Origin of the sequence: Streptomyces sp. NPDC021225 (genome assembly GCF_044332865.1) — a bacterium.
Taxonomy (GTDB): Bacteria; Actinomycetota; Actinomycetes; order Streptomycetales; family Streptomycetaceae; genus Streptomyces.
Window position 1 is genome coordinate 114687 of record NZ_JBIRPV010000016.1, and the last position, 100550, is coordinate 215236.

The window sequence follows — 100550 nt, forward strand, 5'->3', positions numbered from 1 at the left end:
CTTGATGCCCGCCTGGCTGTAGTTCCAGGTGGAGCTGGCGCTCGGCACCACGACGTAGGGCAGCTTGTCGGCGATGAGCGGCTTGCCGTCCGACTGGTGGAAGGCGGTGTCGTCCTGGAACCACGGGTCGGTGTCCCCGTTGCACCGAGAGGTGACCTGGCCGTCGCAGTCGATGTCCATGTCGGCCTTCCAGAAGACCGCTCCGTTGGCGCCGCAGACCGGGATGGTGGCCGAGGTCTCGTCGTCGGTGCGGTACTTGCCGTTGGATATCTGCGAACAGCTCTGCACCTTGGCGAGTAACTGGGCCGCCGTGACCGTGCCTTCGTTGGCCGACTTGGGGGCCGGTGCCGGGCCCCGGGTGGCGGCACCGGCGCCCGTGGTGACGGAGACGGCCAGCAGACCGGCGCCGGCGAGCGCGAACGCGAGTCGCTTACGCATGACACACCCCTTTGTTAGGAACCTTTCCTAACCTCCCCTGCACTGTGGCGACTTGATAAGATCATGTCAACTGTCGGGCGCGGATAGCCCTCCGCGCACGACCCGTTTATCCCAACTCGCCCGCGATCTCCGGGACGCGGCCGCGCACCCCGATCTGCCCGCCACCGCGCTGCTCGTCCTCGGCTTCGTGGCCCTGCTCTACGGCGTCATCGAAGGACCCGAGCGGGGCTGGACCTCGGCCGCCGTCCTGAGCGCACTCGGGGTGGCCGCCAGGGCACCGTGTTCCGATGAGCCCGCTGACGGCACGCCACCGAGGTGCCGGAAGGGGCTGGGTCAGAGCGCGACTGCGCGCAGCAGCGGGAGGAGACGGGCCACCTCGCGCGCCACCGCGTCGCGGGCCTTCGCGACATAGCGGCGCGGGTCGACGGCCTCGGGGTGCGCCGCGAGATGGTCGCGGATCGCCCGTGTGTAGGCGACGTTGAGGTGGGTGGCGATGTTCACCTTCGTCAGGCCCGCCTCGACCGCCCGGGTCAGATCCGCCTCGGGCACCCCGGAGGAGCCGTGCAGCACCAGCGGCACGGGCACGGCGGCGCGCAGGGCCGCCACCAGCCCGAGGTCCACCACCGCCGCCTTGACGACCATCGCGTGCGAGGTGCCGACCGCGACCGCGAGCGCGTCCACGCCGGTCGCCGCGACATAGGCGGCGGCCTCGGCCGGGTCCGTACGGGCCCCCGGCGCATGGACCCCGTCCTTCCCGCCCACCTCTCCCAGCTCCGCCTCCACCCACACCCCCTGGGCGTGGCAGTCGGCCGTGACCTCGGCGGTGGCCGCCACATTGGCCTCGTAGTCCAGCGCGGAGGCGTCGAACATCACCGACCCGAACCCGAGCCCCACGGCCTCCCGCACCAGGGCCGGCTCGGTGGCGTGGTCCAGGTGCACGGCGACCGGCACCCGGGCCGCGGCCGCGACCTCCACGGCCGCGCGCCCGATGGCGGCCAGCGCCCCGTGGTACCGCACGGCGTTCTCGCTGATCTGAAGGATGACCGGCGCCCCGGCCGCCTCCGCCCCGGCGACGATCGCCTGGGCGTGCTCGATCTGGATGACGTTGAACGCCCCCGCGCCGAGCCCGGCCCGTACGGCCGGCCCGACGATCTCGCCGGTCGCCACCAGCGGCATGGTCCGGCTCCTTCCGCTGCTCGTCGATCTGTTGGTTCGGTGTTCAGGTGTTCCGGTGTCGCGACCAGCCGAGGATCACCGAGCGGGTCAGATGCCGGGGGTGGTCCGGATCGAGGCCGCGCGCCTGGGCGATCGCGACGGCGAGCCGCTGCACCGCCACCAGTTCGGCCACCGGATCCCGGCCGTCACCCACCAGCCGGCCGCCGGTGGCCGCGATCTCCTCCTCCAGGCCGGAAGGGCCCTCGCCGAGCCACCACACCACGCTCTTCGGACCCGTGACGCTGATCGGACCGTGCCGGAACTCCATCACCGGATAGGCCTCGGTCCACGCCCCCGCCGCCTCGCGCATCTTGAGCGCGGCCTCCTGCGCCAGCCCGTACGTCCAACCCCGCCCGAGGAAGGTGAACTGCTCGGCCTCGAGCAGGTCGTCGGCCACCGGAGCGGCGAGCGCCGCGCGCCCGTCGGCCTCGAGACCGTCCAGCGGCGCCCCCAGATGGGCCCGCAGCAGAACGAGTTCGGTGGTCGCGAAGCGGGTCTGTACGACGGACTCCTCGTCGGCAAAGTCGAGCAGCACCACCGAGTCCGCCACCTCGGTGACCGGGGAGCCGGGCACGGCGGTGACCACCGTGGTCGGCGCGGTGCCGCGCAGCCGGCCGAGGAGTTCGAGCACCTCCGTCGTGGTGCCGGACCGGCACAGCGCGAGCACCCGGTCGTAGCGGCGGCCCGCCGGCATCTCCGAGGCGGCGAACGCGTCCGTCTCGCCCTGGCCTGCCGACTCGCGCAGCGCCGCGTACGACTGGGCGATGAACCACGACGTGCCGCACCCGACCACGGCGACCCGCTCGCCCGCCTGCGGCAGCGCCTCCCGCACCGCTCCGCCCGGTTCCCCGACCAGATGCGCGGCGCGGCGCCAGCAGTCCGGCTGGCTGGCGATCTCGGCCTCGGTGTAGCTCATACGGCTCCCCTTGTTATGCGTGAATGAGCAGGCAGCGTGATGTGAGTTGCATCGTACGGGCCGATAATGCGCATGATTTTGCAGAGAAGTCCAGCGTTCCTGTCAGGTCGCGATAGGGTGAGCCGCGCTGGTCGAGAGCGGGACGAGGGGCGAGGGAGGCGCGGAGTGAAACGGCCCGAACGCTGGAACGCCCTCCTGGAGCTGCTGGCCCGGGACGGCAGGGTGGACCTCGAACAGGCGGCGGCCGAGCTGGCGGTCTCCACCGCCACGATCCGCCGCGACCTCGACGAACTCGCCCGACAGCAGATGCTCACCCGCACCCGCGGCGGCGCGGTGGCGCACAACGTGTCCTACGACCTGCCGCTGCGCTACAAGACCGCCCGGCGCGCCTCCGAGAAGCAGCGGATCGGCGCCGCCGTCGCCCGTATGGTCGACCCCGGCGCGATCGTCGGCCTCAACGGCGGGACCACGACGACCGAGGCGGCCCGCGCCATCGGCACACGCGCGGACCTGGCCGCCGCCGGGGGCGCCCCCGCCGTCACCATCGTGACGAACGCGCTGAACATCGCGAGCGAGCTGGCGGTGCGCCCACAGATCAAGATCGTGCTCACCGGCGGCGTCGCCCGCCCCCAGTCCTTCGAGCTGATGGGCCCGCTGGCCACCGGGGTGCTCGACGCGGTCTCCCTCGATGTGGCCGTCATCGGTGTGGACGCGCTGGACCTCACCCAGGGCGCCACCGCCCACCACGAGGGCGAGGCGAGCATCAACCACCTGATGGCCCGCCGTGCGGAGCGGGTGATCGTCGTGGCCGACAGCACCAAGCTGGGCCACCGGGCGTTCGCCCGCATCTGTGCGATCGACGAGATCGATGTGCTGGTCACCGACACCGGTGCCCCCGACGAACTCGTCGCCCCGTTCACCGAGGCCGGCATCCGGGTCGTCCGGGCCTGACGGCGCCGGGGCCCGCCAATGGGCCCCGGCGGCGTGATCAGGGACCCAGCAGGGTCCGCAGAGGGCGCTCCGGGTCCTTCGCGACCTCTCCCAGGAGCCGGGTGAAGCCCGAACCCCACTCCTCGACGGTGGCCCGCGTGAACAGATCCGTGGAGTACTCGAACACCACGGTGATGGCGTCGTCCTGCGGCTGAAGGACGACGTACAGCTCGTTCCGGGCCACACCCGACATGGGCAGCGCGCGCACCGAGGCCGACACCGACCGCAGGTCAAGAGCGGGCGGTGGCGTGGTGACGACGGTGAACAGCACGGTGGGGAACGGCATGTCCCCGGTCTGCGGGGAGACCAGCTCGACCACATCCGTCAGCGGCAGTTCCTGGTGGTCGAGCGCCGTGAACAGCGTTCCGCCGAGTTGAGTCACGAGGGCGGCGAAGGTCTCGGCCTCGCCGATCCGGGCGCGCAGCAGGACGGCGTCGCCCAACAGCCCGACCACTTCGGATCGCTCGGACCGCAGGCGGTTCGCGCTGGACGCGGCCAGCACCACGTCGGCGGACCCGCCGCACACCCCGGCCAGCCAGGTGGCGAACGCCGCCGCCAGCACGGCGTAAGGGGTGGTGCCCAGGTGTGTCGCGGTGTCCCCGATCCGACGGGGTGTCCCGCCGTCGACGACCACGGTGTGCAGGGCGCCCCGGCCGGACAACATCTCGGGCCGCGGCCGGTCGCAGGGCAGGGCCGCGCGCAGTGGAGCGCCGTCGAGTTCGGTACGCCAGAACCGTTCGAGCTCCGCTCTGCGCTCGTCACCCAGCTCGTGCTCCGCTCGGGCGATATCCGCGAACTGTGTGGTGAGGGCGGGAAGCCGGGCGTCGAGGCCGGCCCGCCGCGCGTTGTACAGCTCTTGCAGGTCGCGCCAGATGAGCCCCAGGGACCAGCCGTCGCAGATGGCGTGGTGGAACACGGTCACCAGCACCCAGCGGTCCGCCCCGAGACGCGCCAGACGGAAACGGAACAGCGGTGCCCGATCCATCGCGAACGCGGGGGATGCCTGCTCCCGGCACCATCGTTCGACGGAGGCGGTGTCCTCGGCGGGTGCGGAGAGGTCGGTGACCGGCAGATCCACGGGCACCTCGGCCAGTATCTCGACGACGTACGCTCCGCCGTCGTGCCGCGCCGCCCGGCCGCGCAGCGCCTGGTGGCGCCGCACCAGATCCTGCAGGGCCCGGGCGAGGGTCCCGGGATCCAGATCGCCGCGCAGGTCGACGCGGTGGGCGACGTTGTAGACGCTCGGGTCGGCGCGTTCATGGTGGCGATGCCACAGGCGGCGCATGGTGGACGGCATCGGCGCGGTGTCCACCACCTCGTGCGCGGGGGCCGGCTCGTGGCGGGCCACCACGCCCCGGATGGTCGGGTCGAGGAAGAAGTCGGCCATGGCGAGGTCGATGTCCAGGCGGTCCCGCATCCGGTTCAGCAGTCTGATCGCGCCCAGGGAGTGGCCGCCGAGCCGGAAGAAGGAAGCGGCCAACGGGATCCGCCGCGCGTCGAGTTCCTCGCACCACAGGTCGTGCAGCGCCTTCTCCAGGGGGGTGACGGGCCCGTCGTCGGCCTCCCGGAACCCGTCGTCGGCGTCGGGCTCGGGCAGGGCGGCACGGTTGAGCTTGCCGGAGGCGTTCACGGGGAGCCGCTCCAGGGACACCCAGTGGCGCGGCACCAGATGGTCGGGGAGCGCGGCGCGCAGCCGCCCGACATCGGCCGCCAAGGACGCCGAGTCCGTGGGCACCACATAGGCGACCAGCTCCGTGTCTCCGTGCCGGTCGCGACGGGGTACGACGGCGGCGTCCCGGATGCCGGGGAGCGCGGTCAACGCCGCCAGGACCTCGCCGGGTTCGACCCGGTGTCCACGGATCTTGACCTGGTCGTCGGCCCGGCCGCAGTAGTGCAGGGCGCCGTCGGCACGCCAGCGCCCGAGATCTCCCGTCCGGTACAGCACCCCGCCCGCGCCGTCGTCGAGGAAAGCGGTGGCGGTCTCCTCGCGTCGGCCGTGGTAGCCGAGCGCGACCGGGGCGCCGCCCACGCAGATCTCGCCGACCGCGCCCACGGGCACCTCCCGCCCGGCACCGTCCAGGAGCGAGATCCGCGCTCCGGGCACCGGGGTGCCGATCGGTGGCCACTCCTCGCCGCCCGGGTCGACCAGGTGCGAGGTGACGATGACCGAGGCCTCCGTGGGCCCGTACTGGTTGTACAGCGCACACCGCGGGTGCGCGGCGAGGAAGCGGCGGAAGGCACCGGTGAGCTGGAGTGCCTCACCGGCCGACACCAGCTCGCGCAGGGACGGCAGCCGGGGCCCGGTCCCGATCAGATACTTCAGCGGGGTGCAGGGCATGAACATCCGCTGCACCTCGTGGCGCCGCACCACCTGCGCCAGGGCCGCGGGATCGTGCCGCACCTCGTCGCCGATCAGCACGAGCGCGGCCCCGGAGGCCAGCGTGGTGAAGATCTCCTGCACGCTGACGTCGAACGCGGCCGAGGTCCACTGAAGGGTACGCAGCGCCGGATGGTCCCGAAGGTGTCCGCGCACCAGGTTGGCCGGGCCTCGGTGAGGGACGACCACGCCCTTGGGGCGGCCGGTCGAGCCCGAGGTGTAGATGCAGTAGGCGGGATCCTCGGGACGGGCCCCGCCCTGAAGGGGATCGGCCGGGAGGGTGTCGTCGATATCCCCGGCCAGTTGTACGGGCAGCCGTGCCGCGAGGTCCGGGTGGAGCGCCAGGGCGGCGTCGGAGGTCAGCAGCAGGACGGGCGCGCAGTCGTCGAGGAGCCCGGCGAGCCGCGGGGTGGGTACGGAGGGGTCGAGGGGCACATACGCGGCGCCGCTCTTGAGCACGCCCAGCAGGGCGGTGATCAGCTGCGGGCCGCGCGGTAGAAGCACCGCCACCCGCTCCCCGCGCACCGCGCCCCGGGCGCGCAGCCGCCGGGCGAGCCGGTCCGCCCCCGCATCCAACTCCCGGTAGCCGACGTGCCGTTCGCCGCTGATCAGCGCGACGGAATCCGGGGTGCGCCGCGCCTGCCGCTCGAACAGGGCGTGCAGGGTGTCCTCGGTGTCGGGAGGCGGCTCGTCCGGGTGTCCCAGGCGGGCCAGGGTGTCCCGGTCGGGGTTGGTGACGGCGGTCAGTTCGCCGAGCGGCGCACCGGGGGCGTCGAGGGCGCGGCGCAGCGTCTGCTCCACGTAGTCCACCAACCGGCGCACGGTGGTCTCGTCGAACAGAGCCGTGTCGTACTCGACCATGAACCGCACGCCGTCACGGTGATGTGTCAGATAGACGCTGAGGTCGAACGGGGCGCGGCCACTCGGCATGTCCAGGAGCGTGGACGTCAGCCGGGGCGGATCGAAGTCCACCTCGCCCTCGTTCTCGTACTCCACCATCACCTGGAAGAGCGGATTGCGGCCGGGGTCGCGGTGCGGGTTCAACGCACCGACCAGCTCGTCGAAGGGCACGCCGCGGTGTTCGTACGCCGCGGTGCTCCGCTGCCGCACCCGGCGCAGCAGGGTCGGGAAGTCCGGGTCGCCGGTGAGGTCCAGCCGCAGGGCGACGGTGTCGAGGAAGAGACCGACCTGATGCTCGACGCCGGCCGGGCGGGCGGCCACCGCCGTGCCGAGGACCACGTCCCGCTGCCCGCCGAACCGGCCGAGCACCGCGCCGATGGCGCTGATGAGCGTCATGAAGAGGGTGGCGCGGTGTGCGGCGGCGAACGTCCGTAACCCGCCCACGAGCTCGGCGTCCAGCTCATGGGTGAGGCTCGCTCCCGCTCCCGACCGCACCGGCGGGCGGGGCCGGTCGGTGGGCAGGGAGAGCTGTGGGACGCCGCTCAGCTCCCGCCGCCAGAACTCCAGGGACTCGCCGACCTCGGCGGGGTTCGGCTCGCCGGGCGGGGGCGCCTCGGCGAGGTGCGGCAGCGCGGGCTCGCCGTTCGGCCAGGAGCGGTAGTAGGCGGCCAGGTCATGGACCAGGACCACCGTGGAGGAGGAGTCGAAGACGATGTGATGCACCAGCAGGAAGAGCACATGCCGCTCCTCCGACAGGCGCAGCAGCCGGGCCCTGACCAGCGGGCCGGTGTCCAGGGCGAGGAGTCGGCCCCCTTCGGTCTCCAGCGCGGCGCGCAGCGCCTCTTCCTCCGTCGCCCCGCCCAGGTCCTCGACCGGACACTCGAGCCGTGTCCGGCCGAGTGTCTCCCGGTACGGCACTCCGTCGGCGACCCCGAACACCGTGCGCAGCGCGGGATGCCGCTCCGCGACCCGCCGCAACGCCCACCGCAGGGCCGGGATGTTCAGGGGGCCGTCCAGACGGATCGCCTTCGGCTCGTGATACATGCTGGTGCCGGGGTGCAGCTGCTCCAGGAACCAGATGCGGCGCTGCGCCGGCGACAGCGGCATCCGCTCCGGCACGAGGGCGGCCTGCTCCCGCTCCCGGGGCTGGTTCCGGCGGCGCATCCGGTCGAGGGCGGGCAGCGCCGCCAGCACCCGCTCGGCCGGGATACCGAAATCGACGAAGCAGGAGATCTCGTCCACTCCGGCGGCCACCAGCCGGCGCACCGTCCCGGTGACACTGTGCTCATCGCCGATCAGGGCGCGGGAGTCGCAGTAGCGCTCGTAGGCGCGCCCGAGCAGGAACTCCACGTCCTCCTCGGGGGCGCTGTCCAGGTCGACGTCGAAGCCCAGGCTGTTGGTGACCTGGTCGAAGAGGGACAGCGAGGAGCGCAGATAGGAGACGAAGGGGCGGTACGCCTCGGCCCGTGCCCGTTCCGCGTCGTCGCCGAGGTAGGTGTGCACGAGCACCACGACCCGGCCCGCCGCCGGGTCGAGGCTGTGTTCGGCACGCGTGCGCCGGTACAGGGCGATGTTCTCGGCCAGTTGCTCGACGGTCTGCGTCATCAGGTTGGTGACCACGCCCAGGTCCTCGGCGGCCGCCCGGCGGTAGCTGTCCGGGTTGCCCACCACCGCCACATACAGGGGAAGCCGCTCCTGTAGCGGACGCGGGTGCAGCCGAATCTCGACCGGCTCGCCGTCTCCCGCGGTCATGGCGAGTGGCCGTCCCGACCACAGCTGCCGCAGGGTCGCCAGCTGCTCGTACATCACTTCGCGGTGCCGGCCGAAGTGCTGCGGGGCGAGCGCGAAGTCGGTGGCGTGCCAGCCGCTCGCCAGGCACAGGCCTGCCCTGCCACCGGAAATGTTGTCCACGACCGACCACTCCTCGGCGACCCGGACCGGGTGGTGGAGCGGCAGCACGACCGAACCGGCGTGCAGCCGGATGCGGCTGGTCCTGCCCGCGAGCGCGGCGGCGAGTACCGAGGGATTGGGGAAGAGCGCGCCGAAGGAGTTGAAGTGGCGCTCCGGGAACCACAGGGCGTGGAAGCCGTGCCGGTCGGCGAACTCCGCCGCCGCCATGATCAGCGCGTATTTGTCACGCTCGGCGTCCTCCGGGTAGTCGCCGAAGAAGTACAGGCTGAAGTCGCATCCCGGGTGCGGCGCGGTGGTGGGTGCCGCCGGTGCGGGTGGCGTCGGGACCGAGGCCGTCCGAACCGTGCGGGACACAGGCGTCGGGGCGGCGTCGGGCGGCTCCGCCGCGGACGCGTCCCGAGGGGTCTTCCCGGCCGGATCGCCGCCCAGGCGCGCCAGGTGCTCGGCCAGCCTGCGCGGTGTGTCGGCCGAGTCGAACAACTCGCGCACCGGAACGCGTACGCCGTACCGCTGTTCCAGCTCCGCCGTCATGCCCATCAGGGAGAGCGAGTCCGCGCCGAACTCGAAGAAGGAGCTGTCGGGCGTGACGTCCGAGACGTCCATACCGAGCTTGGCCGCGGTCAGCTCACGAACCGCCTCCAGAAGTTCACCCGGCAGGACAGACACCTTCGTGGGGGAGGGCGATGGGAGTGTCCGGGGGACCGGAGCCGCCACCGGGCGTCTTCGCAGCGGGTGCCCCGGCAGCGACACCCGGCCCCCGCCACCGGTGAGCACGCGCCAGTCCAGCTCGGCTCCCCTGCGGTAGAGCGAGCCGAGCGAGGTGAGCAGCCCGTGTGTCTGCGCCGCCGCCCCGTCACCGACACCCTGCCCGGCCGTCCACCGGCTCTCCGGTACGCAGTGCCGGCCGAGGGCGGCGAGGGTGTTCCCGGCCCCGATCTCCACGAAGTCCTCGCACCCTTCCCCGACGGCCCGGGCCACGGCCAGGTCGAAGCGGACCGGCTGCCGGGCTTGACGGCAGAGGTAGTCCGCGTCCACGGTCCAGCCCGTGCGGCGCACCTCCCCGTCGGCGGCGGTCACCAGCGGGGTGTGCAGCGGGCGGTACGCCACTTTCTCGGCGTGGGCCCGGAACCCCCGCAGGGCCGGTTCGATCGCGGCCGAGTGGTAGGCCCGGTCGACGGGCAGCGCCCGCCGGCGCAGTCCTTCCTGGTCGAGCAGTTTCGCCACCTCGTCCAGGGCCTGGCGCGAACCCGAGATGACGTGAGCGCGCGGCCCGTTGACCGCGGCCACTTCGGCACCGGCGACATCGGCGATGCGCCGCGCGGTGTGCGCGTCGGCGCGGACCGCGAGCATGCCACCGGCCGGGCAGTCCCTGTGCATCAGGCGTCCGCGCCACGCGGTGAGCCGCAGCCCCGCCTCCAGCGTCAGCGCGCCGGCCGCGTACAGCGCCGCGTACTCGCCGACGCTGTGGCCCAGCAGCAGCGTGGGGCGGACACCCGCCGCGCGCCACACCTCGGCGAGCGCCGACTGGTGGGCGAACAGGGCGGCCTGGGCCGTCTCGGAGGGCCAGACCTCGCTCTCGGCGGACGGCTCCGCCAGGAGAAGCGGCAACAGGGTTCCGCCGAACTCGCCCGCGTAGATCTCCTCGCACCGGTCCAGTACGCGCCGGGCGGCGGGATGCGCGGCGTAGAGTCCGCTCGCCATCCCGTGGCGCGCGCTGCCCTGTCCCGGGAAGGCGAAGGCAAGCGGCCCAAGAGGGCCGCCCCGCGGCGCCCGCCGCTCCGCCAGAGCGCGGGCGACGTCTTCGGCGGTCCGGCCGACGGCCGCGGCCCGCACCCCGCGGTGCGGCCTGCCGAGCGCCATGGTGGCCGCCACGTCCGCGGCCGCGAGTTCGGGCCGCTGCCGTAAGCGGTCGCGGAGCCGGCCGGTGAGTTCGTCCAGGGCCTGCGCGTCGCGGGCCGACACCGGCACGAGCACGGGCAGCTCGGGCGCGGCCGTCGACGCCTCGGACCGTGCGGGAGACTCCTCCAGCACGACATGCGCGTTGGTGCCGCCGACACCGAGAGCGCTGACTCCGGCCCGGCGCGGCACACCGCCCGGTGGCGACCACGGCCTCACCTCGGTGGCCAGCGTCAACGGGCCGTCGTCCAGGCGGAGTTCGGGGTTGGGCCGGGTCAGTCGCGGCGTGGGGACCAGCGTGCGGTGGCGCAGCATCAGGACCGTCTTGATCAGCCCCGCCATACCGGCGCAGCTGTCGAGGTGGCCGATGTTCGGCTTCACCGAGCCGACCGCGCAGAATCCTCTGCGCTCGGTGCCCTCGCCAAGGGCACGGGCGAGGGCCGCCACTTCCACCGGATCGCCGAGCCGCGTGCCCGTCCCGTGTGCCTCCACGTACGAGATCGTGTCCGCCGGGACGGCCGCCCTGCGCAACGCCTGGCGTACCACCTCGACCTGTCCCGCGACGCCGGGTGCGCCGAAGCCCACTTTGTCCGCGCCGTCGTTGTTGACCGCGGATCCCAGGATCACCGCGTGCACGGTGTCCCCGTCGGCCAGCGCACGGTCGAGCCGCTTGAGCAGGACGGCCGCCACACCGTTGCCGCCGACCGTGCCGTCGGCCTCCGCGTCGAAGGCACGGCAGCGCCCGGTGGGCGACAGGATCGACCCGGGGTGGCTGCGGTAGCCGGTCTCCTGAGGGAAGTGCACGGCCGCGGCGCCCGCCAGCGCCAGGTCCGCGTCCCCGCTCAGCACCGCCTGAGCCGCGAGGTGTACGGCGACCAGCGAGGTGGAACACGCCGTCTGCACACCGATGGCGGGGCCGGTGAGCCCGAGCCGGTAGGCGACACGAGAGGCGAGGAAGTCCGGCTGGCGACCGATGGCCGTTTGCAGGCCGGTGGCGGGGTCCGCCATGGCGTCGGGCGATCCGAACGCCGATGGCAGCTGGTGGTCGTACAGGTTCATACCCGACCCCGCGAACACGCCGATCCGGGTGCCCGGTTCGGCCGCCGCGTAGCCGCCGTCCTCCAGCGCCTGGTGGCAGCACTCCAGGAACAGCCGGTGCGCGGGGTGCGTGAGCTCGGCCTCCTTGGGGGGCATTCCGAAGAAGTCCGCGTCGAACTCCTCGACCCCGTCGAGGACTCCGCCGACGGGCACGAGGTCGGGGGCGCTCACGGACTCGGGCGGCAGACCCGCCGCGACAAGATCTTCCTCGTCGAAGGCCCGGACGCTGACCACGCCGTCGCGGAGGTTGGCCCAGAACTGCTCCGGCGTCTCCGCGCCCGGGAAACGAAGGGACAGTCCGACGACCGCGATACGCCGATCGGTGGTGTCCTCGGGGACGAGGCCGGCGTGCGTGGGTTCGGCCCGTGTGCCGGCGGCGCCGGACAGATGCGCGGCGAGCGCGGCGGCGGTGGGGTGTTCGAAGAGGGCGGTCTGGGCGATCCGCGTCCCGAGCCGCTCCTCCAGCCGGGCCCGCAGGCGCACCAGAAGCACGGAGGTCAGACCGAGCTCGTAAAACGGCAGGTCCGTGTCCACCGGCCGCCCCAGCACCGCGCCGATCTCCTCCCGCACCGCCCGCGTGACCGCGTCAGGATCCATCTCGGTGCGCGGGTCCGTGGCCGTGACCGCGGTGAATTCGCCTCCCGTCAGCCGGTCCCGGAGCTCGGCGCGGCGCACCTTTCCGGCGGGCGTCCTGGGAAACTCGTCTCGCGGGACCGGCAGGACATGCGTCACGGCGAGCCGGAGCCTGGAGAACAGCGCCGCCTTCACCTCGGCCGCGATCCGTACGTCATCGGTGGCGCCACGGCTCACGAAGAACACGGCCGCCTCCTCCGTGCCCCGCTCCGGGTGGGGGATGCCACAGGCGGCCACGTCCCCCTGCCGGACGCCGGCGACCGCGGTGGCGGCTTCCTCGACCTCGTGGCAGTAGACGTTGTGCCCGTTGAGGATGATCAGGTCCTTGCGCCGGCCGGTGATGACGACCTGGCCCGCGTCGAGGAAGGCGAGATCCCCGCTGTCCAGCCAGTCCCGCCCGGCGGGATAGGCCGCGGCGTCCGCGTCCGGGTTCCTCACATAGCCGGGGGTGAGACGGGCGGGGGAGTGCACCTGGAGGCGGCCGATTCTGCCCTCGGGAGCGAGTTCGCCGTGATCGTCGACGATGCGCAGGGCGACGCCGGGCGCCGGTGCCCCGGCCGCGACGAACGTGACGCAGTCGTCCTCGGCTGTTTCCTCACCGGCTCGTGTCAGGTGGCCGCTCAGGCTGCTCTTGAGCAGGCGGTGCACGGTACCGGGCCGGTCGAGCCGGCCGTAGGTCACGGCCGTGACCGTCTCGGCCATCCCCCACGCCGGGACGATGTGCCCCTGCCGGATGCCGTACGCGGCCGTGGCGTCGAGGAACCGGGTCAGGACCGGCAGCGCGATCCGCTCGCCCCCGCAGAGCAGGGACTTGACGCGGCTGAGGTCCCAGCTCCCCTCCGGCCGCTCCGCGAGCGCGTCCGCGACGAGTTGGTAGGCGAAGGTCGGAGCCCAGCTGTGCTGCGCCCGGTGTTCATCGAGAAGGTCGAGCCAGCGCCGGGGATCGGCGAGGACCAGCTCGGTCGGCGCGTGGACATTGGTGCAACCGGTGAAGACGGCGAGCATGTGGTACAGCAGGAACGCGCCGCTGTGGTCGACCGGCAGCCAGTTCACCATGGTGTCGTCGGGACCGACGTCCAGGATTCGCCGGGCGCCGGCCGCGAACTCCGCCAGGCCGGCGTGCGTCAGCCGCGCCGCCTTGGGCACGCCGGTGCTGCCGGAGGACAGCATCAGCAGGGCGGTGTCGGACGCGCTCGGCTCGATGTGGCCGGCCGCGGGCGTCGCGTGCAGGCAGTCCTGCGCGGCCACGACCCGGAGCTGCGGCGCGGACCGCGCGAGCCCCGCCGCGACGACCGGGTCGCTCAGCACCAGCGGCCGGTCCAGCAACTCGCACGCATGCAGGAGCCGTTCGAGGGTCGGCGAGCCCGGGGCAGGGTGCTCCGCGATGACGACGGGGCGGGCAGCGCCGAGCACACAGGCCCAGAAGGCGGGGAAGAACTCGGCCAGAGGCAGGCCGCACAGCACCACCGCGCCGCCGGGGCCGAGACCGCGCTCACGGAGCCCGGTGAGCAGCCGCCGGGCCCGCAGCAGAAGTTCGGGGTACGGCAGCGCGGTCGTCGAACCGTCCGCGGCCACGGTGACGACGGCCCCGCCGGGGGCGGAGTCCGCGGCCGTCAGCAGCGCCTGCACGGCGTCGCGCGGATCGTCCTCGGTGCGGTCCGGCTCGGGCCCCTGACAGAAGGATTGCCCCCGTACGCGTTGCATGCGTTTCCTCTCCCTCTTCTGGCCGTGGGTGTCGGGAGTACGTGCGGGTCGCGGTGTCGAGGCGGGCGGGTTCAGGCGGTGGCCGGCTCACTCCAACGAGGGCCCCACGCCGTGGTCAGCCTGCCACTGAACAAGGCCGGGGCGAACATCCCCACCATGTGCCACTGGATGACCATCGCGCCCTGGGACAAGGAGTGCCCGGCGTGCTTGCTTCCGATCGGGCCGACGGCCATCAGCATGGTCATCACGCCCGTGGACACCGCCAGCAAGCAGAAGGCCCGGCGGAAGTCGCTGGTGTGCACGACATCGCGTACGCGCGTGGCCCGGGCCGTCTCCTCCTCCACGTCGGGATCCGCCTCCGTCGTATGAGGCGAGGCGGGCCGCACGGCGAGGATCACAGGCACCACGGCGAACGCCAGGCACGACACCAGCAGGTAGGAGCCGGCGAACTGGGCGCCCATGATGCCGCTGCTCTCGGTCGCGGCCAGCGGACCGACGATCGCCGCTGCCACGCCACCACACAGAACCGTGCTCAGCGCCCTGGCCCGGGATGCCTCGGGCACCAGGTCTGCCGCGAGGAACCGGAAGTAGCCGCCCGTCGACCGGTACACGCCGACCATGCCGGTTCCGACACACAAGGTGAAGAATGAATCCGCCTGGACGGCGAGCATGGACACCAGACCACCGGCCACCGCGATACAGGCGCCCACCGCCAGGACCGCTCGATGGCCGTATCGCGCGGAAAGCATTCCGGTCGCGTACGAAGCGATGGTTCCGGTCACCGTCATCAGGGTGAGTGGCAGCGTCGCCAGGGCGGCCGCCGGCGCCATCTCGAGGCCGACGACGGCCGTCAGTGTCAAGTCGACGCTGACGCCCGCGTAGTAGAGGAATTGACAGATGGTGAGAGGGTAGACCGGTCTGCCCAGCCGGCGCGTCTCCTTGGCGGCCGGTCGGGGTACTTCTGCCACGGTCTTTTCTGCACTCGTCTCGCTGTCCACTGATTCAGTTCTCTCTGTCACGCGGCAGTATGCGGATACCGCCGCCGTCGCGGGCACTTCCAAAAAGAGAAAGGGTCACGCTCTGTCCGGCGAGAGAACCACGATGGCCATTTGATGCCCTGTCAGGCCTAAGTTCTTGGCGAGGGAATTCAGCACGTCCGCATAGATTCCGCCATTGAGTGCATCAGGTGCCCCGGCGCCCCGCTCGGGCAGGTATGCAAATACCACATCCGGTACTTCCTCGAGAGAGCCACCCCCCGAGGAGTTTCTCTGCCGGGGGTTGGCGGTGGCCGATCCAAATCGATTGCCGCGGGCCGAAACCAGCAGTGACTCAAACCTTTCACGGTCGTCGGCGGGCAGATCCAGGGCATTCACCAGAAGGCGCAGAGTTTCCTTCCGTGGCCTGGCCACTTTCCCGCGTTCGAGGTCCCGGATGGCGCGCACGCTGAGCGTCGAGAAGTCCGCCAGTTCCTGCTGTGTCATTCCGCATGATATTCGATACTCCCGAAGAACGTCCCCGAATTGAGGAGACTTCTTGGATATGCTCACGACATCCCTTTCCATGGGCATTGCCTCACATCGGGAGGCTGGTGCGTTGGATGGACGGGCAAATCGGCATACGGAAGAAGGCTTCAGCGTTGCGGTGCATGAGGGGCGCGCGAAACATTGCGCGCCCGATTAATCCCACGATGGGCTGTGGTTTCGTGTCCACCCGTCCCAATGTGCTGTCCCCCGTCCAGATTTGAAATGGTCACACTCTGGTCATGGTTCAGTATTATTGAACATCGTCCCGAAAGCTAAAGTGCGGCCCGCGGGGGTGTCAAGGGCTTTGGCAGTTTGTTGTCCACTGCCCTTCCGGAACGCGTCGCCCTGGTCGTGGTTGACGTCGATAGGTCCCGCAATGCGGGTGCTTTCATCTGTTGTGACCTCAACGCCCGGCGCATCAACGCGAACTCGACGACTTGCTCGGCCACCAGTTCAAGGCGTTCGGCCACCCGTGGATCGTTCACCCGGCCATCGGCGTCGAACGACGTGGTCTCCGTATTGATCGTGACCCCGAGCGGAGTGGGCCACCCGCGCAGTGCGTGAACGGTCGTCCGTAGCGCGGCGACCGCCGAAGCCGCCGCCTGCCATCCGCCGGCGACCGATATGCAGCCCACGGCTCGCCCCGAGAAGTACGGCCGCCGGTCCGTGCGCAGTTCCTCCATGTAGTCGAGCGCGTTCTTCACCATTCCCGAGAGCGAGCCGTGGTAGGCGGGTGTGGCGATCATCAGCCCATCTGCCGACGAGACGGCGTCGACGAGGGCTTTCGCCCGTTCGGACCGTTCAGCCGCCGCGTACTCGTACAGCGGCAGCACCAGGTCGGGCCCACTGATCAGCCTGACTCGCGCGCCTCGGCGGACAGCCTCGGCGAGGGCGATGCGCAAGGCCTTCTCCGCGGTCGAGTCCGCCCTGGTGGACCCGCCGATTCCGATGATCTGGACCGCTTCCGGCATGATGCCCTCACTCTCTTCCTGCATCACAAGTCCCCTGACTTCCGCCGTCGTGCGGCCGTCCTGTTCAGGCCGACACCGCTGTTCGAAGCCGCGCCGCCAGGACCGGGCCGATGACCGCGAGCGCTTCGGGCCGGGTCATGGCACCGTGTGCGACGGGTACGTCAGTTACGTCGATGGTCCCGGCCACATACGGGCGCCACCCATCCGGAGTCGGCCCTCCGTCCTCCCTGTCCACCGTGGCGGAGAAGCCTCCGTGTCCGGGAAACAACACGGTCGCGGATGCTCCAGTGATTCCTGCGAATGTAAGTACGCTGCAACCAGCGATCGCGGCCGTCGTATCGCGGCTCGAACTCGGAACGGGCGTGCAGGCCCTTCCGGTTATTGATGAGCAGCGCCTGGCCGGGGCGCAGGAAGACTTCGTGTGCGACTTCCCGGCAGGCGGACTGAAGCCGCCGCAGCGCTGCTTCGGCCTCAGGGGAAAGGGCATGAACTCCATTGGCGGAGGAGGCGATTTCAGGGCACCATTCGGGCCCGCTGATGATGGGCACGGGGGCGGAGAGCGTTTCGCTCTTGCCGACCAGCCGCGCATAACCCCCGGGAGCGTTGAGCCTGAAGAGAGGCTCCGTGAGCAGCTTGAGCGAGGAGGCGTCCAGGGCCTGGCAGACATCCCGGGCGTCCGCGTAGTAGGTTCCGGCAACACCCTCGTGGTCTGCGCGAAGGCAGTTGAGGACAAGGAAGTCCGGATTGCTCGCATTGTATGATCCGGCCTCGTCGTACACGATGTCGTTGTGGAAGTTGAGAAAAACGGTCGAACTGCGATTCGTCTGTGTCGTAGCTCCGTCCGCGACCGGAATGACATCGTGAATCAGTTGGCCATTTTTCTCGGTGGTGAACTCGACGGGCTCTCCCAGCATCCCACTGAGCCCGAGGAGAACTCCTTCCGAAAGGTATGTGCTCTTCGTTCGGCACGGCCCACCGTCGTCGGGGGTATCGGGAAGTCCGTGTTCGACGGGGAGGTTGCCCACTCGCGCGACGCCGGGGGTGTCCGCATGCCTGCCGAAATCCAGGATGCTCTGTAGGAGATCAATCGGTAAGGTCGCGAATATCTGATGGCAGAGAGCCATCGCCCGATCCATGTCCTGTGCCGGGTCGCCCAGGCCTGCGAGTTGCTCCCCGAGAGATTCCTTCACCCTCTCCGGAATGACGAGGTCTATGAATGTGGGCGCCGACCGGAGGTCCGCGCCAGTGTTCTCGGCTGCATTCATGATCTTCCTTCGTCCCCTTGAGCTCGGACAGGTTCGAGGAGATATACCCATGCCGATACCATCCACACGGTCAGCACTGTGAGTTGCCGGTCTCTTTCGGCACATGTGACAAGGAGAGAGGGAAAGCCATGCGCGTCGCACTGCACTCGGTCCTCAAGGAGGGCCAGGAAGCCGGATACGAAGAGGTGCACGCCACGGTTCCGGCGGATCTGCTGGAGGCGCTGGGCCGGGCGGGCATCACCAACTGGAGGATCTGGCGCAGCGGACGCCATCTGTTCCACCTCGTGGACTGCGAGGACTTCGCCGCCGCGATGGCCGCGCTCGACCAGGATCCGGTCAACCACCGGTGGCAGCCGCCGGATCGGGAACTGGCGCCAGAGGGGGAACTAACCAACCGACTGCTGGCAGGCCTTCATCGGCGACTACGTCGACCACTTCGAGACCACGGGCGGCACCCCGGCCGGGCCCTCGGTCGACATGGCGCTCGGGCAGGTGTGGGAGCTGAGCGAGCAGGCGGCGGCCACGGCGAAGGAGTGAGGGAGGGGCCGAACCGGCGGAGCATACTCATCCCGGGCGCCTCGCGCCCGGTTTTCATCACACCTTGAGTGGCCTTGAAAACACTGAACCACTACCTCCGTATGACCGGGTGACCACCGCGCAGGGACGCAGAGGAAACCACGAACACTCCTCGAGCACCCCCCGGCGCACCCCTACTGGAGGTCAGTGAGTTGAGCCACCGACGTGTGAACAAGCGGACCGTCGTCATAGCCGGCGCCGCCGCGGCCGCCCTCGCGGGAGCGGTCATTCTGCTTCCGAACGCCAACGCGAGCCCGGACAAGTCGGCCGAGTCCAAGACGTTTTCGCCGCAGGCTGCCGTGAAGCTCGCGACGGGCCTCGCTTCTGACCTGGGCACCAACGCGGCGGGGTGGTACTACCAGGGCGACTCCAAGCAGCTGGTGATGAACGTCCTGAACGAGGACGCGGCGAACGACGTCCGGGCCAAGGGCGCTGTGGCCAAGATCGTCGAGAACAGCATGGCGGAGCTCAAGGCCACCACCAAGACGCTGAGCGACAACGCCTCGATCCCCGGCACGGCCTGGTCGATCGACCCGAAGACCAACAAGGTCCGGGTCACCGCCGACAGAACTGTCACGGGTACGAAGTGGGCCACGCTGACCAAGGCCGTGGACGGCCTGGCGGGCACGGCCACCGTTCAGCGAACCAATGGCGAGTTCAAGAAGTTCGACGGGACCGACGAGAAGCAACCCGGCGCCGACGGAGGCGCGGGCCAGGGCCAGGGCCAGGGCGCGGGCGAAGGCCAGGGTCAAGGCGCAGACGACGGTGCCGGTCAGGGCGCCGGACAAGGCGGCGTGGACGACGGCGCGGGCCAGGGAGGCGCGGACGACGGCGCCGGCCAGGGAGCCGGCCAGGGTGGTGCCGACGACGGCGCCGGCCAGGGCGCGGGCGATGGCCAGGGTGCCGGTGACGGCCAGGGTGGCGGCGACGGCGCGGGCGGCGCCGGTGAGCAGGCCGGTGCCCTGGACGGCGGCGACGCCATCTTCGGCGGCGGCGCCCGCTGCTCGCTGGGCTTCAATGTCACGGTCGACGGCGCGCCCGCCTTCCTCACCGCGGGCCACTGCGGCAACATCGCGGAGACCTGGGCCACCGACCAGGCGGGCGCCCAGCAGGTGGGCACCACCGCCGAGTCCCAGTTCCCGGTGAGCGACTTCGCCCTGGTGACGTACGACGACCCGAACACCCAGGCGCCCAGCACGGTGGACCTCCAGGACGGCACCACCCAGGAGATCACCCGGGTCGCCGAGGCGAGCGTCGGGCTGCCGGTGCAGCGCTCCGGCAGCACCACGGGCCTCAGCGACGGCACCGTCACCGGCCTGAACGCCACCGTGAACTACGGCAACGGCGACATCGTCAACGGCCTGATCCAGACCGATGTGTGCGCCGAGCCCGGTGACAGCGGTGGCGCCATGTTCGCCGAGGACGCGGCCGTGGGGCTGACCTCCGGCGGCAGCGGCGACTGCACGCAGGGCGGCGAGACGTTCTTCCAGCCGGTGAGCACCGCGCTCCAGGCCACGGGCGCCGTCATCGGCGGCGACAACGGTGGCGGCGGCGCGGGCCAGGGCGACGGTGCCGGTGACGGCGCGGGCCAGGGTGACGGCGCGGGCCAGGGCGATGGTGCGGGCCAGGGCGATGCGGGCCAGGGCGCCGGAGATGGCGCCGGCCAGGGTGACGGCGCGGGCGCCGGCGACGGCGTCGGCCAGGGAGCCGAGGGCGGCGCGGACGAAGGTGGCGCGGCGGGCAACGGCGACAACGGCGCCGCCGGTAATGGCGACAACGGCGCGGCCGGAGACGGCAACGCCGCGAACCACACGTAACGGCTGATCCGGGCAGGACACCTCCTGCCACCCCTGACCGAGGTCCCGGGCGCCCACCTGCCCCAGTGCCTGGGACCTCGTACCACCCCCCACCGGGCCGCCGGCGCTTCACCGCGCCGGCGGCCCGTCTTCGTCGGCGCGGGTCACAGCCCGGCCGCCTCCGCCGCCGAGCGGAGCACCTCCCGCAGCATCGCCGGGGTCAGCCGCCCGGTGAAGGTGTTCTGCTGACTGACGTGGTAGCAGCCGAACACCCGCAGCGGCGCCCCCGCCTCCACATCCCGCAGTGTGACGCGCGCGCCGTGTGCGAACGCCGGGCGCGGGCGGGGCACCTCCCAGCCGGCCACGGCGAACGCGGGCAGCGCCGCCTGCCAGCCGAACGCCCCCAGCACCACCACCGAGCGCAATGTCGGTCGCAGCAGCCCCAGTTCGCGCACCAGCCAAGGGCGGCAGGTGTCGCGCTCCGAGGCTGTGGGCCGGTTGGCCGGCGGTGCGCAGTGCACGGGCGCGGTGACCCGGACGCCGCGCAGTTCCAGGCCGTCGCCCCGATGGGTCGCCGTCGGCTGATTGGCCAGGCCGACGGCGTACAGCGCCGCGTACAGGAAGTCCCCGGAGCGGTCGCCGGTGAACATCCGGCCGGTGCGGTTGCCGCCGTGCGCGGCGGGGGCCAGACCGACGATGGCCAGCGCGGCGTCGTCCGGTCCGAACCCCGGCACCGGGCGGGCCCAGTAGTCCCACTCGCGGTAGGCCGGGCGCTTGATACGGGCGGCCTCCTCGCGCCACCCCACCAGGCGCGGGCAGGCGCGGCAGCCGCTGACCCGCTGGTCCAGCTCGCGCAGCGTGCCGGCCCCGGGCGCCTGATGAGCGGGGTGTTCGGGGTGCTCGGGTTGTGCGCGGTGTTCAGAGCGTTCAGGGCGTTCAGGGCGTTCGGAGGTGCTCAGCTGTGTCCCTCCTTGCGCAGAAAACGCCGCAGCCGGGCCAGCGGCCATGTGTTGATCACATCGTCGGCGGTCAGCCAGCCGCGCTGCGCCGTCCCCACCCCATAGCGCAGGGCGGCGATGTCGAGGGTGGAGTGCGCGTCGCTGTCGACCGCGAACTTCGCGCCGTGTTCCTTGGCCCGCAGGATGTTCTCGTCCGACAGGTCCAGCCGGTCGGGGTGCGCGTTGATCTCCAGCGCGGTGCCGGTGCGGGCACACGCGGCGAACACCGCGTCCAGATCGGCGTCGATGCCCGGCCGCTTCCCGATCAGCCGGGTGGTCGGATGGCCGATGATGCTGACGTTCGGGTTCTCGCATGCCCGCAGGAGCCGCCGGGTCATCTCGTCCCGCCCCAGGCCGAACTGCGTGTGCACCGACGCCACGCACAGGTCGAAACCCTCGAGGAACTCGTCGGGCCAGTCCACGTCTCCCTGGACGTCGATGTTGAGCTCCACGCCGTGCAGCAGCCGCATCCCGCGCCGCCCCCGGTCCAGGTCCCGGATCTGCTCGCGCTGGTCCAGGATCTTCTCGTCGGTCATCTGCTGCATGTACAGCTTCGGGGCGTGGTCGGTGACGGCGTAGTACGCGTATCCGCGCCGCCGCGCCGCCGCGATCATCTCCTCCAGCGATTCGAGGCCGTCGGTGAGGTTGGTGTGGGTGTGCAGATCGCCGCGCAGATCGGACTCCGTCACCAGCTCGGGGAGGTGCCCGTTCAAGGCCGCCTCGACCTCGCCGCGGTCCTCGCGCAGCGTCGGCGGGATCCAGTCCATGCCGAGCCTGGCGTACACGTCCTCCTCACTGCGGGAGGCGACTCTCTCCCCGCTCCTGGAGTCGAACAGGCCGTACTCGGAGAGCTTGAGGCCGTGGCGCATCGCGATCGCGCGGATCCGGATGTTGTGCGCCTTGGATCCGGTGAAGTACACGAGCCCCGCACCCCAGGAGTCGAGGGGCAGCACCCGCAGATCGACCTGGAGCCCCTTGGTGGTGCGGATCGAGGTCTTCTTCTCCCCGCGCGCGATGACCTCGGCGGTGTACGGCAGGTGGGCGAACGCCTCCATGAACGGGACCGATTCGTCGGCCGCGACCAGGATGTCGATGTCGCCGACGGTCTCCTTCATCCGCCGCAGCGACCCCGCGTACTCGCAGCCCTCACAGCCGGTCACCCGCGACAGCTCGGCCACGATCTCATCGGCCACGCCCATGGCCACGTTCAGCGGCACCCGATCGCCGGCTGCCTGCATGAGGGCGATGCCGTGGCGGATGTTCTCCTCCGTCTTCGGGCCGAAGCCCTTCAGATCGCGCAGCTTGTGTCCGTGGATCGCGTCGGAGAGCTCGTCGATCGACGCGATGTGCAACTCCTCGTACAGCACCATGGCCTTCTTCGGCCCGAGCGCCGGGATGGCGGTCAGCTGCCGCACCCCCGCCGGGATCGCGGCGCGCGCCTCGTCGACGGCCGGCACGCTGCCGGTGCGCAGATACTCCACGACCTTGTCGGCGATCGACTTGCCCACCCCGGGGATCTCGCGCAGGCCCTTCGCGTCGAGCTCGGAGACATCGCGGGGGAAGCCGCCGATCGCGCGGGCGGCCTTCTCGTAGGCGCGCGCCTTGAACGCGTCCCCGCCGGTGATCAGAAGGAGGTCCGCGTACTCGCGGAGCAGCGCCTCGACCTCCTCGTTGGAGCGAGTCACACCGTCAAGTCTAGGCGGGACACGCCGTCGATGGCGCGGCCGGGCGTGCCTGGCGCTCGTGGACCGGTGGAGGGATCCTGGGGTCAGGAACGGGGCGGCGCCCCGGATTCCCCCGGGTGCGCCCCGGCTCTCGCGCGTTTCCCCGGGATGGGGGAGATCATGGATGTTGGATTCCTGAAGCCGCTGTTCGAGCGCCCGGGTCCCTGGGCCTGTGTCTATCTGGACACCTCGCGCGCGACCGAGGACGCGCCCAGGCGGCGCAGGCTGCGGGAGCGGTTCGTCTGCGACCAGCTCGCCCGGCAGGGCGCCGACGCCCCCACCCGCGAGGCGCTGGTCGAGCGGCTGGCGGGCGAGCGGATGGCCAGGCCGTCGGCCGGGCGGGCGCTGTTCGCGGAGGGCGGGGAGGTGGTCCTCGACCTTCCGCTGGCCGCATCGCCGCCCGATGTGGCCACCTCCTGGTCGACGCTTCCCCGGGTCGCGCCGCTGGCGTCCCTGCGCGGCGAGTGTCCCCCGTGTCTGGTGGCCCGTGTCGACCGCTCCGGAGCCGACCTCGAACTGCTCGACGACGCCGGGCCCCGCCCCGTCGGCCGGGCGAGCGGCAGCCCGCCGCCGACCCGCGGACACCGCTCCGTACCCGCCGACCGCTACGAGTGGCACTACCGCAACCGGGTCGAGAACACCTGGGACCAGACCGCCGATCTGGTCGCCGACGAGCTCGCGCGGCGGTGGCCGGACAGCGATGCGCGGCTGCTGGTCCTGGCCGGCGATCCGCGCGAGCGCAGGGCCGTGCACGACCGGCTGCCCGAGCCGCTGCGCGCCCGCACGGTGGAGGCGCAGCACGGCAGCAGGGCCGCGGGCAGCTCCCGGGAGCAGCTCGAAGCGGAGATCGACCGGGTCCGCGAGGAGTACGTCCGCTCCCACCTGGAGGATGTCCTCGACCTGTTCCGCGCCGCGCGGGGCCGCCCGGGCGAGCCGGGTGCGGGTGGCGCCCACGACGGTTCGGCGCCCGGTGGGGCCGCGGAAGGGATGCCTGCGGTGGTGGAGGCGGTACGCAGCCATCAGGCGGCGACCCTGTTGCTGGGGCAGACGGGGGCGGACGCCCGCCGCGAGGTGTGGGTCGGCCCCGGCGTCGACCAGGTGGCGGTGCAGCGCGCCCAGGCCCGCGCGCTGGGTGTCGCGGCGCCCGAGCCGGCGCGCGCGGACGACGCGCTGGTGCGCGCGGCCGCGGCGGCGGACACCGAGGTGCTGCTGGTGCCCGAGGGCATGGCCGGCCCGGCGGGGGGCCTCGGCGCGGTCCTGCGCTGGCACGCCTGAGCGCGCTCCCCGGCCACAGGCCCTGTCTCATCGGCGCGGTTCCGCCGTACGGGGGCACTGCTCCCGCCACGCGGCGGAGCCGGGTGTTGACATGTCGCATTCACGTCTCTAGCGTCCAAAGACTGTTAGGAAAGTTGCCTAACCAACGCCCGGCCTCTCAGGGAGACCTCCGTGTTCCTCCGCCCGGCACCACCCCGGCGGCGGGCGACAGCCCGCGTGCGCTCCGTCCTGACCACCGCGTTCGCCGTCGGCGGTCTGCTCCTGGCGCTCTCCCTCCCGGCCGGGGCCGCCCCGCCGCCCCGTACGCCGACGGCCGTCGGCCAGGCCCCGCCGCCGGTCACCCGGGTGGGGGACGCCGCGGGCACGGCCGCCGCCCTGGCCGGGTTCGCCGTGCAGTCCTCGGCGAAGGTCACCGACACCCCCGCCGCCGTCTCCTCGCCCGGCTACCCCGCCACCGGCTGGTACGCCATGGCGCCCCGGTCGACGGTGCTCGCGGGCCTGCTGGCCAAGGGCGCGTACCCGGATCCGTTCTACTCGACCAACCTCAAGAAAATCCCGGCCGCCGACTTCGCCGTCCCCTGGTGGTACCGCTCCGACTTCACCGTCACCGACCCCGGCTCCCGCACCTACCTGGACTTCAGCGGGGTCGTCTCCGCCGCCGACGTGTACGTCAACGGCGAGCGGATCGCCACCAAGGACCAGGTCGCCGGCGCGTACACCCGCCATGAACTGGACATCACCGACCTGGTCACGGCCGGCACCAACACGGTGGCCTTCAAGGTGGAGCCCAACGACCCGCGCAAGAACCTCACCATGGGCTGGATCGACTGGTTGCAGCCCCCGCCCGACGAGAACATGGGGCTGGTCCGCGATGTCCTGGTGCGCCGCGGCGGCCCGGTGGCCCTGCGCGGGGCGCATGTGACCACCGCGCTGGCCGTCCCCTCGCTGTCCTCCGCCGAACTGACCGTCAAGGCCGAGGCCCGCAACGACTCCGGCGCGCCCGTCACCGCCACCGTCTCCGGGACCGTCGGCCCGGTGTCCTTCAGCCAGACCGTGGCGCTGGCCGCACACGAGAAGAAGACCGTCACCTTCACGCCCTCCGCCTATCCGCAACTGCGCCTGGACCGGCCCCGGGTGTGGTGGCCGGCCGGGATGGGCGGCCAGCCGCTGTACGACCTCGACCTGACCGCCACCGTCTCGGGCACTGCCTCCGATACCGCTCACCAGACCTTCGGCATCCGGGACGTCAAGGCCCCGCTGAACGCGGACGGCGCCCGCCGGTACTCCGTCAACGGCCGCCCGCTGCTGATCAAGGCGGGCGGCTGGTCCCCGGACGTGTTCCTGCGCTGGGACGCCCGCTATGTCGAGGACCGGCTGAAGTACGCCCTCGACCTCGGCCTGAACACCATCCGTCTCGAAGGCCACATCGAACCGGACGAGTTCTTCGACCTCACCGACCGCTACGGCATCCTCACCCTCCCCGGGTGGGAGTGCTGCGACAAGTGGGAGGGCCAGGTCAACGGGGATGAGACGGGCGACAAGTGGACCGCGGCCGACTATGTGGTGGCCAAGGACTCCATGGCCGCCGAGGCCGCGCGGCTGCGCGACCACCCCAGCGTCATCTCCTTCCTCATCGGCAGCGACTTCGCCCCCGACGCGACCATCGAGAAGAACTACCTCGATGCCCTGAAGGCCGCGGACTGGCCCAACCCGGTGATCCCCGCCGCCTCCGCGAAGTCCTCCCCGGTCCTCGGCAAGTCCGGGATGAAGATGACCGGCCCCTACGACTGGGTGCCCCCGAACTACTGGTACGCCAAGCGCGAGGGCGGCGCGACCGGTTTCAACTCCGAGACCAGCGCCGGGCCCGACATCCCGACCCTCGACACGCTCCGGCGGATGATGTCCCCGAGCGAGCTGGAAACGCTGTGGAAGGACCCGAAGGCCAAGCAGTACCACCGCTCGCCGTCGAACACCTTCGGCGACCTGAAGCTCTTCGGCAACGCACTCAACGGCCGCTACGGCCCGCCGACCGGCCTCGAGGACTATGTGCGCAAGGCGCAGCTCGCGCAGTACGAGGCGGTGCGCGCCCAGTACGAGGCGTACGGCCGGAACTTCTCCGACACCTCCAAGCCGGCCACCGGCGTCGTCTACTGGATGCTGAACAGCGGCTGGACCTCCCTGCACTGGCAGCTCTTCGACCGCTACCTCGACCAGGGCGGGGCCTACTTCGGAGCCAAGAAGGCGAACGAACCGCTGCACATCCAGTACTCGTACGACTCGCGGGAGGTGGTCGTGGTCAACAACCGGCACGAGGCGGCCACCGGACTCACCGCGCGGGTGAGCCTCTACGACACCAAGGGCGCGCCCAAGTACGACAAGACCGCCACCGGTGTCACCGCCCCGGCCGACGGGGGCAAGACCACCGCGCTGACCGTGCCCGCCGACGTCAGTGGAGTGTCGGGCACCTACCTGGCCAAGCTCGTCCTCACCGACGGCGCGGGCAACGAGGTCAGCCGCAACGTCTACTGGCTGTCCACCGAGCCGGACGTGCTCGACTGGGACAACACCGACTGGTACTACACCCCGACCACCTCCTACGCCGACCTCACCGGGCTCAGTCGGATGGACCAGGCCCCGGTGTCCGCCACCGCGGCCACCACCACCGGGCCCGACGGGACCGCCACCACGACCGTGACCCTGCGCAACACCTCCAGCGGCCGGACCCCGGCCCTGATGGTGGACGCCCACCTGGTGACCGGCGCGGGCGCGCCCGTCCTGCCCGTGCGCTGGTCGGACAATCAGGTCAGCCTGTGGCCGGGGGAGTCCACGACGCTCACCGCCACCTACCGCGCGGCCGACCTGGGCGGCTCCTCGCCGTCCGTCCGGGTCTCGGGCTGGAACACCGCGACCCGGACGGTGGCGGCGAAGCGTGTGAGCTAGAGCGAATTCCCGGCGGGTCCTGCGGGTTTCACAAGATCACAATCTTGTATGCTATGGGCAGCGCAAAGGAGCCCGCAGCCAGCGGCCCGGTGACGCCCGGCGCCGACGGGCTCCCAGCGTGGACCCGCTGGTGTCCGTACGCTCACGAAAGGGGCTCCACATGCTGTCTACGCAGGATCGTCCCCCGGCGCCCAGTCGCTCCACCGGACGGTGGCGCCGCTATGGCCGGCTCGCGGTGGCGAATTTCGTGCGCGGTGCCTCGTATGCGTGCGGTACGGCGGTCATCGGCCTGATGACCTGGTGGGTGCAGTCCCACTAGCCGTACGCCGAGGGGATCCTGACGCCCGGTCGGGGCCGGGCGCCGGGATCCCCGGTCTCAGCGCGGGCCCGCCATCGGGCCCGTTTCGGCCATGGCCTGCTCGCACAGGCGGGAGCAGGTGCGGCTGAGCAGCCGGGAGACATGCATCTGGGAGATGCCCAACTGCTCTGCGATATGTCTTTGCGTCATGTCGCAGAAGAAGCGCATGTAGAGGATCCGCCGCTCCCGCTCGGGGAGCCGGACCAGCCCCGGCCGCACGGCCTCCCGGTCCACCACCCGGTCATAGGCGGGCTCCCGCTCGCCGAGGGTGTCCAGCAGGGCGTAGCCGTCGTCGGCACCGGTCAGCGGCGCGTCCAGCGAGAGCGGGGTGAAGCTGTCCAGGGCCTCCACTCCGATGCGTACGTCCTGTTCGCAGAGGCCGGTGCGCTCGGCGATCTCCCGGACGTCGGGCGCGTGGTCGTCCAGCGAGTGGCACAGCTCGCGATGGGCGGCCCGCACCTGGTTGCGCAACTCCTGGACCCGGCGCGGGACGTGCAGCCCCCACAGGTGGTCGCGGAAGTGGCGCTTGATCTCGCCGACGACGGTCGGCACCGCGAAGCTCTCGAAGGCCGAACCGCGCCCCGGGTCGAAGCGGTTGACGGCCTTCACCAGGCCCAGGGCGGCCACCTGGCGCAGGTCCTCCAGCGCCTCGCCGCGGTTGCGGTACTGGCCGGCCAGCCGCTCGGCCATCGGCATCCAGGCTTCCACCACCCGCTGACGCAGGGCCTCCCGCTCCGGTCCGTCCGGGAGTTCGGCGATTCTCGTGAATTCGGCAGAGGTGTCGGGGGCGTCGTCGTGGGGGTGGGCCGACGGGCGGGCCTTGTGCTGCACAGCGGTCGTCATGGGACACACCTCCTGCGGTTCGGCTGACGGTTCCAGGGGCGGAGGACGCCGTGTCGCGGGAGGAGGCCCGGGACCGGGCCGTACCCTGAGCGGACACACTGCTCCCGCGGGGCGTGCCTCCGGTCCGAAGCACGGGTTTCGCCTTCCCGGGCCGTCGGGCGGTAAACCGCCTCCGCCCCGGCTCTCCTACGGCCGGGCGCCCGGAGACGACTGCCGAGTTCATGAGACTGCTCGCGCCTTGCGGCGGTAACCGCTGAGCGGCGCTCCCTGATCCTTCTCGGTGGCAACGGCGGAGGCGGAGACGAGCGTCGCCGCGGCCAGACCGCCCCAGAGGGCAGCCGGGCCCCGGGCCGCGAGAGTGGTGATGACCGCTGGGGAGACGGCGAGGCCGAACCCCGTGGAGAGCTGGAAGCGGGCGAGGGCCCGTCCCAGGACATGCGCCGGGGCGAGATGGGTCACGAGTGCCGTGGCGCTGCCCGCGTAGACGATCTCGCCGAGGGTGCAGACCACGGACACCGCGGCGACGGCCGGGGCGCCCCAGCCGTGCCCCAGCGAGGTGGCCGCGAGGAAGCCGAGGTAGGACGCGCTGAGCACCACGCCGGCCAGGGCGAGCGCGGTCCGCTGGGAGAACCGGGCCATCATGACGGTGACCGGAACCTGGAGGATGACCACCAGCACCGTGTTGGCCACGAAGATGACGGCCGACCACACCGGGGACGCGTGCAACTGTGTCACCAGGACCAGCGGAAGCGCGATTTCGGGGACGTTGAGGCAGAAGACGTAGACCACGTTGGCGATCAGCAGTGTGCGGGTCCGGGGCGCGGGCTCGTCGCCCCTGCCCCTGTCCTCGGTGGAGTCGGCGGCCGTATGCGCGTGCACATGGACCGACCACACCAGGGCCGCCGCGACCAGGTAGGTGAGTCCGGTGACGGCTGCCAGCGCCCGAAAAGCGGTCGTGCCGCCCGCCAGGCAGGCGGTGGCGACGAGTGCGCCGACGCCCATGCCGGCGTTGCGCAGGGCACGGCCGGCCGCGAGGGCCGCGTCGCGTTCCCGGCCGTGGGCGACCGTGGCCACGAGAGCGGCGTGGGCGGCCGGCCATGCCTGGTTGCCGATGCCGAGGAAGAGCGCCGCCGCCACGAACAGCGAGACATGCCCCGCCGGGGCTGCCAGCAACAGGGCCACGCCCACCACCCGCACCAGCATCGACGCCGCCACGGCCGCGCTCCGCGCGCCCCGGTCCAGCCATCGGCCCAGCGCGGGCACGCACATCAGACCCGCGACGATGCCCACCGTCATGGCAACGCCGGTGACGGTCGCGGACAGACTCAGCACCGTCACTCCGTAGAGCAGCAGAAAGGGCCGCAGCAGACCGGTGCCGAGCGCGTCCACGGCCAGGGCGACGGCATAGCGGGGGCCTCCCGAGGCCCGGACGAGGGCACGGGGCTTGATCTTGGTGGTGGTTGCCATGGCGCCCAAGCTGCGTCCGGCCACCGCGCGGGGCACGCCGATTGACGGATACTGCCAACCGACGCCGTCGTCGACCATCTGGCCAGGGATGATGAGTGGATGACGCTTCGCATCGACATCAGCGGTCCGCCGTCCGAGCGGCTGCGGTTCGCCGCCTCGCCACTGGCCGAGCTGACCGCGATGCTGCATGTGCTGGCCGAACCCGGGCATCATCCGCAGCTCGCCGGCTGGGCCGGGGACGTCTGGGCCGGGCTGCGGCCGGAGTTGGCCGAGCGGTTGCGGGAAGCGGAGTTCCTCTGGCGTTCCTCACAAGCCGACTTTCTGATCCCCGGCCGACCTCGGTTGACCCTCGCCGAGGAGTTGGACGACGTGGACCGGATCGACGACGAGACGTATGTGACCGCCGCGCTCGTCACCACGTGCGGCAGCAACCGGGTCCACTTCGCCACGCGGTCGCCGCTCGCGGACGTGACGGCGCGCGAGCGGGCGCTGGACCTGGCCCAGGCCCGCGGCGCGCGGCAAGAGGCCTTCGCGGAACGGCTGCTCGCGGACCCGGCCGTGGTGCGGGCGCGATTGCGCCACACCCTCGAACAGTGCGCCGAGGCCTTCTTCGATGCCGCCTGGACGGGCGCCGCCGTGCGGCTCGCCACCGACCTGCGGCTGAAGAACGACCTGCTCAAGCGTCAGGGCATCGGGGCGGCGCTCGCATCGGTCTCGGGCGCGGTCACCCTGGCGCCGGACGGCGACTGCATCATCGTGGACAAGCTCCAGGACAAGGCGACCGCCGCCCATGGCACCGGGGTCACCTTCATCCCCAGTGTCTTCGGCAGCCCGCACCTGGTGGCCGTCCACACGTCCGGGTGGCAGCCGGTGGTGCAGTACCCCGTGGCCGAGCCGAGTCCATCAGAGCCGGTATCGCTGGAAACGGTCACTCTACGGCTGGAGGCACTCGCACATCCGGTACGGCTGCGGCTGCTGCGCACCCTGGCCCGCGGCCCGCACACCACCCGCGAGCTGGCCCATGCCTGGGAGCTCTCACCCCCGGAGGTGTCCCGCCACCTCGCTGCCCTGCGCCGCGCGGGTCTGCTCACGGCCCGGCGGCAGGGTCGCTACGTCCGCTACTCCCTCAATCTGCCCGATCTGACGGCGCTGGGCGCCGACCTGCTGGCGGCCGTACTGCGCTGAGCGGCTGTCCCAGGGTGGCGGCGGCTACCGTGTACCTGTGACGAGGAGGCCGACGAGCGCATGATGGGCATCGAACGCGGCGGGTACCCGCGATGAGCCAACCGGTGTTCCTCGGTGTCGACATCGGCACCGGATCCTCCAAAGGCGTGGCCGTGTGCGCCGACGGCCGGGTGCTCGCCCGCGCCACGCGCCCGCACCGCACCGCGACCCCCCGCCCCGGCTGGTTCGAACATGACGCCGAGAGCGTGTGGTGGGCCGACTTCACCTCCCTCGTCCGGGAGCTCCTCGGCGCCGACGGCGTGGCCGCGCGGGCGGTGGCCGCGGTCGGGGTCTCCGGCATCGGCCCGTGTCTGCTGCCCGCCGACGCGGCCGGCCGACCGCTGCGCCCCGCGATCCTGTACGGGGTCGACACCCGCGCCACCGCCGAGATCGCCGAACTGACCGCCGAACTCGGCGCGGAGGAGATCCTGGCGCGCGGCGGCTCCCCGCTCACCAGCCAGGCGGTCGGCCCGAAGCTGCGCTGGCTCGCCCGCCACGAGCCGGACGTGTGGCGGGCGACCCGCCGGTTCTTCATGGCCTCCAGCCTGCTGGTGCACCGGCTGACGGGGGAGTATGTGCTGGATCACCACTCGGCCAGCCAGTGCGATCCGCTGTACGACCTCGACGCCCGGCGCTGGAACGACAGCTGGGCCCAGCGGGTCGCCCCCGGCCTCGAACTCCCCGCGCTGGCCTGGCCCGGCGAGGTGGTGGGTGCCGTGCACGCGGCCGCCGCCGCGGAGACCGGGCTGCCCGAGGGGGTGCCGGTGACCGCGGGCACCATCGACGCCTGGGCGGAGGCCGCGAGCGTCGACGCGCTGGCCCCCGGCGACACCATGGTGATGTACGGCTCGACCATGTTCCTCACCGTCATGGGCGAGCGGCCGATGCGCCACCCCGCGCTGTGGGGCACCACCGGAGTGCGCCCGGCCGGCTACTGCCTCGCGGCGGGCATGGCGACCTCCGGCAGCCTTACCGACTGGCTGCGGGAGCTCACCGGCTCGGACTTCGCCACGCTGCTGGCCGAGGCCGAGCGGGTGCCGCCCGGCTCACGGGGGCTGCTGATGCTGCCGTACTTCGCCGGGGAGCGCACCCCGCTGTTCGACCCGCGGGCGCGCGGCACCGTCATCGGGCTGACGCTGGGCCACGGGCGCGCGGAGCTGTACCGGGCGGCGCTCGAGGCCACCGCGTTCGGAGTGCGCCACAACCTCGAGGCGTTCGCCGACGCCGGGGCCCGTATCGACCGCCTGGTCGCGGTGGGCGGCGGCGCCAGGAGCCTGTGGACGGCCATCGTCTCCGCCGCGATCGGCCTGCCGCAGCAGATCCCGGCCGAGACGATCGGCGCCTGCCTGGGCGACGCGGCTCTCGCGGCCCGGGCCCTCGGCGCCGACACCGGCGGCTGGAACCCGATCATCGCGACCGTCGAACCGGACGAGGCCTGGCGCGCGGTCTACGACGGCCGGTACCCCCTGTACCGGGAGCTCTACGACGCGACGCGACGCATCAGCCACGCCCTGGCCGCCTCGACGCCGTAGCGCCCGGGCGGCCGTGGGGCCGAGCGGCCGCGGTTCAGCTCTGCCGCTCGTCCATGCCGGCCATCAGCGCCTGGTGGCTCAGCCGTACGTGCTCGCGCATCACGCGCTCCGCGCCGTCGCCGTCCTTGGCCAGGATCAGGCTGAGCACACGGTGGTGCTCGCTGTCCGACTCGGTGAGCCGCCCCGGCCGCGACAGCGAGGTGCGCACCAGGCGGGCGTAGGCCAGCTGGTTCATCAGGGTGCGGTAGTGCGCCTCCAGCTTGCTGTTGTCGGCGCCCTTGACGATCAGGTCGTGGAACTCGTGGACCAGCGCCGCGTACCCCTCGGCGTCGCCGTCCCGGACCGCCGTGTCGGCCGCCCGCATATTGGCCTCCAGCAGCTCCACCTCCGGCACGTTCCCCCGGAAGGCCAGCAGCCGGGCGGCGGCGCCCTCCAGCAGTTCCTTCATCTGGAACAGCTCGGTCAGCTCGCGCCGGGAGGGCACGGCCACAAAGGTCCCGACCCGCGGCCGGACCTCCACCAACCCCTCGATCTGAAGCTGCTTGAGCGCCTCGCGGATCGGCGTGCGGCTGACCCCGAAGGTCTCGGACAGCGCCATCTCGGACAGGCTGGAGCGGGGCGGCAGCTCTCCGCTGATGATCATCTGCCGCAGCTCCTCGGCGACCCTCGCCTGCATGCTGGTCTGCTGAAGCCGCTTGCCTGTGGGTTGTTGCATGGTACGTGACACTAGATGTGGGCAGCGCCCGCCGTCAACCGGCGCGGGCCCTGGTGTGAGCCCGCGCCGGTCGCTGCCATGCAAGACAAGCGCATCTGCTCATGACCTCAGGATGAAGGGATCCCCCGCGGGCTCCTCGCTCGTATTGATCCACACGCTCTTCAGCCGGGTGTACTCCCGGATGACCTCCGTGCCGTGCTCGGTCCCCACGCCGCTGCTCTTGAAGCCCGCCCGGGGCGACATCGGCGACATCGAGCGATAGGTGTTGGCCCACACCGTGCCCGCCTCCAGCCGGGCGGCCATCCGGTGGACACGGTTGACGTCCCGGGTCCACACGCCCGCCGCGAGGCCGTACGAGGAGTCGTTGGCGATCGCCAGCGCCTCCTCCTCGGAGCCGAACGGCATCACCGTGGCGACCGGCCCGAAGATCTCCTCCTGGCAGATGCGCATGGAGTTGTCGGTGCCGGTGAAGACGGTGGGGGAGTAGAAGTACCCGTCGAGGTCCACCTGGGGACGCCGCCCGCCGCACACCACCTTGCCGCCCTCGGCCTGCCCCAGCTCGACATACGACTCGACCTTCGCCAGCTGGTCGGCGATGGCCAGCGGGCCCAGTTCGGTGGTCTCCTCCAGCGGGTCCCCGATCCGGATCGTGGCCGCCCTCGCCGTCACCCGCTCCAGGACCTCGTCGTACACCTCCCGGTGCACCAGCACCCGGCTGCCCGCCACACAGGTCTGGCCGGCGGCCGCGAAGATCCCGGCGATCACACCCATGGCCGCCGAGCCGAGGTCTGCGTCCGGGAAGATGATGTTGGGCGACTTCCCGCCGAGCTCCAGGGTGCAGCGGATGAGCCGGTCCGCGCAGGTGCGGGCGATACGGCGGCCGGTCTCGGTGGAACCGGTGAACGTCACCTTCGCCACGCCCGGGTGCTCGGTCAGCGGCGCGCCCGCGCCCGCGCCGAGGCCGGTGACCACATTGACCACCCCGGGCGGGAAGCCTGCCCGCTCGAAGAGCGGCGCGAGCGCCAGCAGCGAGGCCGAGGTGTGCTCGGAGGGCTTGACGACCACCGTGTTCCCGGCAGCGAGGGCCGGGGCGAGCTTGGTGGCGGTGAGCAGCAGCGGGGAGTTCCACGGAGTGATGGCGCCGACCACGCCGACCGGTTCGCGCAGCGTGTAGTTGAGCAGGGTGCGGGTCGCACCGGGGATCACCTCGCCGTGGATCTTGTCGGCCAGCCCGGCGTAGTAGTGGAAGTACTCCGGCAGCCCGGCCATCTGGGCCCGCATCTCACGCAGCAGCTTGCCGTTGTCGAGGGTCTCGGTACGGGCCAGCTCCTCGGCGTGTTCGCCGATCAGCTCGGCCAGGGCGCGCAGCAGCCGCCCGCGCCCGGTCTGGCTCAGATCGCGCCAGCGCGGGTCCTCGAAGGCGGTGCGGGCCGCGGCGACCGCGCGGTCCACATCGGCGGCGGTGCCGCTCGCCGCCTCGTACCAGGGCTCGGCGGTGGCCGGGTTGAGGCTCGGGAAGTAGCCGCCGTCGGCGGGGGCGGTCCACTCGCCCGCGATGTAGTGGTCGTGGCGCGGCAGGCGGTTCATGGGCGGTGACACTCCTGTCCGGTGTGGCTGAGGATCACGTCGGTGAGCCCTTCCGGGGACTCCAGCGGCAGCAGATGGCGGGCTCCGGGCACGATCACCGCCCGGCCGCCGGGGATCCGCCCGGCCAGTCGGCGCGACATCTCCGGGGTCGAGCCGGGGTCGTCCGCGCCGGTCACCGCGAGGGTGGGGGCGCCGATCCGGGGCAGCAGCGGCCACAGCCCGGCGTCGGCGGTCGCGAACACGTCGTAGCAGGCGAGATAGGAGGCCCGGTCGTTGGCCAGCAGGGTGCCGAGCACGTCCTGCGCCAGGCCGGGCTCCTGGGCCCGCCAGCCGGGCGAGAACCATCTGTCGACAGCCGCCCACGCGGACGCCCCGAAGTCCCGGGCGGCCAGCTCCCTGCGCCGCGCCACCGCCACCCGCTCCTCCTCGGTGCGCCCGGCGACCGAGCTGACGAGGGTGAGCGAGGCGGCGAGCTCGGGCCGGGCCAGCCCGAGCTGCTGGGCCACCAGGGCGCCGAGCGAGAAGCCGACGAGGTGCGTGGGGCCGTCCAGCAGCGCCGCGACATCCGCGGCCAGTTCGGCGAGGGACACCCCGGCGGCCGCGGCGGGGGAGGCGCCATGACCGCGCAGATCGACCAGGGTCACCCGGTGCCGGGCCGCGAGCCGGGGCAGGCAGCGGTCCCACAGGTGGCGGTCGAGCCCGACGCCGTGCAGCAGCATCAGGCCGGGGCCCTCGCCGTGCGTCTCGTGGCTCAGCGCGACCGAGGCGAGGGCTTGTGCCCGGGGCGGCCGGTCGAGGCCGCCGGCCCCGGACCCGCGATCGAGAGCCCGTGCCGTGCCCATGTCGCTCACGGCGTCCCTCACCGTTCCGTCGACAGCGGGGCCAGCCGGGCCTGCGGACGCCCCTGGGCGGCGGCCGCCAGACCGATCACGATCTCGTCGGCGCGCGGCCCGTCCGGCACCCGGGCCTCGATGCTCTGGTGGTGCGAGCGGACGGTCGCGTCGGTGATGTGCTTGAGCGGTATGTCGAAGACGGTGCCCGCCGCGGCCCGCTTCTCCACCGCCGGCAGCAGCGTGGTGGCCTGCGCGGCCCGGCGGAAGTGGTCGCCGAACTTGAGCGTGTGGATCAGCCCGGAGCCGTGCTCGACCTCCCCGTCCAGGCCCACGACGGCGGCCTTGCCGTACGCCTCCACCGGCGCGCCCAGCGCCTCGACCACCCGGGGGGCCAGCAGCTCGCCGAGTTTCGGGGCGACCTCGTCGATCCCGGGCAGCAGATCCGCGACATAGCCCTGCCCGGCCCAGGGGTTCTCGATCACGGCGAGCACCACCGCGGTACGGGCCGGCGGGTCGACCGGGCGGCCGCCTTCGGTGTGGATGTCCTCGGTGAAGGTGATGATCTTGCGGATGTTCACGGGGCGGTCTCCAGATCGGCGAGGCGTACGAGGGGGTCGGTGGCGCGGTCCCCGATCCGCGCGTTCGGACGGGGGCCGGACGCGCCGGCCGCGACGACGACGATCTCGTCCGGCCGGGGCGCGTCGGGGACCCGGATATGGCAGGTCTGGTAGTGCGAGCGGGTCGCGGCCGCGGTCTTGTGCCACAGCGGTACGGTCAGCGGCTCGCCGGCCGGGAACCGGTCGTCGCTGAAGACGATGATCGAGGTGCCCTCGGTCAGCTCGCGGAGGACATTGCCGAAGAACGGCGTGTGGATCAGCGCGCCGCCGTGCTCGATCTCCCCGTCCAGCCCCACGATCGCGGCCTTGCCGAAGGACTCGACGCGCCCGACCCCGCCCAGCGCCTCGATCACCCGGTCGGTGAGCAGCCGCGCCAGCCCCGGCGCGATCGCCTCGACCTCGGGCTGTAGATCGGCGACGAAGCCGCGCCCGGCCCAGGGGTTGCGGATCACCGCGGCCGCGGCGGCCCGGCGCACCGGCACGGCCACCGGGCGGCCGAGCTCCAGCAGCAGCTCGTCGGTCACGGTCACCACCTTCCGCAGCCCGGCCAGGCCGTTCGCGGCACTCATGAGGTGAACTCCGGCATGACCTTCTCCGCGAACAGCTCCAGGCTGCGCATCGCCTTGCGGTGCTCCAGGCCGGGGTGGGTGGTCCACAGCAGCAGATGCTCCAGACCCACCTCGTCACGCAGCTCGGCGATCTTCTCCGTGACGTACTCCGGGGTGCCGACCAGCAGGTTGCGCCCGTGCAGAAAGTCGAAGGACAGCTCGTGGGCGTCGGTGAGTTCCTCGCCCGCCTCCATCAGGTTGGCCAGGCCCCGCCAGTGCATGATCCACCGGTAGGTGGTCATCAGCGACTCCTCGAAGTCGGCACGGGCCTGTTCCATGGTGTCCGCGACATAGACGTCGCGGACCAGGCCGATGCCCTCGCCGAGCGCGTACTCGCGGCCCGAGGCCCGGCTGGCGGTGGCGCGGTAGAGCTCGAAGCGCTCCTTGAGCGCGGAGACCGGCGGCAGCCAGAACATGCCCTGGACGCCCTCGGCCGCGGCCGCCTGGATCGAGCGGGGGCTGTCGATGACCTGCCACAGGGGCGGGTGCGGGCGCTGTAGCGGGAACGGCGTGACCTGCATCTTGGTGATCACCCCGGCCTCGGTGTACTCGGGGGTGGCGGGGGAGAGCGGGTGGTTCCACTTCACACCGGGGGCAGGAAACTCGTAAAACTGTCCTTTGTGGGAGAAAAACTCGCCGCTCCACGCCTTGCGCAGGATCTCCACGGTCTCCTCGTACAGCGCGCGGTTCCGCTCCTGGTCGCGCGGGTCGGCCAGGGCGTTGAGGTTGAGCGCCTCCCGTCCGTACAGGCCGCGCCCGAGGCCCACCTCGACCCGGCCGCCGGACAGCTGGTCGAGCATGGCGATGTCCTCGGCGAGCCGCAGCGGATGCCAGAAGGTGGCGATGCTCGCGGCCTGGCCGATCCTGATGCGCTCGGTGCGGGCGGCGATGTCCGCGCCCATGAGGACCGGGTTCGGGGTGATCTCGATCGCCTCGTGCCCGAAGTGGTGCTCCGTGTACCAGGTGGACCAGAAACCGGCCCGCTCCGCGGCGATCGCGAACTCGCGGGCCTCGTCCATGACATGGGCGTAGGAGTCGAGCCGCCCAGGCGCTCCGAGGTTGTGGAATATCGAAAATCGCATCCGATGACCCTCCAGCTCAAGCTGTGCCATGGCAGCGAGGCTAGGAGTCCGGTTTCGACTCGTCAAGGGTTAGCGTCAAGACGACAACATTGACCTGTGTATTTGGCGCCGACCAGGGTCTTCAGGGCTCTTTCTGTCCGAGGTGTTGACAGCGGCTGGTGCCGTTCTTACCGTCCTCTGCCATACAAGAGCTGAGTGAGGGAACCGTCATGACGCGAACTCTTGACCGCACCGCCCGAATCCGCTCCGCCTGGCGGGCCGCCTGGGACCAGGGCCGCCTCGAGGCGCTGGACGAACTGCTCAGCCCCGGCTATGTCCGGCGCCGCGGACCGGCCGGCGCCCCGCAGGACCGGGAGCAGTTCAAGGACTCTGTCCGCGCCGTCCGCCAGGCCTTTCCCGATCTGCGGACCGAGATCGAGGAGATCGTCGAGGACGGCGAACGGCTGGCGATCCGCTGGCGCTCCACCGGCCGCCACACCGGGGACTTTCTCGGTGTGCCGCCCACCGGCCGGCCGGTCGAGGTGTCCGGCGCGACCTTCAGCCGCTTCGACGGGGCCGCGGTGGCCGAGGAGTGGGTCACCTTCGACTCCCGCCAACTGCTCGAGGCGCTGGGAATCGTCACCACCACCCAGCGGGCCGCGGCCGACGCCGAGCTGGTGCGCGGGGTGCACCGCAAGTTCATCACCGGGGTGACCGTGGTGACCTGCGACGACGACGGCAGGCCCCGGGGCCTCGCGGTCAACGCCTTCGCCAGCATCTCCCTGGACCCGCCCATGGTGCTGGTCTGCGTCCAGCGCAGCTCCACCACCCACCCCGCGCTCCACCGCGCCACCCACCTCGGCATCAACATCCTGGCCGCCGGCCAGCTGGATGTGGCCAGGACCTTCGCCTCCAAGGCCGACGACAAGTTCGCCGGGCACCCCTGGACCCCAGGCGGCCACGGCGTGCCGCTGCTCGATGGGTGCTGCGCCCAGCTGGAGGTGGAGATCGGCGAGCGGCTGGAGGCCGGCAGCCACACCGTCTTCACCGGCCGGGTGGTCCACGCCCACCACGACGACCTGGCGCCGCTGGTCTACAGCGGAGGCGGGTTCTTCGACATCTCGCAGACGGCACCCCTGCCGTGGTGAGCCGAGCCGGTCCGCGCCCGTACGCGCTTCCGCACCCCGCCACCCCCCGACGCCCACCTCCTCCCGTCCCCAGGAGCACCCCATGACGCATGACGCCCCCGCGCCGGTGTACGGCAGCGCGGTCACCAAGGTCGAACCCTTCGGGGTCGACCACATCCCCGACAACGAGCGGCACGGCAAGCCCAGCTCACAGTTCTTCGTCTGGTTCGCCGCCGGCCTCAACTTCCCCATCATCCTGCTCGGATTCAGCGCGGCCTGGTTCGGGCTGAGCTTCACCGCCGCCGTCGCCGCGATCGTCCTGGGTGCCGCGCTCGGCTCGCTGCTGATGGCGGTGATGTCCCGGATGGGCGTACGGCTCGGTGTGCCGCAGCAGATCCAGGCGCGCGGCCCGCTCGGCTTCTTCGGCAACTTCCTGCCCGTGGCCTACATCAATGTCTTCGCCGGGATCGGGTGGGCGTCGGTCACCGTGATCCTGGGCGGAAAGGCGTTCGCGGAGCTGACCCATCTGCCGTTCTGGCTCTGCGCGCTGGCGCTCACCGCCGTCGAACTGGTGGTGTCCGTCTACGGCTACAACATGATCAATTATCTACAGCGGGTGCTCACCTATGTCCTTACCCCGCTGTTTGTGATGATCACGGTGGTCGCCGTGGTCCGCGGCGGAGGCACCTTCGGCGCCGACCCGCACGCCAAGGGGTACATCGGCGGCACAGGCGGCTGGATCACCTTCGGCGGCTGGTTCCTGTCGTTCCTGGTCGCCTGGGCGCCGTTCGCCTCCGACTACTCCCGCTATCTGCCCGACTCGCCGCAGGTGGTGAAGCGCACCGCCTGGTACACCGGGCTCGGCAACTTCGTCACCATCTGCTGGCTCGGCATCCTGGGCGTGCTGGTGGGCTCCAGCGCCACCAGCACGGACTCCATCACCGCCCTGCACGAGCTGGCCGGCCCGTTCGCCGTGCCCGCGCTCATCGCGATCACCCTGTCCGCGCTCGCGCAGAACTTCCTCAACGTCTACGGCGGCGCGATCTCCGTCCAGACGCTGAAGGTGCCGGTCAGCCGCACCCAGGCGGTCGTGGTGATCTGTCTGCTGGCCTATGCGATCAGCCTGTGGGGCGAGTCCGGGACCGAGGACAAGTTCAAGGTCTTCCTCAACCTCACCGCGTACTTCATCGCCCCCTTCGCGGCCGTGCTGCTGCTCGACTACCACCTGGGCGGACGCTCCGACCCGGCCAGGATCGCCGAGCTGTACGACCGGAGCAGGGTGCTCGGCTGGGGCTTCGTGGCCTGGGCGGGCGGGGTGCTGGCCTCGGTGCCGTTCTGGCAGTCCAGCTTCTACACAGGGCCCTTCTCGGCGGCGTACCCGGGCGCGGGCGACCTGAGCATGTTCGTCGCGTCCGGCGCGTCCGTGGTGCTCTATCTGCTGACCTACCGACTGCGGCCGCTGTGGGTGCGCGAGGACGCTACCGCGCCTGCTCTGAGTACGGAGGAACCTGCGGTGGTCGCGGGCTCCTGAGGGGGATATCGGCGGCGGGCGGCATCGCTGAGGCGGTGCCGCCCGATCGCGGTGGCGGGCCCGGCGGGGTGCCTCAGCCCTCCGCCCGGGACGTGTCGTCGCGCAGCGCGGAGCGCAGCTGGTCGCGGGCGTCGCCGAGATGTGCGCGCAGGGCGGCGAGGGCCGCCTCGCGGTCGCCGCGGCGGGCGGCGTCCAGCAGTGCGGCGTGGTTCTCGGCCGGGGAGTGCAGATCGACGCCCTGGGCGTTGGTGATGTCGAGGACCACCGCGAACGTCGGCCGGTACTGCTCCCATACCGCGATCAGCCGCCGGTGCCCGGACAGCTCGTAGAACCGCGAGTGGAAGTCCAGGTCGGCCTCGGCGAACAGCCGGGCATCGGCCCGGCCGGCGGCCTGCCGCATGCGTTCCACACACGCCTGGGAGCGGGCCCAGTCGGCGTCCCGGGCCTTGTTCATGGCCAGGGACAGGGCCAGGCTCTCCAGGGACTCGCGCAGGGTGTACAGCTCCTCGACGTCCTCGGCGTCCAGGCCGGTGACATAGACCCCGCGCCGCTGGGAGGCGACCAGCCCCTCCGCCTCGAGCCGGCGCAGCGCGTCCCGCACCGGGCCGCGGCTGACGTCGAAGCGCTCGGCCAGCTGGCCCTCCACCAGGTGGGTACCGGGCCGCAGCCGGCCGCTGATGACCTGGACCCGCAGCTCATGGGCGACGCGCTCGCCCAGAGAGTCCTCCCGCTTGATCGCAAGGTTGTCCACGTCGGGCACCTCTCGCTCGCTCCCTGCCTGTCCGGTCAACGGTTGACGGACGGTCATTATCGCGGACCGGCGGCACCGCTCTCGCCACCGGCGCCGGCGGACGCGCGCAGGCGCGGGAAGGAGCGACACGCGACCCTGGAGAGGGGGCCGGCAGCCGTCGGAAAGGCAGGGCAGGCCATGGATCCCGTGGAGGCGCTGGACCGGATCGCGTTCCTCCTCGAGCGCGACCAGGCCCCGACCTATCGCGTACGCGCCTTCCGTACGGCCGCCGAGCTGCTGGGCCGGCTGCCCGCCGAGGACGTGGCGCGGCGGGCGGCTTCGGGCACGCTGGAGTCGCTGAAGGGGATCGGCCCCACGACCTCCCAGGTGATCCGGGAGGCGCTGGCCGGAGGGGTGCCCGGCTATCTGGCGAAGCTGGAGGCCGGGTACGAAGCGGGAGCAGCGGGAGCAGCGGGAGCAGCGGGGGCCGGCCGGCCGGACGAGCGGCCCGGGGCCGCGCTGCGCGCCGCCCTGCGCGGCGACTGCCATCTGCACTCCGACTGGTCGGACGGGGGCTCGCCGATCGAGCTGATGGCCCGCACCGCGGCCCGACTCGGCCACGAGTGGGCCGTGCTCACCGACCACTCGCCCCGGCTGACCGTGGCCCGAGGCCTGTCCGCGGACCGGCTGCGCGAACAGCTGGAGGTGATCGCGGAGCTGAACGGGCGGCTCGCACCCTTCCGGCTGCTCACCGGCATCGAGGTCGACATCCTCCTCGACGGCTCCCTGGACCAGGAGCCGGAGCTGCTGGACCGGCTGGACGTGGTGGTGGCCTCGGTCCACTCCAAGCTGCGGATGGACCCCCGCCCCATGACCCGCCGGATGGTCGCGGCCATCGGCAATCCCCTGGTCGATGTGTTGGGGCACTGCACCGGGCGGCTGCTCGACGGACGCCGCCCGGAGTCGCGCTTCGACGCCGACGAGGTGTTCGGCGCCTGCGCCGCCTCGGGCACGGCCGTGGAGATCAACTGCCGTCCGGAGCGCCTTGACCCGCCGCGCCGGCTGCTGCGCCAGGCCGTCGAGGCGGGCGTCCTCTTCTCGATCGACACCGACGCGCACGCCCCGGGCCAGCTCGACTGGCAGATCCATGGCTGCGCCCGGGCCGAGGAGTGCGGCGTCTCCCCGGAGCGGGTCGTCAACACCTGGACCGCCCGTCGGCTGCTGACCTGGACCCGCACCCGCCGGGCCCCCCGCCGCTGAAACCCGCGGCGGCCCCTATCCCTTCACCGCGCCCGAGGTCAGCCCCTGCACGATGTGGCGGCTGGCGAAGGCGAACAGCACCATGGTCGGCACGATGGTGAGCACGGCCGCCGCGGACATCGAACCCCAGTCGATGTTGAAGCTGGAGATGAAGCCGTTCAGCGCCGTGGGGACGGTCTTGTTCGCGTCGCTGTTCATCAGGGTGACCGACAGGAACAGCTCGTTCCAGCAGTTCACGAAGTTGAAGATGAACGCGGCCACGATGCCCGGCTTCATCACGGGCAGCAGCACCCGGAACAGCGCCCCGAACCGCGAACACCCGTCGATCATGGCCGCTTCCTCCAGCGCGTCCGGGATGTTCTCGAAGAACCCGCGGAGCATCACGGTGCTGAACGGAATGCACACCGCGATGTAGACGAGGATGAGCCCGAGCCGGTTGTCGACCAGTTTCAGCTGGGTCATCATCATGTACAGCGGCCCGAGCGCGATGAACGACGGAATCATCTGGGTGACCAGGGCGGCCATCAGCAGCGCCGTCTTGCTCCGGAACTCGAACCGCGCCAGCACATAGGCCGAGAGCACGGAAATGGCCGTCGCCACCGTGCCCGCCACCGTCGCGACGAGCAGGCTGTTGGTGAGGTAGTCGCCGAACCGGGCCTTTCCGAACAGCCCACTGTAGTTCTCCAGGGAGAAGTGCTCGGGCCAGTAGGCGATCGGAAAGGTGAAGATGTCGCCGGGCGCTTTGAAGGAGGTGACGGCGATCCAGTAGAGCGGGAAGACCGTGATGATCAGCCATACCGAGAGAAAGGCGATCCGGGTCACGCGTCCCGCGACGGTCTCCTTGTTCATCAAGACCTCGCTCCCTTCTTCTCGCGGGTGGCCATGAGGTAGAAGACGGAGAACACCAGGAGCAGCCCGACCACGACGAGACCGAGCGCCGAGGCCTTTCCGTAGTCGCCCTGCTGGGTGATCGTGATCATCCAGGTGGTCACGATGTGTGTCTCATTGGACGGTCCGCCGCCGGTCATCCCGAAGATGATGTCGGGGAAGTTGAAGATCCAGATGACCCGGAGCAGCACGGTCAGCGCCAGCGTGGCGCGGATGTACGGAATGGTGACCTGGAACAGCGTGCGGGCCTTGCCCGCCCCGTCGAGTTCGGCCGCCTCGTACAGCTCGTCGGGGATCGACTGGAGGGCCGCCAGGATCATGATGGCGAAGAAGGTGACGCCGTACCAGACATTGGCGATGATGACGGCGACCATGGCCGTCTTCGGATCCGCCAGCCAGGGGATCGGCTCGTCGATCAGGCCGGCCTTCGAGAGCAGATCGTTGATGACGCCGAATTCGCTGTTGAACATCCAGCGGAACAGGATGCCGATGAGAAATCCGGAGATGGCCCACGGGAAGAAGATCAACGCCTGGTAGAGCCCCCGGAAGCGGAAGCGCCGGCGCAGCCACAGGGCGATCGCGAAGCCGATCACCAGCTGCGGTACGAGCGAGGCGACCACCCAGATCAGGGTGTTGTCGAGCACGGTGTAGAACACCGGGTCCCGGAAGATCTCCTGGAAGTTCCTGATCCCCACCCACGAGGTGTCGGTGAGGTCGTTGAGGTTCCAGTTGCGGAACGCCATCTGACTGCCCGAGACCATCGGGTAGTAGATGAACACCGAGACGAAGAGCACGGCCGGAGCCATGAACCCGGCGATCGCCAGGCTCCGGCGGACGGTGAACACCGGTCTGCGCGAGCGCGGGTCCGCCGTCTTGACCGGCGCGGGCCGGGCGCCCCCCTGGGAGGGGCGCCCCGCCTGCTTGGAGGTGGACAGGCTCACGTCTGGCTCTTCCACTTCTTCGTCCAGTACGCGTCCCAGTCGGCCAGCAGCTCCTTGGGCGTCATCTTGCCCAGCAGCATCTTCTGCACCTCGGCGTCGGACTTCTGGATCCACTCGGTCCACCAGGACGCGTCACGCGGCTGGGTGACGGTGAGGTACTTGTCCGGGTTCTCGGTCATCGTCACATAGCTCGCCCAGGGCCCGGTCTTGTAGAAGGAGTCCTCGGCCGCGCCCTTGAGGATCGGCACCAGGCTGTTCTCCTTGGTGAAGGTGGTCGAGGCGTCGCCCTGCGAGAGGAACTCGACCAGCTTGATCGCCTCCGCCTTGTGCTTGCTGCCGGCGGCTATGCCCCAGCCCGCGCTCGCCACCGGCTGGATCGCCTTGCCGCTGGGGCCGGCCAGCAGGGGAGCCGTGGTCCACTGGCTCTCCTTGATGGACTTCGACTGCCGCACCGTGGCGATGACCTCGGGGTCCTGAAGCAGGAAGGCCGTGGAGCCGTTGGAGAAGCCCTCCACCATCTCCGGGTAGCCCCAGGCGACCGACGAGGGCGGCGACGCCTCCTTGAACAGCTTGAGGTAGGTGTTCATGGCGTCCAGCGCCTCGGGCGCCGAGAAGATCGTCTTGCCGTCGGTGAGCTTGAACCCGTTGTCGCGGTCGATCTTGTCCGCGACATACGCCTCGATGACGGCGACCGCGTTGCTGTTGGCGTTGGCCCCGCCCCGGAAGGCGTAGCCGTACTGGCGCTTGGACGGGTTCTGGATCTTGCTCGCCTGGTTCAGCAGCTCGGCCCAGCTGGCCGGCGGGTTCTTGAAGCCCGCCTCCTGGACAAGGTCGGAGCGGTAGAACAGGCTCAACCCGTAGAAGCCGTAGGGGATGTAGTACGTGCGGCCCTTGGCGTCCTTGGAGTACTTGACGGCGTTGTCGGTGAGGTCCTTCCAGCCGCCCCACCCCTTCAGATCCTTGCCCATGTCGTAGAGCCAGCCGTTGGTGGACCACGGCCCGGCGGTGATGTCCCGCACCTCGAGCGTGTCCACGCCGCTGCCGGACTGGAGCATCTGCTGGATCTTCTGGTCCGCCTGATCGGTCGGCGGCGAGATCAGATCGACCTTGATCTTCGGGTTCTGCTTCTCGAAGTCCGCGATGAGCTTCTTCAGAACCTCGGTGCGGCTGGGATTGGTCAGGCTCTCGACCATCTTGAGGTGGACCGAGCCGTCGCTCACCCCGGAGGTACAGCCCGTCATGGCCGTCATGACCGTGGTGGCGGCCAGGCCGAGGGCGATGACTGCCTTCCTTCTTCTCATCCCTGTCCTCATTCCATGGGAGTTCCGTGGGTATCGATATGCGCCACGGCCGTGGCGGGTCACGAAGGTGTGCCGGCGTCGCTACGGGGCGACGCCCGGGGTGCGGGCCCATTCGGCGAGCACCGGGACACAGCGCTCGGCGAAGTACTCGTAGTCGGCCGCCGTGTTGTACACATGCGTCGACAGGCGGAAGTAACCGATGCCGCCGAAGCTGGTGAAGGCCGCTTCCACACCCAGCTCATGGGCCATCCGGTCGCGCAGCGCGTCGGCCTCGAGGCGGGTGGCGCCGAGCCCCGCGGGAAGCCGGACCAGGCGCATCGGGCCCACCGGCATGCCGACGTCCACGGCCGTGCTCTCGCCCATGACCTCGGCGAAGGCCTCGCCGATGACGCGCTCGGCGTAGTCGGCCAGGTCGCTCATATAGGTACGGGCGCGGTCCCAGCCCCAGGTGGCGTCGATGAAGTCCACGGCGGTCGGCGCCGCCAGATAGCCGGTGACGTCCACCGTCCCCTGGGTGTCGAACCGGTCGGGGAAGGGGTCGCCGGCGCCCCAGGAGTCGATCAGGGGATGGAGCTCGTCGCGCAGCGGACCCCGGGCGACCAGGGCCGCGGTGCCGCGCGGTGCGCAGCCGAACTTGTGCAGATTGCCGACCCAGAAGTCGCAGTCGAGGCCCGCGAGCGGGTCGGCGATCAGACCGGGCACATGCGCCCCGTCCACCAGGAGCGGAATGCCCCGCTCCCGCGCCGTCGCGGCGATCCGCTCCACCGGCATCCGGCGGGCGGTCGCCGAGGTGATGTGGTCCAGCACGATCAGCCCGGTGGCCTCGCTCAGCCCGGACACCACGGCCGCGTGGGCCCGCTCCTCATCGGCGTCGAGCGGCACATGCACGGTACGGACCGTGGCGCCCTGGCGCCGGGCCAGGCGCTCGGCCCCCATGGTCACCGCCCCGTACCCGTGGTCGGTGACCAGGATCTCGGCGCCGGACCGCAGCGGCACATTCGCGTACACCACGCTGGCGCCGCCGCTCGCGTTCGGCACCAGGGCGAGGTCCTGGGGCGCGACGCGCAGAAACCCGGCGACGGCCGTCCGGGCGGCCGCGACCCGGCCCGGCAGCGTCGCGAACCACACCACGGGCGACCGGTCCATCTCCTCGCGCAGCCGCTGCTGCTCGCGCTGCGCCACCACCGGAACCGCCCCGAAGGACCCGTGGTTGAGATGGCGCTGCCCGGGGTGCAGGGACCACGCCTCCGCGGCCGGGCGGCCGTCGGGAAGGAGCAGGGGGCGTGGTGCTGTGCTCACGTCGGTCTCACTCACGTGACTGGACATCTCCCAGGAATCGGGCCGAGACATCAGACACTCAGTGAAGATAGGTCTGATGACTTGGCCGGTGACTTGGCCCGGGATCCTGGCACAGCAGCGAGGATGAAGGCAATAGGTGTACGCCGCCGATAAGTCATCTGATGACTTGCCGCCGCCGTGGGGGAGAGATCTGATGAATCGGTAGGGTGGGAGCCGGAGGCCCGGCGCCGTCGCCGAGCCACGGGGAAGGGAAGCGATGTCCGCAGTCGACAAGGCCTTTCACGGCCTACGGCACATGATTTCCACCGGCCGGCTGGTCGCCGGGCAGCGCATTCCGCCCGAGAGCGAGCTGTGTGACGAGCTGGGCGTCTCCCGGGGTTCGCTCCGGGAGGCGGTGCGCATGCTGGCGGCCCTGCGTGTCATCGAGCCACGCCACGGCTCGGGCACCTATGTCTCCCAGCTGCGCCCGGAGGACATCGTCGGCAGCCTCTCGCTGACCGTCGACCTGCTGCCGCTCGAAGGGCTGCTGGAGATGTTCGAGATCCGGCGCGTCCTGGAGTCCCACGCCGCGGCGCAGGCGGCGGCGCGGATGACGCCCGAGACGCTGGCCAGGCTTTTTGAGTACATCGAGGCCATGGAGGCCACCGAGAACCCGGCCGAGGTCTCCGACCTGGACCACCGCTTCCACGCCGAGATCGCCAGGATGGGCGGGAACCCCACCCTCGGTTCGCTGCTCGGGGTGTTCCGCGCGCGCTCCCGCAACTATCAGGTGTTCACGCTGCCCGAGGGCCCGAGCATCAAGCGCGCCAGCGACGAGGATCACCGGGCCATCGCGGGCGCGCTCGCCCAGCGCGACCCGGCGGCCGCCGCGGGCGCGGCCGCGGCGCATGTCGCCCACACCGAGAAGTGGCTGCACGCGTTTCTGCCCGACCGGCCGGAGCCGTCCCCCAGCCATGGGACCTGACCAGGCATCGAGGGAGGAATCACCCCGCCGCGTAACAACTCCGTCTCGGAAATTCCCTTCGGCCGAGTGATCACGCTTTACTGGTGCGCCGTAGCGAGGACATGTCATAACGGGAGACTCGAGCCAGATGGGCCGACACAGCCGCCCCACCCCTGCGCAGCAGGCGCGTGCCACAACGATCAAGGCAGCCGCCGCTCTGGGGGTGGCGGGCGGCATCGCTTTCGCTCTCCACTCGTCGACCGGCAGCGACAGGACCGTGCAGGCGCGCTCCGACGTCAGCTCCCAGCCGGCGGGCACGCCGGAGACCGACGAGCCCACCGGCTCCGACCGGCCGAGCGGCTCCGACCGGTCCGCCGACACCGACCGGCCCTCCGGCGGTGGCCTGGCCCCCACCGCCTCCGGCAAGCCCAAGCTCGTACGGGACGGTGGCGACGGCGCCTCCCGGGGCGAGACCTCGCAGACCCGCACGCCTTCGGGCGCTCCGAAGACGAACGCCCCGTCGGCCGAGCCCGCCGGCGCCCCCGGTTCCACGGCGCCCTCGGCCTCGGAGCCGGACGCCGCGCAGCCCACCTCGCCCGCCCCGGCCCCCTCCGAGGACGAGTCCGGCGACCAGCAGGACGACGGTCAGCAGGACGGCGGCCAGCAGGACGACGGGGATGGCAAGGGCAGGGACAAGGGGCTGGTGGGCGGCGTGGTCGAGGGCGTCGGCGACACGGTCGGCGGTGTGCTCGACGGCCTGACCGGCGGCCTCCTCGGCGGCTGAGCGGTCCGCTCCCCGGCCGGTTCCCGCGGCTCGGACATGGTGCATATCGGACCTGATGTGGAAATATGAGGTAACCGGGTCTGTAAGGGGTGTCCTCGTGCACGACAGGATCAACCGGACGGGTCGGACGGGTCACGGGAGCATACGGCTCGACCGCACGGGTCAGGCCCGTACGGGACGGTGGAGCTCGCGCGGCGCCATGTCCTGCACGGCACCATCCGGGTGTCCGGAAACCTCCGGGAGGACCCGCGCACGGCCGTCCGGGGAGCGCCATGGGTCACCGCATCCCCTGTGAAGGACCGGACCGGCCCACCGCCGGGGCCGAGCGGCCGACCGCTCCCCCCGGCCGGGGAGCGCGCGCCGCTCCCACGGGCCACGGGCGACCGGCCGCCGACCGGCCCGCGGCACCCGCCCGGGACGAGGCGGCGTACGGAGCCGGAGCGCACACCGAACGCCTGCGCTATCTCGACGAGGCGACCCGCCGCATCGCCCGCGGTATGGACCCGGACGAGACGCTGTGGGAGCTGTGCCGGGCCGCCGCCCCCGCCTTCGCCGACGCGGCGTTCATCCATCTGTGCGACCACCCCCTGCCGTCCGGGGCCGCGATCCCCACGGCGCCCGTGGTGCTGCGGCCGCACACCACGGGCGCCAGGCCCCGGGCACCGGCCGGAACCGGCACCCGGGGCGACCCGCCGGGCGCGCCTCCCGCGCCCCGGAGCCCGGACGGCCCGAGGGACCCCGGGCCGAACGCCGCGCCGGAAGCCGCCCCCGGGGCCGGGCCCGATCTCGCGCCGGTGACCGTCACCGGCCGGTTCGTCGAGCTGCTGCTGGCCGGGCGGCCGGTGTTCGGTGACATGCAGGGGATCGCGCCGTCGGTGCGCCGGCTGCTGCATGGCGGGGCGAAGGGCGACGGGCCGGTGCCGCCGGCCCGGCGGCTGATCGTAGCCCCGCTGCACGGCCGCCACCACGTCATCGGCACCCTCCTGCTGCTGCGCGAGCCCGATCGCCCCGCCTTCACCCCGGATGACCTGCTGGTCGCCTCCCAGCTCGCCACGCACACCGCCCTCGGCATCGACAAGGCGGTGCGATACGGGCGCGAGGCGTCGGTCGCGGATGTGCTTCAGCGCGCCATGCTCCCCTCCTCGCTGCCCGAGGCCACCGGTGTCCGCCTGGCCAGCCGCTATCTGCCGGCCTCGGAGACCGCCCGGGTCGGCGGCGACTGGTACGACGCTATTCCGCTGCCCGGCAACCGCGTCGCGCTGGTCATCGGAGACGTCATGGGCCACTCCATGATCTCCGCCGCTGTCATGGGCCAGCTGCGCACCACCGTGCAGACCCTGGCCGGACTCGACCTGCCGCCCGAGGATGTCCTGCACCACCTCGACGACCAGGCCCAGCGTCTCGGCAGCCAGCACATCGCCACCTGCCTCTACGCCATCTACGACCCCATCGCGCACCGGCTGCAACTGGCCAATGCCGGCCACCCGCCGCCACTCCTGCTGCACCCCGACGGCCGGGGCGAGGCACTGCTGATCCCGCCCGGGGCGCCGATCGGCGTCGGCGGGGTGCCCCTCGACCCGAGGCAGCGGGACGACGACGTGGCGCTGCTCGCCGCCCGCTTCGACTGCATCCCCTGGTACCACGTCGCCTATTGGTTCCTGGGCCCCCAGCCGCGGACCGCGGGCCGGGCGCGCCGGCTGGCCCGCAGAACACTCCACCGCTGGAAGCTCGACTCCCTGTGCGAGTCCACCGAGCTCATGGTCGGAGAGGTGGTGACCAACGCGGTGCGCTATGCCACCCGGCCGCTGTCGCTGCGGCTGGTCCGTACGGATGTGCTCCGCTGCGAGGTGGGCGACGACTCGCCGCAGCTGCCCCGGATGCGCCACGCCCAGCTGAGCGACGAGGGCGGCCGCGGTCTGTTCCTGGTCAACCAGTTCGCGGAGCGCTGGGGCGCGACGAGGCTGAGTACGGGGAAGGTGGTCTGGTTCGAGCAGCGGATCCCGGAGGACGCCACCGGCAACCACGCCGCCGGCGAAGATGCCACGGATGAAACTCACAAAGGTGTTGTTTTGTAGCATTGGGCATAGATCGGATCACTCTGTGAAGGGCTCCCATCTCGCAGGAGAGGAGTGCTGAGATGACCCGCGCAGTCGGTATCGACCTGGGGACGACGAACTCCGTGGTGTGTGTCCTGGAGGGCGGCGAGCCAACGGTCATCACCAACACCGAGGGCACCCGGACGACCCCCTCGGTGGTGGCCTTCGCCAAGAACGGCGAGGTGCTGGTGGGCGAGGTGGCCAAGCGTCAGGCCGTGACCAACGTGGAACGCACCGCGCGGTCCGTCAAACGCCACATGGGGGAGGAGCGATGGCGGTTCCCGGCCACCGGCGAGGTGGACGGCAAGCGCTACACCGCGCAGGAGATCTCCGCCCGCGTGCTCCAGAAGCTCAAGCGCGACGCGGAGGGCTACCTCGGCGAGGATGTGACGGACGCGGTGGTCACCGTCCCGGCGTACTTCAACGACAGCCAGCGGACCGCCACCAAGGAGGCGGGCGAGATCGCCGGTCTGAAGGTGCTGCGGATCATCAACGAGCCCACCGCCGCCGCCCTGGCCTACGGCCTGGACAAGGAGAACGACCAGACCATCCTGGTGTTCGACCTCGGCGGCGGCACCTTCGACGTCTCGCTGCTGGAGATCGGCGAGGGGGTCGTCGAGGTCAAGGCCACCAACGGCGACACCCACCTCGGCGGCGACGACTGGGACCAGCGGATCGTCGACCACCTCGTCACCCGGTTCAAAAACGGCTACGGGGTGGATCTGGCGCAGGACAAGATGGCGCTCCAGCGGCTGCGCGAGACCGCGGAGAAGGCGAAGATCGAGCTGTCCGCGGCGTCCGAGACCACCATCAACCTGCCCTACATCACGGCCTCCGACGAGGGGCCGCTGCACCTGGACGAGAAGCTCACCCGGGCGCAGTTCGAGCAGCTGACCGAGGACCTCCTGGAGCGCTGCAAGGGGCCGTTCCACCAGGCGGTCGAGGACGCCGGGATCAAGGTGTCCGACATCGACCATGTGATCCTGGTCGGCGGCTCGACCCGGATGCCCGCCGTGACCGGGCTGGTCAAGGAGCTGACCGGCAAGGATCCGCACCGGGGCGTCAACCCGGACGAGGTGGTCGCGGTCGGCGCCTCGCTCCAGGCCGGTGTCCTCAGGGGCGAGGTCAAGGACGTCCTGCTGCTGGACGTCACCCCGCTGTCCCTCGGCATCGAGACCAAGGGCGGCATCATGACCAGGCTGATCGAGCGCAACACGACCATTCCGACCAAGCGTTCGGAGATCTTCACCACGGCCGAGGACAACCAGCCGTCCGTGCAGATCCAGGTGTTCCAGGGCGAGCGCGAGATCGCGGCGTACAACAAGAAGCTCGGCATGTTCGAGCTGACGGGCCTGCCGCCGGCCCCGCGTGGCGTGCCGCAGATCGAGGTCGCCTTCGACATCGACGCCAACGGAATCATGCATGTGTCCGCGAAGGACCTCGGCACCGGCAGGGAACAGCGGATGACCGTCACCGGCGGTTCCGCGCTGCCGAAGGACGACATCGACCGCATGATGCGCGACGCCGAGCGCTACGCGGACGAGGACCGCCGCAAGCGCGAGGCGGCCGAGACCCGCAACTCGGCCGAGTCCCTCCTCTACAACACCGAGAAACTGCTGCGCGACCAGGCGGACAAGGTGCCGCGGGACGCGCGGGAGGAGACCGAATCGGCGCTCTCCGAGCTGAAGGAGGCGCTGAAGGGCGAGGACACCGGCCGGATCCGCGCGGCCACCGACCAGGCCGCCACGGCCGCGCAGAAGATCGGCACGGCCATGTACGCCCAGGCCGGGGACCGGGGTGAGGGCTCCGGGCCGGCCGGCGGTACGGCCGACGGCACGGGTGGCGACGGCGCGGGCCCGGGCCACGGCGCCGATGACGATGTCGTCGAGGCGGAGATCGTCGACGAGGACCGCCCCAAGGGGGACACCGGATGACCGACCCCCTGCCACCGCGGGACGGCGGTCCGGCGGGCCCGGGAGACGCCACGGGCGGCTTAGCCCGTCCGGGCGGCGGTGGCCTGGCGGCCGCCGTGGCGCTGACCATGGTCACCGGGTCGATGGACGCGGTCTCCTTTCTCGCCCTCGGCGGTGTCTTCACCAGCGTGATGACGGCCAACCTCTCGCTGCTCGGCATGTCGGCCGGGGCCCGCGACCCGGCGCTCGCCGGCCATGCCGCCCTCGCGGTCACCGGCTATGTCCTGGGCGCGCTGATGAGCGGCCGGATCGTCCGCGGGCCGGAAAAGACACGGCTCGCCCGCCGCGCGCTCGGCGTGGAACTGATCGCGCTCGGCGCGCTGTGGGCGCTGTGGGCGTCGGCCGGCGGCCACCCCGGCGGAGGGCGGCGGCAGGGGCTGCTGGCCCTGGCCGCGGTGGCCATGGGGGGACAGAGCGCGCTGGTGCGCGCCGTCGCGCCACCGGGTCTTTCCACCACCTACTTCACCGGCATCCTGACCAATCTGCTGGCCGACCTCGCCGCCACCGGCAGGGTGCGCCGGGTGAGCGCGGGGCTGCTGGGCGCCCTGGTGGTGGGGGCGGTCGGGGGAGGGGTACTGCTCACCGTGGCGCCGTCGGCCGCGCCCGCGCTGCCGACCGGGCTGGTCGCCGCGGTCTGGCTGGGGGCCGTCGCGGCCTCGGTGTGCGAACGGCCGCGTGGCGCGGGCGGGAGAGGGCCGGGTCAAGGCTGAGTGTCGAGCTGATCGGCCAGACAGGCCAGATACAGGGCGAGCGTGGTGCGGTGGTCGCGCAGCGGGCGGCCGCTGATCTGCTCGATCTTGTTCATGCGGTAGACGAGGGTGTTGCGGTGGATGTGCAGCGCCGAGGAGGCGCGGACTAAGTTGAAGCCGTTCTCGCACCAGGCCACCACGGTGTCCCGGAGCACCGGCCAGTCCGGTTGCTCGCGCAGGTCCGCCGCGGTGAGCGTCAGCAGCCGGGTGCGGGTGTTCCGGCCGGCGGCCGCAAGCAGCTGATGGGCGCGCAGGTCGGACACGAGGTGCACCGGCAGCTCGGGCATGACGAGGGCCCCCAGGCGCAGCGCGTCACACGCGTCCTGGTACGAGTCGTGCAGCGCGCCGACCGAGGTGGCGGGCTCCCCGATGCCCACCCGCGCCGCCAGGCCGTGCTGGACACCCACGAGATCCGCCAGCCGCTGACAGGCCGTCATCACCCGGCTCGTCGAGGCCTGTTCCGGCAGCCGGTGCAGCACCCCGATCCACCCGGGGGCCGCCGCCGCGACCACGTCCTGCGGGTCGGAGAACACCTCCCGCACGGTGCGCAGCAGCTCCGCGCGGACCAGCGCGGTGTCGGCGACCGGCGGCCCGGCCCGGTGGCGGGCGCCGTTCGTACCACCGGGCGCGGCCACCTCGACGGTCACCGCGATCCGGCGCAGCCGCAGATCGAAGCCCACCTCGGCGGCTCGGAAGACGACGAAGTCAGGCTCGACCGACTCGGCGTCGTACGTGGCGACATCGGCGAGCAGCTCCTCAAGCACCCGCTCCCTGAGCACCCGTGAGCGCAGGACGGCCGACTCGCGCAGCAGGATCTCCGTCTGCCGCTTGACCACAAGACCGAAGCGCCGCACCTGGGCGGGGGTACCGGTGATGCCGACCGTGCCCACCGCGTGTCCGTCCATGACCAGCGGCAGGGTCACGCCGGCGCGCACCCCCTTGAGCTCCTGCGCCTGGGTGGCGGTGTGCGTGGCGGTCTCCTGAGTGCGCATCACCTCCACGGACGCCTCGTGGAAGGTGCCGATGCGGCTGCTGTCGCCGCTGCCGATGACGACGCCCTCGCTGTCGGTGATGAGGACGTTCAAACCGATGACCGCGGAGGTGTCCCCGGCGATCTCCTGGGCGAGTGAGGGGCTGAGCACGAACTGGATCCTCCGGCCGGTGGGCTGGACGCACCGTACAGCGCGGTGGCCCCGGCTCGCCACACATTCGTACGGAGTGACCAACGACTGTCCGGCCCCGCCTCCGCCACCGCCCCCGGGGCGGCGGGCCGAGCCGCAGCACCCGCGTGCGGGGCCCGTTGGGGAGCCACTTTGGAGTGGTCATATGATGCTCCATAAGATGCCGCGGTGATCATAAAGAAACGCCTGGCGACAGGCGCCTTCGGGCTGCTCGCGGCCGTGGTGTGCGGTCTGGTGTTCCCGACCGCGGCCGTCGCCGACGACGAACCGGCCCGCGAGTCCCCCAAAGTCGAACTCGTCCTGGACGTCAGCGGCTCGATGCGCGCCCGCGACGTCGACGGCATGTCCCGCATGGCCGCCGCCAAGCAGGCGTTCAATGAGGTGCTCGACGCCGTCCCCGACGACGTGCGGCTCGGCATACGCACCCTCGGCGCCAACTACCCCGGCAAGGACCGCGAGACCGGCTGCCTGGACAGCAAACAGCTCTACCCCGTCGGCCGGGTGGACCGCACCGAGGCCAAGGCGGCCGTCGCCACGCTGCGCCCCACCGGCTGGACACCCATCGGCCTCGCCCTGCGCGGCGCGTCCAAGGACCTGGCGGGCGGTGACGCGACCCGTCGGATCGTGCTCATCACGGACGGCGAGGACTCCTGCGGTCTGCCCGACCCGTGCGACGTGGCCCGGGAACTGGCCGCCGAGGGAACCCATCTGGTCGTCGACACGCTCGGGCTGACCCTGGACAGCAAGGTCCGGGACCAGCTCAGCTGTATCGCCGAGGCCACCGGTGGCACCTACACCGCGGTCCAGCACACCGACCAGCTCTCCACCCGCATCAAGCAGCTGGTGCGGCGCGCGGCGGAAGCCCCGGTCCAGACCCCGACCGCCGTGGACGGCGCCGAGGCCTGCGCCAAGGCCCCCGTCCTCGGCGCGGGCCTCTACAGCGACCGGGAAGGCTTCGGCGAGCACCGCTGGTACCGGGTGAAGGTCGCCCCCGGCCAGGAGCTGCGGGCCTCGGCGAGCGTGGCCGCCGACCGCGCCGTCGACCCCGACTACGGCGTGCTGGTGCGCGCGGTGAACGAGCGCGGCCGCGAGCTGGTGCGCGGCAGCGAGGCCGGCAGCGGCCGCACGGACGTCATCTCGACCGGGCTGCGCTACCCGGTGGCCGAGGGCCGCGAGGTCGAGGACTCGACGCCGCGCACCATCTGCCTCGAGGTGAGCCAGTCGTTCTCCGCGCCCGCGTCCGTCAAGCGCACCCCCGGGCTGCCCGTCGAGCTGGCCGTGAACATCGTCGACGCCGGCGACCCGCCCGGTGACGTGGCCGCCTTCGGTCTCGGCCGCGGCTGGGTGCTGCTGACCGTGCTCACCGTGACCGGGCTGCTGGTGGGGCTGGTGTGGGGCTGGCTGGCCCGCTGGCGCGTCACCGTCTGGAGGACCAACTGATGCGTGCCCTACGTACCGCGGGCGCCGCGTTCGCGCTCTGCGCCGCCCTGCTCGCCACCGCGCCCACGGCGGCGGCCGACGCGTCCCCGAGCGCGGGCGCGGGCGACAGCGACGGGCCCACCGAGGCGGGCACCGGCTTCCGGACCGCCACGGCCATCGAGCAGGGACAGACCGCCACCGCGTCGGCGTCGGCCGGCGACTACCTCTACTGGGTGTTCCCCGCGGCGGCCGGGCAGGTACCCACCGTCAAGGCGACCGTCAAGCTCCCCGAGGCGCAGGCCCGGCACGGCAGGACCACCTGGCAGCTCGACGTCTACGACGGGCTGCGCCGCCGCCAGGCCTGCACCTCGGGCAGCCAGACCGTGACCGCCGGGCAGGACGACGCCTCCGTCGACCTCAGCTGCCGGGTGCGCCGGGTGCGCCCCTGGTCCGAGGCCTGGGCCAACGAGCCGCTGCCGGGTTCCTATTACGTCCGGCTGACCGTGGTGAACCTGCCGGAACAGGACCTCGGGCTGGCCTTCACCGCCACCGTCACGGCGTCCACCCGGGACACCGGGGGCGCGCACGCGGAGGGCGGCGAGCTGGAGCCGCTGACCCCGGCCCTGCGCGCCGGGGCGACCCAGGCGCCGGACGCCTCCGAGTCGGCCGACTCGTCGGACGGCGATGACGAGTCGTCGAACACCGCGTCGGCCGCCGAGCCGGACGGCGGCTGGGGCTCGGGCTGGTGGTCGGACCGCTGGGTGTGGACCGTGGTGGGCGGCGCCCTGGGGGCGCTCGCGGGGGTGGGCGGCTATGCGCTGTCCCGCGGCCGCAGCTCCTTCCGGCGCCCGCCGGCCGCCGAGTGAACCGCACAGGCCGGTCGGCGACCGGCTGAACGGCGCGCGCACCGCCCCCTCGCCCCGGCGAGCGGGCGGTGCGCGCCGGCCGGGGGTCGCCTCGGGGCTGCGTCTACGGGCGTCAGTCGCGGATCCCGATCGTGATGGCCGCGAGGACGGCCGCAATCAGCAGCATCACCACCCCGTAGACCACGCGATGGGACCGCAGCCCGGGGATCAGGGCGTCGACGGCGATCCGGCCCGGCCCGCTCAACGCGAGCCCCGCCGCGCCCACGCCGATCAGCAGGGGAAACTCAATGCCGCTGAAGTACCCCAACGGCCATATGACATCGACCGCGTTGGCCATCGTGCCCGCCACCGCGGCGCCCGCGAGCGGCGTGAGCAGGCCCACGGCCAGCCCCAGACCGCCGAACGTCTCCGCGATACCGCACACCACCGCCAGGAACTTGGGCGCGGGATAGCCGAACTTCTCGAAGAAGCGGGCCGTGTTGTCGATCCCCAGGCCGCCCCACCAACCGAGCAGATGCTGCGCGCCCCGCGCGGCGACGATCAGCCCCACCCCCAGGCGTATCACCAGCAGTCCCACGTCGTGTGCGACCAGCACATGGGGCGAGGAGCGCGGTGAGGACGCGTCGTTCGGGGGAGCGGTGCGATGGTAGGCAGACATGGCGCCCTCGTCTGGTCGGATGCGTAACGGGAGACTCAGAGGCCTTGAGAGGAGTCCGAAGGACCCCGAGCACTCGGATTGCTCGGACCGCTGGGACAGCTGGGACAACACACGCAACGCAGACCACGCGGACAACGCAGGCGGGCGAGCCGGATTCGGCAACGCAGCCTTATGTCAAATATGCCCCGAATGGGGCAAGGGCTCAACTCGGAGCTCATCCGCCGTGGTCATAGACGGTGACCGGGATTCCCCGCGCCACCACCCGCTCGGCTATCAGCGGCTCGATCCGCTCCCAGCGCCCGCCGGCCAGCCCGCAGCCGATGCGCGGCATATGCACCGAGGCCCTCAGCTCGGCGGCCTTCGCCGCGAGCGGAACCAGCGCCGCGGCGATCGCCTTGTATCGCACCGGCACCCCCTTGCTGCCGGTGCGCGTCCCGCGCTGGCCGACCATATTGGCCACCCACACATACCGGCTCACCTGGACGAACTGGACCGCGCCCAGCCCGAAGTCATTGCCCGCCCGCTCCCGGTGCCAGCGCCGGTAGGCCGCCTCCGGCTCCGGCCAGCGCCGGGATACGGCCAGCACAAAGCCCTTCCCCCAACCGCCCAGGTCATTGCAGACATGGGCGATGATCTTCTTCCCTTTCCCCTGCGGCGCGGTGGCATCGCCGCGCACATACTCGATCGCTGCCATAATCCGCAGCTTACGGGCAGGCACCGACAGTCCCCCGGCGAGAGCGGAGATGATGACCACGCAGCCCCCCACCGTCGACGAGGAGCTCATCCAGGCCGCGGCCCATGTGGCGCGGACCTACTGCCGGGGCGACGACCACACCATGGCGGCCGCCGCGCGCGCCGCCGACGGCCGGGTCATCACCGCGGTGAACGCCTACCACTTCACCGGGGGCCCGTGCGCGGAGCTGGTGGTCGTCGGCGCCGCGGCGGCCCAGGGCGCCTATGAGCTGGTCAGGATGGTCGCGGTGGGGGACCGCGAGCGCGGGGTGGTACCGCCGTGCGGCCGCTGCCGGCAGTTCCTGTTCGACTACTTCCCCGCGCTCGAGGTCATCGTCGGCACCGTCGACCGGCCGCGCACCGTCCCCGTCGCCGAACTGCTGCCCGACGCCTATGTCTGGGCGGACCACCAGCACGACGCCTCGGGCGACGAGGACGCCGACGGCCGGAAGTGAGCCGCGCGGCGGGGCCGGTCAGCCCCGGATCTCCAGCCGGACGGGCGCGGCCCGGGCCGCGGCGGTTTCCGGCGGCAGACGCAGCCCGCCGCGCCCTGGGGTGATCGACCCGAGCACGCTGGGGTGACGGGCCCCGGTGCAGGCCGGCACCGTGCCGGCCAGCCCATGGGCGCTCAGAAAGCCGAGGACGGCGAAGGCGTACGCCTCCTTGGCGGCCGAGGGGAGGCCCAGCTCGTCGGAGGTGCGCAGCGGGACGGTCCCCAGGGCCCGGCGCAGGGCGGCGAGCAGAGCGGGGTTGCGGGTGCCGCCACCCGAGGCGACCACCTCGCCCGCCCCGGCGGAGCGCACCGCGTCGGCCACGGTGACGGCGGTGAGCTCGGTGACGGTGGCGACCACGTCGTCGGCGGGCAGCGGCCCGAGCCCCGCGAGCGCGGCCCGCAGATACGGCAGGTGGAAGAGTTCCTTGCCGGTCGTCTTGGGGGCCGGCAGCGCGTAGTACGGCTCGGCCAGCAGCCGGTCCAGCAGCGGGCCGTGCACGGTGCCGCGCGCGGCCATCGCGCCGTCCTCGTCCCGGTCGAGCCGGCCGTCCGTCAGATGGCGCACCGCCGCGTCGATGAGCGCGTTGCCCGGTCCGGTGTCGTACGCGAGGGGCTCCCCGCCACCGTCCGGCACCACGGTGACATTGGCGATCCCGCCGAGGTTGAGCGCCACGCACACGCCGGGCCGCCCGCGCAGCCACAGGGTGTCGACCACGCTCACCAGGGGCGCCCCCTGCCCGCCCGCCGCGATGTCGCGGGTGCGCAGATCGGAGACGACCGGGCGGCCGGTGGCCTCGGCGATCCAGGCGGGCTGCCCCAGTTGCAGCGTCCCGTACGCCCGGCCCTCCCCGACCCAGTGGTAGACGGTCTGCCCGTGCGAGCCGATGAGCTCGGCGCGGCCGTCGCACAGCTCCCGGTCGGCCCGGACGGCGAGGGCTGCGAACGCCTGGCCGATGCGGGTGTCCAGCTCGCACACGGCCCGCAGGGTCGTCGGGGCGGGCGGCAGCGCGGCGCTCAGCGCCGCGCGCAGCCCCTCCTCGTACGGGGCGCTGACCAGGCCGAGTGGGGTCAGCACCAGCCGGTCCCCGGCGAGTTCCAGATCGGCGGCCGCGGCGTCGATGGCGTCGTACGAGGTGCCCGACATCAGCCCGATCACCCTCATCGGCCGGCCTCCTGCGGTTCGTCCGGACGCGGTGTTCGCGCCATGTGCCCCTCGCGCAGCGGGCCGCGGTGGTCGTCCCCGCGCAGGGTGAGCAGCGCCACCAGGCTGACGGCGCAGGTCACCGTGGTGTAGTAGCCGGGGATGTCCACCTCGCCGGTCCGCTTGATGGTCTCGGTGATGATGAGCCCTGCGCAGCCGGAGAAGACGGCGTTCGACAGCGAGTACGCCAGGCCGAGCCCGGTGTAGCGGACCCGGGTCGGGAACATCTCCGCCAGCATGGCCGGGCCGGGGCCGGCCATCAGCCCGACCGCGGCCCCGGCGGCGAACACCGCCACCCCCTTGACCAGGTTCGAACGGTCCGTGTCCTGCAACAGATCCAGCAGCGGGATCGCGGCGACCGCGACCAGCGCCGCCCCCGACAGCATCACCGGCCGTCTGCCGATCCGGTCACTGAGCAGCCCGGCCGGGATGATGGAGGCGGCGAAGCCGAGGTTGGCCACCACGGTCGCGATCAGCGCCTCCCGGAAACTGGCGCCCAGCGTGCTCTGGAGATACGACGGCATGACGACGAGAAAGGTGTAACCGGCCGCGGCCCAGCCCATGATGCGCCCGGCGCCCAGGACGATGGCCCACGCCACCTCGCCCGCGCGCGGCGGCGGCTCGGGCGCCACGCCGCCGCCAGTACGGTCCTCGGCGCCCCGGAAGGCGGGGGTCTCCTCGAGCCGCAGCCGCAGCCATAGGGCGCCCAGGCCCATCGGCAGCGTCAGCAGGAACGGCAGCCGCCAGCCCCAGTCGTTCAGCGCCTGCTCGCTCAACACCGTGGCCAGCAGTGCGGCCACGCCGGCCCCGCCGAGCAGGCCCAGCGCCACGGTGAAGGACTGCCACGCCCCGTACAGCCCGCGCCGCCCGGCGGGGGCGAACTCCGTCATGATGGAGACGGCCCCGCCGAACTCACCACCCGCCGACAGCCCCTGGAGCACCCTCAGAAAGGTGAGCAGCCACGGCGCGGCCACGCCCACCGTGTCGTAGGTGGGGAGGAGCCCGATCAGTGTGGTGGCCGCGGTCATCAGCAGCACCACACAGATCAGGGTGGGGCGGCGGCCGATCCGGTCGCCGAGGCGGCCGAACACGGCGGCGCCGATCGGCCGGAAGAAGAAGGCGAGCGCGAACGACGCATAGGTCTTGACCAGGCCTTCGAGGTCGCTTCCGCCCTCCGGGGTGAAGAAGTTCGCGGCGATGACCGTCGCGAAACAGCCGTAGATCCCGAACTCGTACCACTCGATGAAGTTGCCCACCGACCCCGCCACCAGGGCGCGGCGCGGCGGTCGGTCGGCCTCCCGGGGCGCCCGGGGCGGTTCCGGTATGGATACGGTCACCTGTGTTCCCTCCAGCCGTCGCGGTTCTCGCACGGTCAGAAGCCGGTTTCCGTTTCCTGATTCCCCGCCTGGGCGCCGCCGATCACATCGGGCCGCGGTACGGCCTCACATCAGGGTCTCGCTCCGGTCGCCGGACCACTCGGTGTGGAAGGTGCCCTCCCGGTCGACGCGCTGGTAGGTGTGGGCGCCGAAGAAGTCCCGCTGCGCCTGGATGAGGGCGGCGGGCAGCCGGTCGGCGCGCAGCGCGTCGTAGTAGGCGAGCGAGGCGGAGAACCCGGGCGTGGGGATGGAGCCCTGGACGGCGGTGGTCACCACGGCCCGCCAGGCGTCCTGTGCCTCGCCGAGCTGACGGGAGAACCGCTCGTCGGCGAGGAGCGTGGGCAGCGCGGGGTCGGCCACGTACGCGCTGCGGATCTCGCCCAGGAAGCCGGCCCGGATGATGCAGCCACCGCGCCAGATCTTGGCCACCGCGCCCAGGTCGATGTCCCAGCCGAACTGCTCCGCCGCGGCCTGGATCATGTTCCAGCCCTGTGCGTACGAGACGATCTTCGAGGCGTACAGCGCCTGCTCGACCTGGTCGACGAGGCGGTCGGCATCCTGCCCGGCCGCGGCGGGCACCTGGGGGCCGGTCAGCTGCCGGGCGGCGGCGCGCAGCTCGGTGTGGCCGGACAGCGAGCGCGCGAAGACGGCCTCGGCGATGCCGGGGACCGGCGCGGCCACGTCCAGCGCCGTCTGTACGGTCCAGCGGCCGGTGCCCTTCTGCTCGGCGGCGTCGGCCACGATGTCCACGAACGGCTTGCCGGTCTCCCCGTCGGTGTGGGCCAGGACCTCGGCGGTGATCTCGATCAGGTAGGAGTCCAGCACACCGGTGTTCCAGCGGCGGAAGATGTCCGCGATCTGCGCGGGGGTGCGCCCCGCCGCCCGCCGCAGCAGGTCGTACGCCTCGGCGATCAGCTGCATGTCGGCGTACTCGATGCCGTTGTGCACCATCTTGACGAAGTGTCCGGCGCCGTCCGAGCCGATATGGGTGCAACAGGGCTCGCCGTCGACATGCGCGCTGATCTTCTCCAGCATCGGCCCGAGCGCGGCATACGCCTCCACCGACCCGCCCGGCATGATGGAGGGCCCGTGCAGCGCGCCCTCCTCGCCGCCGGATACGCCCGTCCCGACGAAGTGGATGCCCTGCTCGCGCAGGGCGGCCTCGCGGCGGCGGGTGTCCTCGAAGTGGGCGTTGCCGCCGTCGATGACGATGTCCCCGGGGTCAAGCAGCGGCACGAACTCGTCGATCACCGCGTCGGTCGGCCCGCCCGCCTTCACCATGATCATCAGCCGCCGGGGGCGCTCCAGCGCCGCCACGAAGTCCGCGGGCTTCTCGGCCGGCACGAAGGAGCCCTCGTGCCCGAACTCCTCGATCAGGGAGCGGGTGCGGGCGGGCGTCCGGTTGTGCACCGCGACGGTGTAGCCGTTCCGGGCGAAGTTGCGGGCCAGATTGCGGCCCATCACCGCGAGCCCTGTGACTCCGATGGAGGCGGTTGACACAGAGGGTGCCATGGCTGTTCCTCGTTTCCTGGCGGGGGTCCGAGCGACACCGACGGTAGCCGGGCCACCCGGTGTGCGCGGTGCCGACACTCACGTCCGGCGCGTCGTGCCAGGACTCCGGCGGCCGACGGTGGCGGACGGTGCCCTCAGCCCAGCAGCGCCGCCACCGTGAGCAGCACCGGAGCCGCGAGGAACGTCGACAGCAGGATCGACTCGCGCGCCAGCCGCGTCGCGGTCTGGTAGCGCACCGCGTAGGTGAAGAGGTTCTGCGCCGCCGGGAGCGCGGAGGTGACGACTGCGGCGAAGAGCGCGGCACCGCTCAGCCCGAACACCCCGGCCGCGATGGCCCATGCCACCACCGGCTGCGCGAAGGACTTGAGCGCCACCGACAGCAGCACCGCCCCGCGGTCCTCGCCGCGCCCGGGCAGCGCGCTGCCCGGCAGCGAGAGGCCGAAGGCCAGCAGCACCCCGGGCACCGCCATCCCGCCCAGCAGCGAGACCGGTTCCATGACCGGCCCGGGAATCCGCCAGCCAGAGGCGGCCACTGCCACGCCGCACAGCGAGCCGACGACGATGGGGTTGCGTACCGGCGTGGTGAGCCGTCTGACCAGCGACGGCCGGCGCTCGCTGCGGCTGAGGTCGATCACCGTCAGGGCGATCGGGGACACGACGAGTTGCTGGAAGAGCAGGACCGGCGCGATCAGGGAGGCGTCCCCGAGCACGTACATCGCGACGGGGATGCCGAGATTTCCGGCGTTGACATAGCTGGCGCACAGCGCGCCGATCGTCGTCCGGCCGACGCTCCAGCGGCGTACAGCGCCGACGGCGATGAACGTCCCCGCCACGACGAAGGTGCTCAAGGCCGTGACGAGCATCGGGACCGACACCAGGACGGAGAGGTCGGCCCGCGCGAGCGTGGAGAACAGCAGGGCCGGGCTGGCCACCTGGAAGGCGAGCGCGGTGAGGACATCGCGCCCGTGCTCGCCCAGCGATCCGCGGCGCCCCAGGACATAACCGGTGACGACGATGCCGGCGATGACACCGAAACCCGCGATCACCCCGCCCATAAGCATGCACCTTACAAGCGGTTGCCCGTCCATGGGACAGGACCCCGCGAAGGCGCGGTCGGGCGCCCGGGGTCACGACTGCCGGTAACCGCCGAGGAACCGCCCGATCCTGCTGATGGCCGACTCGAGGTCGTCGACATGCGGGAGGGTGAGGATGCGGAAGTGGTCGGGGCGCGGCCAGTTGAAGCCGGTGCCCTGCACCACCTGGATCTTCTCGCGCAGCAGCAGGTCCAGGACGAACCGCTCGTCGTCGTGGATCCGGTGGACGTCGGGGTCGATGCGGGGGAACGCGTACAGCGCGCCCTGGGGTTTGACGCAGGAGACCCCGGGGATCTCGTTGAGCTTCTCCCACGCGCGGTCGCGCTGTTCGTGCAGCCGGCCGCCGGGCAGCACCAGGCTCTCGATGGACTGCCGGCCGCCGAGGGCCGCCTGGATCGCGAACTGCGCCGGGGTGTTGGGGCACAGGCGCATCGAGGCCAGCATGGTCAGCCCCTCCAGGTAGTTCCTGGCGTGCTGCCTGGGGCCGGACACGACCACCCAGCCGGACCGGAACCCGGCCACCCGGTACGCCTTGGACAGGCCGCTGAAGGTCAGACACACCAGGTCCGGGGCGAGCACGGCGGGGCTGTGGTGGACCGCCCCGTCGTAGAGGATCTTGTCGTAGATCTCATCGGAGAACACCATCAGATGGTGGCGGCGGGCCAGGTCGAGGATGCCCTCGAGGATCTCGCGCGGATAGACCGCCCCGGTGGGGTTGTTCGGGCTGATGATGACCACCGCCTTGGTGCGGTCGGTGATCTTCGATGCCATGTCGTCGAGGTCGGGGTACCAGTCGGCGGACTCGTCGCACACATAGTGCACGGGCTTGCCGCCCGCCAGGGTGGTGACGGCCGTCCACAGCGGGAAGTCCGGCGCCGGGATGAGGATTTCGTCGCCGTCCTCGACCAGGGCCTGGACGGACATGGACACCAGCTCGGAGACGCCGTTGCCGAGGAAGACGTCGTCCACGCCGATGTCGTCCAGGCCGCGCTGCTGGTAGTGCTGGACCACCGCCCGACGGGCGGGGATGATGCCGCGCGAGTCGCTGTAGCCGTGGGCCTGCGGCAGCATCCGGATCATGTCCTGGAGGATCTCCTCCGGGGCCTCGAACCCGAACAGCGCCGGATTGCCGGTGTTGAGGCGCAGCACGCTGTGTCCGGCCTCCTCCAGCGCGTTGGCCTGCTCGATCACCGGACCCCGGATCTCGTAGCAGACCTCGCTGAGCTTGCTCGACTGCCGGAACTCCATCTCGCGCCCTCCCGGTTCGCTCCGCCTCATCACTCGACGATGGCTTGCTTTGTTCTACCAAGGTGCCACTTGGAAAGTCCAACTAAATGGCTAGACTGGGGCGCATGCCACGCCGAAGCTATGACCAGTACTGCGCGATCGCGCGGGCCCTCGATGCCGTCGGTGACCGGTGGACGCTGCTGATCGCGCGGGAGTTGCTGGCGGGTCCCCGCAGATACACCGATCTCCACACCGACCTGCCAGGGGTCAGCACGGACATGCTCGCCTCACGGCTGAAGGACATGGAGCGCGACGGCGTACTCGCCCGCCGCAAGCTGCCGCCGCCGGCGTCGGTCGCCGTCTACGAACTCACCCCCCACGGCCGCGCGCTGCTGCCCGTCCTCACCGCCCTCGCCACCTGGGGCGCGCCCGCGCTGGCCGAGCGGCAGCCCACCGACGCCATCCGGGCCCACTGGTTCGCCGTTCCGCTGCTCCACCGGCTGGGGCACCTCGCCACGGAACACGAAGGGGTCGTCGACGTGGCGCTCGAGGAGGGCGGCTTCCATCTGGTGCTCGGCGCGCCCGAGCCGTCGTACGCGGACGGACCGGCCGAGCGCGCGGACGCCCGGCTCGTCGTGGACGCCGACACCTGCGTCGCCCTCGCCCAGGGCACGCTGACCGTCGCCGACGGCATCGCCAGCGGAGCCATCGAGATGACCGGGCGGGGCCCGCTCGCCGACGCGCTGCGCGGCGCCCGTGCCTGACGGCCCGACCGTCACACCCTTCCGGCCGCGTGTGACATGGATCATGCATTCGGCCCGGAACTCGACGCCCCCCGGATCCGACGACTGATGCGATGCGGCCACCGCCGCACCGTGTCCGCCACCGAACCGGGAGCCGTCCATGCCCGACCGACCGAGCGCCGCCACCACGGAGGACGGCCCCGAGAATCCGCCCACGGCCGCGGGGCCGCCCCCCGCGGCCGCCCCGCCCGACCCGGGGCGGCCCGGGCGGGCCTGGTGGTCCGCGCTGCGCCCGCTGGTGCTGCGACTCCACTTCTACGCGGGCGTGCTCGTCGCGCCGTTCCTGCTGGTCGCGGCGGCGACCGGACTGCTGTACGCAGCCTCCTTCCAGGTCGAGAAGATCGTGTACGACCATGAGCTGAGCGTCCCCGTCGGCGAGCGCGAACTCCCCGTCTCCCAGCAGATCGACGCCGCCCGCACGGCCCACCCCGAGGGCACCGTCAGCGCGGTGCGGCCCTCGCCCGAGGCGGGCGCCACGACCCGGGTGCTGCTCTCCGGGGTCAAGGGGGTCGACCCGGACCACACGCTCGCCGTCTTCGTCGACCCCTACACCGGGAAGGTCCGCGGCGCACTGGAGCAGTACGGCTCCAGCGGCGCGCTGCCGCTGCGCACCTGGATCGACGAGCTCCACCGGGATCTGCACCTCGGCCAGACCGGCCGTCTCTACAGCGAGTTCGCCGCCAGCTGGCTGTGGGTGATCACCGGCGGCGGGCTGGTGCTCTGGCTGGCCCGCCGACGAGCCAAGCGCAGGCTGCGCGCGATCGCCCTGCCCGACCGCACCGCCACCGGCCGCAGGCGGACCATGTCCTTCCACGGCGCGGTGGGCGTCTGGGCGGCGGTCGGCCTGTTCTTCCTGTCGGCCACCGGCCTGACCTGGTCCACCTACGCGGGCGCGAACATCGAGGACCTGCGCACCGCCCTCCGCCAGACCACCCCCTCCGTCTCGGCCGCGCTCGACGGCGCCGAGCGGGCCGACGGCGAGCACTCCGGCCACGGCGCCATGCCGGGCATGGACATGGACGGCTCTCAGGACGGCGCCGAAGACCCGTCGTCCGCCCGGGACGTAGGGCTGGACGCGGTGCTGAAGGCGGCCCGGGCCGAGGGGCTGGGCAACCCGGTGGAGATCGTGCCGCCCGCCGACGCGAAGACCGCCTATGTGGTCCAGCAGATCCAGCGCAGCTGGCCGGAGAAACAGGACTCCGTCGCCATCGACCCCGCCACCGGCGAGGTCACCGACGTGGTGCGGTTCGCGGACTACCCGCTGCTGGCCAAGCTCTCCCGCTGGGGCATCGACGCGCACACCGGCAGCCTCTTCGGTCTGGTCAACCAGATCGCGCTGGCCGCCCTCGCGCTCGCGCTGATCTTCCTGATCCTGTGGGGCTACCGCATGTGGTGGCAGCGCGGCAGCGCCTCCGCGTTCGGCCGCCCCGTCCCGCGGGGCGGCTGGCAGCAGGTGCCGCCGTACGTCCTGGTGCCACTGGCCGCCGCCGTCGCCGTGCTCGGCTACTTCGTCCCGCTGCTCGGTCTGCCACTCGCCGCCTTCTGGGCCCTCGACGTGGTCCTCGGTGAGATCGCCTACCGGCGTGGCCTGCGGACCTACCGGTGATTCCCATCGATTCCCCATCTGTTGAGCCCTGACCGATGAGTTCTCGCGGCCCGGCCGGTCCTACTCCTCACAGGCACCGGAGCCGAGCCGGCAAGGAGAGCACATCATGCAGAAGATCACCACGTTCCTGTGGTTCGACAACCAGGCCGAGGAGGCGGCCAACCACTACACGTCCATCTTCGACGACTCCCGGATCGTGGACATCCAGCGCTACGGCGAGGCGGGGCCGGGTGAGGCGGGCACGGTCATGACCGTCACCTTCGAACTCGCCGGGCAGAGGTTCATCGCGCTCAACGGCGGTCCCCACTTCACCTTCACCGAGGCCATCTCGCTCTCCGTGGACTGCGCGACGCAGGAAGAGGTGGACGAGCTGTGGGCGCGGCTCGGCGAGGGCGGGGAGGACGGGCCCTGCGGCTGGCTCAAGGACAAGTACGGGCTGTCGTGGCAGATCGTGCCCAGGAAGCTGACCGAGCTGATGAGCGACCCCGACCCGGTCAAGTCCGCGCAGGTCACCAAGGCGATGCTCGGCATGAAGAAGATCGACATCCAGGGTCTGGTGGACGCGTACGAGCGGTGATTCCGCCACCCGGAAGTGGCCGCCGTCGAGCAGTCGACGGCGGCCACTTCTCTGCCGCCAACCGGTGTCTCCCGGGACCCGGTTGCACCCCCGCACCGGCCTTTCGCACCGCGGCTGACACCCAGTCGGACATTCACACGCGGGGAAACGCGTGTGTTCGAAGTGGTCGCGCAAGTGGATTCGATGGTGTTGTGTGGCGGTGTGGAGGGCACCGTACACATCTGAACACCAGGCATAATCGCAGCTGCGATGGGCGCAGAAAGGGTACGAAGTGGTGGTGAACGCATTGAGTGCGGACAACAGTGTGGGATCGACGATCGAGGCGCTGGAGTCAGAGCTCCCGCGACTTGAGGAACAGCAGGAGGCTCTCAAGAAGGATTTGGAGGCTGTCACCAAGCGACTGGAGGCGGTGAGCGGGGCTCTGAACAGCCTTCAAGCGCTCTCCAGCGTGCCGGCGCCCGCCGCGGCGCCGGAGGAGGCGGTGGCCGCTGAGCCGGTGGCCGAGGCCACCGAGGACACGGTGGCCGCGGCCGCCGAGCCCGCCCCCGAGGCGGCGCCGGAGCCCGACCCCGAGCCGGCTCCCGCCGCCCGGGCCACCGCCACCGCCACGCGCAAGGCCGCCATCGGCCGTCAGCGCAGCAAGGGCAAGGCCAAGGCCCCCGCCACCGCCCGGACTTCGAAGACCGCGGCGAAGAAGGCCACGACCGCCAAGAAGACGGCCAAGAAGGCCGCCGCGGTTCCCAAGGCCGAGGCTCCCAAGGCCGAGGCTACGACGGAGCGCTCCGGCGGGCTCTCGGAGAACGTGCTGGCCGCCCTGCGCAAGGCGGGCCGTCCGCTGCGGGCCGCTGAGGTCAACGAGGCCCTGGGGCGCGACGAGACGCGGACGAACGTCAACTCCGTGCGCAACACTTTGGAGCGACTCCGCAAGGCGGACCGGGCCAAGACCGCCGGCCGCGGCCTGTACGAGGCCTGACCCCAGGCCGAGGAGGTCGGCGCCTGACGGGCGGACACCGCCCATCCACCGCCCGGCAGGCGCCTCCTCGATGTGTCCCTCTTCGAAGACAGGTCCTAGGGCCTGCCGTCAAAGGGGGCGTCCTGCTCCCGGCGCCTGGCACGGCGCCTCGCTGCGTTGTCGCATCGCCCAAGTACGCCCAGTACGAGGGCGACGCTCCGCCTTGCGAGGCACCGCACCAGACGCCGCTCGCGGCCGGACGCCCCCTTTGACGACAGACCCTAGTGGCCCGCCCCGCGGGCCGTCTCGGACACCCGGCCCGCCTCGGCCACCTCGGCCAGAGCGGCCGCCGCGTCGCCGGTGAACAGTCGGCGGCCCGCGGCGATGCGGCGCTCGCGCGCCTCGCCCGGCGCGGTGAGCGTGTCGAGCACACGTACGAGGTCCCATGCGTCCCGTGCGTGTTCGCTCACGCTCAGGGCCGCCATGTGTCGGACACCCTCCCGGCCGTGCCCCGGAATGGGGCGGTAGCCGACCACGGGCACCCCGGCGGCCAGCGCCTCCAGCGCGGTCTGCCCGGCGGCGTTGTCCACCACGGCCCGCGAGGCGGCCAGCACGCCGGCCAGGTCCGGCTCCCAGCCGACCGCCCACACCTCGGGCGACCGCGACAGCTCGCGGCGCAGCCGCTCGTTGCGGCCGCAGAGCGCCACCGGCAGATAGCCCGCCGAGGCCAACAGCCGCGCCGTGGCCGCCAGCCGGGTGCCGGCCCCCCAGGCCCCCGCGGCCAGCGTCACCGGCGGCTTCCCGGGCGCATGGGCCGCGAACCGCGCCCGCCAGCCGTCCGCCCCCGGGGCGGGGGCGGAGAAGCGCCCGGCCACCACCGGACCGGTGGCCACCGCGGGCCGTTGCACGGCCCGCCGCACGGTGTCGGCCCCCTCGGCCGTGAGGCACAGATACAGATCGTTGCCCGGGTGCAGCCATTGGCGGTGCACCGCGAAGTCGGTGACGACCACGGCGCTCGGCACCGTCAGCGCCCCGTCCGCGCGCAGCCCGCCGGTGAGCTGTGCGGCGAGGTGGAAGACCGGGACGACCACATCCGGCCGCCAGCGCTCCACCAGGGCCAGCAGCCGGTGTTCGGCGAGCGCCGCCAGCGGGGCACTGCCCGGGCGCGGGCCGGGGCCGGGGCGGAAGAACGCGGCGTAGATCCCCGTGTAGAGGACGGGGAGGCGGCGGATCACCGTCCGGTAGCCGGAACGCAGCAACGGGCCGATCCCGGCCGGGAGCAGGGCGAGGACATCGGTCCGGTCCACCCGGTGTCCCCGGGCCGTAAGGCGCCGCGCGAGCTCCCCGGCCACCGCGTCGTGACCGGAGCCCATGCTGGCGCTCACCACGAGGAAACGCCTGCTCACCGGAGCTCCCCGGGAGGTCGTCCGGCGTACTGTTCATCGGGCGGCGGGTGCATGGTCACCTCCGCTGGGGCGTCCGGCAGAGCCGGGCGCGTGCGGCGCGTGTGGTGCGTGGTGAAGCCGATCGTGGCTAACTGGAAGTAACCGCTCCGAGAGTCGTCAAACCGTATGGCGGCCGCCTGCCCCGGCCGGCCGTCACAGGGAGTCGCCATGACCCGCCCCCTCCCGGACACAGAAACCCACCGTGGCCCGGCCCGGGGCGCGGAGCGCCCGGCCGCCGGGCCGGGCGTGGCGCTGGTGACCGGCGCCTCCTCGGGCATCGGCGCCGCCGTCGCGGACCGGTTCGCCGCGGAGGGCGGCTGGCGGCTGCTGGTCAGCGGCCGCCACCAGGAGCGGCTGGACCGCGTGGCGGCCCGGACCTCCGCCACCGCCCTCCCCGCCGACCTGGCCACCGCGGAGGGCAGCGGCCACCTGGTCCGGGCGGCCTTCCGCGCCGCCGGGCGGGTCGACCTGCTGGTGGCCGGGGCGGGAGTCGGCTGGGCGGGCCCCTTCGGCTCGATGCCGCCCGCGGCCATCGACCGGGTGATCTCCGTCGACCTGCTGGCCGCCGTACGCCTGGTGCGTCTGGTGCTGCCGCGCATGCTGGCCGAGCGGCGCGGACACATCGTGCTCATCGGATCGGTCGCGGGCGTCGGGGTGCGGGGCGAGGCGGTGTACTCCGCCGCCAAGGCGGCGCTCGGCACCTTCGCCGACGCCCTGCGGTACGAGCTCCGCGGGTCCGGCGTACGGGTCACCCATGTCGTCCCGGGCGTGGTGGACACCCCGTTCTTCGCCCGCCGCGGCACCCCCTACACCCGCCGCCGCCCCCGCCCGCTGCCCCCCGCCCAGGTCGCCGACGCGGTCTGGGACGCCGTCGCGCGGGGCCGTGACGAGGTGTACGTGCCCCGCTGGCTGCGCCTGCCCGTGCTGGTCCGCAGCGCGGCCCCGGCGCTCTACCGCCGGCTGGCGGCCCGTTTCGGGTGACGCGGTGCACGACGCGCTGACGGTCCTGCTGGCGCTGTTGTCCGCCCTCGGCAACGGCGCGGCGTCGGTGTTGCAGCGGCGCGCCGCCATGGAGCAGGAAGCCGCCATGGAGCACGAACACGAGCGGCGGGCGGGGCACGGGCCCGGGGGGTCGCTGCTCCGGCTGGCCCGGCTGCTGCGGCGCCCGTTCTGGCTGGCCGGCGCGGCGGCGATGGTGGTGTCGGCGGTGGCCCAGGTGGGCGCGCTCGCCGTCGGGCGGCTCTCCGTCGTCCAGCCGCTGCTGGTGACCGAACTGCTGTTCACCCTGATGGTCGGCAGCCTGGTCTTCCGCCACCGCCCGGACGGCCGCACCTGGCTGGCGTTCGTGACGCTGGCCGCCGGGCTGGCGGTCTTTCTCGTCGCTGCCGACCCCTCGCACGGCCACAGCACCGCCGAGAACGGCCGCTGGCTCCCGGTGGGGGTGCTGACGGTGCTCGCCGTCGGCGCCCTGACCGCGGTGGCCCGGGCGCTGCGCGGCCCGGCCCGCGCCGCCGTCCTCGGGTGCGCCACCGCCGTGTGCTTCGCCTGCACCGCGGCGCTGATCAAGGAGTTCACCGGCCGGTTCGCCGGCGGAGTGGCCGCCGTGTTTACCAGCTGGCCGCTCTACGCGGTGTGCGGCGTCGGGCTGCTGAGCTTTCTGCTGCTCCAGAGCACCCTGCGGGCCGGCACCCTGGCGGCGTCACAGCCCGCGCTCACCCTCGGCGACGCGCTGGTGAGCATCGCCCTGGGCTGGGTGCTGTTCGGCGAGCGCGTCGCCCTGGGGCCGCGGATCGTGCCCGAGGCGGCCGGTGTCGTTCTCATGGCGGTCGGCATCGTCGGCCTCTCCCGCTCGCCCACCGTCGCCGACGGCTGGGACACGGCCACCCGCGCCACGGCGCGCCCGGCCCGCCCGCCTCGCGCGGCGCGGCGCACCGGAAGCGGGGACGCTTCATGACCGGGGCGGCGGCCCGGCGCGGCCGGGGGCCACGGCGCCTCGTGACGGGCGGCGGTGGCGCTTCCCGGCCGGGGGCGACGGCCCCGCGTGACCGGGAGCTGTGGCGTGCCCGGAAGCGGCGGTCCTGCGTCACCGTGGGGGGCAGCGCAGGTGAGCCGCCCATGAGCGACGGAACGGCCGGACACGGCAGCCGCCACGGGACCGCGCGTCGCCGGGCCGAGACCCTGGCCGTGGCCGGGGGGACCCTGGTGGCGGTCGCGCACGCGGCCCCCGCCGCCGTCCGGCTGCCGGGCGTGCGGCGCGCCTTCCCGGCCCTGGCGGGCCGCGGCCGCTCCGACCACATCGCCCTCACGTTCGACGACGGCCCCGACCCCCGGTCCACCCCGTACTTCCTCGACGCCCTCGACGAGCTCGCCGTACGGGCCACCTTCTTCGTCCTCGGCGACAGCGTGCTGCGCCACCCCGAAACCGCGCGGGACATCGCCCTCCGGGGCCACGAGCTGGCCGTCCACGGCTGGACACACAGCCGCCCATGGCTGCCCGCGGTCACCCGCGATCTGCGCGAGGTCGCACACGCCGCCCGCGCCGTGCGGCTGACCACGGGCGCGGTGCCGCGCTGGTACCGGCCGCCGTACGGGATCCTGACCGGCGGCCGCCGGCTGGCCGCCGCACGGGCCGGGCTCCGCCCCGTGCTGTGGACGGCCTGGGGCCGCGACTGGACCGCCCAGGCCACTCCGGCCTCGGTGCTCGCCACCGTGCGCCGCGATCTGCGCGGCGGCGACACGGTACTGCTGCACGACTCCGACCGAACGGCCGCGCCCGGCTGCTGGCGGGCCGCCCTCGGCGCGCTGCCCGCCTTCGTCCGCGCCTGCCGGGACGAGGGCTGGGCGGTGGGTCCGCTGGCCGAACACGGGATCGACGGCTGAGCGGGCCCCGGCCACCGCACACGACGTGGCAAGGCTCAGGGCAAGGGCTCCCACACGGCCGTGCCGTGGACCGTCGACAGCCCGAGCACCGCGCACCCCATCGACCCGGCCGCGCCCAGCACCGCCAGCCGCGCCCGCTCGCTGTCCTCGGGAGGGAAGGCCACCCGGATCTGATGGCCGTACGCCGTCTCGTACGTCAGCTCCCAGCCGCCGTCCACGGTGGCGAAGTGGTCCTGCCGTCTGCCCTCGTACTCGGACACCATGCCGCCCCGGTCGGCGGTGGGTGCCAGCGCCTCGCGCAGGATCCGCAGCCGCTCCGGATAGGGCCGCTCGCCCTCCGCCAGCCGGACGTAGACATGGGCCAGCTCGCGTGCCGGGTCGAACCACGGAGCCAGGCCGGGCTGGTTGTCGGGCAGGGCTTCCGAGACGATCCGCCCGGTGAGCCACCCCTCCAGGAAGTCGACGGCGCCCGGCCCGTACTCCTCGTAATCGTCGTCGCGCGACCACACCACGACCGGCCACTCGTCCGGCGGCCCCACCGTCCGCCAGCACAGATGGTGTCCGCTGCCGGTCACAGCCCACGCGATCAGCCCGCCCGGCTCCGGGAACAGCGGGTAGGGGTAGTGCTCCGGAAACATCTCCCGCGAATCGGCGTAGTCCTCCAGCAGATCCGCCTCCAGCCGGACCGGATTGTCGTCGCCGAACGGTGTGCGCACCGCGATGTGGTCGCGGAACTCGCCCCGCCCGTACGTCTCCACCAGCGCCTTGAAGTCCGCGGGCAGCCGCACCCCCAGCGCGGCCTCCGCCGCCTCCCAGTCGCCGTGGCCGTCCACCGGTTCGGGCGGGGGCGGCACACGGCGGACGAGCTCGGACAGCGGGGCGCGGGGAGAGATCACGGGCACAGCGTAGACGGCGGCCGCGGCCGTCTACGATCGCCGTTCGTGGCCATGACCGAGAACCCGACCGTCGCCCCGCTCGCCGGTGACGACCCGACCCGGCTCGGGCCCTACCGGCTGCTCGGGGTGGTCGGCGCGGGCGGCATGGGGAAGGTCTACCTGGGGGTGGACACGGCGGGCCGGACCGCCGCCGTGAAGGCGCTGCGGACCATAGACGGCATAGACGGCACGGACGGCGAGGACCCCGGGTTGCCGGCCCGCTTCCGGCGGGAGGCCGAAATGGCGCGGTCGGTGCGCGGGCCCGGCCTCGCGGCCGTCCTCGGCCACGGGCTGTCGGGCGAACGGCCCTGGCTCGCCTCGGAGTTCCTCCCGGGCCTGACCCTCACCCGCGCCGTGGACCGTTTCGGGCCGCTCGCGGAGGCGGACATACGGGCGCTGGGGGCGGCGCTGGCCGGAACGCTGGCGCGGATCCACACGGCCGGGCTGGTGCACCGGGACCTCAAGCCGTCGAACGTGGTGCTCACCCGCGGCGGCCCGTACGTCATCGACTTCGGCATCGCCCGGCCCGAGCACGGAATGACCCTCACCGGCGCCGGGTCGGCCCCCGCCACCCCCGGCTTCGCCGCCCCCGAGCAGGTGCTCGGCCGGCGCACCGGGCCACCCGGCGATGTTTTCGCGCTGGGCGCCGTGCTCGCGTTCGCCGCCGGAGGGCGCCTGCCCTTCGGCGACGGCCACCCGGCGGCCGTCCAGTTCCGCACCGTCCATGAGGAGCCGGACCTGGAGGGCGTACCCGCGGCCCTGCTGGGGGTGGTGACCGACTGTCTGGCCAAGGAGCCCGCCGAGCGCCCCGAACCGCGCGAGGTGGCGCGGCGGCTGCGCACCGAACGGGGCGCGGTACGGGGCACGGCGCAGGGCACGATACGGCGCCTGGCCCCGCGCCGCCCCGCCTGGCGCACCGGCCCGCTCGCCGCCGAACTCGCCCGCCGCGCGGCGGACGTCGACCGTACGGTCCGCTCCGCCGCCCCCGAAACGGCCCCGTCCCGGCGCCGGGTGACGGTCGCGGGCGCCGCCACGGCCGCCGTCGCCGTCTGCGCCGCGGGCGGCGGGGCGGGGTGGTGGCTGCTGCGGGGCGACGGCCGACGCCCCGGCGTCCCGGCCGCCACCCCGCTGGCGCGGTACACCCCCGGCACCGCGCCCGCCCCGCTCTGGACCCGCGACGGCCTCGCCACCGACGGCGTGGGCCCGCTCACGGCCGACCGGGTCGTGGTCGCCGGAACCCCCAAGGGCCTTGCCGCCTGGGCCGCGGACACCGGGGAACCCGCGTGGACCTGGACCGATCGGGGCGCTCCGCTGACCGGCGCGGGCCTGCTCGCCGCCGCCGGCGTCGTCCTCGCGGTCACCGCGGGCGGCCGGCTGACCGCCCTGGACGCCCGCGACGGGCGCGAACGCTGGTCCCGGGCGGACGGCGCGGCGCGGCTCCTCGCCACCGACGCCGACACCGCGTACGTACTCGACGGCGAACGGCGGCTGCGCGCACAGCCGCTGACCGGCGCCCGGGCCCGCTGGACGACACCGGCGGCGACCGGCACGGCGAAGGGAGCCGCGGCCGCGGCGGCGGGGCGACGCCTCGTCGTCGCGGGGTCCGACGGGACGGTCACCGCGTACCGCACCGACGACGGCACGGCCGCCTGGCACCAGGACACCGGCGCGGGGGTGGCTCTCACGCCCGCCGTCGCGAACGGCACCGTCTACCTGGGCGGCGCCTCGCTGCGGGCCCTCGCCCTCGCGGACGGCGCACGGCGCTGGACCACCCCCGCCCCCGGCACCGGCAGTTGGGGCTCGCCCGCCCCGGCCGACGGCTCCCTCTACGTCGTCTGGCAGGACCAGCTGATCGCGGTCGACGCCCGTACCGGCGAACAGAGCTGGTCCGTCCTCCCCGGCACCCACGCCCTCCCCACGACCGCCCCCGTGGTCCAGGGCCGGTCCCTCTACCATCCGCTCGGCCAGGATCTCTCCGGCCCGGACGACGGCGTCGTGACCGTCGACCTGCGGCAGGCCGCGGCGGCGTGGTCGCTCGGCGGCGGAGGCGACGAGCCCTGGCGCCTGACCGGCGCGGCCAACCGGGTCTTCCTCGCCCACGCCGGCACCCTGCGCGCCATGCCCGTCCTGTGATCGCGCTCGCCGGCGCTCACCCGCGCCCGCCATGCTTCGACACCCCTAGGCTGCGGTACGTACACATAGCGGGGGCGCGGCACCGTGCCGGGAGGGCTGCCGACATATGCACACCTTGCACAACGCGGATCCGCGTCGACTCGGGCCGTTTCTGATGCTGGCCCGGCTGGGGGAGACGGACAGCGGCGTGCGGCTGTTGGGGCGGCGCGTCGGCGGCGGGCCGGCCGTCGAGGTCACGCTGGTGCGCGCCGCGCTCGCCGACGACCAGCGGCTCCGCGCCCGGCTGCGCCGCGATGTGGCGGCGTCACGGGCCGCCGCCGGGCGCTGGGTGCGCCCCGTTGAGGACGCCGAACTGGACGCGGCTGTCCCGTGGGTGGCCCATGCGTACGTGCCCGCCGTGCCGCTCGCCGAGGCCGTCCGGGCCGCGCCCCAGGGGCTCGCGGAGCCCGGGGTACGGGCGCTGGGCGCGGCGCTCGCCGAGGCGCTGGAGCGGGTCCACTCGGCCGGGATGGTGCATGGTGGCATCTCGGCCGACGCCGTCCTGGTGGCCGGGGACGGCCCCCGCCTGACGGGTTTTCACCACGCGCGCCTCCCTCGACAGGGAGCCCACGGCGGGCGAGCGGGCGGGGGAGCGGACGGAGAGGGAGCCGGCGGCGGCCGAGGGGACGCGTACGACAGCGACACCGGCCGGTTCGCCGGGCCCGCCCCCTTCCTGTCACCGGAACAGGCGCGCGGCCGGGCTCCCGTCCCCGCCTCCGACGTGTTCTCCCTGGCCGCGGTCCTCGCCCACGCCGCCTCCGGCCGCCCCCCGTTCGGCGACGACGCCCCGCCGCAGGTGCTGTACCGGATCGCCGCCGAACCGCCGGACCTCGGCCCGCTGTCCGCCCCGCTCGCCGAGATCCTGACGGGCTGCCTGGACAAGGACCCTGCGGGCCGCCCTGACGCCGCCGCGCTGCGCGCCGCTCTCGGCGGCCCCGACCCGGCCGCGCCACCGCCGCCACCGCGGCTGCCGAGCGCGGTGGTGGCCCGGCTGGCCCGCGAGGCCGCGCAGGTGCTGGTGCTGGAGGAGCCGGTGGCCGCCGACCAGCCCGCCGCGGTCCCGCCCGGCGCCCGCGGCGAACCGGCCGCCGACGGCGAAGTGTTCCCGGGCGACGAGATGTTCACGGCACCCACGCAGGGCGAGGGGCAGGGCCGTGCGCATCCCGTCGCGGACCCGCCGTCCGCCCGTACCACGGCGGCGTCCCGCCGCGCCCTGCTCACCACCGCCGCCGCGGGGGCCGCCGGACTGCTGGCCGGGGGCGGGGCGGTGGCCGGATGGGTGGCGGGCCGCGGCGGACTGTCGGCCCTCACCGCCCCCGGACCGGCCCGGCGCCCCTCAGCCCGCCCCGAGCCGCGCCCGCCGGCCGGCACCGCCCCGCTGGCCCGGTGGCGCTTCGACCTGACGGACGCCACGTCCGTCCCGCCCCTGGTGTGGCGGAACAGGCTCGCCATCATCACCAACGCCCAGGAAGCCGTCGCCCTCGACCTGCGCACCGGCCGCCCGAGCTGGCGCCGCGACGACCTGGGCACCGACGCCACCCCCGAGCCCATCAGCCGCGAACTCGCCCTCGTCGCCGTCGGCGGCAGGCTCACCGCCTTCAACGCCCGCGATGGTCACCAGCGCTGGGTGGAGTCCACGTACTCGGGCTCCGGACTCACCTTCCGGACCATGCTCTCCGTCGATGCCGACGGCCGGCGCGCCTACTTCACCGCCACCGGTGCCGGCGGCGACGACCCGCCCGCCCATGTGGTCGCGTACGACACCCGGACCCGCCGCGAGCGGTGGCGGACCCGGCTGCCCGCCGCCTACGGCCATGACATCGGGGCGTTCCCCACCCGCCGTTCCCTGATCGGTATGGGATACCGGGGTGGCGAGGTGGAGCTGATCTCGCTGCGGCTCTCCGACGGACACCAGGAGTGGCGCAGGCGCTTCGCCGGGGTCGGCACCGGGGACAAGGTCGGGATATCCCCCACCCGCGGCCTGCTCTACGCCGCACACGGGGCGACGCTGCGCGCGGTCGACATCGACTCGGGACGGCAGCGGTGGTCGCTGGACATCAACGGCTACGCGTCGACGAAGTCCCCGCTGGGTCACCCGGTGGTCCGTCAGGGGCCGGGCGGAAAGGGCGATGTGCTGTACGTGTCCGACGGCACCAAGCTGGTGTACGCGGTCGACCCGGACCGCGGCACCGAGCTGTGGCGGTCCGCGCTGCCCGACGACACCGTGTGGAAGGCGACCCCCACGCTCTCCGTCAGCGACTCCGGCCGTACGGTGCTGGCCGCCGCGGCGGCGGGGGTGTTCGCGCTCGACGCCCGGACGGGTGGTGTGCGGTGGCGCTTCCAGGAGAGCGGTGGCGAGCTCCTGGACGGCTACTACGTCTACCCGGCGGGATCGTCCGCCGTCATCGCTCACGGCGCCGCCGTGTTCATGCTTCCGGTGGAGTGAAGGGATGACCGTGACCGTGACGGCCGACCAGCCCGCCTCGCCCGTACGGCCGTTGCTCGGCCACGACCCGGAGGCGTTCGGCCGCTACCGGCTGCTCGCCCGCCTCGGCTCGGGCGGGATGGGCACCGTCTTCCTGGCCCGCTCCGACGGCGGCCGGACCGTGGCCCTCAAGGCGGTGCACCGGGCGCTGGCCGACGAGAAGGAGTTCCGGGAGCGGTTCCGGCAGGAGCTCCAGGCCGCCCGCTCCCTGGGCGGAGCCGACTTCTTCCCGGCCGTCGTGGACGCCGACACCACCGGGCCGCGGCCATGGCTGGCCTCCGAATATCTGCTCGGTCCGTCGCTGGCGCAGGCGGTCGAGGCCCATGGCCCCTGGCCGTACGCCGCGTTGCGCGCCCTGGGGGCGGCGCTCGCCCAGGGCCTTGCCGCGGTGCACCGCCAGGGCCTGGTGCACCGCGATCTGAAGCCCTCCAATGTGCTGATCACCGCCGAGGGGCCCAAGCTGATCGACTTCGGGCTCGCCCGGGCCGTGGGCGCCGAGCGGCTGACCCGCACCGGCCGCCAGGTGGGCACCCCCGCCTACTTCTCGCCCGAACAGGCGCGCCCCGTCGGCGGGCAGAGCGTCGGACCGCCCGCCGACGTGTTCGCGCTGGGCGGCCTGCTGGTGTACGCCGCCACCGGGCGGGCGCCGTTCGGCGAGGGCGAGGCCAACGACGTGCTGTACCGCGTGGCGTATCAGGAGCCGGACCTCGCCGGGGTGCCGGAGGAGCTGTGGCCGCTGGTCGTCGGCGCCCTGGCCAAGGACCCCGCCGACCGGCCCGCCGCCGAACGGATCGCGCGCGCCCTGGCGGGCACGGGCGACGACGGCGGACACGACGGCCGATCCGAGGGGCGACGGGAGCGGGACGGGGAACACGCGGGCGAACGGGAGCGCGAGCGGCAGCGGTTCGCCGGGCTGCTCCCGGCGGGCGTGCTTCAGGACATCGCGCTGCGCACCGCGACCGTCTGGGACACGGCGGTGCGGCGGGACGAGCGGCCACAGGCCACGCCGCCCCCCGCCGTCCCGGAGGCGCCGCCTTCCCCGGACGGCCCGCGCCCGGCCCGCCGCCGGCTGCTGCTCGGCGGGGTCGGGGCCCTGGCCGCCGCCGGGGTGGCGGGCGGCGTGTGGTGGGCGGCGGCCGGCTCCGGCGGCGACGGCCCGCCCGGCGGCCCCCGGCCCGGCCCCGGCGGCGGGGGCGCGGGCACCGCGCCACAGCCGCTGTGGGAGTACCGGGGCCCGATCGGGGACCTGGGGCGGCCGCTGCTCCACCGCGGTGTCGTCGCCGTGCAGGCCGACCCGGGGGCGGGCATCCTCGGGGTGGACGCCCGCCGTGGCACCCTGCGCTGGACCGCGCCCGCGGTGGCCGGATACACCCCGACGGCCTGCGGCGGACTGCTCGTCATGAAAGCCGCCTACGCCGACGGGGACGACCGGCTGGCGATGGTCGACGCCGCCGACGGCAGAACCTGGTACTCGGATCCGCTGGGGGTGACCTTCCGCTTCATGGACCGCCCGGTCGCCGCGGCGGACGGCCGCACCGCGTATGTGGTCGGCCACTCGGGCCCGCACAGCGACGGCCTGCCGAACACCCGCCGCCGCTATCTGCTCGCGTACGACACGGTGGCCCGGAAGGTGCGCTGGCGCCGGGAGATCGCGCGCGGCGAGGCGGGGGAGCTCCCGGGCCGGGTGGCGGACGGCCGGCTGGTGCTCGTCGACGCCGGCTCGGTGGCCGCGTACGACACGGCGGACGGCCGTCGGCGGTGGCGCGTGGCGCTGCCCGGCGGCGAGCTGATCCCGGGTGACGGCGGCGGCATGGTGCCCCCGTGGACGGCGGCGGTGGCGCGGGGCACCGTGCTGGTCTGCGGCCTGGGGCTGAGCGCGATCGATCTGCGCACCGGCCGCGGGCGCTGGCGGATCGACCCCGGACAGCTGCCCTCCGGCACGGGCGACGGGCCGACGTTCGGCGCCCCGGCCGTGGCGGACGGCGTCGCCTATTTCACCGTCCTGGGCACGCATGTGTTCGCCGTCGACCTTGCGTCCCACCAGGTGCGGTGGAAGTGGAAGGCGGACACCGACCTGGCCCTGCCGCCCGCCGCCACCGGGGTGGCCGACGGGCTGGTCTTTCCGCCGTCCTCCGACACCCGCGCCGCCGCGGTCGCGGTGGACCTCCGTACCGGACGGACGCGGTGGACCCTGCGCGACTCGTCCGGTTCCGTGCTCGGCACCACGGAGCCGCTGGCGGGCCAGGGGCGGCTGTACGTCGTGCGCGGCAAGTCGATCCGGGCGCTGCCGCTGACCTGACGCGCCACGGGCCTGACGCGCCAGGGGCCTGACGCGCCGGGCGCCGGACCCCGGGCGGGACCGGCCCGGGGGTGCCGCGCGGGGCCGAACAACATGCCGGAGCCGGTCCTCGGTTGACTTAAACCTTGGTTGATATCGGAGTCTCGGGATGCGGGCGGGTGATCCACCCGACGCACCGGTCACGAAGACAAGGCTCCGTCATGTCACATACACAACACGCTCCCGGCGACGCCCCGCCCTCCTCACCCCGGCTCGGGGTGCTCGCCGCCGTGGTCACGCTCGGCTCCATCATGTCGGTGCTGGACACCACCGTGGTGAACGTCGCCATCAACCCGCTGGCCAAGCGGTTCGACGCGCCGCTCGCCACGGTCCAGTGGGTGGCCTCCGGGTACTCCCTGGCCCTGGCCGCGGTGATCCCGGTGACGGCCTGGGCGATCCGGCGGTTCGGCACCAAGCGCGTCTACATGACGGCCATCGCGCTGTTCACCCTCGGCTCCCTGCTGGCCGGGACGGCGTGGTCGATCGAGTCGCTGGTGGCCTTCCGGATGGTGCAGGGCCTGGGCGGCGGCATGATCGTGCCCACCGGGATGACTATCATGATGCGGGCCGCCACCCCGGAGACCATGGGCCGCATCATGAGCATCATGGGCATCCCCATCCTCATCGGCCCCGTCAGCGGGCCGGTTCTGGGCGGCTGGCTGGTGGACTCCTTCTCCTGGCGCTGGATGTTCACCATCAATGTGCCCGTCGGCGTGGTCGCCCTGCTCGTCGTCTCCCGCGCCCTGCCGCGCGCCGCCGGAGGCCCCGGCCAACGGCTGGATCTCCCCGCCCTGCTGATGCTGTCCCCGGGCCTGGCCGCGCTGATCTACGGCCTGTCCACCGGCGCCGAGCGCCGTGACTTCGGCGGCCCGGGCGTGGTGATCCCGGCGGTGGTGGGGGCCATGCTGGTGGTGGGCTTCGTCCTCCGGGCCCGGGTCTCCCCGCACCCGCTGATCGATCTGCGCCTGTACCGCGACCGGTCCTTCGCGGCCGGTGCGGCGACGCTGGGCCTGTTCGTCGTCGGCTACTTCGGCAGCATGCTGCTGCTGCCCATGTACTTCCAGGTGGTGCGGGGCGAGAGCGTCACGGCCTCCGGCCTGCTCGGCGCCCCCCTGGGGCTGGCGGCCGGTGTGACCATGCAGTTCTCCGGACGTCTCGCGGACCGGGTCCCGCCGCGGTGGCTGGTGGTCGGCGGGATCTCCACGGCGGCGCTCGGCATGACGCTGCTGACCGTACAGTTGTCGGACACCACCGCGTTCTGGCGGGTGGGCGCCTCGCTGCTGGTGCTGGGCACCGGCGTCGGCATGACGATGATGCCGACGATGGCCGCCGCCACCCGCGGGCTGTCGGGGGAGGACGCCCCCTCGGCCTCGACGGCCCTTCAGATCACCTCCCAGGTGGCGGCCGCGACCGGCGTGGCCCTGTTCTCCGTCACGCTCTCCATCAACGGTGGCGGCTCCACCACCCCCACCCACGCCGGGCCCTTCGCGGACACCTACCTGTGGGCGGTGGCCCTCATGCTCGCCGCCGTCCTCCCCGCGCTGTGCCTCCCGCGCCGCCGCCCGGCGGTGGCGCCGGCGGCGGACGCCCCCGCCGAGGAGCGCGCCCCGGAACACACCTGACGCCATGTCGGCCCGTCCGATGAATCGTGACCCGGTAACTTTCGTTACTGGGTTAAGATTCTTTCCCGGCTCCCGCCGCGTCGGCGGGCCGCCGTCCGCCACCCGCCGACCGTCGATTCGGAGCACGTCATGCGCATCGGTGTCGCCCTGCCCACCGACCACACCCGGCTGTCACGCGAGGCCAACTCCGTCGACACCCTGATCGGCCAGGTCAAGGAGCTGGCCGACGCCGGGTTGTCCGCCGCCTGGTTCACCCAGCGGTTCGACCACGACGCCATCACCGTGGCCGCCCTGGCGGCCCGCGAGGTTCCCGGCATCGATGTCGGCACCGCGGTCGTGCCGATCTACCCCCGGCACCCGATCGCCCTGTCCATGCAGGCACAGACCGCGCAGGCGGCCTCCCACGGGCGCTTCACGCTGGGCGTCGGACTGTCGATCAAGTCGTTCGTCGAGCAGGTCTACGGGCTCGCGCCCCACCCCCGGGTCCGCCATCTGCGCGAACACCTGGAGGCGCTGGGCTCCTTGCTGGAGACCGGCGTGGTGGACCTCGACGGGGAGACCCTGGTCGCCAGGACCTCGCTGCCGGGCAGCGTGCCGGGCGCTCGGCCACGGGTGCCGGTGCTGGTCGCGGCGGCGGGGGAGCAGACCCTGCGCGCCGCGGGTGAACTCGCCGACGGGGCGCTGCCCATCCTCTCCGGGCCGCGCACCCTGGCCGAGTACACCGTCCCCACCATCACCCGGTACGCCGAAGCCGCCGGCCGCCCGGCGCCCCGCGTCGCCGTGATCGTCTCCGGTGTCGTCACCGCCGATGTGGCCGGCGCCCGCGCCCGCGCCGAGCAGAACATGGCCCCCTACCGGAACCTCCCCGCCTACCGCGCCGCGCTGGACCGCGAGGGCATCGACAACCCCGCCGACCTGGTCGCGATCGGCGACGAGGAACTGCTCGCCGCCCAAGTGGCCGCGTACTTCGAGGCGGGCGCCACCGAACTCGTCTACACCCAGACCGCGATCGGCTCCCCCGAGGACGAGCGCCGCACCTGGCGGCTCCTCGGCGAACTGGCCCGGCGCGGCTGATCCCGCGCCGCGCGGAAATCGCTGGTCGCCCCGCGGGCCCCACCGGCATCATGTCCGGATGCTGATCAGGGAAGCCACGCCACGGGACTGGCCCGCCATCTGGCCCTTCTTCCATGAGATCGTCGCCGCGGGCGATACCTACACCTATCCGCTCGACCTCGGCGAGGAGCAGGGCCGCGACTGGTGGCTCCTGACGCCACCGAACCGTACGGTCGTCGCCGTCGACGACGCGGGCACGGTCCTCGGCACGGCGAAGATGAACAACAACCAGATGGGCAACGGCGCGCACGTCGCGAGCGCCAGCTACATGGTCGCCCCGGCCCACTCCGGACAGGGCGTGGGCCGGGCGCTGTGCCAGTACTCGCTGGACTGGGCCCGGGCGGCGGGCTTCCGCCGGATCCAGTTCAACGCGGTCGTGGAGACCAACGTGCACGCGGTGCGGCTGTACGAGTCGCTCGGCTTCGAGGTGCTGGGGACGCTCCCGGAGGGCTTCCACCACCCGACGGAGGGATACGTGGGGCTGCACATCATGCACCGCGCACTGTGAGGCACGGGCGCGGGCCCGGGGTTCCCCGGACCCGCGCCGCTCAGCCGGCGCTCCGCCGCTGCTGGGCCTCGATCCGGCGCAGTACGGACTCCAGGTGCGCCTCGGAGGCGGCCCGGGCCGCCTCGGGGTCGCGGGCCTCGACCGCCCGCAGGATGGCCTGGTGCTCCTCGATCGTCGAGCGCCGCCGGGCGGCCGACAGGGGCGAGGAGCGCCGCCCCGGCTCCCCGATCTCGTACACCCGGTCGAGCAGCCGCAGCAGCAGGGGGTTGCGGGTGTACTGGGCGATGGCCCGGTGGAAGGTGCGGTCCAGGTCGGTGAACTCCTGCCGCGACGGCTCGCGCCGCATCGCGTCGAGGAGCGCGTGGAGCTGGACGATGTCGGCGGGCGTCGCGCGCGTCGCCGCCCGCGCGGTCACCGACGGTTCGATGCACGCGCGCACCTCCATGACCTGGAGGAGTTCGGCCGTGGCGTCGAGCCCCGCGGCCAGGACGTCGCCGCGCGGCGTGGCCCCCGGGTCGAGGACGACGGTGCCCGCGCCGGGGCGGCGGGCGACCAGCCCGCGGGAGGCGAGCGCGCGCAGCGCCTCGCGGACCGAGCCGCGGGAGACCCCGAGGCTCTCCGCGAGCTCCCGCTCGGGGGGCACCCGCGAGCCGGGCGGCAGCTCGCCGCTGAGGATCAGCCGCTCCAGACCGACGGCCAGCGCGTCCGGCCTCGACAGGGTGGAGTGCCGCAGTTGCCGCCAGTCCATTCGTTGGTTCTCAGCCTTCTGACGATCCGGTCGGTGGCTCAGGCTCTCATATCGCGAAGAAGCCGGAGCAAGGCGATTTAACCAGGTGGTGACGGTGCGGAAACCAGCCGCCCGGGGCCGCCGCACTAGCGTCACCCGACATCCACTTGGTCCTACCAATGGACCAACCGGCGTTTCTCCGCCATGCTGGGCCGCGCCGCGCCCCTCCCACCCCTCGGTCCCCACCAGTAAGGCAAGACAGCCATGCGCCCACGCCGCCTGCCCCTGCCGCCTTCGCCCCGGGCCGCCATCGCCCTCGTCCTCTGCGCAGCGCTCGGCGCCACCGCCGGCTGCGCCTCCCTGGCCAGTCCCGCGACCGAGACCGGCCCGGTCCGGATGGCCGACCCCCGGCCCGTCCGCGACGGCGGCACGCTCACCGTCGCGCTCAAGTCCGACCCCGACAAACTCGACCCGACCCTGGCCAGCACCGCCGTCGGCCGGACCGTCTTCTCCGCCATGTGCGAGAAGCTGTACGACGTCGACCAGGACAACAAGATCGTGCCGCAGCTCGCCGCCGCGCTCCCGAAGACCACCGACCACGGACGCACCGTCACCATCCGCCTGCGCGAGGGCATCCGGTTCGCCGACGGCACCCCCCTGGACGCACGGGCCGTCAAGACCTCCCTCGAACGGCACAAGACGCTGACCGGCTCCACCCGCGCGGGCGAGCTGAAACCCGTGACCGCTGTCAGCGCCATCGGGGACGACACGCTCCGGCTGCGGCTGAGCGAGCCGTACGTCCCCCTCCTCTCGCTCCTCGCCGACCGCTTGGGGATGGTCATGTCCCCCAAGGCGCTGAAGACCTACGGCGACCGGTTCGCGAGCCACCCCACCTGCGTCGGCCCGTTCCGCTACGAGGAGCGGGTCGTCGGCGACCGCATCGTGCTGCGGAAGGACCCGCGGTACTACGACGCCGACAAGGTCCACCTCGACCGGGTCGTCTACCGCACCATCACCGACGGCAACGTCCGCATGGCGAACCTGCTCTCCGGCGACATCCAGGTCGGCGACCAGATGGACCCGGTCCAGGTCGGCAGGGCGCTCACCGAGCCGGGGCTCCAGCTGTTCCACTCGCCCTCGCTCGGCTACTACGGGCTCACCCTCAACATCGGCAACACCAAGGGCGCCGGGGCGCCGCCGGGCCGTATCGACAGCCCGATCGCCCGGGACGTACGGGTGCGCGAGGCGTTCGACCTCTCCCTTGACCGGGCGCTGATCAACAAGATCGTCTTCCAGGGCATGTACCGGCCCACCTGCGGCCCGCTCCCCGAGGGCACCCCCTACTCCGCCGCGGCCGACTGCCCCGCCGCCGACCCCGCGAAGGCCAGGCGGCTGCTGAGACAGGCCGGGGTGTCCACCCCGGTGCGGGTGCGGCTCCAGGTCAGCACCACACCGGAGGACAGCCGGCTCGGCCAGGTCGTCCAGGCCATGGCCAAGGAGGCCGGCTTCGAGGTGACCCTGCGGCCGACCGAGTTCGCCACCGGACTGCAACACGCCCGCTCCGGCGACTTCCAGGCCGCCACCACCAACTGGTCCGGCCGGCTCGACCCGGCCGGAAACATCGACGCGTTCGCCGGCACGGGCGGCGCCCAGAACTACGGCGGACTGTCCGACCCCACCGTCGACAAGCTCATCGCCGACGGACACTCCACCGCCGACATGGCCGACCGCAAGAACATCTACGAACGGCTCGTGGAGCGCGTCAGGAGCCGGCACACCGTGCTCTACCTCATCCAGCCCAACAACTATGTGTCCGCCACCAAGGACATCGCGGGACTGCGGGTCCTCGGCGACGGACTGATCCGGGTGAAGGAAGCCGGATACACGAAGGGAGACCGCTGATGTCCCGGCCGATGCCCCGCTATCTGCTGCGCCGGGTCGGCGAGTCGCTCATCACCCTCTTCCTGGTCAGCGTCGTGGTCTTCGCCGGTGTCCGGGCCCTGCCCGGCGACACGGCCACCGCCCTGGCCGGCGAGGAGGCCACCCCCGAGGCGATCGCCGGGATCCGCCGCGCCTACGGGCTCGACGACAACATCGTGATCCAGTACCTGCGCTATGTGCGCCACGCCGTCACCGGCGACCTGGGGACCTCCTCCCGCACCGGCCTCCCCGTGCTCGACTCCGTCCTCGACGCCCTGCCCGTCACCCTCGAACTCTCCGCGCTGGCCCTGCTGCTCGCCGTCCTCGTCGGCGTCAGCGCCGGGGTCGTGGCCGCGGTCAGGCGCGGCAGGCCCGAGGAGTGGCTGGTGAACGCCCTGGCGCTGCTGGGCCTTTCGATCCCCGCCTTCTGGCTCGGCATCGTGCTCATCCTCACCTTCGCCATCGCCGTCCCCGTGTTCTCCGCCTCCGGCTTCGTCCCCTTCGGCGTCGACCCGGTGGAGAACCTGCGGCACATGGTGCTTCCGGCGATCGTCCTCGGCTCCGGCCTCGCTGCGGTCGTCATGCGGCAGACCCGCGCCGCCATGCTCGGCTCGCTGTCCGCCGACTACATCCGCACCGCTCGCGCCAAGGGCCTCTCCCGCCGCCAGGTGATCGGCTCGCACGCGCTGCGCAACAGCCTGGTCACCGTCGTCACCGTCCTCGGTCTGCAACTCGGCCATCTCATCTCGGGCGCCGTGGTCACCGAGCAGATCTTCGTCCTGCCCGGCTTCGGCAAGCTCACCATCGACGCGGTGTTCTCGCGGGACTACGCGATGGTCCAAGGCGTGGTGCTGTTCACCTCCGCCGCCTACATCCTGGTCAACCTGCTGGTCGACCTGGCCTATTCGCTGATCGACCCCCGCATCCGGCTCGGAGGTGCCCGGTGACTGTCGTAGGCAACCCGGCCAACCCGGCCCCCACCGCCCCCGCCACCGGCGAACCCGCCCCCGCGGCCGACGCGCCGCCCTCCCCGGTCCGGCTGCTGCTCCGCAACCCGCTCGCCCTCACCGGCGCCGTCGCCGCCGCGCTCCTGGTCCTGATCGCCCTGTTCGCGCCGCTGATCGCGCCCTACGACCCCACCCGGCCCGACTTCACCGCCGCCCTCCACCCGCCGAGCTGGGCACACTGGCTCGGCACCGACGACCTCGGCCGCGACCAGCTCTCCCGGGTCCTCCACGGGGTGCGGGCCTCGCTCCAGATCGGACTGCTCGCGGTGGCGCTGGCCTTCGCCGTCGGTGTGCCGCTCGGCCTGGCCGCGGGCTACTACGGGCCCCTCGCCGACTCCGTGGTCTCCCGGCTCACCGACACCCTGCTCGCCTTCCCCTTCCTGGTGCTGGCGGTCGGCCTCGCCACCATCCTCGGCCCCTCGCTGCTCAACGCCACCATCGCCATCGGCGTGTCCCAGATCCCCGCCGTCATCCGCATCACCCGGGCGGAGACGCTGCGCCTCAAACACCTCGACTACGTCGCCGCAGCCGTGGCCAACGGCGGCGGCGACCGGACCGTGCTCTTCCGGCACATCCTGCCCAACTCCCTGTCGGCGCTCACCGTCCAGGCCACCGTCGGCATCCCGGGCGCCATCATCGGCGAGGCGCTGCTCAGCTTTCTCGGCCTCGGCGTCCAGCCCCCGTCCCCCTCGCTCGGGGTGATGCTCTCCAGCGCACAGGCGTATATCGCCGCCGCCCCCTGGATGGCCGTCTTCCCGGGCGTGGCGATCGTGGCCGCGACCCTCGCGTTCAATCTGCTCGGCGACGGGCTGCGCGACATCCTCGACCCCCGTGGAGACAGCCGATGACCACGCCCCCCGCGCTCAGCGTCCGGGACCTGTCCGTCGTCTTCCGCAGCCCCGGCCGCTCGGTGCACGCGGTCGACGGCCTGTCGTACGACGTGGCCGCCGGCGAAGTCCTGGCCGTCGTCGGCGAGTCAGGCTGCGGCAAGTCCGTGACCTCCACCGCCGTCATGGGCCTGCTGCCGCCCACCGCCGAGGTCACCGGCTCGGTACGGCTCGGCGGCCGGGAGCTCGTCGGCGCCCCCGACAAGGAACTGAGGGACGTCCGCGGCAAGGAGATCGCGATGATCTTCCAGGAGCCGATGACCTCGCTGAACCCCGTCCTCACCATCGGCCGCCAGGTCCGCGAGGTCCTCGGCCGCCACCGGGGGATGAGCCGGCGCGAGGCCCGCGACCACGCCGTCGAACTGCTCGACCTCGTCGGCATCCCCGCGCCCGGCCGACGCGCCGGCGACTACCCCCACCAGCTCAGCGGCGGCATGCGCCAGCGGGTGATGATCGCCATCGCCATCGCCTGCGACCCCGCCGTCCTCATCGCCGACGAACCCACCACCGCCCTGGACGTCACCGTCCAGGCGGGCATCCTGGAGGTGCTGCGCTCCCTGCGGGAGCGGCTCGGCACCGCGATCGTCCTGATCACCCACGACCTCGGCGTCGTCGCCGACATCGCCGACCGGGTGCTGGTGATGTACGCGGGACGCGCCGTCGAACAGGCCCTCGTGGACGACCTGTTCGCCGATCCGCGCCACCCCTACACCCGCGGTCTCCTGGGCGCCGTGCCCGTACGCGACCGCACCGCGGCCCGCCAGGGCAGACCACGGCTCCAGGAGATCCCCGGCCTCGTCCCCAGCCTGACCGAGCAGCCCGACCGGTGCACCTTCCAGCCCCGCTGCGCCGCCGCCGACCAGCAGTGCGCCACCGCCCGTCCGGACCTGCGGCCGCTGCGCGAGGCGCACCACGCCGCCTGCTGGCACCCCGTACGGACGCCCCTGCCCCACCGGTCCGAGGAGGCCGCCCAGTGAACGCCGCACCCCCGGCCGAGCCCGCCCACCCCGTCCTTGACATCACCGGCCTCAAACGCCACTTCGGCGGGGGCGCGGGCACCGTCAAGGCCGTCGACGGCGTCAGCCTCACCATCGGCCGGGGCGAGATCCTCGGCCTGGTCGGTGAGTCGGGCAGCGGCAAGTCCACCGTGGGGCGCTGCGCCGTACGGCTCGACCGCCCCACCGACGGCACCGTACGCATCAACGGCCGCGACATCACCCGCCTGTCCCGGCGCGCGCTGCGCCCGCTGCGCAAGGACTTCCACCTCGTCTTCCAGGACCCGTCCTCCTCGCTCGACCCCCGGATGACCGTGGGCGCCATCGTCGCCGAACCGCTGCGGCTGCACCGCATCGCCACCGGCGACGCCCTGCGCGAGCGGGTCGCCGCGCTGCTCGAACAGGTGGGGCTGCGCCCCGAACACGCCCGGCGGCGCCCGCACGAGCTGTCCGGCGGCCAGCGGCAGCGCGTCTCCATCGCCCGCGCCCTGTCCGTCGACCCCCGGCTGCTGGTCGCCGACGAGCCGACCTCGGCGCTGGACGTCTCCGTCCAGGCGTCCGTCCTCAATCTGCTGGCGGACCTCCAGCGGGACCGGCACTTCGGCTGTCTGTTCATCACCCACGACCTGGCCGCCGTCGAGTACCTCGCCGACCGGATCGCGGTCATGTACCTGGGGCAGCTGGTGGAACAGGCCCCGGCCGCCGAGCTGTTCGCCGACCCCAAGCACCCCTACACCCAGGCGCTGCTGTCCGCCGCGCCCGTGCCCGACCCGCCCCGGCAGCGGACCCGCGCCCGGATCCTGCTCAGCGGGGAGCTGCCCAGCCCGCTCGACCCGCCCGCGGGCTGCCGCTTCCACACCCGCTGCCCGCTCGCCACCGACCGCTGCCGCACCGAGCCCCCCGCCCTGCGCGAGCTGCCCGGCGGCGGACGGCAGGTCTCCTGCCATCTGGTGGCCGACGACGGCACCGCGCCGGACGCCTCGGCCGCGCCCCGCTGACCAGGGCCCGCCGACGCCACGGGAACGCAAGCCCGCCTCGCCCGCCCCGCGTGGAACGATCGAGCCGTACCGAGACCAGGAGAGCCGCTTCATGTTCACCACCCGCCCCACCCTCCAGGGCACCCACGGCATGGTGTCCTCCACCCACTGGCTGGCCTCCCAGTCCGCCATGGCCGTCCTGGAGGACGGGGGCAACGCCTTCGACGCGGCCGTGGCCGCCGGGTTCGTCCTCCATGTCGTCGAACCGCACCTGAACGGCCCGGCCGGGGAGGTGCCGATCATCCTCGCCCCGGCGGGCTCCGCCCCGACCGTGCTGTGCGGGCAGGGCCCGGCCCCCGCCGGGGCCACCATCGACCACTACACCTCGCTCGGCCTCGACCTGGTCCCCGGCACCGGCCCGCTCGCCGCCGCCGTGCCCGGCGCGTTCGACGCCTGGATGCTGCTGCTGCGCGACCACGGCACCAAACAACTCGCCGACGTCCTGAAGTACGCCATCGGCTACGCCGAGCACGGCCACCCCGCCGTCGAGCGCGTCGGCGAGACCGTCGAGACCGTACGGGAGCTCTTCGAGACCGAGTGGACCACCTCGGCCGCGCTCTACCTGCCCGGCGGCAGGGCCCCCGCCCCCGGGCGGCTGCTGAAGAACCCCGCCCTCGCCGCGACCTGGCGGCGGCTGCTCACCGAGGCCGAGGCGGCGGGCCCCGGCCGGGAGACCCGGATCGACGCGGCCCGCGGGATCTGGCGCGAGGGCTTCATCGCCGAGGCACTCGCCGAGGCCGCCGCCCGGCCCACCATGGACTCGTCCGGGGACCGCCACACCGGCACCCTCACCCGCGACGACCTCGCCGCCTTCGTCGCCACCTACGAGGCCCCCGTCTCCTACGACTGGAACGGCTGGACGGTGTGCAAGGCCGGACCCTGGAGCCAGGGCCCGGTGTTCCTCCAGCAACTCGCCCTGCTGCCGCCCGGACTGACCGCCGACGACTACGGAACCCCCGACTATCTGCACACCCTCATCGAGGGCGGCAAGCTGGCCATGGCCGACCGCGAGGCCTGGTACGGCGACTCCGCCGACGTCCCCCTCGACGACCTGCTCTCCGCCCCGTACAACGACGAGCGGCGGGCGCTCATCGGCGAGCGCGCCAGCCACGAGCTCCGGCCCGGGCGGCCCGGCGGCCGCGAGCCGCGCCTCAGCCAACAGGCCCTGGCCGCGATCGCGCGGTCGGCGTCGCACACCCCCGGGCCCGCCACCGCCCCCGGCGCCGGGGAGCCCACCGTCGGCCCCGACGGCACCACCCGCGGCGACACCTGCCACCTCGACGTGGTCGACCGCTGGGGCAACATGGTCGCCGCCACCCCCAGCGGCGGCTGGCTCCAGTCCAACCCCGTGATTCCCACGCTCGGATTTCCGCTCGGCACCCGGCTCCAGATGACCTGGCTGGACCGCGGCCTGCCGGGCTCCCTCACCCCCGGCCGCCGCCCCCGCACCACCCTCACCCCCTCCCTCGCGCTGCGCGGCTCCACCCCCGTCATGGCCTTCGGCACCCCCGGCGGCGACCAGCAGGACCAGTGGAGCACCCACTTCTTCCTCGCCGTCGCCCTGCGCGCCCCGGTGCGCTCGGGACTCGACCTCCAGGGCGCCATCGACGCGCCCAACTGGCATCAGGAGAGCTTCCCCGGCTCGTTCCACCCCCGGTCGATGGCGGCGGGGAAGGTCGTGGTCGAGTCCAGGATCGGCGAGCCCGCCATCGCCGAACTCCGCCGCCGCGGCCATGACGTCACGGTCGGCGGCGCCTGGACCGAGGGCCGGCTGTGCGCGGTCGCCCGCGACCCCGACACCGGCGTCCTCCTGGCGGCCGCCAACCCCCGTGGCGCCCAGGGGTACGCGGTGGGCCGCTGACACCGCGGCCGGGCCCGCTCTCCGGTGGCGAGCGGCCTGGCCGGGCGGGTGTCGGTGCCGTGCCTTACGGTCGTCCCATGACCACGTCCGACGATGTCCGTGAAATCGCGCTGTCGCTCCCCGAGACGACGGAGAAGATCGCCTGGTCCATGCCCACCTTCCGGGTCGCCGGAAAGATGTTCGCCACGCTCCCCGAGGACGAGACGTCGATGGCCGTCAGATGTCCCAAGGAGGAGCGGAACGAACTGGTCCTCGCCGAGCCGGAGAAGTTCTGGATCGCCGACCACGAGGCGAGCTTCGCCTGGGTGCGGGTGCGGCTCGCCGCGCTGGACGACAGGGACGAGCTGCGCGACATCCTCGTGGACTCCTGGCAGCAGGCCGCGCCGCCCCGGCTCCTGGAGGCACGGGCCGGGAAGACGGGGCGGTAAGCCCACAGCAACAGGATGGCGGCGCCGGCCACCCCGCTGCCGTACCGGACGTTCCGGCCGAACTCAGGGCCGGGCGGGCGGATTCAGCGCAGGCCGAAGCGGTCCGCCCAGGACATCACGTCCCACGGGCTCGCATTGCCGCCGCAGACCACCAGCCCCAGCCGGGCCCCGTCGCCCACCCGCTCCAGCACCCGCCGCGCGGCCGGCAGAAGGCAGCCGGCCGCGGGCTCGGCCCAGACCTTCGCATGCTCGGCGAGGTCGAGGGTGCCCCGCACCGCCTCCGCGTCCGACACCACCAGCACCTCGGTGACCAGGGCGGACACATGCTCGTAGGTGAGTTCGCAGACGGAGGGCGCGCTGAGGGTGGAGACGACCGAGGACAGCGCGACCGGCACCGGGCCGCCCGCGGCCAGCGCCTCGGACATGGCCTGGGCCCCTTCGGTCTCCACACCCCAGATCCGCACCCCGGGCCGCCGAGCGCGCAGCGCCGCGGCGACCCCGGCGATCAGCCCGCCACCGCCGATGCTGACCAGCACATCGGTCAACTCGTCGGCGTCCTCGGCCAGTTCCAGGCCGACGGTGCCCTGCGCGGCCACCACCACGGGGTCGTCATAGGGGTGCACCAGGGTCAGCCCCTCGGCCTCCAGCCGTGACATCAGGGCGAACGCGCCCTCCATGTCCTCCGTCAGCCGCACCGTGGCCCCCGCCGCCTCCGCGATCCGGGCGGCGCGCGCGGGCGCCGCCCGCGGCATCACGACGGTCGCCTTCACATCCAGGGCGCCGGACATCACCGCGAGCGCGATCCCGTGGTTGCCGCCGCTCACCGCCACCACGCCCGCCGCGCGCTCGGCCTCGCTCAGCGACAGGAGCTTCGCCGTCGCCCCGCGCGCCTTGAAGGAGCCGGTGCGCTGGAGCAACTCCAGCTTGGTGGTGACCGGCGCGCCCAGCAGATCGGTCAGTCCCGGGCTCGCCACGGTCGGGGTGCGCACGACACGTCCGGCGATCCGCTCGGCGGCCGCCTCAATCGCCTGGATGTCTGTGATGTTGGCGATGTCCATCACGGCCCACCTTCCTGTGAGAGTGCCAGGGGACGCGGCGGCCGGCGACGGGGAGTCGCCGTATCGCCCGTGATCGACACCCTAACCACCCCGCCCGGGAGGGTCAGGAGGCGTCATGGAGCCCGGTCACCCGCATCGTGATGTTCAACCGCCCCGAGCGCAGCCCGGTGGCGGGGTCGCCGGTGCCTCCATGGACCCGGGGCACGCCGTGGTACAGGTACCGCGAAGGGCCGCCGAAGACGAACAGATCCCCGGAGGCCAGCTCGATATCGGTGTACGGCCGGGTGCGGGTCGCGGTGTTGCCGACCCGGAAGACACAGGTGTCCCCGATGCTCAGCGAGACGACCGGCGCGGCGGACTTCTCGTCCTTGTCCTGGTGCATACCGAGTTTGGCCGCGCCGTCGTAGAAGTTGATCAGCGCCGTGTCGGGTGTGTAGTCGGCCGCGGCCCACTCGGCCGACTCGTTCCCGTATGCCTCGGCCAGCGCGCGGCGGCCCAGCTCCACCATCCAGCGGGGGAACTCCGCGACCCGGGCGCCGTTCACATCGTCGGCCGTACGGCTGTACCGGTACGGCAGCCAGTGCCAGCCGACGCACACGGTCCGGATGGACATGACGCCCCCGTTCGGCAGCCTGGTGTACCGGATCGGGACGGGCCCGACGGCCCAGGCCCGGCAGGCCGCCACGAGGTCGCGCTGCTGCTGTGGCGTGAGCCAGCCGGGCACATGCACCGCGCCCGGCGCGACCTCCAGGCGCGGCCGTGGGATCAGCGCGCTCATACGCCCTCGTGGGCCAGCAGCTGCCGCTTGCGCTCCAGGCCGCCCGCGTAGCCGGTCAGCGTGCCGTTCGCGCCGATCACCCGGTGGCAGGGGCGCACCACCAGCAGCGGGTTCCCGCCGAGCGCCGTGCCCAGGGCGCGCACCGCCCCGCGCGGGGCCCCGATCCGCTCGGCGAGCCCGCCGTAGGTGGTCGTGGTGCCGTACGGGATGGTGTCCAGGGCCTGCCACACCCGCTGCTGGAACGCGCTGCCGCGGGTCACATACTCGAGGTCGAACCGCGTCAGCTCGCCGGCGAAGTACGCGCGCAGCTGGGAGACGATCTCGGTGAACGCCTCCGGCGACCGCCGCCAGCCGTCCTGCACGACCGCCCCGCCCTTCTGCCCGGGCAGCGACAGGGAGGCGAGGGCGGTGCCGCCCTCGGCGGTCTTCGACTCCTCACCCACCAGCAGCAGTTCGCCCAGCGGGCTGTCGACCGTCGTGTAGACCGTCATCGGTCTTTCCTTTCGTGGTGAGCCTGATAATCCTCGTGTTGCTCACGCCGTTCGCGCGTGTGCTCGTCAGAAGTGTCGCGGTCCGCGGCGGCGAGCCAGAAGTGGTGCATGGCATAGCTGCGCCAGGGCCGCCAGGCTTCTGCGTCGACTGCCTCGGCGCCGGTGTGCCGCATCCCCGCCCGTACCGCCTCATCCGAGGGCAGCAGCACATCCGGGTCGCCCAGCGCCCGCATCCGGATGTAGCCGGCCGTCCGAGGGCCGATGCCGTCCAGGTCCAGCAGCGCCTTCTCCGCCTCGTCGCGGTCGGCGCCGGCGTCGAGCCGGACGGTGCCGTCGGCGAGCGCCGTACCGAGCGCGCGCAGGGTGTCACGGCGCGCGTCGGGCATGTGGAGCTCGCTGAGGCCCGCTTCGGCCAGCCGGTCCGCGCGGGGGAAGAGATGGGTCAGCCCGCCGCTCGGCGTCTCCAGCGGCTCGCCGTACGCCGCCAGCAGCGCCTCGCCGAGCCCGCGCCCCTTCGCCGGTGAGACATGCCGGCCCAGCACCGTGCGGACCGCCAGCTCGTGCGGATCGACCGCGCCGGGCGCGCGCAGCCCCGGCCGCCGGGCCACCAGCGGCGCGAGCGCGGGGTCCGCGCCCAGCCGCTCGCCGACCGCGTACGGGTCGGCGTCCAGGTCGAACAGGCGGCGCATCCGCTGGGTGGCGGTGGTCAGATCGCGCAGATCGGCCAGGTGCAGCCGGCACTCCAGCCAGCCGCCGGTGCCGGGCGCCTCGCCGACCTCCGCGATGCCGGCCCCGCCCGGCAGGCGCAGGGCGCGCCGGTAGGTGCGGGAGCCGCGCGCGCCGACGATCTCCTCGACGCCCGCGAGGGTCTGGTCGCCCAGGTGGTCGAAGACCTCGGCGGAGGCGTACGGACCGCGGAAGGCGAGCCGCACCGGGATCCCGGCCGCTCCGTCCCCGGCGCCGACCGGGCCGAAGCGCGCGGCGGGCCCGGGGCGGGCGGCGCGCAGCTCGCTGGGGGTGGCGGCGTAGATCTCGCGGATGGTGTCGTTGAACTGCCGCACGCTGGCGAACCCGGCCGCGAACGCGATCTCGGCGGCCTGCATGCCGGTCGTCTGGAGCAGGATGCGCGCGGTGTGTCCGCGCTGGGCCCGGGCGAGGGCGAGGGGGCCCGCCCCCAGCTCGGCGTTCAGCTGGCGCTGCACCTGCCGGGCGCTGTAGCCCAGCCGCCCGGCGAGCCCGGCCACCCCCTCGCGGTCGACGACGCCGTCACCGATCAGCCGCATCGCCCGGCCGACCACATCGGCCCGGGCGTTCCACTCCGCGGAGCCGGGCACCGCGTCCGGGCGGCAGCGGCGGCAGGCCCGGAAACCGGCGCCCTGGGCCGCGGCGGCGGTCGGGAAGAAGCGGACGTTCTTGCGCTTGGGCGTGATCGCGGGGCAGCTCGGCCGACAGTAGATCCCGGTCGTGGCGACGGCGAAGAAGAACTCGCCGTCAAAGCGGGCGTCGCGGCTGCACACCGCCTCGTACTTGCCGTCGTCGGTCATCACCCCTCCACTCTGCGGCAGGGCGGGGTGGAGTGCTGGCGGAAATCGGACACGGCGTTTCCGCGCGGGACGACGGGGGTGACCGCTCAGCCGTGGGCGTAGCAGCGCCGCAGCCAGCGGGCCCGGCCCTCGGCGAGCGGCTGGAACGGCACCCGGCGGTGCATCACGCGACGGTTGTCGAAGATATGGAACCCGCCCTCCTCGACCAGCACCGGAGTCCCCGGCAGGGCGGCCGCGTGGCGCTCGAACTCCGCCAGTGCGTCACACGCCTCGGGGGTGCGGCCGGTGAGCCTGCCGGGCCCGTAGCGCAGCGCGGCGTTGCCGTCCGGGAGCGTCCAGAGCATGGGCACGCCGGTCCGGCTCAGCGGCCTGCCGTCGCCGTCGGCGGTGTACGACTCGGGCGCGGTCACCGTGAAGTCGGGGCGCCGCAGCGCCTCGGCGATCCGGTCCGGCAGCGCCTTGAGGACGGTGTCGACGAGCAGCAGGTCGGTGGGCACCCGCTCGTCGTTGCGCATGCCGTAGAAGGACAGGTAGTGGGGGATGGCCTCGGCGGGGGCCGCGTCCGGCCGGTGGTCGAGCACCGAGTCGTCGGTGTGCCAGTCGAGCGGCTGGGCGTACCCCCAGGAGGTGAGGGAGCTCGCGGACGCGGCGCGGGGTGCCACATTCCTGATCAGCCGGCCGTCGTTCTCCCACGGGTAGGCGATCGGCGTGAGCCCGAGCAGCTGGAGCATGCCGAAGTGCACGAGGTTGGGCGTCCTCAGGAGCGACTCGTCGCAGAACCCGTCCCTGGGGGTGGGCACGGCTTCCTGGGGGCCGGGCAGATTGACCACGGTGAGCCACGCGGTGGGGGAGTGCCGCCACTCGGCGAGCGCGTCGAGGACCTGGGCGGGCAGGTGGTTGCGCAGATGCTTGGCGCCGTACTCCAGATACAGGCCGACGCCGGTGTCGGGCACGGCGTCGCCGAGTTCGCCGACCGCGCCCAGGGCGGCCTTCGCGGCGGCCTGGGACGAGTCGGGGATGTGCAAGGTGTGCGTACGGCTGCGGCTCGTGGTCATGATCGTGACCCTATGAACACCTCGCTCGCATGTTCGTCTTCTGTGGAAGATTTGAGCGGATTCTGAGGATGCCGCCCCGGTGGCCCCGGAGTGCGACGGGCGCGTACCGGCGTGTTGGGAGGGGCTACGTACGGCGCCCCCTGATCGTCTCGACTCGCCGGGGCCACGCCCCGTAAGAAAGCGCCGCTGATCGCGATCCGTGACCGTGGCCCCATTGACCCATCGCGTTCACCAGCCTAGCCTCCATCTTCATATGTAGATGCAGTGTGCATGCGTGGAGCTATCTCGGAGGCAGGGAACCCGTCCATGACGTCCATGAGTCAGCCAACCGTCACCGCCTTCTCCGTCTACCCGGTCGCCGGCCGGGACTGCATGGAGCTCAACCTCTCCGGGGCGCACGGCCCCTACTTCACCCGCAACGTGGTCGTCCTCGAGGACTCCGAGGGACGCACGGGCCTGGGCGAGGTGCCGGGCGGCGAGAAGATCACCCAGACACTGCGGGACGCCGCCTCCCTCGTCGTCGGCGCGCGCGTGGGCGACTACAAGCGCGTGCTGCGCGAGATCGGGGACCGGTTCGCCGACCGGGACTCCGGAGGGCGGGGACTGCAGACCTTCGATCTGCGCACCACCGTCCACGCCGTCACGGCCGTCGAGTCGGCGATGCTCGACCTGCTGGGACAGCACCTCGACGTCCCCGTCGCGGCACTCCTGGGCGACGGCCAGCAGCGCGACTCCGTCCGCGTCCTCGGTTATCTCTTCTACGTCGGCGACCCCGACCGCACCGACCTGGACTATGTGCGCGAACCCGGCTCCGGCGTGGACTGGTACCGCATCCGGCACGAGGAGGCGCTGACGCCCGAGGCGATCGTCCGTCAGGCCGAGGCCACCTACGACCTGTACGGCTTCCGCGACTTCAAGCTCAAGGGCGGGGTCCTGGAGGGCCATGAGGAGGTCAAGGCCATCCGGGCGCTCAAGGAGCGCTTCCCCGAGGCCCGGATCACCCTCGACCCCAACGGCGCCTGGTCACTGCGCGAGGCCATCGAGCTGTGCCGGCCCCTGCTGGGCACCCTCGCCTACGCCGAGGACCCGTGCGGAGCCGAAGGGGGCTACTCGGGCCGCGAGATCCTGGCGGAGTTCCGGCGCGCCACCGGCCTCCCCACGGCGACCAACATGATCGCCACCGACTGGCGGCAGATGACCCACGCGCTGGCCCTCCAGTCGGTGACCATCCCGCTGGCCGACCCCCACTTCTGGACCATGCAGGGCTCGGTCCGGGTCGCCCAGCTGTGCCATGAGATGGGGCTGACCTGGGGATGCCACTCGAACAACCACTTCGACATCTCCCTGGCCATGGTCGCCCACTGCGGCGCCGCCGCCCCGGGCGAGTACAACGCCCTGGACACGCACTGGATCTGGCAGGAGGGTCTGGAGCGGCTCACCGTCGACCCGCCCCGGATCGTCGACGGCGAGATCGCCATCCCCGACCTCCCCGGCCTGGGCGTCCGGCTCGACATGGACCGCCTCCTCGCCGCCCACGAGCTCTACCAGGAGAAGGCGCTCGGGGCGCGTGACGACGCCCTCGCCATGCGATACCTGGTCCCGGACTGGACGTTCGACAACAAGCGCCCCTGCCTGGTGCGCTAGGCCCGGTCCGGCGGAGCTTTCCCCCCCGCCCCTTCCCGCAGTGTCGATGTGCGGCAGGGGCGGGGAGGGGGCTGCGTCGATTTGCTGCTCCGCAGCGTGGCCGCCGCAGGCGTCAAGATCCGCCGGACAGGGCCCAGCCGCGCCACGCACGCCGCCCGGGGCCCTCGGCGTGCCGAAGGCCCCGGGCGGGCGGAGCGGGATCAGCCCTCGCGGGGCTCGACCGCGTGGCCGCCGAACTGGTTGCGCAGTGCGGCGATCATCTTCATCTGCGGGGAGTCGTCCTGGCGGGACGCGAACCGGGCGAAGAGCG

78 protein-coding genes and 1 pseudogene (1 of these 79 only partly in view) are annotated in these 100550 nt (G+C 72.7%); 39 read left to right on the top strand and 40 right to left on the bottom strand.

Features of this window, described 5'->3' with window-relative positions; genetic code table 11:
* The 3 genes from ACH4S9_RS41710 to ACH4S9_RS41720 all read right to left on the bottom strand — a co-directional run.
* On the bottom strand, positions 1-438 hold the 5' portion of the coding sequence (locus tag ACH4S9_RS41710; RefSeq protein ID WP_311722991.1) for a glycoside hydrolase family 75 protein. Its footprint begins 264 nt before the window's first position; the window shows 438 of its 702 coding nt (coding positions 1-438); its start codon is at positions 436-438; its stop codon lies beyond the left edge, outside the window.
* Between the two features lie 333 nt (positions 439-771).
* Complete coding sequence (locus ACH4S9_RS41715) at positions 772-1614, bottom strand: ketose-bisphosphate aldolase (RefSeq protein ID WP_385341988.1); 843 nt, start codon at positions 1612-1614, stop codon at positions 772-774.
* Positions 1615-1657: 43 nt separating this feature from the next.
* Positions 1658-2569 carry an SIS domain-containing protein gene (locus ACH4S9_RS41720; protein WP_398376897.1) on the bottom strand — a complete coding sequence of 304 codons (912 nt, stop codon included), beginning with the start codon at positions 2567-2569 and terminating at the stop codon, positions 1658-1660.
* Between the two features lie 165 nt (positions 2570-2734).
* Between ACH4S9_RS41720 and ACH4S9_RS41725 the strand changes: the two genes are divergently transcribed.
* Positions 2735-3520 carry a DeoR/GlpR family DNA-binding transcription regulator gene (locus tag ACH4S9_RS41725; RefSeq protein ID WP_311722988.1) on the top strand — a complete coding sequence of 262 codons (786 nt, stop codon included), beginning with the start codon at positions 2735-2737 and terminating at the stop codon, positions 3518-3520.
* Positions 3521-3557: 37 nt separating this feature from the next.
* Here ACH4S9_RS41725 and ACH4S9_RS41730 read toward each other — a convergent pair whose 3' ends face one another.
* The 5 genes from ACH4S9_RS41730 to ACH4S9_RS41750 form a co-directional block, all read right to left on the bottom strand.
* Positions 3558-14078, bottom strand: coding sequence for an amino acid adenylation domain-containing protein (locus tag ACH4S9_RS41730; protein ID WP_398376898.1), 10521 nt, complete (start codon positions 14076-14078; stop codon positions 3558-3560).
* Positions 14079-14149: 71 nt separating this feature from the next.
* Positions 14150-15046, bottom strand: a complete 897-nt coding sequence (locus tag ACH4S9_RS41735) for an MFS transporter (protein ID WP_398376899.1) — start codon at positions 15044-15046, stop codon at positions 14150-14152.
* A gap of 105 nt (positions 15047-15151) precedes the next feature.
* Positions 15152-15625, bottom strand: coding sequence for a helix-turn-helix domain-containing protein (locus ACH4S9_RS41740; protein ID WP_398376900.1), 474 nt, complete (start codon positions 15623-15625; stop codon positions 15152-15154).
* Between the two features lie 248 nt (positions 15626-15873).
* Positions 15874-16596 (bottom strand): NADPH-dependent FMN reductase, encoded by a 723-nt coding sequence (locus ACH4S9_RS41745; protein WP_398376901.1) that lies wholly within the window; start codon positions 16594-16596, stop codon positions 15874-15876.
* A 137-nt stretch (positions 16597-16733) separates the two neighbouring features.
* The gene (locus tag ACH4S9_RS41750) at positions 16734-17837 is read right to left on the bottom strand and encodes a TauD/TfdA family dioxygenase (protein WP_398376902.1); all 1104 of its coding nucleotides are present in this window, start codon (positions 17835-17837) and stop codon (positions 16734-16736) included.
* Between the two features lie 128 nt (positions 17838-17965).
* On the opposite strand from ACH4S9_RS41750, the gene ACH4S9_RS41755 reads away from it, so the two are divergent.
* Both ACH4S9_RS41755 and ACH4S9_RS41760 read left to right on the top strand, forming a co-directional pair.
* Entirely contained in the window at positions 17966-18442 is a 477-nt protein-coding gene (locus ACH4S9_RS41755) for an L-rhamnose mutarotase (RefSeq protein ID WP_398376903.1), read from the top strand.
* Between the two features lie 138 nt (positions 18443-18580).
* Positions 18581-20230 carry a S1 family peptidase gene (locus ACH4S9_RS41760; protein ID WP_398376904.1) on the top strand — a complete coding sequence of 550 codons (1650 nt, stop codon included), beginning with the start codon at positions 18581-18583 and terminating at the stop codon, positions 20228-20230.
* Positions 20231-20373: 143 nt separating this feature from the next.
* On the opposite strand, the gene ACH4S9_RS41765 is transcribed toward ACH4S9_RS41760, so the two are convergent.
* Together ACH4S9_RS41765 and polX are read right to left on the bottom strand one after the other, a co-directional pair.
* Entirely contained in the window at positions 20374-21216 is an 843-nt protein-coding gene (locus ACH4S9_RS41765) for a uracil-DNA glycosylase (RefSeq protein WP_398376905.1), read from the bottom strand.
* The gene (gene polX, locus ACH4S9_RS41770; RefSeq protein WP_398376906.1) at positions 21165-22892 is read right to left on the bottom strand and encodes a DNA polymerase/3'-5' exonuclease PolX; all 1728 of its coding nucleotides are present in this window, start codon (positions 22890-22892) and stop codon (positions 21165-21167) included. Before polX ends, ACH4S9_RS41765 begins: the two co-directional genes overlap by 52 nt.
* A gap of 159 nt (positions 22893-23051) precedes the next feature.
* On the opposite strand from polX, the gene ACH4S9_RS41775 reads away from it, so the two are divergent.
* Both ACH4S9_RS41775 and ACH4S9_RS41780 read left to right on the top strand, forming a co-directional pair.
* Positions 23052-24206 carry a Vms1/Ankzf1 family peptidyl-tRNA hydrolase gene (locus ACH4S9_RS41775; RefSeq protein WP_311722977.1) on the top strand — a complete coding sequence of 385 codons (1155 nt, stop codon included), beginning with the start codon at positions 23052-23054 and terminating at the stop codon, positions 24204-24206.
* A gap of 171 nt (positions 24207-24377) precedes the next feature.
* Positions 24378-27146: a glycosyl hydrolase 2 galactose-binding domain-containing protein gene (locus ACH4S9_RS41780; protein ID WP_398376908.1), complete on the top strand. Its 2769-nt coding sequence runs from the start codon at positions 24378-24380 to the stop codon at positions 27144-27146.
* Positions 27147-27522: 376 nt separating this feature from the next.
* On the opposite strand, the gene ACH4S9_RS41785 is transcribed toward ACH4S9_RS41780, so the two are convergent.
* On the bottom strand, positions 27523-28347 hold the full coding sequence (locus ACH4S9_RS41785) for a SigB/SigF/SigG family RNA polymerase sigma factor (RefSeq protein WP_398376910.1): 825 nt from the start codon (positions 28345-28347) through the stop codon (positions 27523-27525).
* 219 nt (positions 28348-28566) lie between these two features.
* A complete protein-coding gene (locus tag ACH4S9_RS41790; RefSeq protein ID WP_385341965.1) occupies positions 28567-29814 on the bottom strand; it encodes an MFS transporter in 1248 nt (415 codons plus the stop codon).
* 99 nt (positions 29815-29913) lie between these two features.
* Between ACH4S9_RS41790 and ACH4S9_RS41795 the strand changes: the two genes are divergently transcribed.
* Together ACH4S9_RS41795 and ACH4S9_RS41800 are read left to right on the top strand one after the other, a co-directional pair.
* Positions 29914-30999 carry a DUF5937 family protein gene (locus ACH4S9_RS41795; protein ID WP_398376911.1) on the top strand — a complete coding sequence of 362 codons (1086 nt, stop codon included), beginning with the start codon at positions 29914-29916 and terminating at the stop codon, positions 30997-30999.
* A gap of 92 nt (positions 31000-31091) precedes the next feature.
* A complete protein-coding gene (locus ACH4S9_RS41800) occupies positions 31092-32570 on the top strand; it encodes an FGGY-family carbohydrate kinase (RefSeq protein WP_398376913.1) in 1479 nt (492 codons plus the stop codon).
* A gap of 34 nt (positions 32571-32604) precedes the next feature.
* On the opposite strand, the gene ACH4S9_RS41805 is transcribed toward ACH4S9_RS41800, so the two are convergent.
* The 6 genes from ACH4S9_RS41805 to ACH4S9_RS41830 all read right to left on the bottom strand — a co-directional run bounded on the left by ACH4S9_RS41805 (position 32605) and on the right by ACH4S9_RS41830 (position 38012).
* A complete protein-coding gene (locus ACH4S9_RS41805) occupies positions 32605-33285 on the bottom strand; it encodes a GntR family transcriptional regulator (RefSeq protein ID WP_398376914.1) in 681 nt (226 codons plus the stop codon).
* Positions 33286-33384: 99 nt separating this feature from the next.
* On the bottom strand, positions 33385-34872 hold the full coding sequence (locus ACH4S9_RS41810) for an aldehyde dehydrogenase (RefSeq protein ID WP_361184810.1): 1488 nt from the start codon (positions 34870-34872) through the stop codon (positions 33385-33387).
* Positions 34869-35714, bottom strand: a complete 846-nt coding sequence (locus tag ACH4S9_RS41815) for an alpha/beta fold hydrolase (RefSeq protein WP_398376952.1) — start codon at positions 35712-35714, stop codon at positions 34869-34871. The genes ACH4S9_RS41810 and ACH4S9_RS41815 overlap by 4 nt, the downstream gene beginning before the upstream one ends.
* A 17-nt stretch (positions 35715-35731) precedes the next feature.
* The gene (locus ACH4S9_RS41820) at positions 35732-36283 is read right to left on the bottom strand and encodes an amino acid synthesis family protein (RefSeq protein WP_385341958.1); all 552 of its coding nucleotides are present in this window, start codon (positions 36281-36283) and stop codon (positions 35732-35734) included.
* On the bottom strand, positions 36280-36891 hold the full coding sequence (locus tag ACH4S9_RS41825; RefSeq protein WP_358845669.1) for an amino acid synthesis family protein: 612 nt from the start codon (positions 36889-36891) through the stop codon (positions 36280-36282). The genes ACH4S9_RS41820 and ACH4S9_RS41825 overlap by 4 nt, the downstream gene beginning before the upstream one ends.
* The gene (locus ACH4S9_RS41830) at positions 36888-38012 is read right to left on the bottom strand and encodes an LLM class flavin-dependent oxidoreductase (protein ID WP_311722966.1); all 1125 of its coding nucleotides are present in this window, start codon (positions 38010-38012) and stop codon (positions 36888-36890) included. The genes ACH4S9_RS41825 and ACH4S9_RS41830 overlap by 4 nt, the downstream gene beginning before the upstream one ends.
* 209 nt (positions 38013-38221) lie before the next feature.
* On the opposite strand from ACH4S9_RS41830, the gene ACH4S9_RS41835 reads away from it, so the two are divergent.
* Both ACH4S9_RS41835 and ACH4S9_RS41840 read left to right on the top strand, forming a co-directional pair.
* Positions 38222-39139, top strand: coding sequence for a flavin reductase (locus ACH4S9_RS41835; RefSeq protein WP_311722965.1), 918 nt, complete (start codon positions 38222-38224; stop codon positions 39137-39139).
* An 82-nt stretch (positions 39140-39221) separates the two neighbouring features.
* Positions 39222-40649 (top strand): cytosine permease, encoded by a 1428-nt coding sequence (locus ACH4S9_RS41840; protein ID WP_311722964.1) that lies wholly within the window; start codon positions 39222-39224, stop codon positions 40647-40649.
* A 73-nt stretch (positions 40650-40722) separates the two neighbouring features.
* Here ACH4S9_RS41840 and ACH4S9_RS41845 read toward each other — a convergent pair whose 3' ends face one another.
* On the bottom strand, positions 40723-41400 hold the full coding sequence (locus ACH4S9_RS41845; RefSeq protein ID WP_398376915.1) for a GntR family transcriptional regulator: 678 nt from the start codon (positions 41398-41400) through the stop codon (positions 40723-40725).
* Between the two features lie 177 nt (positions 41401-41577).
* Here ACH4S9_RS41845 and ACH4S9_RS41850 point away from each other — a divergent pair, with 177 nt between their 5' ends.
* A complete protein-coding gene (locus tag ACH4S9_RS41850) occupies positions 41578-42639 on the top strand; it encodes a PHP domain-containing protein (RefSeq protein ID WP_398376916.1) in 1062 nt (353 codons plus the stop codon).
* Between the two features lie 15 nt (positions 42640-42654).
* Here ACH4S9_RS41850 and ACH4S9_RS41855 read toward each other — a convergent pair whose 3' ends face one another.
* The 4 genes from ACH4S9_RS41855 to ACH4S9_RS41870 form a co-directional block, all read right to left on the bottom strand.
* Positions 42655-43491 carry a carbohydrate ABC transporter permease gene (locus ACH4S9_RS41855; RefSeq protein WP_311722961.1) on the bottom strand — a complete coding sequence of 279 codons (837 nt, stop codon included), beginning with the start codon at positions 43489-43491 and terminating at the stop codon, positions 42655-42657.
* Positions 43488-44468, bottom strand: coding sequence for a carbohydrate ABC transporter permease (locus ACH4S9_RS41860; protein WP_385351492.1), 981 nt, complete (start codon positions 44466-44468; stop codon positions 43488-43490). The genes ACH4S9_RS41855 and ACH4S9_RS41860 overlap by 4 nt, the downstream gene beginning before the upstream one ends.
* On the bottom strand, positions 44465-45769 hold the full coding sequence (locus ACH4S9_RS41865; protein ID WP_398376917.1) for an ABC transporter substrate-binding protein: 1305 nt from the start codon (positions 45767-45769) through the stop codon (positions 44465-44467). The genes ACH4S9_RS41860 and ACH4S9_RS41865 overlap by 4 nt, the downstream gene beginning before the upstream one ends.
* Positions 45770-45850: 81 nt before the next feature.
* Positions 45851-47095, bottom strand: a complete 1245-nt coding sequence (locus ACH4S9_RS41870; RefSeq protein ID WP_394816711.1) for an aminotransferase class V-fold PLP-dependent enzyme — start codon at positions 47093-47095, stop codon at positions 45851-45853.
* A 229-nt stretch (positions 47096-47324) separates the two neighbouring features.
* Between ACH4S9_RS41870 and ACH4S9_RS41875 the strand changes: the two genes are divergently transcribed.
* From ACH4S9_RS41875 to ACH4S9_RS41895, 5 genes are all read left to right on the top strand, one after another.
* Entirely contained in the window at positions 47325-48032 is a 708-nt protein-coding gene (locus ACH4S9_RS41875; protein WP_311722957.1) for a FadR/GntR family transcriptional regulator, read from the top strand.
* 127 nt (positions 48033-48159) lie between these two features.
* Positions 48160-48795, top strand: a complete 636-nt coding sequence (locus tag ACH4S9_RS41880) for an extensin (RefSeq protein WP_385351483.1) — start codon at positions 48160-48162, stop codon at positions 48793-48795.
* Positions 48796-49067: 272 nt separating this feature from the next.
* Positions 49068-50870 carry a SpoIIE family protein phosphatase gene (locus ACH4S9_RS41885; RefSeq protein WP_398376920.1) on the top strand — a complete coding sequence of 601 codons (1803 nt, stop codon included), beginning with the start codon at positions 49068-49070 and terminating at the stop codon, positions 50868-50870.
* A gap of 62 nt (positions 50871-50932) precedes the next feature.
* Positions 50933-52825: a molecular chaperone DnaK gene (dnaK, locus tag ACH4S9_RS41890; RefSeq protein ID WP_385351477.1), complete on the top strand. Its 1893-nt coding sequence runs from the start codon at positions 50933-50935 to the stop codon at positions 52823-52825.
* Positions 52822-53574 (top strand): YoaK family protein, encoded by a 753-nt coding sequence (locus ACH4S9_RS41895; RefSeq protein ID WP_398376922.1) that lies wholly within the window; start codon positions 52822-52824, stop codon positions 53572-53574. The genes dnaK and ACH4S9_RS41895 overlap by 4 nt, the downstream gene beginning before the upstream one ends.
* Here the strand turns inward: ACH4S9_RS41895 and ACH4S9_RS41900 are convergent.
* Positions 53565-54755 carry a sugar diacid recognition domain-containing protein gene (locus ACH4S9_RS41900; protein WP_311722952.1) on the bottom strand — a complete coding sequence of 397 codons (1191 nt, stop codon included), beginning with the start codon at positions 54753-54755 and terminating at the stop codon, positions 53565-53567. The genes ACH4S9_RS41895 and ACH4S9_RS41900 overlap by 10 nt on opposite strands.
* 207 nt (positions 54756-54962) lie before the next feature.
* Between ACH4S9_RS41900 and ACH4S9_RS41905 the strand changes: the two genes are divergently transcribed.
* Together ACH4S9_RS41905 and ACH4S9_RS41910 are read left to right on the top strand one after the other, a co-directional pair.
* Complete coding sequence (locus ACH4S9_RS41905) at positions 54963-56234, top strand: VWA domain-containing protein (RefSeq protein WP_398376924.1); 1272 nt, start codon at positions 54963-54965, stop codon at positions 56232-56234.
* On the top strand, positions 56234-57079 hold the full coding sequence (locus ACH4S9_RS41910; RefSeq protein WP_398376925.1) for a hypothetical protein: 846 nt from the start codon (positions 56234-56236) through the stop codon (positions 57077-57079). Before ACH4S9_RS41905 ends, ACH4S9_RS41910 begins: the two co-directional genes overlap by 1 nt.
* Positions 57080-57191: 112 nt before the next feature.
* Here ACH4S9_RS41910 and ACH4S9_RS41915 read toward each other — a convergent pair whose 3' ends face one another.
* Entirely contained in the window at positions 57192-57737 is a 546-nt protein-coding gene (locus ACH4S9_RS41915) for a DoxX family protein (protein WP_311728138.1), read from the bottom strand.
* Positions 57738-57951: 214 nt separating this feature from the next.
* Complete coding sequence (locus tag ACH4S9_RS41920; protein WP_398376927.1) at positions 57952-58431, bottom strand: macro domain-containing protein; 480 nt, start codon at positions 58429-58431, stop codon at positions 57952-57954.
* A gap of 52 nt (positions 58432-58483) precedes the next feature.
* On the opposite strand from ACH4S9_RS41920, the gene ACH4S9_RS41925 reads away from it, so the two are divergent.
* Positions 58484-58924, top strand: coding sequence for a cytidine deaminase (locus ACH4S9_RS41925; RefSeq protein ID WP_311728136.1), 441 nt, complete (start codon positions 58484-58486; stop codon positions 58922-58924).
* 18 nt (positions 58925-58942) lie between these two features.
* Here ACH4S9_RS41925 and ACH4S9_RS41930 read toward each other — a convergent pair whose 3' ends face one another.
* The 5 genes from ACH4S9_RS41930 to ACH4S9_RS41950 all read right to left on the bottom strand — a co-directional run bounded on the left by ACH4S9_RS41930 (position 58943) and on the right by ACH4S9_RS41950 (position 65393).
* A complete protein-coding gene (locus ACH4S9_RS41930) occupies positions 58943-60124 on the bottom strand; it encodes an anhydro-N-acetylmuramic acid kinase (protein ID WP_398376929.1) in 1182 nt (393 codons plus the stop codon).
* Positions 60121-61500: an MFS transporter gene (locus ACH4S9_RS41935; protein ID WP_398376930.1), complete on the bottom strand. Its 1380-nt coding sequence runs from the start codon at positions 61498-61500 to the stop codon at positions 60121-60123. Before ACH4S9_RS41935 ends, ACH4S9_RS41930 begins: the two co-directional genes overlap by 4 nt.
* A 105-nt stretch (positions 61501-61605) precedes the next feature.
* Positions 61606-63051: an NADP-dependent phosphogluconate dehydrogenase gene (gene gndA / locus ACH4S9_RS41940; RefSeq protein ID WP_398376931.1), complete on the bottom strand. Its 1446-nt coding sequence runs from the start codon at positions 63049-63051 to the stop codon at positions 61606-61608.
* A 134-nt stretch (positions 63052-63185) separates the two neighbouring features.
* Positions 63186-64106 (bottom strand): AEC family transporter, encoded by a 921-nt coding sequence (locus ACH4S9_RS41945; protein WP_398376932.1) that lies wholly within the window; start codon positions 64104-64106, stop codon positions 63186-63188.
* A gap of 72 nt (positions 64107-64178) precedes the next feature.
* Positions 64179-65393, bottom strand: a complete 1215-nt coding sequence (locus tag ACH4S9_RS41950; protein WP_358845696.1) for a pyridoxal phosphate-dependent aminotransferase — start codon at positions 65391-65393, stop codon at positions 64179-64181.
* 86 nt (positions 65394-65479) lie between these two features.
* Here ACH4S9_RS41950 and ACH4S9_RS41955 point away from each other — a divergent pair, with 86 nt between their 5' ends.
* The 4 genes from ACH4S9_RS41955 (at position 65480) to ACH4S9_RS41970 (ending at position 69331) form a co-directional block, all read left to right on the top strand.
* The gene (locus tag ACH4S9_RS41955) at positions 65480-66136 is read left to right on the top strand and encodes a winged helix-turn-helix transcriptional regulator (RefSeq protein ID WP_398376933.1); all 657 of its coding nucleotides are present in this window, start codon (positions 65480-65482) and stop codon (positions 66134-66136) included.
* A 139-nt stretch (positions 66137-66275) separates the two neighbouring features.
* On the top strand, positions 66276-67781 hold the full coding sequence (locus ACH4S9_RS41960; protein WP_398376935.1) for a PepSY-associated TM helix domain-containing protein: 1506 nt from the start codon (positions 66276-66278) through the stop codon (positions 67779-67781).
* 106 nt (positions 67782-67887) lie between these two features.
* Positions 67888-68358 carry a VOC family protein gene (locus ACH4S9_RS41965; RefSeq protein WP_361184772.1) on the top strand — a complete coding sequence of 157 codons (471 nt, stop codon included), beginning with the start codon at positions 67888-67890 and terminating at the stop codon, positions 68356-68358.
* Positions 68359-68635: 277 nt separating this feature from the next.
* Positions 68636-69331, top strand: coding sequence for a prephenate dehydrogenase (locus ACH4S9_RS41970; RefSeq protein ID WP_311728126.1), 696 nt, complete (start codon positions 68636-68638; stop codon positions 69329-69331).
* Positions 69332-69591: 260 nt separating this feature from the next.
* Here the strand turns inward: ACH4S9_RS41970 and ACH4S9_RS41975 are convergent, their stop codons facing one another.
* Positions 69592-70716, bottom strand: a complete 1125-nt coding sequence (locus ACH4S9_RS41975; RefSeq protein ID WP_398376937.1) for a galactosyldiacylglycerol synthase — start codon at positions 70714-70716, stop codon at positions 69592-69594.
* A 207-nt stretch (positions 70717-70923) separates the two neighbouring features.
* Here ACH4S9_RS41975 and ACH4S9_RS41980 point away from each other — a divergent pair, with 207 nt between their 5' ends.
* The 3 genes from ACH4S9_RS41980 to ACH4S9_RS41990 all read left to right on the top strand — a co-directional run bounded on the left by ACH4S9_RS41980 (position 70924) and on the right by ACH4S9_RS41990 (position 73635).
* Entirely contained in the window at positions 70924-71736 is an 813-nt protein-coding gene (locus tag ACH4S9_RS41980; protein ID WP_398376938.1) for an SDR family NAD(P)-dependent oxidoreductase, read from the top strand.
* Between the two features lie 4 nt (positions 71737-71740).
* Positions 71741-72709, top strand: a complete 969-nt coding sequence (locus tag ACH4S9_RS41985) for a DMT family transporter (protein WP_398376939.1) — start codon at positions 71741-71743, stop codon at positions 72707-72709.
* A gap of 161 nt (positions 72710-72870) precedes the next feature.
* On the top strand, positions 72871-73635 hold the full coding sequence (locus tag ACH4S9_RS41990; RefSeq protein ID WP_385349838.1) for a polysaccharide deacetylase family protein: 765 nt from the start codon (positions 72871-72873) through the stop codon (positions 73633-73635).
* Between the two features lie 35 nt (positions 73636-73670).
* Here the strand turns inward: ACH4S9_RS41990 and ACH4S9_RS41995 are convergent, their stop codons facing one another.
* Positions 73671-74531, bottom strand: a complete 861-nt coding sequence (locus ACH4S9_RS41995) for an SMI1/KNR4 family protein (protein WP_311728122.1) — start codon at positions 74529-74531, stop codon at positions 73671-73673.
* 51 nt (positions 74532-74582) lie between these two features.
* Here ACH4S9_RS41995 and ACH4S9_RS42000 point away from each other — a divergent pair, with 51 nt between their 5' ends.
* From ACH4S9_RS42000 to ACH4S9_RS42025, 6 genes are all read left to right on the top strand, one after another.
* A complete protein-coding gene (locus tag ACH4S9_RS42000) occupies positions 74583-76703 on the top strand; it encodes a PQQ-binding-like beta-propeller repeat protein (protein WP_398376954.1) in 2121 nt (706 codons plus the stop codon).
* 106 nt (positions 76704-76809) lie between these two features.
* Positions 76810-79188, top strand: coding sequence for a PQQ-binding-like beta-propeller repeat protein (locus ACH4S9_RS42005; protein ID WP_398376940.1), 2379 nt, complete (start codon positions 76810-76812; stop codon positions 79186-79188).
* A gap of 4 nt (positions 79189-79192) precedes the next feature.
* Entirely contained in the window at positions 79193-81526 is a 2334-nt protein-coding gene (locus ACH4S9_RS42010; protein ID WP_398376941.1) for a serine/threonine-protein kinase, read from the top strand.
* Between the two features lie 200 nt (positions 81527-81726).
* Complete coding sequence (locus ACH4S9_RS42015; RefSeq protein WP_311728119.1) at positions 81727-83187, top strand: DHA2 family efflux MFS transporter permease subunit; 1461 nt, start codon at positions 81727-81729, stop codon at positions 83185-83187.
* Between the two features lie 129 nt (positions 83188-83316).
* Entirely contained in the window at positions 83317-84261 is a 945-nt protein-coding gene (locus ACH4S9_RS42020) for a TIGR03564 family F420-dependent LLM class oxidoreductase (RefSeq protein ID WP_398376942.1), read from the top strand.
* Between the two features lie 58 nt (positions 84262-84319).
* Positions 84320-84808 (top strand): GNAT family N-acetyltransferase, encoded by a 489-nt coding sequence (locus ACH4S9_RS42025; protein ID WP_385349824.1) that lies wholly within the window; start codon positions 84320-84322, stop codon positions 84806-84808.
* Positions 84809-84848: 40 nt separating this feature from the next.
* Here ACH4S9_RS42025 and ACH4S9_RS42030 read toward each other — a convergent pair whose 3' ends face one another.
* Positions 84849-85556, bottom strand: coding sequence for a FadR/GntR family transcriptional regulator (locus ACH4S9_RS42030; protein ID WP_311728116.1), 708 nt, complete (start codon positions 85554-85556; stop codon positions 84849-84851).
* Positions 85557-85799: 243 nt separating this feature from the next.
* Between ACH4S9_RS42030 and ACH4S9_RS42035 the strand changes: the two genes are divergently transcribed.
* The 7 genes from ACH4S9_RS42035 to ACH4S9_RS42065 all read left to right on the top strand — a co-directional run bounded on the left by ACH4S9_RS42035 (position 85800) and on the right by ACH4S9_RS42065 (position 93670).
* Positions 85800-87437, top strand: coding sequence for an ABC transporter substrate-binding protein (locus ACH4S9_RS42035; protein WP_398376943.1), 1638 nt, complete (start codon positions 85800-85802; stop codon positions 87435-87437).
* An 11-nt stretch (positions 87438-87448) separates the two neighbouring features.
* On the top strand, positions 87449-88402 hold the full coding sequence (locus ACH4S9_RS42040) for an ABC transporter permease (RefSeq protein WP_385349866.1): 954 nt from the start codon (positions 87449-87451) through the stop codon (positions 88400-88402).
* A complete protein-coding gene (locus ACH4S9_RS42045) occupies positions 88399-89310 on the top strand; it encodes an ABC transporter permease (protein ID WP_385349817.1) in 912 nt (303 codons plus the stop codon). The genes ACH4S9_RS42040 and ACH4S9_RS42045 overlap by 4 nt, the downstream gene beginning before the upstream one ends.
* Positions 89307-90326, top strand: a complete 1020-nt coding sequence (locus tag ACH4S9_RS42050) for an ABC transporter ATP-binding protein (RefSeq protein WP_385349814.1) — start codon at positions 89307-89309, stop codon at positions 90324-90326. The genes ACH4S9_RS42045 and ACH4S9_RS42050 overlap by 4 nt, the downstream gene beginning before the upstream one ends.
* On the top strand, positions 90323-91342 hold the full coding sequence (locus ACH4S9_RS42055; protein WP_385349811.1) for an ABC transporter ATP-binding protein: 1020 nt from the start codon (positions 90323-90325) through the stop codon (positions 91340-91342). The genes ACH4S9_RS42050 and ACH4S9_RS42055 overlap by 4 nt, the downstream gene beginning before the upstream one ends.
* Positions 91343-91433: 91 nt before the next feature.
* Positions 91434-93242 (top strand): gamma-glutamyltransferase family protein, encoded by a 1809-nt coding sequence (locus ACH4S9_RS42060; protein ID WP_385349808.1) that lies wholly within the window; start codon positions 91434-91436, stop codon positions 93240-93242.
* Between the two features lie 77 nt (positions 93243-93319).
* A complete protein-coding gene (locus ACH4S9_RS42065) occupies positions 93320-93670 on the top strand; it encodes an MmcQ/YjbR family DNA-binding protein (protein WP_385349805.1) in 351 nt (116 codons plus the stop codon).
* Between the two features lie 83 nt (positions 93671-93753).
* Here ACH4S9_RS42065 and ACH4S9_RS42070 read toward each other — a convergent pair whose 3' ends face one another.
* From ACH4S9_RS42070 to ACH4S9_RS42090, 5 genes are all read right to left on the bottom strand, one after another.
* On the bottom strand, positions 93754-94728 hold the full coding sequence (locus tag ACH4S9_RS42070) for a threonine/serine dehydratase (RefSeq protein WP_358845632.1): 975 nt from the start codon (positions 94726-94728) through the stop codon (positions 93754-93756).
* Between the two features lie 103 nt (positions 94729-94831).
* Positions 94832-95506: an alpha-ketoglutarate-dependent dioxygenase AlkB family protein gene (locus ACH4S9_RS42075; protein WP_398376945.1), complete on the bottom strand. Its 675-nt coding sequence runs from the start codon at positions 95504-95506 to the stop codon at positions 94832-94834.
* Positions 95503-95997, bottom strand: a complete 495-nt coding sequence (locus tag ACH4S9_RS42080) for a methylated-DNA--[protein]-cysteine S-methyltransferase (protein ID WP_385349797.1) — start codon at positions 95995-95997, stop codon at positions 95503-95505. Before ACH4S9_RS42080 ends, ACH4S9_RS42075 begins: the two co-directional genes overlap by 4 nt.
* Positions 95994-97541 (bottom strand): AlkA N-terminal domain-containing protein, encoded by a 1548-nt coding sequence (locus ACH4S9_RS42085; RefSeq protein ID WP_385349794.1) that lies wholly within the window; start codon positions 97539-97541, stop codon positions 95994-95996. Before ACH4S9_RS42085 ends, ACH4S9_RS42080 begins: the two co-directional genes overlap by 4 nt.
* 86 nt (positions 97542-97627) lie before the next feature.
* Positions 97628-98596, bottom strand: a complete 969-nt coding sequence (locus ACH4S9_RS42090) for a TauD/TfdA family dioxygenase (RefSeq protein WP_385349791.1) — start codon at positions 98594-98596, stop codon at positions 97628-97630.
* 315 nt (positions 98597-98911) lie between these two features.
* On the opposite strand from ACH4S9_RS42090, the gene ACH4S9_RS42095 reads away from it, so the two are divergent.
* Positions 98912-100240, top strand: coding sequence for an enolase C-terminal domain-like protein (locus ACH4S9_RS42095; protein ID WP_311728104.1), 1329 nt, complete (start codon positions 98912-98914; stop codon positions 100238-100240).
* A 200-nt stretch (positions 100241-100440) separates the two neighbouring features.
* Here ACH4S9_RS42095 and ACH4S9_RS42100 read toward each other — a convergent pair.
* Positions 100441-100550 (bottom strand): annotated as a pseudogene (locus ACH4S9_RS42100) (6-phosphogluconate dehydrogenase); the annotation flags it as partial.

Coding starts and splice junctions, on each gene's coding strand:
- ACH4S9_RS41715 (WP_385341988.1), bottom strand. CDS start 1,614: ATGCCGCTGGTGGCGACCGGCGAGATCGTCGGGCCGGCCGTACGGGCC.
- ACH4S9_RS41720 (WP_398376897.1), bottom strand. CDS start 2,569: ATGAGCTACACCGAGGCCGAGATCGCCAGCCAGCCGGACTGCTGGCGC.
- ACH4S9_RS41730 (WP_398376898.1), bottom strand. CDS start 14,078: ATGCAACGCGTACGGGGGCAATCCTTCTGTCAGGGGCCCGAGCCGGAC.
- ACH4S9_RS41745 (WP_398376901.1), bottom strand. CDS start 16,596: ATGCAGGAAGAGAGTGAGGGCATCATGCCGGAAGCGGTCCAGATCATC.
- ACH4S9_RS41750 (WP_398376902.1), bottom strand. CDS start 17,837: ATGAATGCAGCCGAGAACACTGGCGCGGACCTCCGGTCGGCGCCCACA.
- ACH4S9_RS41755 (WP_398376903.1), top strand. CDS start 17,966: ATGCGCGTCGCACTGCACTCGGTCCTCAAGGAGGGCCAGGAAGCCGGA.
- ACH4S9_RS41765 (WP_398376905.1), bottom strand. CDS start 21,216: ATGGCCGCTGGCCCGGCTGCGGCGTTTTCTGCGCAAGGAGGGACACAG.
- ACH4S9_RS41775 (WP_311722977.1), top strand. CDS start 23,052: ATGGATGTTGGATTCCTGAAGCCGCTGTTCGAGCGCCCGGGTCCCTGG.
- ACH4S9_RS41785 (WP_398376910.1), bottom strand. CDS start 28,347: ATGACGACCGCTGTGCAGCACAAGGCCCGCCCGTCGGCCCACCCCCAC.
- ACH4S9_RS41790 (WP_385341965.1), bottom strand. CDS start 29,814: ATGGCAACCACCACCAAGATCAAGCCCCGTGCCCTCGTCCGGGCCTCG.
- ACH4S9_RS41795 (WP_398376911.1), top strand. CDS start 29,914: ATGACGCTTCGCATCGACATCAGCGGTCCGCCGTCCGAGCGGCTGCGG.
- ACH4S9_RS41800 (WP_398376913.1), top strand. CDS start 31,092: ATGAGCCAACCGGTGTTCCTCGGTGTCGACATCGGCACCGGATCCTCC.
- ACH4S9_RS41805 (WP_398376914.1), bottom strand. CDS start 33,285: ATGCAACAACCCACAGGCAAGCGGCTTCAGCAGACCAGCATGCAGGCG.
- ACH4S9_RS41810 (WP_361184810.1), bottom strand. CDS start 34,872: ATGAACCGCCTGCCGCGCCACGACCACTACATCGCGGGCGAGTGGACC.
- ACH4S9_RS41815 (WP_398376952.1), bottom strand. CDS start 35,714: ATGGGCACGGCACGGGCTCTCGATCGCGGGTCCGGGGCCGGCGGCCTC.
- ACH4S9_RS41825 (WP_358845669.1), bottom strand. CDS start 36,891: ATGAGTGCCGCGAACGGCCTGGCCGGGCTGCGGAAGGTGGTGACCGTG.
- ACH4S9_RS41830 (WP_311722966.1), bottom strand. CDS start 38,012: ATGCGATTTTCGATATTCCACAACCTCGGAGCGCCTGGGCGGCTCGAC.
- ACH4S9_RS41835 (WP_311722965.1), top strand. CDS start 38,222: ATGACGCGAACTCTTGACCGCACCGCCCGAATCCGCTCCGCCTGGCGG.
- ACH4S9_RS41840 (WP_311722964.1), top strand. CDS start 39,222: ATGACGCATGACGCCCCCGCGCCGGTGTACGGCAGCGCGGTCACCAAG.
- ACH4S9_RS41850 (WP_398376916.1), top strand. CDS start 41,578: ATGGATCCCGTGGAGGCGCTGGACCGGATCGCGTTCCTCCTCGAGCGC.
- ACH4S9_RS41865 (WP_398376917.1), bottom strand. CDS start 45,769: ATGAGAAGAAGGAAGGCAGTCATCGCCCTCGGCCTGGCCGCCACCACG.
- ACH4S9_RS41870 (WP_394816711.1), bottom strand. CDS start 47,095: ATGTCCAGTCACGTGAGTGAGACCGACGTGAGCACAGCACCACGCCCC.
- ACH4S9_RS41875 (WP_311722957.1), top strand. CDS start 47,325: ATGTCCGCAGTCGACAAGGCCTTTCACGGCCTACGGCACATGATTTCC.
- ACH4S9_RS41880 (WP_385351483.1), top strand. CDS start 48,160: ATGGGCCGACACAGCCGCCCCACCCCTGCGCAGCAGGCGCGTGCCACA.
- ACH4S9_RS41885 (WP_398376920.1), top strand. CDS start 49,068: ATGGGTCACCGCATCCCCTGTGAAGGACCGGACCGGCCCACCGCCGGG.
- dnaK (WP_385351477.1), top strand. CDS start 50,933: ATGACCCGCGCAGTCGGTATCGACCTGGGGACGACGAACTCCGTGGTG.
- ACH4S9_RS41895 (WP_398376922.1), top strand. CDS start 52,822: ATGACCGACCCCCTGCCACCGCGGGACGGCGGTCCGGCGGGCCCGGGA.
- ACH4S9_RS41910 (WP_398376925.1), top strand. CDS start 56,234: ATGCGTGCCCTACGTACCGCGGGCGCCGCGTTCGCGCTCTGCGCCGCC.
- ACH4S9_RS41915 (WP_311728138.1), bottom strand. CDS start 57,737: ATGTCTGCCTACCATCGCACCGCTCCCCCGAACGACGCGTCCTCACCG.
- ACH4S9_RS41920 (WP_398376927.1), bottom strand. CDS start 58,431: ATGGCAGCGATCGAGTATGTGCGCGGCGATGCCACCGCGCCGCAGGGG.
- ACH4S9_RS41925 (WP_311728136.1), top strand. CDS start 58,484: ATGACCACGCAGCCCCCCACCGTCGACGAGGAGCTCATCCAGGCCGCG.
- ACH4S9_RS41930 (WP_398376929.1), bottom strand. CDS start 60,124: ATGAGGGTGATCGGGCTGATGTCGGGCACCTCGTACGACGCCATCGAC.
- gndA (WP_398376931.1), bottom strand. CDS start 63,051: ATGGCACCCTCTGTGTCAACCGCCTCCATCGGAGTCACAGGGCTCGCG.
- ACH4S9_RS41945 (WP_398376932.1), bottom strand. CDS start 64,106: ATGGGCGGGGTGATCGCGGGTTTCGGTGTCATCGCCGGCATCGTCGTC.
- ACH4S9_RS41950 (WP_358845696.1), bottom strand. CDS start 65,393: ATGGAGTTCCGGCAGTCGAGCAAGCTCAGCGAGGTCTGCTACGAGATC.
- ACH4S9_RS41955 (WP_398376933.1), top strand. CDS start 65,480: ATGGCTAGACTGGGGCGCATGCCACGCCGAAGCTATGACCAGTACTGC.
- ACH4S9_RS41960 (WP_398376935.1), top strand. CDS start 66,276: ATGCCCGACCGACCGAGCGCCGCCACCACGGAGGACGGCCCCGAGAAT.
- ACH4S9_RS41965 (WP_361184772.1), top strand. CDS start 67,888: ATGCAGAAGATCACCACGTTCCTGTGGTTCGACAACCAGGCCGAGGAG.
- ACH4S9_RS41980 (WP_398376938.1), top strand. CDS start 70,924: ATGACCCGCCCCCTCCCGGACACAGAAACCCACCGTGGCCCGGCCCGG.
- ACH4S9_RS41990 (WP_385349838.1), top strand. CDS start 72,871: ATGAGCGACGGAACGGCCGGACACGGCAGCCGCCACGGGACCGCGCGT.
- ACH4S9_RS42000 (WP_398376954.1), top strand. CDS start 74,583: ATGACCGAGAACCCGACCGTCGCCCCGCTCGCCGGTGACGACCCGACC.
- ACH4S9_RS42005 (WP_398376940.1), top strand. CDS start 76,810: ATGCACACCTTGCACAACGCGGATCCGCGTCGACTCGGGCCGTTTCTG.
- ACH4S9_RS42010 (WP_398376941.1), top strand. CDS start 79,193: ATGACCGTGACCGTGACGGCCGACCAGCCCGCCTCGCCCGTACGGCCG.
- ACH4S9_RS42015 (WP_311728119.1), top strand. CDS start 81,727: ATGTCACATACACAACACGCTCCCGGCGACGCCCCGCCCTCCTCACCC.
- ACH4S9_RS42020 (WP_398376942.1), top strand. CDS start 83,317: ATGCGCATCGGTGTCGCCCTGCCCACCGACCACACCCGGCTGTCACGC.
- ACH4S9_RS42025 (WP_385349824.1), top strand. CDS start 84,320: ATGCTGATCAGGGAAGCCACGCCACGGGACTGGCCCGCCATCTGGCCC.
- ACH4S9_RS42030 (WP_311728116.1), bottom strand. CDS start 85,556: ATGGACTGGCGGCAACTGCGGCACTCCACCCTGTCGAGGCCGGACGCG.
- ACH4S9_RS42035 (WP_398376943.1), top strand. CDS start 85,800: ATGCGCCCACGCCGCCTGCCCCTGCCGCCTTCGCCCCGGGCCGCCATC.
- ACH4S9_RS42040 (WP_385349866.1), top strand. CDS start 87,449: ATGCCCCGCTATCTGCTGCGCCGGGTCGGCGAGTCGCTCATCACCCTC.
- ACH4S9_RS42050 (WP_385349814.1), top strand. CDS start 89,307: ATGACCACGCCCCCCGCGCTCAGCGTCCGGGACCTGTCCGTCGTCTTC.
- ACH4S9_RS42060 (WP_385349808.1), top strand. CDS start 91,434: ATGTTCACCACCCGCCCCACCCTCCAGGGCACCCACGGCATGGTGTCC.
- ACH4S9_RS42065 (WP_385349805.1), top strand. CDS start 93,320: ATGACCACGTCCGACGATGTCCGTGAAATCGCGCTGTCGCTCCCCGAG.
- ACH4S9_RS42070 (WP_358845632.1), bottom strand. CDS start 94,728: ATGGACATCGCCAACATCACAGACATCCAGGCGATTGAGGCGGCCGCC.
- ACH4S9_RS42075 (WP_398376945.1), bottom strand. CDS start 95,506: ATGAGCGCGCTGATCCCACGGCCGCGCCTGGAGGTCGCGCCGGGCGCG.
- ACH4S9_RS42080 (WP_385349797.1), bottom strand. CDS start 95,997: ATGACGGTCTACACGACGGTCGACAGCCCGCTGGGCGAACTGCTGCTG.
- ACH4S9_RS42085 (WP_385349794.1), bottom strand. CDS start 97,541: ATGACCGACGACGGCAAGTACGAGGCGGTGTGCAGCCGCGACGCCCGC.
- ACH4S9_RS42090 (WP_385349791.1), bottom strand. CDS start 98,596: ATGACCACGAGCCGCAGCCGTACGCACACCTTGCACATCCCCGACTCG.
- ACH4S9_RS42095 (WP_311728104.1), top strand. CDS start 98,912: ATGAGTCAGCCAACCGTCACCGCCTTCTCCGTCTACCCGGTCGCCGGC.